The following is a 114,476-nucleotide window of genomic DNA, read 5'->3' on the forward strand; positions in this document are numbered from 1 at the left end:
GACCAACACGGCACCGTTGTGCCAGGGCCATCACACCGTCAAGCACCACGGCGGGTGGATCATCACCCACCTCAGTGACGGGTCCCTCGAGTGGGTATCTCCGCATGGACGCCGGTACGTCGTCGCACCCGAACGACACCTCCCCGCCTTCTACCCCCAGACCGCCGCTTGACACGGCACGCCTGACACAGCACGCCACCGCGTGCCGCCCCAGTAGCATCGGCTCAGGGGTCGGTCGGCGGCTCCTGGCAGAGGAGCGGTTCGGTGGGGAACTTCGACTTCGTCGTGCAGGCGTGGCCGCAGGTCGGTGACGCCGCCGCGCGCGCCGAAGCGTGCCTGCGTGCCGACCCGCGAGCATCCGCCACCTACGCGCGCCGCGCCGCCGAGCTGTTTACTGCCTGGGTCTACTCCGCTGAGGACCTTCCGCGTCCCTACGACGACACCTTCGCCAACCTCACCGCACAGAAGCCCTTCCGCGACACCGTCGGCGAATCGATCTGCGGGAGCCTCAAGATCATCCGCCTGGTCGGCAACGACGCCGTCCACAAGGATGACGAGATGCCGCTCGCGCGGGCGCGCGGATCGCTCGAACAGCTTCACCGGGTGTGCCTCTGGCTTCACCACTGCTACGGCGACCCGGCAGCGCCGCAGCCCGAGCGGTTCGTTCTCGACAGGGTCCCGCCGGCACCCGCGTCGATCGTGCGGCAGGCGCGCGCCGAACTCCTCAAGATCCAAGCCGACTTCGACGACGCCCGCGCGCAGCTGAGCGAAGCGGCGGCTCTCGGAGTGAAGGCGCAGGCCGAGATTGAGGAGTTGCGCGCAGAGATCGCGCGGCTCAAAGCCGAGAACGCCCAACGCAACGCCGCACACAACATCGCCGACCCCACCGACGCGACCGAAGCCGAGACGCGCGAGCAGCTGATCGACCTGCTGCTGCACGAAGCAGGCTGGGCCCTCGACGACGCTCGCGACCGAGAGTGGCCGGTCACCGGCATCCCCAGTCCCTCCGGCAGCGGAAAGGTCGACTACGTGCTGTGGGGCGACGACGGCAAGCCGCTCGCAGTCGTCGAGGCCAAGCGCACCTCGACGAGTCCCAAAGAAGGTCGCGAGCAGGCACGGCTGTACGCCGATGCCCTCGAGCGGGACTTCGGTCAGCGTCCGCTCATCTTCTACACCAACGGCTACGAGACGTGGTACTGGGACGATCGGCGCTATCCGCCGCGGAAAGTCGCCGGATTCCACACGAAAGACGAACTCGTCCTCGCGATCCAGCGCCGCTCGACACTCAGGCCGCTCAGCACGGTCGAGGTGAACCGGGCCATCGTCGAACGGCCCTATCAGCTCCGTGCGATCAGAGCCGTCGCCGATGCTTTCGAACAGCAGCGCCGCCGCGCACTGCTGGTCATGGCCACCGGCACCGGAAAGACCCGCACCGTGATCGCGCTCATCGACGTGCTCCAGCGGGCCAACTGGGTCAAGCGGGTCCTCTTCCTGGCCGACCGTACCGCACTCGTCGCCCAGGCCGTCGGCGCGTTCAAAGCGCACCTTCCCGACAGTGCGCCGGTGAACCTGCTCACCGATCGCGACAGCGAGGGAAGGGTGTTCGTCTCCACGTACGCGACGGTGATGAACCTCATCGATGCCGGAGACGACAACCTGCGGCGCTTCGGCCCCGGGTACTTCGACCTGATCGTCGTCGATGAGGCACACCGCTCGATCTATCACCGCTACGGCGAGATCTTCGACTACTTCGACGCGCTCGTCGTCGGCCTCACCGCCACGCCCCGCGCCGACATCGATCACAACACCTACCGCCTCTTCGGCCTCGACGACGGCGTGCCTACCGAGGCCTATGAACTCGACGACGCGATCGCCGGCGGCTACCTTGTGCCTCCCGTCGCCCGCGTGATCGACCTCGGATTCATGAGTCGCGGCATCCGCTATGCCGAGCTCACCGACGAAGAGCGCGAGCAGTGGGACGCACTCGAATGGCAGGACGGTGAGATCCCCGACGAAGTGGATGCTGCCGTCATCAACCGCTGGCTGTTCAACGCCGACACCGTCGACACCGTGCTCGAGATCCTGCTCGACGAAGGCCGCTACGTCTCCGGCGGGGACGTGCTGGGCAAGACGATCATCTTCGCGAAGAACCAGCGGCACGCCGAGTTCATCCAGGAGCGTTTCGACGCCCACTTCCCCGAACACCGCGGCGAGGTCGCCGAGGTCGTCACCCACGCCTCCGGCCCATACGCGCAGACGCTGATCGACAGGTTCGCCACGCCGGGCGCGAAACCCTACATCGCCATCTCGGTCGACATGCTCGACACCGGCATCGACATCCCCGACGTGGTCAACCTCGTGTTCTTCAAGCCCGTGCATTCGCAGACGAAGTACTGGCAGATGGTCGGGCGCGGCACCCGGCTCCGCCCCGACCTGTACGGCCCCGGCCAGCCGAAGACCGACTTCGTCATCTTCGACGTGTGCGGCAACATCGAGTACTTCAACGCCGACATCGCCGAGGCATCCGGAACGCGCGCCCCGTCCGTCACGGAGCGATCCTTCCTGGCGCGCCTGCGGCTACTCGGCTTGCTCGCAGGACGCGATGATCCGGATGCCGTCCCGCTGCGCGAGCACCTTGCGGCACGGCTGCACGCCGCCGTGGGCGGCATGAACCGCGAGAACTTCCTGGTCCGCAAGCACCTGCGCACCGTGGACCGGTTCGTCCCCGCCCAGGCATGGCAGCGGTTCACTGCCGCCGACTTCGATGACGCGGCGACGCTCGCGGGGCTGCCGACGGCATCCGAATCCGACACCGACGAAGCCGCGAAGAGGTTCGATCTGCTGCTGCTCGAGGCGCAAGTGGCCGTTGCCGCCGGCGACCCGGTGCCGCAGGCGATCATCGCGCGGGTCATTGACGTCGCTTCCGCCCTGCATCAGCGCCGAGGCATCCCCGCCGTCGACCAGCAGGCGGCACTCCTGGGAGCCATCGGCGATCCGGAGTGGTGGGATGCCGCAACCCTCACGAATCTCGAATCCGTGCGCGCCCGGCTACGCGATCTCGTGCGTCTGATCGACGCCCGTGGCCAGCATCCGATCTACACGGACTTCGCCGATACCGTCGCCGAGCGCCGTGAGGTCGATATCGTGCGGATCATGCCCGGACTCGATCGCCGCGCGTTCCGCGAGAAGGTGTCGGGCTTCCTCGACACCCACGCCGACAACCTCGCCCTGCGCAAGCTGCGCACCGGTCGTGAGTTGACGGCGCTCGACCTCGAGGAGCTCGAGACGATCCTCGTGAACGCCGGGGGAGTGGATGCCTCCCAGTTGCGTTCCCAGGCCACCGACGCCGGTGGACTCGGCCGGCTGATCCGCTCCATCGTCGGTCTCGATCGCTCTGCCGCCGAAGAAGCGCTCGCCGATTTCGTCTCCGCGCCCGGTTTCAGCCACCGCCAGCACGTCTTCGTCGATCTGATCATCGAGCAGCTCTCGATCTCGGGCTATCTTGACCCTCGCCGCCTCTACGAAGACCCGTTCACCGGCATCGCGCCCGAGGGACCGGACGCGCTGTTCACCGACGCGCAGGTCACCGACCTCATCGAGAGGCTGCGGCGGATCGACGAGTCCGCCGGCCCCGCGACATCGGCGACCGGGTAGGAGCGCTGGCCGGAGTCCTCCTGCCCAGCGGCACCAGCCGACCTCACCGGTAGTTGACGAACTGCAGGTCGACGTCGAGGTCGGCGGCCTTGAGGATGCGGATGACCTCTTGCAGGTCGTCGCGGCTCTTGGACTGGACCCGCAGCTCGTCGCCCTGGATCTGCGACTTGACGGACTTCGGACCCTCATCGCGGATGATCTTGTTGATCTTCTTCGCGTTCTCCTGGGAGATCCCGTCCTTGAGGCTGGAGACGATGCGGTATTCTTTGCCGCTGGCAACCGGCTCGCCCGAGTCGAGGCTCTTGAGAGAGATGCCCCGCTTGATGAGCTTGGACTGGAACACGTCGAGAACCGCCTTGGCGCGCTCTTCGGAGTTGGCCTTGATGAGGATCTGTTCGCCACTCCAGGCAATCGAGGCATCCGTGCCCTTGAAGTCGTAGCGCTGCTCGACCTCCTTGCGCGCCTGATTGAGGGCGTTGTCGGCCTCCTGGTGGTCGACCTTGCTCACGATGTCGAACGATGAATCAGCCATGCAGGGAGTCTAGACGCGAGGGCCTCGGAGACCGCAGCAGCGGCCTCATCCGACCGCGCTTCGTAGACTGAGACCAGGAGGTGGCATGCGCCCGCTCACGGAAGAGGAGCTTCGTGCGTCGTTCGTCAACGCCGCACCCGACGAGCTCAGGGTCATCGAGGTCCCCCTCAGTGCCCGCACGACCGACTGGTACCACTTCGACTTTCTCGCATGGCGGGATCCGGAGTTCCGGGGCCGCGGCTACCTGGTGGCAGAGGTCGGCGGTGAACCCCGGGGCGTCGTGCTTCGAGCATCCGAGAGTTCGTCGCGCGCGCGGGCAGCGATGTGCAACCTGTGCCACACGATGCAGCCCGGCAATCAGGTCTCACTGTTCACGGCTCGCCGCGCCGGGAATGCCGGTGCCCAGGGCGACAGCATCGGCACCTACATCTGCACCGACCTGTCCTGTCACGACAACGTTCGCCTTGCCGCACCCCTCGCGCCCAGTGAGATGCGCGGCAGCGTAGACCTCAAGATCGACGGAACCCGACGCCGCACGGAAGCTTTCGTCGCGCGCGTCCTCGAGAACGGAGAAGCCCCGGCATGAGTTCGGTGGTGGTGATCGGCGATGCGCTGATCGATGAGCTGCGCGATGACGCAGGTGTACGTGAGTTCGTCGGCGGCGCTGCACTGAATGTGGCGGTCGGACTGTCGCGGCTCGGGGTGCCGACCACGCTTGTCGCGATGGTCGGCGACGACGACGCGGGAGCGAAGATCCGCTCCTATCTCGCCGACCACGGCGTGGGGCTCCTGCCCTCACCCTCGCCGCTCGGTAGCTCGCGCGCGGTCAGCGTGCGGGTCGACGGCGAACCGACCTATGTCTTCAATGAGGCAGCGCAGGCGCGCCGGATCGAGTTCGGTCAGGCCGAGCGCGACGCGATCGCGGATGCCGATCGCGTCGTCGTCAGCTGCTATCCGTTCGATGACACCGAACAGACGGCACTGCTCATCGACGCGGTGGGCGGGGCATCGGACCGGCTCGTGATCGATCCCAACCCGCGCACGGGGATGATGAAGGACCTCGACGAGTTCCGTCGTGGTTTCGAGGCGCTCGCACGCGGCGCGGGCGTCGTGAAGATCGGTGACGACGACGCGAGTCTCCTGTATGGGGCTGATCTCGATGCAGCGGTGGCGCGCATGCGCGAACTCGGTGTGCCGACCGTTCTTGCCACACGCGGCGCCGGGGGAGCGACGCTGGTCGCGGAGGCCGCAACGGTGACCAAGCCCGTCTCTTCCCTTCCGGGGGCGGTGATCGACACGATGGGCGCGGGGGACGCATCCCTCGCCGCTCTCGTCGCGGGAATCGTCCAGCGCGACCCGACGACCGCCGACGAGTGGACCGATGTCCTCGCGACCGCGATGGACATCGCCGCCGCCACCTGCCGTGTGCCGGGGGCGCTGCTGCGGACGCCGGAGGCGCTCACCGGTGGCGCCGAACACCTCGGCAGCTGAGCCGAGGATCGGGTCTTCCGAGCCCGCAGCGCGTGGAGCCTCGGGCGGCACGAACAAGGGCCCCGCTTGCGCGAGACCCCTTGTTCACAGAGTGGCAGGTGAGGGATTCGTCCCCACCGCCTCTCCACGCGCCGCTTTGCAGCGCGCGGAGCCTCTGACGGCGTGGGCCCACCCGGGGGTTCGAACCCGCGATGCTCTACAAACGAAAGACGGGCCCCGCTGTCGCGAGACCCGTCTTTCGTTTGGTGGCAGGTGAGGGATTCGTCCCCACCGCCCCTCCACACGCTGCTGCGCAGCGCGCGGAGCCTCGGACGGCGTGGGCCCACCCGGGGGTTCGAACCCGCGATGCTCTACAAACGAAAGACGGGCCCCGCTGTCGCGAGACCCGTCTTTCGTTTGGTGGCAGGTGAGGGATTCGAACCCCCGAAGGCTATGCCGGCTGATTTACAGTCAGATCCCTTTGGCCGCTTGGGTAACCTGCCGAGTGCGCACCCGCCCGGCTTGTGCAGTCGACCGGAGGCGCGAGTTGCAATATTACAGCGAGTGACGGGCTGCCAGAAATCCGTCCCCCCAACCGTCTCCCTCGGCGGGATTCGTCCACAGTCGTCCGCAATCGAGGGTTCCTATCTGAGGCTGGCATGCGAGGATGACAGCGACCTCGACCCTCAGGAGGATTCATGACCACGCCGCCGCCAGACGCTCCCGCGCCGCACGTCCCGTCGCCGCCTCCGACCTCGGGTATCCCGGAGCCGTCGCTGGGCGCACGGTCTCCGTATGCGCGCGCCGCGATCTGGGTGGCGATCGGCGCGCTGGTTGCGGCAGCGCTCATCTGCGTCGTCTGGGTGCTCGTCGGCCCGCACACCGGATCGATCGTGCGAGCGTTCATCACCGTGTTGCTGTTCGCCGGGTTCGCCGGCATCGCGATCATGGAGGCCCGGCTCGCCCCGAGCCGCCCGGCGTGGTTCGCAATCGCCAGCATCGCCACGTGGGTCGTCGCGCTCCTTGCCGGCATCATCCTCATCTGGATGCCCCAGCCCTGGTCCTTCTACGGATGGGATTTCGTCGGACCTGAGCGATTCATCCGCTTCCTCCTCGTGGTCCTCGTGCTTCAGCTTGCGCTCTTGCACGCGCGGTTCTTCCTACGCGCCGTGCTACGTCACTCGGTGCCCGCGACGCGCATTCTCGCCCCGATCACTGTCGGACTCGTGGCTCTGCTCACCCTCCTGCTGCTGCTGCCGCTCGTCTTCGGAGACTGGATCTCCTTCGCCGAGTTCTACTGGCGCGTCGTGGTCGCGGTCGTCATCCTTGCCGCGGTCGGCACCGCGCTCGTGCCCCTGCTGAATGTGCTCGTTGCGCCGGGACCCGCGGGCGCGTCGCCCCTTGCCGCGTCGACGGGCCGGTCGGCAGCCCCGCCCGCGGCCGGTGCCGCGGGTCAGCAGGAACTGCTTCCATGGCCCATGTATGTCGACGGTGTGACACCGCTGCCGATGCTCCCGGATGGTTCGCCCGACTGGAACGCGTATTACACCGGCCACCCCACGCCGGGAGCCCAGATCTTCGCGCCCGTCGCGCCTCCTCCCGCTCCCGCATCGGCCGACATCGCTGATACCTCCGCAGCGGACGGCGCCGCCGATGCTCCAGCTCCAGCCGTGTCCACGACCGAGAGCGAGCCGGGCGTCCCGGCTGCCGAGTCGGCGCCGGGCGGTGAGGCTGACGACCACGAAGCGACACCGCGGCAGGGTTGACCGGGCGCTAGCGTGAGGGGGTGACCGACACAGACCCGGGGTATCTCGAGAGCATCGCCACCTCACTCGCTCGCGAAGCGGGACAGCTCGCCCTCGTTCGTCGCAGCGAAGGAGTCTCGATTGCGGCGACCAAGTCCGCGATCGCCGATATCGTCACGGATGCTGACCGCGAGGTGGAGACGCTGATCCGCGCCCGACTGCGCGAGATCCGACCCGCAGACGGCTTCCTCGGTGAAGAATCGGATGCCGATCCGGGCACCAGCGGCATCACGTGGGTCGTGGACCCGATCGACGGAACGGTCAACTACGCGTACGGGATCCCCTCGTATGCCGTGAGCATTGCCGCAGTGCAGGGCCCCCTGAATCCGGGGGAGTGGACCGCTCTTGCGGGCGCCGTCTATGTGCCACCCCTGGACGAGATGTTCCACGCCGCTCGTGGCGGCGGAGCGTGGCTCGGTGAGCGGCGACTCCGCGTGGAGACGGATGCTTCTGCCGCGGGAGCACTGCTGGCGACGGGTTTCGGCTACGACCCGACGACACACGCGGGCGATCTCACGCGCGTTGCTCGCGTGATGCCGATGGCGCGGGACATCCGGCGGATGGGCGCGGCATCCATCGATCTTTGCTCGGTCGCAGCAGGTCGCCTCGACGGCTATTTCGAGCGCGGCCTCAAGCCGTGGGACCACGCTGCGGCTGGACTCATCGTGACTGAATCCGGCGGGAGGTTCGGTGTGTTTCCGCCGGATGAGACCGGCCGCGTTCTGGTGATCGCAGCGGTACCGGGCATCTACGAGAGGCTGTCCGGGCTCGCGCAACCCTGACAACGGATCCGCGGAATCGACTGTGGAATCCCCAGAATGGGGTCCCGTCCATGGCTTTCTCAGGTCGGAGCGGGTAGCGTTTACCGTATCGTTACCTTCTTTGCGCATCCGGGAAACCGTCGCAGAGCAGGGTGAGTAGCATCCGAACCACCCGTGTCGTGCCCGACGACCGAGAGCGAGATCCACCGCCGTGACCCCCGAAACTCCTGCGGCTGACGCAGCGCGCACGCGCCGTTCCAGTCGCACGACTCCCGCGCCCGCGCAGGCGCCGGAGTCATCGGGGCCCTCTCGGGCGGAGTTGCGCCGTACCCGTCGCGTTGGCGCAGAAGCCACTGGTTCCCTCGCCGATGCCCGGGGCGTTGGTGCTTCGGAGCGCGCGGGAGACCCGCCCACCCCCCGGCCCGCGGGCCTGCGCTCGCGTGCTCACAACGCACCCCTGACGGATGCCGAAGCTGACGCACTCGCCGGGGCAGGGCTCGACGCCACTCGACACGTCGAGAACGTTCGTCTCTCGGATGAGGTCACGGCGGCCGCGGCTCCTTTGACCCGTCGCGCGCGCCGTTCGATCTCTACGCCTATCGCCCCGTCGACCGACGCCCTGCCGCTCGATGACGCCGTCGCGGCTACGCCGATCAACCAGGCGCCGGCGACCGCACCCGTCACCCGGCCGATCGACGTGCACGTCTCGGACGCGCCACACGAGCCGGTGATCGCCGATACGGATGCCGACGCCACGCCCCTGCCCGCGGTCGCCGACGCGGCGTCTGAGTCCTTTCCCGGCTTCGTGACCGACGTCGAGCCCGAGTCGCCGGCCGATGAGGTCGACGGCGACATCTTCGAGCGGACCGTACGCATGTTCGGCGCAACGGGGGCGACAGCCACCCTTCCCGCGGAGCCTGCGCCGTCAGCTGAGGCATCCGGGCAGAGCGACCCTTCTTCGCCAGCGCCGGAGCACATCGCCCGTCGCCGTCCACGAGCAGCGTCTGTGCGCCGTCTCACCACGACCTCTTTCTCCGTTGGCGTCATGGGAATCGTCGGGCTGCTTGCCGTCGGCATGACCACGCCGGTGGAGGCCGTCGCCGCCGCCGGTGGCGGGGAGGGGTCCACCGCGTCGATCGTCGCTGTCGCCGATGGCGGGACGGAGCCGCCCGTCGAGGACATTCAGGCGTACGTCGCGCCCGCTGAGGCCTCCACGGCAGCCCTGAGTCGTGAGGAAGGCTATTCGGCGGTGTCGATGGCCGAGCTCGCCGTCGAGGCGGGCGTGCGTGAGACGGCTGCGACCTACGTCAACAACTCCACGGCTGCCGTGCAGTATCCGTTCGTCGTCGGTGTGCCGATCAGTTCTCCGTACGGCATGCGCTGGGGCCGGCTGCACGAAGGTGTGGACTTCGCCCCCGGTGGTCAGGGAGCCGAGATCCACGCGGTGGCCGATGGCATCGTCCGGATCGCCACCGAGGCCGGCGGGGCGTACGGCGTGCAGGTCGTGATCGACAGCATCGTCAACGGCGAGCTGGTATCGACGAACTACGCTCACATGCAGTACGGATCGCTTCGCGTGGAGGCCGGTCAAGTAGTCAAGCTCGGCGACGTCGTCGGAACCGTCGGCACCACGGGGCGCTCCACGGGGCCGCACCTTCACTTCGAGGTGCTCCTGAACGGCAAGACCCCCACCGAGCCGATGGCGTGGCTGGCAGCCCACAACGTCGCCTCGACGGTCGTTACCGTGCCCCAAGCACCGATCACCGTCGACCAGTGATCAGAGACGTCGCCGGTTCTTTCGGATGACCGTGCTCTGATATTCTCTTCTAGTTGCCCGCGAGGTCGGGCTACGCCCCGATAGCTCAGTGGCAGAGCACTTCCATGGTAAGGAAGGGGTCGTCAGTTCAATCCTGACTCGGGGCTCGCAGCATCCACTTCGTGACCGATGGATGCCGTGCGGCAGGGTAGCTCAGTTGGTGAGAGCGCACGACTCATAATCGTGAGGTCGCGGGTTCGAGCCCCGCTCCTGCTACGAAGAAAGAGGCCCCTCGCGGGCCTCTTTCTTCGTTCCGGGGTGTACAGCCCAGGCTCTCGGGAGGCCCGCGAACGGGCCCACTCGCGACGGTCGGTCAGCGAGCCTGGGGGATACGGTGCTCGGCGCTGACCATCCAGGCGAACTGCTCCATCTGCCCGAGAACTTCGTGCAGGATGTCGGCGCTCGTGGGGTCCTCGTCGTCGACCTCGTCGTGCACGGCGCGGCAGGTTGCGACGACGGCCTCGAGGCGCTCCGTGATCAGGTCTACGACCTCGTCGGTGTCGACCTCGCCGTGGGGGAACTCGGGCAGCGAGGTGGTCTCTGCGATCGTGTCGCTGCGTCCGTCGGGAAGGGCGTGAAGAGCCCGCATCCGCTCGGCGACGACATCCGACAGGCTGCGGGCAGCGTCGATGATCTCGTCGAGCTGCAGGTGGGTGTCGCGGAAGTTCCGTCCGACCACGTTCCAATGCGCCTGCTTGCCCTGGAGAGAAAGCTCGAGCAAGTCGACGAGCACGCGCTGCAGGTTCTCACCGAGCTGCGTGGACGCCTGAAAGCCGCTCTCGGCATTCTGCTCATCGGTGAGCTTCGCGCCCGCCCCGCCCTTCGCGGGCCGGCGAGCGTTACGCGGGGCACCGGATGTCTCGCTCTTGGCTGCCGTCGATGTATCGGACTGAGTTGCCATCGGTTTTCCTTTCGACGTTCCGTCGAACCACACGATAGCCCTCCCGGCTTCCCCCCGCCCGCCCCTTGTCGGTCGCGCCGACGAGTGATACTCGGATGGGATACGGAATCGGTGATGCGCCCTAAAATGCGCTCGTGACCGAATCCGTTTCTCCCTCACCGGCTGCGCCACGGCGTATCCCGATCCTTGCGATCATCGGGTGCTCCGCGGCTGTCCTTGCCATCGCTCCCTCGCTCGTGGTCTTCGTGGTCGGCTTCCTCCCCGACATGGCGCTGGCGTGGTGGTTCCTGCTGATGACGTTCCCGTTCACCATCATCGTCGGGGTGATTGCGCTGGTCATCACGATCATCGCCCTGATCCTCGACATCCGCGCACGACGCACGCTCGCGTGGTCGATCGCCGGGTTGGTGCTCTCTCTGATGGCCGTGTTCGTGCCGCTGTGGTTCTTCACCGGCGGTTTCGCGGGCGGCTACGTCGCGAGCCTCTGACGGCAGCGCCGAGCTCCCACCGGGTGAAGATCGACCCCCGGCGTCGGTAGCTCGCCGTAGACTCCGCAGCGTGAGCTCCTCCACACCCGTCACCGCCCGACGTTCGGCGCTCGGCGTCACGGCACTGATCGTCGCGATCATTGCTGTGCTCGTGTCCGCACTGGTCATCCCGCTCGGCTACCTCCCCGGGATGGGAGCGGCCTGGGCGCTGATGTTCTTCACGATCCCGATCACCGTGATCATGGCGCTCGTCGCACTCGCCATGGCCATCGTCGCTCTCGTTCTCGACATCCGTGCCCGTCGCCGAATCACCGTCGCCGTCATCGCCCTCGTGCTCTCGGCGGTCACCGTGCTGACACCGGTGGTCTGGTTCGCAGCGAGCTGGATCGTTGCCAGCTCCGTCAGCTACGAGTACTGACCGCAGGGCGAGCCCCGTGCCGGGTGCAGAGCAAACGGTGTCGCGGATAGAGTGAACGCCGAACCCTGAACCGACGAGGAACGAGAACGGATGCCGGCGATCGCCCCGGGCTGGTACGACGACGGCCACGGCGCCCTGCGGTGGTGGGACGGACAGCAGTGGACCGAGCACGTGCAGCCGCATCCGCAGGGCATGCCCGACCCCTGGCAGCGTCCCCGATCGTCGCCCGCACCCGAGCAGTCCCACCGACCGCCGCTCTCGCCCGAGAACAGCGAACCCTCCAGCGTCGCGGAGCCCGAAACCACGGATGCCGGGTCATCGGGTATCTTCGTCGCTGCCACCGCGCCGCAGCGCAGCCGCACGTGGATCGTATGGCTCATTGTGGGCATCCTGATGCTCGCCGTCGTGGTGCTTGCCGCTGTCCTGATCCCGCTGGCGATTCTCGGCTTCGGTCGGGTCGATGCCGCGGCCGCCGCTGAGCCGAAGAACGACGACGAACGCGGCGCTGTCGAGGCGGTCTACGAGTTCGACGAAGCCTGGCAGACCGCGGACTGCGATCTGTTCGTCGATGTCACCACGGAGCGGCTGCGCGAGGTCGTGCAGATCAAGGACTGCGCGACCTTCACGGGACAGTCGAACGCGTTCACCGAGTGGTACTCGGACTACGCGCTCGTCGTGACCGACATCCGTGGTCCGGGGTACGAGTACACGGTGGTGACGCAGGAGAGCTATCTGGCCCACTTCGACCAGGACGGCGAGCCGATCGAGCCAGCCGTTCGAGAAGTTGTCGAGTACGAGTACACGCTCGTGCCGGATGACGATGGCTGGGCTGTCTACGACCTGGTGAGCGTGGAGTGACGCAGGCCCTGCGCGGCGTCAGAGCTGCCGCGTCGGAAGAGTAGGCTGGCACGGCCGGCGTTCCGGCGCCGATGAGAGCGAGCAGATGACCACGACACCCCCGCCGCGCACCGCGCGCTTCTACATCGTCGCGGTACTGGTAGGACTGGCTGCAGGTCTGTTGTCGGGATTGTTCGGTGTCGGTGGCGGGACCGTGATCGTGCCCGCGCTCGTGTTCTTCCTCGGCTTCAATCAGCGTCTCGCGGCCGGCACCTCGCTCGCGGCGATCGTCCCGACCGCCGCGGTGGGTGTCGTCTCCTACGCCCTGACCGGATCGGTCTCGTGGATCGCGGCACTCATCCTCGCCGCCGGAGCGATCGTCGGTGCGCAGATCGGCACATGGCTCCTGCACCGGCTCCCGCTACCGGTGCTGCGCTGGGGCTTCGTCGGCTTCCTCGTCCTGGTCATCATCAGTTTGTACATCGTGATCCCGTCGCGGGATGCCGAGATCGAGTTCACGATCATCTCCACGATCGGGCTGGTCCTGCTCGGTCTGATCACCGGGATCCTCGCGGGACTGCTCGGGGTGGGCGGCGGCATCGTGGTCGTGCCCGTTCTCATCATCCTGTTCGGGGCGAGCGATCTCGAAGCGAAGGGCACCTCGCTGCTCATGATGATCCCGACGGCACTGTCGGGAACTGTCGGCAACATTCGGCGCAAGAACGTGGACCTGCCCGCCGCTGTCGCGATCGGTATCGCGGCGTGCACCACGACAGCACTGGGTGCCTGGATCGCCACCCTGGTCGACCCGTTCATCGGGAACGTGCTCTTCTCGATCTTCGTCGCCTTCATCGCGGTGCAGATGGCCCTCCGCGCCATTCGGGCTCAGCGCTCCGGGTCCTGAACCTCCCGCGTCGAGATCGGTCACCATCCCGTGCGCAGCACGCGATCCAGCGCATCGACGAAGTAGTCGGCCGACTCGCGCGAGATGCACAGCGGCGGCTTGATCTTCAGCACATTCTGATGATCGCCCGTGGGCTGCATGATCACACCGAGGGTCAGCAGACGATCGCAGATCCCGGCCGTCTCTTCCGTCGCGGGTTCGAAGGTCCCGCGGTCGCGCACGAACTCCAGGCCGAGGTAGAGACCTGAACCGTGGACGGTGCCCACGATCGGATACGTGTCGCCCAGTCGCTCCAGGCGCTGCCTCAGGTACGACCCGACGACGCGAGCGTTCTCTTGCAAGCCCTCCTGCTCGATGATTTCCAGCACGGCGAGCCCGATGGCTGCCGACACCGGCGCTCCTCCGGTCGAGGAGAAGAAGTATCCCTGTGAGCGATACCGGTCCGCGATCTCGCGCCGCGTGATGACCGCGCCCAGCGGGTGCCCTCCGCCGATCGACTTGGCGACGGCGACGATGTCCGGGACGACGCCCTGCTGCTGAAAGCCCCAGAACCATTCGCCGAGCCGTCCGAATCCCACTTGGACCTCGTCGGCGATCGCCACCCCGCCGTGGCGCCGGATCGCGTCGTACACCTGCCGGAGATAGCCGTCGGGCAGGGCGACTCCGCCCGCATTCCCGAAGAACGGTTCGCAGATGATCCCGGCAGGGGGGTGTCCGGATTCCGCGAGCTCGTCGATCGTCGAGACGGCCTCGGGTCCGTACTGCCAGGCATCCGGTCCGCGATGGTCACCGCGGTAGGAGTTGGCCGCAGCAACCGTGTGCACCCACGCCGGCCGCGTCGAGACGGCGTTCGGGTTGTCGGCGAGAGAGGTCGAGACTGCATCGCTCGCGAAGGTCCAGCCGTGGTACGCCTCGCGCATCGCGACGATGTCGCTGCGCCCGGTGGTGGCCATCGCGAGCCGGATTGCGAGATCCGTGGCCTCCGACCCCGAATTGACGAGGAAGACCGTGTCGAGTTCCGCCGGCAGCGTCCCCACGAGGCGCTCGGCGTACTCGGTGATCACTCCGTAATGGAAGCGTGAGTTCGTGTTGAGCAGGTTCGCTTGCCGTGTCGCCGCTGCGACGACCTTCGGGTGCGCGTGCCCGACGGAGGCGACGTTGTTGACCATGTCGAGGTACACGCGACCGTCGAGGTCGAGCAGATACTCTCGCCACCCGCGTTCGATTCGGGGCGGGGCTGCGTAGTAATGCTCCTGCACCTCCGCCAGCACTCGGTGGCGACGCCCGAGCATGTCATCATCGCGCGCAGCTGCGGCGGTCATCCCCAGCGCCGCGGCGGGATCGCCCGTGAGGGCACGCCACGCGGGCGCCAGAGTCGCAACGACCATCGCCGGGGGGCGATCGCCTGCGGCTGAACGCCGCTGTACGAAGAGGGGTGTCCTCGCAGGAAGGAGATCCGAGGCCTCATCCTCGGGAAGACCGGCGACGGTGACGACCTCGTCGCCGCTCATCCAGGTGAGGATCCCGTCGCCCACCGTCACCTCGCCGTCCTGCCGCGTCACCCGCTGGGGCTCGGCCAGCCACACGGTGGCGCCGGTCGGAACCGTCTCGGGTGCGGAGGGCGTGCGCTGCGGTGCGCCGGTCGCGATGGCCTGCCAGGCGGGAAGAGCGACCATCGGCGCCCCGCCGTCCAGCGCAGCGAGCGCCGCCCGCTGCAGCGTGCCCCCGTGCAGCCACCCGCCCTCGTCGTTCAGCGCGGAGACGGTACCGGCATCGAGGATGACGGTCTCGCTCGGCAGCGGAAGGAGGGGCGCTCCGGGCCATGCGCGCGGCGGGAGCGGGTCGCTTGGGTGCAGCGCCATCCGGATCGCCTCGGTCATGACGGATGCGGGAACCGAGGTCGCCCTGTCGAAGACACGGAACTCGCGGTCCAGTGCCCTTGCCGCATAGTCATTGCCCGCGTCGAGCCGTACCTGGGCGCGCCCGCTGAGTACGAGTGTCGCTCCCCGCAGGACCACGAGTGGCCAGAGTGCGGTGATCTCGTCCCCGGTGAGGGGTCTCCTGGCGTGGAAAGCGCGGATGGCGGGGATCGTAGATAGGGGATCGGCGCCGTCGTGGTGCAGCACGGATGACACGGTGACGGCGATCTCGGCCACTCGCCATGAGCGGAGGATGTCACCGAAGTCGATCACCGCGTCGGGGAGAGCCCGGTCTTCCCGACGCAGCACGTTGTCGTCCGTGATGTCAAAATGACCGGCCTGCATCGGAAGGCGATCCGCGACAGCATCCAGCTGCGTCGCGATGCCGTCAACGGCGCGTTCGATGACGGTGCGCACTCGGGCATCCGGCTCCTGAGGGAGCAGTGTCTCGATGACGCGACGCGCGTGACGCAGATCCCACTGCAGAATGCGGCCGCTCGCGGGATGTGTGAAGCCGGCGAGCGCGAGGCTGACTCGACCTGCGAGGTCGCCGAGGCGCTCGACCACGCGCGGCGAGAGGTACCTCGACCCGGTCAGCGTCTGGCCGGAGATGTTCTCCAGAACGCGGGCGTGGATCGGTCCTTCCGACGTCTCCCACCATGCCCGCATCGGACCGCGAGGTCCGACCACGATGCACGGTACCCGCACGGAGGAGTCGGCCCTCGCCACCGCCTGCGCGGCGAGATCCTGCATCTCGATCTCGAGCTCACTGAAGACCGGGTTGCTCAGCTTCAGCACCCCCACCACCTCATCCGAACCACGGCGGAAGAGGCGGAAGTTCTGATCCTGTTGACTCCCCAGCGGCCGGGCGGCCACCGTGAGGCCGAATGTCTGGCTGCACAGACGCTCGACCTCCTCGACGCCGACCGTCGGCGTGGGCAGGTCGACATGGGCGAAGTAGTCAAACAGTTCCGACACGGGAGCTCCTTGCGGCGTGCGGGGTGTGTCCCGCAGTGCGGTTCGGCACATTCATCATTGTCCTCTGCGCTCGGAGCAGGCCCCGATCGGTCGCATGATGGTGGAGTGCAATCACCCGACTTGTCTGCCGCTGCTGGCCCTCTGCCCGCCCTGCCCGACGCCCGCATCGTCCTTCCCTGGCGCCCCGCCCCCTCGCGTCTGGACGCCTTCGACCGCGTGGTGTCGTGGTATCGCGAGAATCTTCCCGATCTTCCGCTGAGCACGGTCGACACGGGGGACATTCCGTTCGTGCTCGCTGCGTGCCGGAACCGGGCGATGGCGGAGGCGGCTCCCGACGAGGTGGTCGTCATCGGCGACGCCGACACGATCCCCGAGGTCGGGCCGGTGCGGGAGGCGATCGCGGCCGCGCGCACCAGCGGCGTGGTGCACCTCCCGTACACGGAGTACCGCTGGCTCGGTGCCTCCGGGTCGGCCGACTACGCCCGCGGCGTCCCGCTCGCGGACTGTGCCGTGGAACAGATCGTCTCGGGGGCCTGTTCGGGCGTGTACATCGCCACTCCGCGCACCTGGGCGCGCCACGGCGGGCAGGATGCCGGTTTCCGAGGATGGGGATTCGAGGATGCCGCGTGGAACCTTGCTCACCAGACTCTGCTCGGTCAGCCTCCCCGTCGCCACGAGGGCCGCGTGTACGCGCTCCACCACGTCGGCGAAGTCCGCGCCGGCGCCGGGTACGAGGCGAACGCGGCGCGGATGCAGCGTTATCGCGATGCCTCAGGGAACCGTGCCGCGATGGCCGCCCTCGTTGGGCTACCGGACGACATCACAGCCTGATCCGTGAGCGACTGATGGGCCCGTTCGGGGCCCGGATCGGCGCGCTGATCGGCGCTGATCGCCTCCAGGGTAGACCGCCCCGCCCACGTGGGGTCGAGCAGCTCGGAGAGTGCGCGCGTGAGATCGTGGCTGCTTGCCGCATTGGGGTCCAGAGCGCGTCCGACGTCCTCGCGCTCGATTGCTGCAGCTCCGGCGAACTGGTCAGTTGAGAACGGCAGCACGAGAAGCGGGACGCCAGCTCCGACGGCCTCGGTCACGGAGTTGTTGCCGCCGTGCGTGACGGCGGCGGCGGCGTGATCGAGAAGCCGCACTTGCGGCAGGTACTCGCGCACGAGCCAGTCCGGCGGGGTCGGTCCGAGCTCCGCCGGGTCGGTGGCACCCGTCGAGATCGCCGCACGGATGCCGATGCCTCGGAGTGCCGCGGCGACACGGGCGAGCACGTCGCCGCGAACGGACAGGAAGCTGCCGAAGCTGACGTAGACGAACGGCTCGCCGCGGGCGAGCCAGCTCGTCACCTCATCGTCTCCCGGCTCCGCGCGTCGGGTGGATCCGAGGAAGACGTGCGGGGGCAGCGCCCGTCCGTCGGTTCGGGCGAGCTCGGCGGGATAGTTGTACAGCACGCGCTCGCCGTGGGTCGCGAATGCGTCCTCGACGCCGCGGGATCTCGGATCCAGGCGTGCGGCAACCTCGTTCCACTGCGCTGTGAACCGCGCCGACACCTCGACACAGACCTCGCGGAGCTGGCGCTGCTCGTCACGGGACGGCGTGAAGGCACGCGGCCATGCCGGCGGATACCCGTACACCTCTCCGGATACCGGCAGCGCACTCGGGTGTCCCAGCACGACATCTCCGTAGGGGATCCCGGCGGTGTGCAGCGCGAGTCGCGCGCTGAACGCCAGGTGGTCGACGAGGATCGCGTCGGGCTTTGTCTGCTCGATGACCGCCAGGGTCGCGCGGGCGCGATCCTCGGGCTGCCACATGAGGTCGGTCAAGCGCTCCCGTGCCTGATACAGCAGTGTGGGGATCATCCCGTGGCGCGTCGCGTCGAAGAATCCCTCCAGTGACGCGGCTTCCTCTGCCTGCTGCTGCGCCGTCCGGATGATGCCCGCGTTCGCTCCGCGACCGAGCGGCAGGTTCACTCGGCGATAGCCGAAGCGTGACACGATCGGTTCGGTCGCGGGTCCGGTCGCGACCACCACGTGTTCTCCGCGTTCACGCCAGGCTGTCGCGAGAGTCGCGAGCGGGAGCAGATGCGAGGCGTAGTCGGGACTGATGACCAGCAGCGTCATGCGGTTTCCGCCGCCCGCACGAGTTCGGCCTCCTGCTCGGCCACCCGTCGATACACGGGCGCCAGTGCGGCGGCCATCGCTTGAATCGTGAAGCGCTCGGCGACCATCACGCGGGCGCGGTATGCGATGGCCGGGTCCGCCAGCCCGGCGCGGTCCAGCGCGCGGTGCGTGGCGTGCTCGAGAGCGTGCGGATCCCAGGTCGCGGTGAGAAAGCCCGTATCGCCGTCGACGACATACGTCGCCGGGCCACCGCCATCGGGCGCCACGACCACGAGGCCTGTCGCGAGTGCTTCCAGTAGCGCGATGCCGAACTCTTCCTTGATGCTCGCGCACACGTACACGCCGTGCGCGCCGACACGACCGGGGATCCCGAGGCGCGCCGCGGCGACCCACCGGGCCGTGACGTCGTTGGGTCGATGTCCCGCGAGGATGAGTCCCCGGGCCGCTCGCTCGGATGCGGGAACTGCCGCATCGATGCGATCGAGTTGCTCCCGCTCGTCCAGGGACGGATTCTCCAGGTCGCCGCCGATGATCAGCAGGTTCGCGCGGTCACGGAGATCGCCGCCGGCCCACGCCTCCACGAGTGTCGCCATGCCCTTCACACGGTGCATCCGGCCGACGCTCACGATGAGAGGCAGATCGCGTCGCCGCGGATCGAGAGCGCCGACGAGGTCGGCGAGCTCGGCCAGCGCGGGATCGGCATCCGTCGTGCCATCGACGCGCTCGACGAGCGCCACCGCGCGATCGACGACCTCCAGGTCGATGCCCTCCGCCACGATCGTGTGCCGCTCCGGGACGCTGTCGAGGTCGATGCCCACGAGGGAGCGCATATCGTCGACGAGGTGCGGGCGGGGGAAGAGCACGCTGTGGGAGGCGGAACCGGCGAGCGAACGCACCAGGCTGGTGCGGAACCAGAAGTGTTCGGCGAGGTCCGTCTCGCCGAAATTCTCGCGCGTGAGCGTCCCCGCCCGGTCGAGCGACTGGATGACCCCGTGCGGATCGGGAGCGAGGGTGAACACGGTGGGAATGCCCAGTTCCCGGGCGACGTCGGCTGCGGCGAGCGATCCCACGTCGGCCATCCGCAGGTGCAGCACGTCGACGCGCCCCGCCGCGCGCAGCAGGCGACGGATGCCGCGACGTGCCCGGACGCGCAAGGGCCACGCCGCCGCAGAGGGCGTGGGCGCGGGGGCCAGCGGGACATGACCGTACAGGTGGCCGGTGTCCAGCGACGCGACATCCAGCAGATCAGCAGTGGCCTGCGAGAGAGATCCCCGCGAGAGGGTGATGACCCGCTGGACGCCGTCGGGATCGCGCGTGAGCGCATCCCCCAGTCGTACCAGCAGCGTCGCGATCCCGCCGTTGTCGCCCGCGCCCGCACTGCTCAGGTGTGGGTCGATGTCGGCGTGCAGGAACAGCTGGGCGATGGTCAGTGCCCCCGCGTCCTCCATGCGCGTGTGCGCGGGCGGGGGCTCCAGATCGATGACCGCCAACCGGGCCTGGTCCGAGAGCGGTCCGCCGGTCGCGACGAGGTGTTCGAGCGCCCGCCGCACATCGGGTTCCCTCGAGCGCTGTCCGAGGGCCGCAACTGCGGCCTCGCGCACCTCGAGGTGCTCCGCGTCGTCGCGGGCGATCGTCAGGAGGGTCCGCGTGGCCGAGGACTGCCGGACGAGTCCCAGCGTCTCGACGAGGCGCGCGCGGGCCGCGGGATCGTTCGTGTCCGCCGAAGCCGCGAGGACCGACTCGAGGGCGACCGCGAGAACGTCACCTGCGGCGACTGACCACTTCTCGAGAGTGTGCTGGGCCAGCATTCCGGTGAACCCGCCGCGTCGGACGAGCGCGATCAGCCGTGCGACCGCGGCGAGGCGCGGCAGCCCCTGCCCCAGAGCCCAGGCGGAGTGTTCGCGAACGAAAGGCCGGGGGTCATCGAGAAGGGACACCAGTCTCGCTGCCGCCTGCTCGTCGAGCATCTCGGACAGCGCGTGCACCGCCGCAATCGCCGCGATGTCATCGCTGCCGGCGAGGGCGGCGGAGAGCACGCGCAGCGTGCGTACCCCGGGATCGCGCCCGGCTTCGAAGGCGAGGTCATCGGCAGCGCGCAGCGCCTCGACGATCGTCGAGGCCCCGGTCACCCGGTCCATCGCTGCCTGAATCCCCATGCGGTCCTTTCTTGGCGCCCTTCGTGGCGCGTTCGGGCGCCCCCACCCGGACACCGTGATCGTACTGCCCCGAGGTGACCGTTGCGTCCGCGGCCCCGTAGGGTTGACAACGCCACGGATCTGTGGCGGCCTCCCCCTCTTCTCGAACGCTGGAGAAAGCCGTGTCAGTTCTCATCATCGGTGATGTCGGCGCGCTCGAGGGCATGTTCCACATCGGGGATGAGGCGATGTTCGAGGTCGCGGTCGTCGAGCTGGCGCAGCGTGGTCGTGACGCCATCGGTGTGAGCTCCCATCCCGCCGAGACCGCCGCTCGGTACGGCATCCCGGCGGTGCCGCGGCTCGGGTTCGAGGGGCTGGGTCGCGTGGAGGCCGCGCGGCGCGCGGAGCACCTGCTCGCGGTCGCCGCAGGCACGGCCAGGCTCGAGCCGGAGGACCCGGCACGAGAGACCATCGCGGCGCTCGATGCGGCGGAGGCACTGGTGAACGCTGGCGGCGGCAACCTCGCGTCCCGGTGGCCCACTCACGTGTTCGAACGCTCGACGCTGGTGAGTATGGCGCGGATGCGAGGGCTGCCGGTCGTCGTCACCGGACAGACGCTCGGTCCTGACCTCGATGCGCCCGATGACGCCGTCGTGGCACGGATGCTGCGCGAGGCCGCCCTCGTGGGGGTGCGCGAGCCGGACACCGCCGCGCTCGTGGCGTCGTGGGGGGTGCCTGCGACGCTGAACGTCGATGACGCTTCCTTCCTCGGTCTGTCAGAGCGCGATCCGGTGCGTGGGGCTGGCGGAGGCGTGGTCGTGAGCCTGTCGGGGTGGTTTGCGGGACGACCGGCGGATGAGGTCGAGCAACGGATCGCGATGCTCGTCGATGCCGCCGCGCTCGCGGTCGGGCCGGTGTCGTTTCACGCTCACTTCGGCCCGCTCGATCCGACCGCGCCGCCACGCGGCGATGCGGCAGTGCACGAGCGGATCCGCACGCGCATGTCTCAACCGTCCACCGTCGTCCCGACGGGCACATCCCGGGAGGCCGCGGACCTGGTGCGCAGCGCCGATCTACTCATCACCTGCCGCTACCACCCCGCCGTGTTCGCCACGCCGGCCGGTACGCCCGTGCTGGCACTGTCGGCGGATCGCTACACCCGGATCAAGCTCCGCGGTGCGCTCGGTCACTGGGGACAGCGCAGCGTGATCGACCTGGATGATCTGCCGGATGCTCCACGTCTCCTGGCGGACCTCACCGCCAGGGCCGACGAGATCCGGGGCGAGGCGGCGGAGCGTCTGCCGGGTCTTCGGGCGGCGTCGCAGCAGTGGTGGGACACGGTCTGCGCAGTGATCGAGGGGAGCGCGGCATCCGCCAAGCGGTAGCCACCGCGCCAAGGACCGGTCCGGGGTCGCTCGATAGGATGGGCTAGTGCCTGTGAACCCTGAACTGGTGGGGCGGGACTTCCCGCCCACCGCGCCGTACCTCGTGGGACGCGAGAAGGTCCGCGAGTTCGCCCGCGCCGTGTTCGCGGATGACCCCCAGCACACCGATCCCGATGCCGCGCGCGCGCTCGGCTACGCCGACGTCGTCGCCCCGCCGACCTTTGCGATGGTCATCCAGGACCTCACGCTGCAGCAGCTGCTCGCCGTGCCGGACTCCGGGATCGAACTGCACCGGCTCATCCACGCCGAGCAGCGGTTCGCCTACACCCGTCCGATCGTCGCCGGTGACGAGCTGGTGGCGACCCTTGCCATCACGCAGGTGCGCCCGTTCGGCAAGGGCGCGATGGTCACGAGCGAGGCCACCATCACGGATGCAGACGACGCCCACGTCGTCACGGCGACGTCCGTGCTGCTGGTGGGAGGAGATGACGAATGACCGAGAACGTCACCGATGCCTCCGGTATCGCCGTGGGGGATGTCGTCGCCGAACGTACGGTGCATCTCACGCGCGAGTCGCTTGTGCGCTACGCCGGCGCATCCGGGGATTTCAACCCGATCCACTACCGCGATGACGTCGCCGCATCCGTCGGACTTCCCGGCGTGCTCGCACACGGGATGCTCACGATGGGCCTTGCCGTCGAGACTGTCGTGCCCTGGCTCGCAGATGCGGGTCGCATCCTCGACTACGGCGTCCGCTTCACGCGGCCGGTCGTGGTGGACCCGGATGCCGGAGCCGACGTGACCGTCAGGGCGACCATCACCGCGATCGACGACGAGGCGGTCACCGTCGAACTCGCGGTGACGGCAGCCGACACCGCGGTGCTGGGCAAGGCTCGCCTCCGCGCCCGCCGAGACTGATGCCCGAGGTCGCGCCCAGGCCGCTGTCGAGCCTGACGACACTGCGCACCGGCGGTGAGCCCGCCCGCATGTGGGACGCGCACGACCGGGAGGAGCTGGTCGCAGCGCTTCGTGAGGCGTGGGCGACGGGCGAGCCGTGGTTCGTCCTCGGGGGCGGGTCGAACCTCTTCGTGGGCGATGAACCGTTCGAGGGCACCGTCGTGCGCATCCTCACCCGCGGCATCGAGCGGCTTCCCGCACCCGCGCCCCAGGTCGCCCGCCTCCGGATCCAGGCCGGACACGACTGGGACGACCTCGTCGCGCACACCGTGACGGAGGGGCTCTCGGGCATCGCCGCGATGTCGGGCATCCCCGGGACCGTGGGTGCGGCGCCGGTCCAGAACGTCGGCGCGTACGGTCAGGAGATCGTGCAGACGCTGGTGGAGGTAGAGCTCATCGACGCAGACAGCGGTGAGGTCTCGACCGTGCCCGCAGCCGAACTCGGTCTCGGGTTCCGGACGTCGGTTCTCAAGCATCACTACGGGTCCGAGCCGATTCGGCGTGCGGTCATCCTCTCGGTGACCCTCGATCTGCTCGAGGTGGGGCCGGCTCCCCGGCGACTGCGGGGCGCGCAGCTCCGGCAGGCTCTCGGCCTCGGCGAGGACGACGAGGTCACGCTGCAGTGGGTTCGCGACCACGTCCTTGCCACGCGCGCCCGCAAGGGCATGGTGCTCGATGACGCGGATCCCGATACCTACAGCGCGGGGTCCTTCTTCCAGAACGCCGTGGTCTCGGTATCCTTCGCGCGGACGCTCCCGCCCGACTGTCCCCGGTGGCCCGTGCGCCCCGACGCAGAAGTGGCGATCGCCGACCCGGTACGCATCATCCCGCTCGAGTCCTTCGACGGCTACGTGCCGCCGGCGACGACCTCCGAGCCGGATGTGAAGGTCAGCGCGGCGTGGCTCATCGAGCATTCCGGCATCCGCAAAGGGTTCCATCTGCCGCGCTCCCGCGCCGCCCTCTCGAGCAAGCACGCTCTTGCGCTGACCAACCATGCCGGCGCGACAGCCGCGGAGATCGCGGAGCTCGCCCGCTTCATCCAGGGCCGGGTACAGGCCGAGTTCGGCCTCATCCTGCAGCCCGAACCGGTCCTCGTCGGCGTCGACCTGTAGTCGTCCCGCCGGCGCACTCGGCCGGAGCCGCCCGCCGGGCCCGGGCGACGGCGATGCTAGGAGAACAGGTCCTGCATCCGGCGCACGCCCTCCAGCAGTGCGTCGTCGCCGAGCGCGTACGACATGCGGAGGTAGCCGCTGGGGCCGAACGCCTCACCCGGAACAACGGCGACCTCGATCTCATCGAGAATCAGGTCGGCAAGCTCCAGCGAGGTCTCGACACGTGTGCCGCGCCACTCGCGTCCGAGCAGACCCCGCACATCGGGGTACGCGTAGAACGCGCCGAGCGGTGTCGGAACGGTCACGCCGGGGATCTTCGAGAGCTCCGCGACGATCACTCGACGACGGCGATCGAAGGCCTGCCTCATCCGTTCGGCGTCGGCCTGCGGTCCGGTGAGCGCGGCGATCGCCGCCCGCTGTGCGACGTTGTTGACGTTGCTCGTGAGGTGTGACTGCAGGTTCGCGGCGAGCTTCATCGCGTCGGCAGGACCCACCATCCAGCCCACACGCCACCCGGTCATCGCGTAGGTCTTCGCCACGCCGTTGACGAGAATCGTCTGACCCGCAAGCTCGGGGACAGTCTCGACGATCGAGACCGCGCGGGCGCCCTCATAGACGAGGTGCTGATAGATCTCGTCGGTGATGACCCAGATGCCGTGCGCGAGGGCCCACTCGCCGATGGCCCGCGTCTCTTCCTCGGTGTACACGGCGCCGGTCGGGTTCGACGGCGAGACGAAGACGAGCGTGGTCGTGCGGTCGGTGCGTGCTGCCTCCAACTGCTCGACAGTCACCTTGTAGTCCTGCTCGGCGCCGGCGAAGACCTCCACCGGGATGCCGTCGGCGAGCTGGATCGCTTCGGGATACGTGGTCCAGTACGGCGCGGGCAGAAGCACCTCGTCGCCGGGGTTCACGACGGCCTGGAACGCCTGGTAGACAGCCTGCTTGCCGCCGTTGGTCACGATCACCTGGGCGGGCGTGACCTCCAGACCCGAATCGCGCAGCGTCTTCTCGGCGATCGCCTGACGCAGGTCCGGGAGCCCGGCCGCGGGCGTGTACCGGAAGTTCTTCGTATCCCGGAGCGCCTCCGCGGCGGCATCCACGACGAACTGCGGGGTCGCGAAGTCCGGTTCTCCCGCGGCATAGCTGATGACGGGCCGCCCCGCCGCCTGCAGCGCTTTCGCTTTCGCATCGACTTTCAGGGTCGCCGACTCGGCGATGGCGGAGAGCTTGCGGGAGAGGGGAGCGCGTTCGGTCACGGCAGCAATCGTAGTCGCCGTGGGTGAGGCATCCCCGGGAGCGGATGAGGTGGGGCATCCACCGAATGGTGGATGCCCCACCAGCCCATCGGCCGCTGTTGCCGCGGTGACCGCTGCGGCACGCTGGAAGCATGGACAACGATGCGGTGCGGGTGCGGAACCTGCGCAAGACATACGGATCACGAGCCGCGGTCGACGATGTGTCGTTCGACATCGTCCGCGGTGAGACTTTCGCTCTGCTCGGCCCGAACGGTGCCGGAAAATCGACGACCGTCGAGATCCTCGAGGGGTACCGGCGTCGCACGAGCGGCGAGGTCACGGTGCTCGGCGATGACCCCGGGCACGGCGGACTCGCGTGGAAGGCGCGTCTGGGGATCGTGTTGCAGACGACCGGACAGGCAGGAGCCTTCACCGTGCGCGAGCAGCTGCGCCAGTTCGCGGGGTACTACCCCCGGCCGCGCGATGTCGATGAGGTGATCGCCGCTGTGGGTCTGGAGGAGAAGGCCAACACGCGCATCTCCAAACTCTCGGGCGGCCAGCAGCGCCGCGTCGACGTCGCCCTCGGCATCATCGGCAACCCGGAGCTCCTCTTCCTCGACGAACCGACGACGGGGTTCGACCCGCAGGCGCGGCGAGAGTTCTGGGGGCTCATCCGGGGACTTCAGGGCGAAGGCACCACGATCCTGCTCACCACCCACTATCTCGACGAGGCGGCGCAACTGGCCGATCGGGTCGCCGTCATCGACCGGGGCGTCCTGCAGGCCATCGGCCCGGTGGCGACCTTCGGCGGCGAGGACGCCCGGATGCCGCGGGTGAGCTGGCGCGAGAGCGGAACCCGTCGCACCGAACGCACGCCCGAGCCGTGGCGGTTCACCCGCGCGCTCGCCGAGCGTCTGGGCGGTGAACCCGAAGAGCTCGAGATTCGTCGCCCCACCCTGGAAGACATCTACCTCGGCATGGTCACCGAGCCCAGCGACGCGGATGCCGAGGGCGCGGCCACCGACCGCGATGCCACCGCGGGATCCACCCCCTCGTCTTCTCTCACTTCGGAGGCCCAGCGATGAGTACGTCCCTTCACACCTCGACCGGTCCGGTGTCGGCCGCCAGGCTCAGTCCGTTCCACACGCTGCGCCAGGGCGTCCGGCGCACCGGGTTCGAGATCCGTGGCTACACGCGCTCGCCGGAGTCGATCTTCTTCACCTTCCTGTTCCCGATCCTGATGCTCGCCCTGTTCAGCACGGTCTTCGGCGCCGACGGCGAAGTCAGCTACGGACAGGGGCTTCCGCCGTTGTCGGCGGCGGCGATGTACCTGCCGGGAATGCTCGCGGCCGGCGTCCTGCTGTCGGGTCTGCAGAACCTCGCGATCGACATCGCACTCGAGCGCCACGACGGGACGCTCAAGCGGCTGGGTGGTACCCCGCTGTCGCCGGTGAGCTACTTCGTCGGAAAGATCGGGCAGGTGCTTGTGACCGGCGTCGTCCAGGCGGCGGCGGTGCTCGCCTTCGCGGCGCTCGTCCTCGGCGTCGAGCTTCCCAGCGACCCCGAGTCGTGGCTCACCTTCGCATGGGTGTTCCTGTTGGGGCTTGCGACCTCGGCATTCCTCGGCATCGCGCTGTCGGCGATCCCGCGCAGCGCCCGCAGCGCCTCTGCCGTCGTCATCCCCGTCGCGCTCGTGCTGCAGTTCATCTCGGGTGTCTACCTCTTCTTCTGGCTGCTTCCCGAGTGGCTGCAGAACGTCGCCAATGTGTTCCCGCTCGCGTGGATGGCCAAGGGCATGCGCGCCGTCTTCCTGCCGCCCGAGTACGCGGCGCTCGAGCAGAATGGCGCGTGGGATCTGGGCTGGGTGGCTGTGGCGCTGGTGGTCTGGCTCGTCGTCGGGCTGGTCATCAGTCGGATCACCTTCCGGTGGATCCGACGCGACGCGTAGCCTGAGGCGATCACGCGAGAGGCAGCGGGAGGGGCGACGATGAGCGAAACACGGTGGTGGGACCTTGTGGTCCCTGCCGTGGCAGCGGCCATCGTCGCCCTCATCCTGGTGTTTGCCGCCCCCGATCTGCTGACTCGGATCCTCGTCGCGATCTCGGCTGCATTACTCGTCGTCGCATACTTCACCATGGGTCGGCGGCTGGTTTGTGGCAACGGCAGCGCGCCGCTGGCCGCGGTGTTCGTCATCCTGGTGACGATCTCGATCGGGATCGGTGTCGCTGCGGCGCCCTTCATGGCGATGCTGCAGACGCTTGCCTACCCGCTCGTCTGGGTCTCGGTGCGCACCCGACGCGGCGGCATCGCCGGCTCGGCCGCGATCGGTTTCGGCGTGTTCGTCGGCTTCCTCTTTCGCGGCGGTTTCACACTCGAGTCCTTCTGGGACGGCCTCCTCTCTGGCGGTCTCGCTGTCGTCTTCTCCATCGCGCTCGGGCTGTGGATCTCGAGCATCGCGGAGTACGGCGAGGAGCGGGCACGCCTGGTGACCGAACTCACCGACGCGCAGTCGCAGATCGAGGCGCTCAGTCGTGACCGCGGCGCCGCCGAGGAGAGGGAGCGCATCGCCCGCGACATCCACGACACTCTCGCCCAGACCCTCGCGGGCCTCGTCCTCCTGAGCGAACGTGCGGGCCGGCAGGCCAGGGACGGTCGAACGGATGCCGCGGCGGAGGCGATTGCGACGATCGAGCAGACCGCGCGCGAGGCGCTGGCCGAATCGCGGGCGCTTGTCGCCCGCATGGCTGCCGTGCCCGCCGACGAGGCACTGGCCGCCGCCATCGAGCGCCTCGCCGCGCGCTTTCGGGCGGAGGTCGGTCTCGCGATCGACGTCGATGTGGCGGCGGGAGTGGATCTGGACCGCGAGCAGCAGGTGGTGCTGCTTCGCTGCCTGCAGGAAGCGCTCGCGAACGTCCGCAAGCATGCCCAGGCGACTCTGGTGACCGTCGCTGTCGCGAGCGACGTCGACGGGGTGCGGATGACGGTTCGCGACGACGGCGTCGGCTTCGACACGTCGGCGGCGCGGACCGGCTTCGGGCTCGATGGCATCGGCGACCGCGCGACGCTCGCGGGCGGCTCGGTCGAGGTGGTCTCGGAGCCGGGGCGGGGCGCGGTGCTCACGATCGTGCTGCCGCGGGCGGGAGTGACCGCGTGATCCGTCTTCTGCTCGCTGATGATCACCCCGTCGTGCGCGCGGGGCTTGCCGGCCTGTTCGCCGATGAGGAGGGATTCGAGGTCGTCGGCCAGGCATCCGATGGCGCGCAGGCTGTCGCACTTGCCGAAAGCGAGCGGCCCGATGTCGTCCTCATGGATCTGCGGATGCCGGTGCTCGACGGCGTGGCCGCCACAGCGCGCATCGTGGCTTCGGGTCCGGATGCGCCGCGCGTGCTCATCCTCACGACCTACGAGAGCGACGACCAGATTCTCGCGGCGATCGAGGCGGGTGCTGCCGGTTACCTTCTCAAAGCTGCCCCACAAGACGAGATCGTCGCGGGAATCCGTTCGGTGGCCGCCGGACAGACGGCGCTGTCGCCGGCGGTCGCGGCGCGGCTGGTGTCACGGATGCGGGAGCCCGCGGCATCCGTGGCCCTCACTCCACGTGAGATCGAGGTACTGCGCCTCGCGGCGCGCGGCCGCAGTAACAAGCTCATCGCCGCCGACCTCGGGATCGGCGAGTCGACAGTGAAGACGCACCTGCTGAAGGTGTTCGAGAAGCTCGAGGTCGCCGACCGCACCCACGCCGTGACGGTAGCCCTGGAGCGCGGCCTCATCTGACCCTCCGGTCCCCGCGCCCCGCCCCTGCCACCCTCGCTGAACCCACAGAGTCCGGCGCGAGCCCACAGGACTTGCGTGCCGAAAGCTGTGGGTTCGGCGCGGAAGATGTGGGTTCGGCGGGAAGAGAGATGGATGCTGCGCGGACGGATGACACGGAGTGTCACGTATCATGAGTCTCAGTTCCACTTCCGTGTGAAAGCGAGTCCGCCATGGCCGACACCTCTGCCTACGTCCCTCCCGTCGACGACTATGCGTTCCTGTTCGCCGAGGCGTTCGGAACCGATCTCGTGGCGCGCGCCACGGGGGGAGCGTTGTCCGCCGAGGATGCCGTCGATGCCCTCTCGGCGGCGGGAGAGCTGGCGGCCGAGGTGCTCGCACCGCTGAACGCATCCGGCGACCGCGAGGGCGTGACGGTCGTGGACGGCCAGGCGAAGACCCCGTCCGGGTTCCCCGAGGCCTATCGCGCCGTCGTGGAGGCCGGCTGGATCACCGCCGAGGCTCCCGAGTCCGCGGGCGGTGACGGGTTGCCGGCGCTCGTACAGGCGGGCCTGGGCGAGATGTGGAACGCGGCCAACACCTCTTTCGCGCTGTGCAGCGCGCTCACGACGGGAGCGATCCACGCGCTGGATGCCTACGCCTCCGACCAGCTGCGCGAGCAGTACCTCACGCGGCTCGTGAGCGGCGAGTGGACCGGGACGATGAACCTCACCGAGCCGCAGGCGGGCACCGACCTCGGCGCGATCCGCACGATGGCCACGCCGAACGGGGACGGCTCGTGGTCGCTCAAGGGCCAGAAGATCTTCATCACGTGGGGCGACCACGATGTCGCAGGCAACATCGTCCACCTGGTCCTCGCGCGCACCCCGGATGCTCCCGAGGGCGCGAAGGGGATCTCGCTGTTCGTCGTCCCGAAGTACCTGCTCGATGCCGACGGCAACGCGGGGGAGCGCAACGCCGTCACGACCGTCTCGGTCGAGCACAAGCTCGGCATCCACGGCAGCCCGACCTGCGTGCTGGACTATGAGGGCGCAACCGGCTACCTCGTCGGCGAGCTCCACGGCGGGCTCGCCGGAATGTTCGTCATGATGAACTCTGCCCGCGTCGGTATGGGTCTGCAGGCCACCGGTATCAGCGACCGTGCGTACCAGCGGGCGCGGGCATATGCCGAGGAACGCATGCAGGGGTCGGTCCTGGACCGTCCCGCGGGGTCGCCCATCGCCGAGCATCCCGATGTGCGTCGCCTGCTGCTGTCGATGGCCAGCGAGATCAGCGCGATGCGCGCGCTCGGCGTCCTCGTCGGTGACCTGTTCGACCGCGCCGACAACGAGGACGGCATCCGTCTGGCAGAACTGTTCGTGCCGATCTTCAAGGGCTGGACGACCGAGGAGGCGCTGCGGATCACCTCGGACGCGATCCAGGTGCACGGCGGCATGGGTTTCATCGAAGAGTCCGGTGCCCCGCAGCATTACCGCGACGCCCGGATCATGCCGATCTACGAGGGCACCACCGCTATCCAGGCCAACGACCTGATCGGGCGAAAGGTCATCCGCGACGACGGGGCGACGGTCGGGCGTGTGCTCGACGAGGTCTCGGAGGCGGTCGCGCAGCTGCGGGGAGTGGACCATCCGGTCGCGGCGCGCACCGCAGATCGACTTGAGACGGCGCGTGCGTCAGCCCAATCCGCGACCGCTCAGCTCCTGCGGTTCGGGATGACCCGGGACGCATACGCCGTGAGTGTCCCGTACCTGATGCTGCTCGGGTTCCTCGCGGGCGGGCTCATGCACGCGCGGATGCTCACCGCCACCCTCGCTCACACGAGCCCGACGGATGCCGATGTGCGCCGCATCCGGGAAGCCGACGCCTACGGGGTGTACCACCTCTCGCGGGTCGCCGGGCTCGCGGAGATCGTCGCTGCCGGCGAGGTCGCCTGACCCGCGGCGGGATCGGCGGATCGCTGATCCGGCGCCGCCGACGTCAGCGCTCGCTGATCGCCGAGGTCGACGCGGTGATCTCCGATATCCAGGAGAACCACTCGTCGAGCCCGTCCCCGGCCTTTGCGCTGGTGAGGATGACGCGCGCCGTGGGGTTCACGGCGCGCACATTCGCGAGAAACGCGTCGAGGTCGAAATCCAGGTGGGGGAGCAGGTCGGTCTTGTTCACGACCACCACGTCCACCGATCGGAACATCACCGGATACTTGAGGGGCTTGTCCTCCCCCTCGGTCACCGAGGCGACCATCGCGCGGTGGTGAGCGCCGGTGTCGAACTCGGCCGGACACACGAGGTTTCCGACATTCTCGATGACGACGAGGTCGAGAGCATCGAGCTCGAGGCCGCGCAATGCGCGGTCGACCATGGGAGCGTCGAGGTGACACTCGCCACCGAACCCGTTGCCGGTGTTCAGAAGGGAGATCTGCGCGCCGTAGCCGGTGAGTCGGTCCGCGTCCAGAGCTGTCTCGATGTCGCCTTCGACGATCCCGACCCGCACGCGCCCCTCGAGTTCGGCCAGGGTTCGCTCCAAGAGGGTCGTCTTTCCCGCTCCGGGCGAGGACATCAGGTTGATCGAGACGACGGATGCCGCATCCAGAGCGCGCCGATTCCGCGCCGCGGCGGCGTCGTTCTCGCTGAAGATCCGCTCGAGCACGTCGATCCGCTCCGCACCGGTTTCGTACCCGGAGTGATCGCCGATGTGGTCCTCGCCGTGGGTATGACCGGAGTCGTGGTTGTGGTCGTGGTGATCGTGATCGTGGTCGTGCGAATGCACAGTCCCGTCATCGTGGCGGTGAAAGCGACCCATCTGACATCCCCTCCTGCTCGCCGACCTCCATTGACCGGACGAGGAACTCCTCCCCAGATCGTACGACCACCGAACCGCTTCCGCACGACGCGCACACGAGGATGGGTACACCCGTGATCGTCGAGTCGGCGGAGCATTCGCGGCAGGCGACGACGGCGGGTACCGACGTCACCTCGAGGCGGGAGCCCGCCAACGAGGGCGAACTCTCGCAGACGATGCCCCAGCAGTACACGAGGGTCTCGGGAACCACCTGTCGGAGCTGACCGACGTCCAGCTGGATGGACAACACCGGGCGGCCGCCGCTGGATCGTTCGGCGATCGCCGCGATAGAACGGCACAGCGAAAGCTCGTGCATCCGTTGCTCCGATCGACGACTCGGCTGTTGCTTCTGTGCTCCCTCACCCTAGAGCCGGCGTCCGCACGCCGGGAAGCTGCCGTGTCAGTGCGCTCGCAGCGTGCGGGAGGGGGACTCTCCGAAGCGCTCGCGATACTGGATGGCGAAGCGCCCGACGTGGGTGAATCCCCACCGCTGGGCGATTCCTGCCACCGTCGCGCCGCGCCGCGGATCGGCGTCGGCGAGTTCGGCCCGCACGCGCTCCAGCCGTCGGTCGCGCACGTAGGCGGACGGGGTCGTGCCCAGCCGGCGACGGAAGGACTGTTGCAGGTGGCGCGGTGAGACATGCACGGCCTGCGCGAGGCTCTCCAGGCGAAACGGCTCGGCGAGGTGCTCTTCGATGTGCGTCATCGCATCCGCCATGAGACCGGATGCCGCCTCCTGTCGAAGCGCTGCGGAGTGGTTCGACGGCTGCAACAGCAAGAGCGACGACACCAGCAGATCGGTGATGCTCTGGCGGCCGAACGGAAGCGTCAGGAGCGATCCGTCGATCATGGACTCGGTGCTCAGCAGCTGCACGGCAATGCTCCAGCGGATCGACTCGGGTGAGCTCAGCTCGAAAAGGGGGTCGAACCGCAGGGGTTCACCGACGCGCCGACCCAGCATCCGCGCGAGGGCGGCCTCGACCGCCGCGCGCTCGAGGCGCACCAGGAGCTGGGGGGCATCCGGAGTCATCTCGAGACGTACCCCGACGCCCGGGGAGAGCACGATCGCCTGCACCGTGCTCGTGCGCACCGGAAGCCCGTCGATGCGCGCTGAGAGCCCCCCGCCCTGGTTCATGCACACGATGACGGCATCCGAGGCCGAGGGGATGTCGACGGTCGTGGCCGCGCCGATGTCCAGGTACGCGAGCGAGATGGAGTCGAACTGTCGGACGAACAGTGCGCCGTCGAGCGCGGCGCGGCCGTCGTGCGTGGCGAGCGTGGCGCGCCCGAGGATCGCACTGATCTCGGCGGCCAGCAGTCGCGGGTCATCGGTGCGAATCGATGGGGCGCCGGCGAGGGCCGGTGGCGTGCGCAGGGGACGAGTCACAGTGCCTCCGAGAGGTTCGCATTCAGGATAGTTCATGCGCCAGATGGATACATCGTGTGTCGTTTGAGGGATACATTCATGCCAGGGGCCCGTCATCGCAGAGGGCCTTGATCGGAGGCCGATGGCATGAGCGCGGTGTTCACCACTGACGACGTGAATGAGATCACGGGCGCCGACATCGAGGCCGAGCGACTGCGCCAGCGCCTCGCGGATCCCGAAACCGTCGCATCCCTGAACCACCTGCTGGACAACGCCGAACTGGTCGCGGGCCTGTTGGACGTGGTCGGCGGCTTCTTCGCCCACTCCGACAACATCGTCGAAAACGTTGCGACCAGCTACCACGAAGCGGTGGCGATGGTCACGGAGAGCCCTGTCGGCAAGCGCGCCGTCGCCGCGGGTCCTGCGCTCCTGAAGGTTGCGGATCAGGCGATTCCCGTGCTCGAGCACGTCGCGGATGCCGACCTCGTCGAGAAGATCGGCTCCTCGGGCCTGCTCGAACCCGCGCTTCTTGATCTGCTGACACGCCTCGCCGCAGGCGTGGGCCGTGCCACGGAGCAGGCGCAGGCCGAAGCGGAGCAGAAACCGCCGAGCATCCTGGCGATCAGCGGCATGACCCGCGATCCGGACGTTCGACGGGGCCTGGCCTTCACGCTGCGAATCGTCAAGGAACTCGGTCGCTCCCTTCGCGAAGAGGATGAGGCGACCGCAACGGAAGGAGAGCGGCCATGACCAGCGTGCTGTGGTTGCAGGGTGGTGCCTGTTCGGGGAACACCATGTCGTTCCTCAACGCCGACGAGCCCAGCGTCGTCGACCTCATCGTGGACTTCGGACTCGAGGTGCTCTGGCACCCGACCCTCGGCCTCGAGATGGGGGTGAAAGCGCAGAAGATCTTCACGGACTGCGCGGAGGGAAAGCGACCGCTGGACATCTTCGTGTTCGAAGGGACCGTCATCGAAGGCCCCGACGGCACCGGTCGCTTCGACATGTTCGCCGACCGTCCCATGAAGGACTGGGTGACAGACCTCGCTGAGGCGGCATCCATCGTCGTGGCCATCGGCGACTGCGCCTGCTTCGGGGGGCTGCCCGCGGTGGCCCCCAACCCCAGCGACTCGACGGGACTCCAATTCCACCGAAAGGCAAAGGGTGGCTTCCTCGGCGCTGACTGGCGCAGCAAGTCGGGCCTGCCCGTGATCAACATCCCCGGTTGCCCCGCGCACCCGGACTGGATCACGCAGATCATCGTCGCCCTGGCCACCGGGCGCGTCGGCGACATCGCCCTCGATGACCTCAACCGACCCCAGACCTTCTTCACCCAGTTCGTCCACAACGGCTGCACCCGCAACACGTTCTTCGAGTTCAAGCAGTCGACGATGAGCTTCGGTGAGGGCACGCGCACCGGGTGTCTGTTCTACGAGTTCGGATGCCGCGGCCCGATGACCCACGCGCCGTGCAACCGCATCCTCTGGAACCGCCAGTCGTCCAAGACCCGTGCAGGTATGCCCTGCCTCGGGTGCACCGAGCCCGAGTTCCCGTTCGCCGACCTCATGCCGGGATCGGTCTTCAAGACGCAGCTGATCGCCGGCGCCATCCCCAAGGACCTCCCGCCCGGAGAGGACCACGTCACGTACATGGCCATGGCCGCCGCGGCGCGGATCTCCGCACCCAAGTGGTCCAAAGAGGACATGTTCGTCGTCTAGCCCGAAAGGCACAGCACATGAGTTCTACCGTCGATCTGCACGTCAGCCCCCTCGGCCGTGTCGAGGGCGACCTGGACGTGCGCGTCACCATTGAAGACGGCGTCGTGACGGATGCCTGGACCCAGGCGATGATGTTCCGCGGATTCGAGACGATCCTGCGCGGCAAGGACATGCGCGCGGGGCTCATCATGACCCCGCGCATCTGCGGGATCTGCGGCGGCAGCCACCTCTACAAGGCGTGCTACGCGCTGGACACCGCGTTCCAGACGTTCGTGCCGCACAACGCGACGCTCGTTCGCAACATCGGTCAGGCCGTCGAGACGCTGCAGTCGATCCCGCGGTACTTCTACGCGATCTTCGCGATCGACCTCACGCACGAGAAATACAAGGCGTCGCCGCTGTACGAGGAGGCGTGCCGCCGGTTCTCGGCCTACGTCGGCACGAGCTACCAGCCCGGTGTCGTGCTCAGCCAGAAGCCCGTCGAGATCTACGCCATCTTCGGCGGACAGTGGCCGCACTCCTCCTTCATGGTCCCCGGCGGCATCATGGGTGCACCCACCCTCAGTGACGTCACGCGCTCGCACGCGATTCTCGACAACTGGAAGAACGCGTGGCTCGAGAAGCAATGGCTCGGCTGCACGGTCGACAGGTGGCTCGAGAACAAGACGTGGGAGGACATCCTCGCGTGGGTGGAGGAGAGCGACGCTCATCGCAATTCGGACTGCGGCTTCTTCATCCGGTACGCCCTCGACATCGGACTCGACACGTACGGCCAGGGCTGGGGGAACTACATCGCCGCCGGCACGTACTTCGATCCCGCTTCGTATGACCGGCCGACCATCGAGGGACGCAACGACGCTCTCGTGGTCCGGTCTGGCGTTTACGCGAACGGCTCCCACCACGAGTACGACCAAGCGCGCGTGAGCGAGGACGTCGCCCATTCCTTCTACCGCGGCGACGATGTCGTGCACCCCTTCGATGGGGAGCAGAACGCGATCGACCCGGAACTCGGCGCGAAGCAGGACAAGTACTCGTTCGCGAAGGCGCCGCGCTACGACGTCCCCGGCGTCGGACGTCTCCCGCTGGAGGCGGGGCCGCTGGCGCGGCAGGTCGTCGCGGGAAAGCCGCAGACGAAGGACTTCCAGGACTATGACCCGCTCTTCACCGATGTCATGGCGCAGAAGGGCCCTTCGGTTCTGGTGCGTCAGCTCGCGCGCATGCACGAGGCGGCGAAGTACTACAAGCTCGTGAAGAACTGGTTGAACCAGATCGACCTGCACGGCTCGTTCTTCGCGGAGCCCACCGACCCCGTGTCCGCGCGCGGGTACGGCGGCACCGAGGCCGCGCGCGGTGCGCTTCAGGACTGGATCGTGATCGAGGACGGAAAGATCGCGAACTACAACGTCATCACGCCGAGCGCCTGGAACATCGGGCCGAGGGACAAGGACGCTGTCGTCGGTCCGATCGAGAAGGCGCTCATCGGCGCTCCGGTGTACGACCTCGAAGACCCCGTCGAACTGGGACACGTCACCCGCAGCTTCGACGCGTGCCTGGTGTGCACCGTGCACGCGTACGACGGCAAGACCGGGCGGGAGATGTCGTCGTTCGTCATCAACAACATGTGCTGAGCGTGGGAGAGCAGGGAACGAGAGACGCGGCGCACGGCGGAGAGCCTGCGCAGGTGCTCGAGCCTGTTCATCCGTGGCGTCTGATCGACGACGGACAAGAGCATCCGCGCGTCGATCTGCTCATCATCGGATGCGGCAATATTCTCCGTGGGGACGACGCTGCGGGGCCTGTCCTGATCCGGCGGCTGTGGGAATCCGGTCCGGTTCCGGACCGGATTCGGATCGCGGACGGGGGGACGAGCGGTATGGGCGTGGCTTTCGAGATGCGCCATGCGGACAGGGTGTTGATCATCGATGCGTCCCGCACGGGAGCAGAGCCGGGAACGCTGTTCGCGGTTCCCGGAGACATCGTCGCCGAACTACCCCCGGCCGGCGCGATGGGAAGCCACGATTTCCGGTGGGACCACGCGATTGCCTTCGGCCGGTGGCTCCTGGGTCCTCTCATGCCTGATGACATCGACGTCCTCCTCATCGAGGGAGGCTCCTTCGCCTTCGGTGACCCGCTCAGCCCGGTCGTCGACACGGCCATCGAGCGGGCGCTCGAGATCGTACGTCAGCGCATCGCGTCCCTTGCGGAGTCCGGTGATGACTGACGAGGTGGAGCAGGTCACTGTGGAGTTCACGCCCGAGGGACACCTCCGGCTCCCCGCGCAGTTCGCCCGCGCCCATTTCCCCGACGACCGGATTGCGGCCCTGCGTGCCCCGACGGGCGAGATCGTCGTGATGCCGGTCGGCGTCGCCGCTTCCGGCGGCCTCATGCTCAAGCAGCGAAACGTCGCGGGTGACCGAAGCGTCCTGCTGCGAGAGGCGCTCGCCGACGACTACCCGGTGGGATTCGTCTCCGCGGAGTGGTCGCGAAAGCGTCGCCGGCTGACCATCATCGAGGAGCGTGCCTGATGACCCAGATCGCCCGTCCCCAGCCCCTCGGCGCCTTTCCGCTGCCGGCCGGGCTCTTGCTCGTCGTCGGCGAGGGCACGGATGCCGTTCGGGAGTCGCTGGTGTCGGGCCGCCTCCCCGCGGCGTGGCCGGACGTGCTCGAGGGCATCCGACTTGCCTACGAAGGACGGGTCGAGGACGCCGCTGTTGTCTTCGCGGCATCCGATCGCCCAGTGGATCGGTACAACCTGTTCGTCGTGGATCCCGACAGTGTGACGCGCGCGGAGGTCACCGCGGCGCTCGGTGAGCAGTGGCGCCCCCTGGTCGACCACGTCGCCTTCACCCTGGGGCACACCAGCATCCCCCCCGAGGTCGGATCGGCTACGGGCGAGGTAGCCGCCCTCGTCCTCACGTCGCAAGCAGCCCACGCGCTGGCCGATGGCGACGAGGACGAGGCGGTGGAGTGCCTGCGGGCCGCCGCCCAGCAGGCGCGCGGCATCGCGTCCGCGTTCGCGGGTGTGATCCTCAGTGAGCTCGCCGGCCGCGCGCATGATCTCGCTGATGCCGATGAGGCCGTTGCGCTCTTGAAGGGCACGGATCTCCGGTCGGCGTATGCGGAAGCGCTCTATCACCGCGCTGGACTGATCCACGGGCTGGCAATAGAAGGTCGGCGGTCGGTCGCGGAAGCGATCCAGGGATACACCGACGCGCTCCGCCTCCTGGATGAGTCCGACAACCGGCCCTTGTTCGCTCGTCTCCACTTGAATCTCGGCACGGCGTACTTGGCGGCGCCGGTCATGTCCGATGCCGACATGCTGCGCGTCGGGATCGCGATCCAGTCGCTGCGCACCGCCGCGCGGCTGCTCGATGAGAAGGATGATGCCGAGGAGTGGGCGAGCGCGCGGCTGAACCTGGCGAATGCCCTCGTCTACGCCCCGTCGGCCCGACAGCGCGACAACCTGATGGAGGCGGTGGACCTCTACGAGGTGGTGCTGCGCACCCGCTCGCCGAAAAAGGATGCACTCGGGCGCGCCCGCGTGCTCTCCAACCAGGGGAATGCGCTGGCTCATCTCGGGCTCCTGGAGGATGCGCGCGGACGATTCGACGAGGCGGAGTTCCTGTTCGCCTCGAAGGGCGACGAGAACTCGGCGGCGATCGTGCGCGATCTGCGCGATCAGTTGGTGGCGGCGGGCAGCTCGGCGTGATGCCGGCCCGCCAGGACGAATGGGGAGGAATCCGATGACGATGCTCGACACTGACACCTTGGAGAGCACGGCTGCCCGACTGGATGCGGCGGTCGCGGACATCAGCCGGCTCGACCCCGCAAGCCGGGCCGTCGCCGAGGAGTTCGCGCTCGCCCTGGATGCCGTGTCGAAGGACGGGCTGACAGCGATCGTGCGGAGGCTGCGCGAGGACCCGCGGGGCAAGGAACTGCTCTTCGAACTCGTCGACGATCCGGCGGTGCGGATGCTGCTCGGCATGCATGGCATCATCCGGATGCCCGACCCGTCCGCCACGGCCGAGGCGACCGCTCCCGCCGCGGCGCCGAACTCGACGCGCGCCGTCGCATTCGTGAGCCTCGAGTCCCTGTTCCGCGGTCCCGGAGCAGTATCGGCGGGCGCCTGTGGAACCGGGGCGGGCTCGTGCGGCCCCGAGGGCTGTGGCTGCGGCGGGCACTGACACGCCACGCTTCGGCGTCGCTGTCGTGCCCACCACGCGCGTGGCGGTGACCGTGCACGGTGTGGTGCAGGGTGTCGGTTTTCGGCCGCATGTCGCCCGTGCCGCCGCGGCGTGCCGCATCACGGGCTGGTGCGGCAACGACGACGAAAGCGTGTTCATCGAGGCGCAGGGAGACCCTGTGGCAATCGATGAGTTCCTCCGGGCGGTGCGTGAGGAAGCGCCCGCGCTCGCGCACATCGACGACATGAGCACTCTCCCGCGGGACGTGATCCCGGGAGAGAGCGGCTTTCGGATCGTCGCGAGCCGACGCACGGAGGGGGCTCGTACGCTGATCCCGCCGGATGTCGGATGCTGCGACGACTGTCGCCGCGAACTGCGCGACCCGACCGATCGGCGGTACGGGTACCCCTTCATCACCTGCACGAACTGCGGCCCGCGCCTGAGCATCATCCAGGATCTTCCGTACGACCGGCCATTGACGACGATGTCGGTCTTCCCCATGTGCGCCGCGTGCCAGGCCGAGTACGAGGACCCGCTCGATCGGCGCTACCACGCGCAGCCGATCAGCTGCTTCGACTGCGGTCCGACTCTGACGCTCACCGATTCGACCGGATCGCCGCTGCGCTCCGCAGCGGCGGCGCTGTCAGCCACTCGATCCGCGCTCCGAGAAGGGCGCATCATCGCGGTCAAGGGCCTCGGTGGATACACCCTGCTGTGCGACGCTCGCAACGACGTTGCCGTGCGACGCCTGCGAGATCGCAAGCGTCGGCCCGACAAGCCGTTTGCGGTGATGGCGGGGTCCATCGAGGAGGCCTCGCGCATCGCCAGGCTCGACCCGACGGCGGCACGCGACATGGCGGGCCCTGCGCGCCCCATCGTCATCGCCGACACAGCGGAGGGCTTCGACCTCGCGCCCACCGTCGCCCCGAGGCTGTCGCGGATCGGCATCATGCTGCCCTCGGCCGCGGTCCACGAGCTCCTGCTGGACCCGACCGACGTCGTCGTCGCCACCAGCGGGAACGTCTCGGGCGACCCGCTGTGCTATCGGGACGATGACGCCGTCGCGGTGTTGGGGGGCATTGCCGATCTGTTCCTCACGAACGACCGCGGCATCCATGTTCCCGTTGAGGATTCGGTCCTCGTCGCAAATGACGGCGCGCCGGACCCGATTCCGATCCGGCGCAGCCGCGGATACGCCCCGCTGCCGATTCGGCTGCCCCCCGCCGAGAGTGCCGGTGTTGTCCTGGCCGTCGGCGGAGAACTCAAGAACACGTTCGCGATCGTGCGCGACGGGCGCGCCTTCCTCTCCGCGCACATCGGCGACATGGGGTCGCTCGCCTGCCAGGAGGCGTTCGAGCGCGGCGTCGTCCAGTTCGAGGGTCTGCACCGGAGTGCGCCGGCATTGCTCGTCGCCGATCTGCATCCTGACTACGCGACCACGCGGTGGGCCGAACGCGAAGCCGAGCGCACGGGTACCCCCCTGGTCCAGGTCCAGCATCACCACGCGCACGCGCTGAGCCTGCTCGCCGAACACGGCGCCGTCGGTACACGTGTCGCGGTCGCCACCGTCGACGGCACCGGCTGGGGCGATGATGGGACGATCTGGGGCGGTGAGGTGCTGGTGCTGGGGGCGGACCCCCTCGACTACCACCGCGCCGCGCATGTGCCGAGCTTTCGTCTCGTCGGTGGCGACGCCGCCGCCCGTGCGCCATGGCGCGCTGCGGCGGGTCTCCTGCGGGACTGGGACATCGATGGGTCCGCCATCCCTGCGACGCTCGATGCGCCGCCGGCAGAGCTGGCCCTCGTCCTTTCACAGCTGGACGCGCCGGACGCCCCCGGGGTCGTCGCGACGACAAGCCTGGGCCGGGTCTTCGATGCGGTCGCGGCGATTCTCGGCATCCGTCTACGCATGACGTACGAGGCGCAGGCAGCGATGGAGCTCGAGGCGGCAGCGGACGCGTGCGTTCACGGCGGCCACGGTGATGTGCCCGGCGACCTGCCGGCGCTTGTCGCCGACATCGTCGACCGGATGCGGGCAGGAGAGGCAGTGCCGTGCCTCGCGCGCAGGTTCCACGACGGCGCCGCCACGTGGATCGCGTCCGCGCTCAGTGATCTCGTCCGATCGGGGCGCGCTGACGCGGCCGGCCTGTCGGGTGGGGTCGCGCAGAACCGCATCGTGCTGCGTGGGGTGCGGTCTAGACTTTCCCGCGACGGCGTCCCGACGATGTTTCACCGTCGGGTACCCGCCGGAGACGGCGGCTTGAGCCTCGGCCAAGCCCTCGCTGGACACCTGATGATCGCCGGTCGGTCCGGCGGAGGGGAGTGAGCCGATGTGCCTTGCGATTCCAGGCCGGATCCTCGAGCGGTGGGAGGAGCCCGACGGCGCGATCGTCGCCGAGGTCGACTTCGCCGGTGAGACCCGGGACGTCAAGCTCAATTTCCTGCCCGATCTCCAGGTCGGCGACTACGTCATCGTGCACGCCGGGTTCGCCCTCACTCGGGTCCCGGCCGACCAGGTGGATCAGGTCATGAGTGCGATGCAGGATGCCGGGATCGTCGACGATGACGGCGCGATCGCTGCCGAAGCGAGGGTCGGACTGTGACCGCCGCACCGGCGAGCGACCTGCGCATCGCGGCCGTTCATGTCGCCCGGGCATGGGCTTTAGGCCGGTCCGTCCACGTCGTCTCCGACGCTCCCGTGGATGTGCCGACCATCTCCGTCGTGTCGGGCGAGGATCCGTGCGCGGAGCTTCGGTCCGCGGCCCGCACCGGGGACGCCGCGATCGTCGTGGGAGCCTTCCCCGACCGCGACCGATTGCTTGCGCGCCTCCCGGCGTGGGGGGTCGCCGGGATCTGGGTGGGCTCGTCACAGCGCCCTCCCGAGGGAGTGGCCACCGTGTGCGTCGAGGGAGGTCCCGAGATCGTGTCCCGCATCCTCGTGCTGGCGGAAGACCTACGACACGATGCCGCGGCATTGGAGCCGGCCGTCGTGGAGTGCACCGACGAGGTCTGTGTGACCTGCAGCGACGAGGGGCGCCTCGGCGAGGTCGTCGCGGCCCCACCCGTGCTGTTCGCTCCCGCGCGGGTGCGCACTGCGGACGGTGTCGAGCAGATCGACGTCACCATCGTCGGTCGGGTCTCGCCCGGCGATCTGGTGCTCATTCACGCGGGAATGGCGATCGCGACGGTTCCGCTCCCCGACGCTGTGGTCGTGCCGACGCGTTCGGCGGTGATGTCATGACCGCTGAACCCACGGCATCCGACACCGCCCGTCGGGGGAAGAACCGACTCAACGAGTCCGAGGACGAAGTTCTCGCGCGGATCGAGGCGTTCCGCCGCCGCCGCCCCCGCCTGATCGACGAGGTGGTCACCCTGGCTCACGGCGCAGGCGGGAAGGCATCCGCGGCCCTCGTGGACGCCGTGTTCTTCGAAGCGTTCGGGTCGCCCACTCCCGGCGATCCCGGAGACGCCGCGGTGCTCGCTCGACCGGCGGGTCGAGTCGCGCTGACCACCGATTCGTACGTGGTGAACCCGATCCGGTTCCCCGGCGGCAGCATCGGAGATCTCGCGGTCAACGGCACCGTCAATGACCTCGCTGTGAGCGGCGCGGTGCCCACGGCCATCACCGCAGCCTTCGTCATCGAAGAGGGGCTTCCCGTGCAGACCCTCCGCGAGATCGCGGCCGACATGCGGGCGGCCGCCGAGACCGCAGGAGTCCAGATCGTCGCGGGCGACACCAAGGTGGTGCCGCGGGGCGCCGCGGACAAGCTCTTCATCACGACGGCCGGGATCGGCACGGTCCCCGACGAGCGGCGGCTCGGCGCATCCCTGGTCGAACCCGGAGACCGCATCCTCGTTTCCGGTCCGATCGGCGCACACGGGATGGCGGTCATGCTCGCTCGCGGAAACCTCGCGATCGACGCAGAGATCCACTCCGACTCCCGCGCGGTCAACGGACTCGTCGAGGCGCTCCTGGACGCCGCGCCGCACACGCGCTGGATGCGGGACGCTACGCGCGGTGGCCTCGGGACCGTGCTCAACGAGCTCGTGCAGGCGTCCGGCCACGGGGTCATCATCGATGACGAGGCGGTTCCGGTCGCGCCCGTCGTTCGTGGCGCGTGCGACATGCTCGGCATCGATCCGCTCTACGTCGCGAACGAGGGGATGTTCGCTGCCGTCGTTCCGGCGGCACGCACGGATGCCGCGCTTGCCGCGCTCCGGTCGCTCCCCGGCGGCGAGATCGCTGCCGTCATCGGTGAGGTGGTCGCCAGCCCCTCCGACATCGTGGCCGTGCGCAACGCCTTCGGCGGCACTCGCATCGTCGACATGCTCGTCGGCGACCCCCTTCCCCGGATCTGCTGAGAGAGAGGTCAGCCATGTGTCTCGGAATACCCGGTGAGATCGTCGAGGTCGTCGATGCCGACGAGCACCTCGCGTCCGTGGAGGTCAGCGGTGTCCGCCGGGTGATCTCCACCCGCCTGCTCGCTGATGAGCCGCTCGAGGTGGGGGACTGGGTGCTCGTCCACGTGGGCTTCGCCATGAGCAGGATCGACGAACGGGAAGCGGATGTCACCCTCGACCAGATTCGAAAGCTCGGGCGCACCTACGACGAAGAGCTCGAAGCGTTCATGGAAACGGAGATCGTCTGATGCGATTCGTCGATGAGTTCCGCGATCCCGCTGCCGCCCGTTCTCTGCTGAAGGTCATCGATGCCCAGACGGAGCGACTCGGGCGCACGCTCTCGTTCATGGAAGTCTGCGGCGGCCACACCCACACGATCTACCGGCACGGCCTCGAGCACCTGCTTCCCGAGGCTGTCCAGCTCGTGCATGGCCCCGGGTGCCCCGTGTGCGTCATCCCGATGGGTCGCGTCGATGATGCGGTGTGGCTCGCACACCGCCCTGGTGTGATCTTCACGACCTTCGGCGACATGATGCGGGTGCCCGGGACCGAAGGCAGCCTCCTGCAGGCGCAGGCGGCCGGAGCGGACGTCCGCTTCGTGTATTCACCGCTGGATGCGCTGAAGATCGCGATCGACAACCCCGAGAAGAAGGTCGTGTTCTTCGCCGTCGGGTTCGAGACCACCGCACCTTCCACGGCGGTCACGATCGCCCGCGCGGCAGCCCTGGACGTGCGGAACTTCTCGATCTTCTGCAACCACGTGCTCATCGAACCCCCGCTGCGGGCGATCCTGGATGCCGATGACCTCGACCTGGACGGCTTCATCGGTCCCGGACACGTCTCGACGGTGGTCGGGACGACCGTGTACGACTTCATCCCCGCCGAATACGGTCTGCCGATCGTTGTGACCGGGTTCGAGCCGCTGGACATCCTCCAGTCCGTCGAGATGCTGCTCAGACAGTTCGAGGAGGGGCGCTGCGAGGTTGAGAACCAGTATTCCCGGGTCGTGCGGCGGGAGGGGAATCCGGCGGCACTCGCGCTGATGCAGCAGGTGTTCGCGGTGCGGGACACGTTCGAGTGGCGTGGCCTCGGGTACATCCCTCGGTCCGGGTACGGCATCCATCCCGACTATGAACGCTTCGACGCCGAGAAGACGTTCTCCCTGCCCGGCGTGCGGGTCGAAGACCCGCCCGCGTGCGAGTGCGGCAGCGTGCTGCGCGGTGTGATCAAGCCGTGGGAGTGCAAGGTGTTCGGTACCGCATGCACGCCCGAGACGCCGATCGGCACGTGCATGGTGTCGCCGGAGGGGGCATGTGCCGCGTACTACAACTTCGGTCGCCTGCATCGGGAGGCCGCGCAGGCCGTGGCGCGCGCGTGAGCGAGGGCGCCCGACCACCCGGGGAGCGCGTGTTCGCCCGGTACGCCTACCATCCGAACGAGAAAGGCTACTGCGGGCCCGACGGTGCACCGCTGCTCGCGCAGGTCGCCCGTGGTGAGGGCGCCGAGGTCGACGTCCGTGCCGCGGCGGCCCGTTTCTCAGGAGCTTGGCCGTATCTGGTCGTCATCGGCCGGCTGCTCGGATGCGACCCGCTCGACGAGAGGGCGGTGCGGGCATACTGGACCGGGTCTGCCGAGGGTGACGCGATCGATCCGTCAGCCTTCTGGCGGGATCTGCTGGCGATCATCGGCCCCCAAGCCGGCTCCTACTGGGCGTATCTCGACGAGTCACTCGCCGCTGAGGCGGCACCGCACCACGCCTTTCACGTGTTCGGCGTGTATCCCTGGACCCGGCTGCTGAGCACGGGGCGGTCCGAACCCGTGGAGGTACTCGAGTCGTGCGCGATCCTGCCGGCGCGGATCGTCGAGTCGTCCGAGGTGCAGTGGTCGGTCGTCGGGCCGCGACTTCGATACCGGGAGGGGACGCTCGTCCTCGAAGACGATGACGCGCCCAGAAGAGTGGGGGTGCCGTTCGGGGACAGTGCGCAGCCGGGTGAGCATGTCGCGATCCACTGGGGAGCCGTCGCCGAAGTGACGGATGCCGAGACCGCGACAGGGCTGCACGAACGGATCAGACGCCAACTCGCTCGCGTCAATCGCCGACTGACGGCCGGCTGAGAGGCGTTTCGGCTCCGGGCGCCGGGACGGGACGGGGCAGGCGCGGATCGAATCCCCAGGGCAACTCGAGTCCATGGGCCCGGAGCAGCCCGTCGTCAGCGAGGATGTCGGACGTCCTGCCGTCGGCGACGATCCGTCCGCCGTCGAGGATGACCGACCTGGGGCACAGTTCGAGTGCGTACGGCAGGTCGTGCGTGACGACGACGATCGTCGCGTCCACCTCGGCGAGCGTGCGTGTGAGGTCGCGGCGCGCGGCCGGGTCGAGGTTCGACGTCGGTTCGTCGAGGACGATCACGTCGACATCCATCGACAGGATGGTCGCGATCGCCGCGCGGCGCCGCTGACCCAGCGAGAGCCGGCCCGGCGCGGCATCGCGTTCGCGCTCCAATCCGACGCGCGTCAGGGCAGCATCCACGCGCGCGTCCAACTCGGCTCCGCGGATCCCGTGGTTGCGGGGCCCGAATGCGACGTCTTCGCCGACCGTGGGCAAGAACAGCTGATCGTCCGGGTCCTGGAAGACGACGCCGACGCGCCGTCGGGCGTCGGCCACGGTTGAGCGCGTGACCTCCGTGTCCCCGATGCGCACGGCCCCGCGCTGGGGAAGGTGGATGCCGTTCATATGCAGCATGAGGGTCGTCTTGCCCGCCCCGTTCGGACCGAGCACGGCGACGCGCTCGCCCGCCGCGATCTCGAGATCGACGCCGTGGAGCACCCGCGCTCCCGACGGGTAGGCGAACTCGAGGCGCTGCACCGACACGGATGCTGCGCTCATCCCGACCCTCCCCGGGAGAGCATCGCGAGGTGCACGCGCTCGCCGCGGGCGTGCGACCGGATGATCACTGCCCCCGCCGCGTGCGCGATGATCGCCCAGGAGCCGGGTCCGCGCGCCCGGAACCCGCGAGACTCGCGAGCGATCTTCATGCGCCGGGACTCGTCGACGATGAGGTCGAGGTAACGGATCATGAAGCCCATGATCGAGACGAGCACGTGAGGCAGTCGCAGTTCGGAGAGGGCCTGGATCATGCGCCGCGGCTCTGTGGTCGCGATGAGCACCGTGGCGGCGCCGACGGCGAGTGTTGCTTTCGCGAGCAGCCCCCACGCGCCCCAGATCCCCTCGACGGCCAGCTCGACCGGCCCCACCCGGATGCGGGGACCCAGCGCGATGAACGGCAGGAGCAGTGCGAACACGACGAAGGGCAGCTCTATCGTCATCCGTCGGGCGATCACGCGTGGCCGCACGCGTGCGATGACAAGCCCGGTGACCACGATGACCGCGTAGACGCCGAACGCCGCGAACCACTCGCGTGGCGTGGCGACGACGACGGCGGCAAAAGCGACGGTGATGATGAGCTTCGTCCGCGCAGGCAGGCGGTGCAGGACGGATCCGCCTTCACGATGGCCCCAGGCGATGGCGCTCACGTGCCCCTCTGTCGCCTCATGCGCGCCGCTTCGCGAGCTTTCCGAGCCCCCACGCGAGGGCGAAGCTGATCGCGCACCCGACGACACCGACGATCAGGACCGACAGCCAGTTCCCGTCAAGGCCGACGACGGAGTAGTCGGCAAGCGGCGAACCGGAGGTCGCGCTCGCGGCTGCGCTCTCGTCGAAGCCGAAGGCGCCTGCGACGAACTCGAGCCCGTCGGGGCTCGATGAGGCCCAGATGCTGACGGCGGTGGAGATCACGAGGGCGATCCCGAGCGCCCACAGGGTGAAGGCGCGCGTGGAGATCCGCGCCCGCGGTGTCGAGGACGCACTCATGTCGGGACCGCCTCCGTCATGGCCGCGGGAGCGGAACGCTGGAACTGTGCCCCGTAGACCAGATCCGGGCGTGAGGCGAGCACGGCGGCGACGATGAGCCCGGTGATGATCGCCTCGCCGATCCCGATGAGGGTGTGCCACCCGATCATCGCGGTCAGGACCGGACCGAGGGGCACGGCAACCTGGCCTCCGATCGCGAACAGGCCCACGAAGGCGATCGCCGATGCCGGCACCGACAGCAGACCGCCGATGGCCGCGCCGACCGCGAGAGACCATCTGCGCGCGGGTAGCACGCGGATCAGGCCGCGGAACACCCACCAGGAGACGGTGACGGTGACAAGCCCCATCAGAGTGATGTTCGTGCCGAGGGCTGTCAGCCCGCCGTCCGCGAACAGCAGGGCCTGCACGATGACGACTGCGCTGAGGGCGAGGATCGCGGTCCATGGGCCCAGGAGAACGGCCGCCAGCGCGCCGCCCAGGAGATGCCCGCTCGTGCCCGCACCCACGGGGAAGTTGATCATCTGGGTGGCGAAGATGACGGTCGCCACGATCCCGACCATCGGGGCCTTGCGGTCATCGAGCAGTTCCGCGCGGGAGTTCCTGAGGGCGAGCCCGATCGCGCCGGCGGCCACAACGCCCGTGGCGATCGAGACTGGCACGCTGAGGAATCCATCGGGGACGTGCATGGGCGACCTTCTTGATCGAGGATGCGCTCACACTATTGCGACTCAGTCGCACCATACAAGAGCGATGTTGTGCGCCGGGCCGACTTTTGGACGGGCCCTGTGTCACGATGGCGGAATGGGCGGGTCGGACCAGCACGAGCACCTTCATGCGGAGGCGCCCCGCAGCCTCGCCGACGCGGTCGTGGCACAGCTGACGGCGCGCGGCGAGCGCATCACGCCCGCGCGCCGCGCCGTGATCGGAGTCCTGGCGCGCGAGCACAAGCATCGCACCGCGGAGCAGGTCGCCGCCCAGCTCACTCACCTCGGCATCCATCGTGCAACGGTCTATCGCACGCTCGAGTTGTTCGACGCCCTCGGGATCGTCACGACGCGCCCGCTCGCGCAGGGCTCGACCGGCTACCACCTTGCGACGGCGGAGCATCACCGCGCACATCTGCACGGTGTGTGCCGATCGTGCGGGGTCATCGTCGCCCTGCCGGCGGACCTTCTCGCGTCCGCCGCCCGGCGGGCCCGCGCGACCGGCGGCTTCGCACTCGACGCGGTCCAGAGCTCTCTGGTCGGCACCTGCTCGGAGTGCCTATCGCGCACGTCCTGAGCACTCACCCGGGAACAGCGGCACACGGATGCCCCGGGTGTGCGCCCGGGGCATCCGTGTGGGATGGGTGTTCAGCTGAACTGGTTCATCGTGTTGTGCTGACCGCCCGCCTTGAGAGCGGCATCCCCGGCGAAGTACTCCTTGTGGTTGTCGCCGATGTCGCTGCCTGCCATGTTCTGGTGCTTGACGGTTGCGATGCCCTCACGGATCTCGCGACGCTGCACGCCCCGCACGTAGGCGAGCATCCCCTCGTCGCCGAAGTACCCCTTCGAGAGGTCATCGGTCGACAGGGCCGCCGTGTGATACGTCGGCAGGGTGATGAGGTGGTGGAAGATCCCCGCGCGGGCGGAGCCGTCGCGCTGGAAGGTGCGGATCTTCTCGTCGGCCAGCCGCGCGAGCTCCGTGTCGTCGTACTCGACGCTCATGAGGTCGGCGCGGTCGTACGCCGAGACGTCCTTGCCGTCTGCCGCGAGCGCGTCGTAGGCCTGCTGGCGGAAGTTGAGCGTCCAGTTGAACGACGGGCTGTTGTTGTAGACGAGCTTCGCGTTCGGGATCTCGGCCCGGATCGCGTCCACCATCCCGGCGATCTGCTCGACGTGCGGCTTCTCGGTCTCGATCCACAGCAGATCGGCGCCGTTGCGCAGCGATGTGACGCAGTCCAGCACGACGCGCGCCTCGCCGGTCCCGGGACGGAACTGATACAGGTTTGACGGCAGACGCTTCGGACGCAACAGTTTGCCGTCCCGCTTGATGACGACATCCCCGTTGCCGAGATCGGCGTCCGAGATCTCCTCGACATCCAGGAAGGAGTTGTACTGGTCGCCGAGGTCCCCGGGTGCGTGCGTGACGGCGAGCTTCTGCGTGAGCCCCGCCCCGAGCGAGTCGGTGCGCGCGACGATGATCCCGTTGTCGATCCCCAGTTCGAGGAACGCATAGCGCACGGCGGTGAGCTTCGCGATGAAGTCCTCGTGAGGGACCGTCACCTTGCCGTCCTGGTGGCCGCACTGCTTCTCGTCCGAGACCTGGTTCTCGATCTGGATGGCGCAGGCCCCTGCCTCGATCATCTTCTTGGCCAGGAGGTAGGTGGCCTCGGGGTTTCCGAAGCCCGCGTCGATGTCGGCGATGATCGGCACCACGTGGGTCTCGTAGGTGTCGATCTGAGACTGGATGAACTCCGCTGCCGTGTCGTCACCGGCGGCACGCGCCGCGTCGAGCTTCGTGAACAGCAGGTCGAGCTCGCGCGCGTCGGCCTGGCGGAGGAACGTGTACAGCTCCTCGATCAGCGCGGGCACGGCGGTCTTCTCGTGCATCGACTGGTCAGGCAGCGGCCCGAACTCCGAGCGCAGAGCCGCGACCATCCAGCCCGAAAGGTACAGGTAGCGCTTGTTGGTGCTCTTGAGGTGCTTCTTGATCGAGATGAGCTTCTGCTGCCCGATGAAGCCGTGCCAGACACCGAGCGACTGCGTGTACAGCGACGAGTCGGCGTCGTACTCGGCCATGTCGCGGCGCATGATGTCGGCGGTGTACTGGGCGATCTCGAGGCCGGTGCGGAACCGGTTCTGTGCCCGCATCCGCGCCACGGACTCGGGGTTGATGGCATCCCAGCTGGATCCGTGCTGCTCTTTGAGCCTCTGGATGGCGGCGATGTCGTCCTGGTAGGCGGTCATGTCATGTCCTTCGGTCGTCGGTGTTGTTCGAGGTAGGGGGTGCGTTTCGGCTCGCCGCACTCGCTCAACGACCGGGGGCGTTGAGCGAGCGAAGCGAGACGAACCGCTCCGATCAGTCGGTCTCGACCAGATAGCGCGAGTAGGCGGGCAGGGTGAGGAACGCGGGGAACTCGGTCCCGAGAGCGACCTCGCGGAACACCGCCGCGGCGTCGTCGAAGCGATCGCCTTCGGAGCGCGAGACCTCGTCGAGCACCTGCGCGATGAGGCCTTCGACGTACTCCCGGGTGATGGGGGTGCCGTCCTCGGTCGTACGGTCCTGGTGGATCCACTGCCAGATCTGAGAGCGGCTGATCTCGGCGGTGGCGGCATCCTCCATGAGGTTGTCGATCGCGACGGCCCCCAAGCCGCGCAGCCATGCCTCGATGTACCGGATGGCGACAGACACGTTCCCGTACACGCCGGACGCCGTGATCGGGCGGCCGATGTGTACGTCGATCAGGTCCGCGGCGCGCACGTTCACGTCGGGACGCTGCCGGTCGAGCTGATTGGGCCGGTCGCCGAGCACCGCATCGAACTCGGCTCGCGCGACGGGGATGAGGTCGGGGTGGGCCACCCAGGTGCCGTCGAACCCGTCACCGGCCTCGCGCTTCTTGTCGGCGGCGACCTTCTGGAAGGCGCGCTCGGTGACCTCGGGGTCGCGGCGGTTGGGGATGAAGGCGCTCATGCCGCCGATCGCGAAGGCTCCCCGCTTGTGGCACGTCTTCACGAGCAACTCCGTGTAGGCGCGCATGAACGGCACCGTCATCGTCACCTCGCTGCGATCGGGAAGCACGAAGCGCGCCCCGCGACCGCGGTAGTTCTTGATGATCGAGAAGATGTAGTCCCAGCGGCCCGCGTTCAGGCCCGCGATGTGGTCGCGCATCTCGAAGAGGATCTCCTCCATCTCGAACGCGGCAGGCAGGGTCTCGATCAAGACCGTGGCGCGGATCGTGCCGTGCGCGATGCCGAGGTAGCGCTCCGTGAAGGTGAAGACGTCATCCCAGAGCTTGGCTTCCTCCGAAGACTCGAGCTTGGCGATGTAGAAGTACGGCCCGACGCCGTTGTCGATGAGCTGCGCGGCGTTGTGGAAGACGTAGAGACCGAAGTCCACGAGCGAACCCGACGCGTCCATCGTGCGTCCCGCGCGGTCGGTGTAGCGCAGGTGCTTCTCGATGAGGTGCCAGCCGCGGGGGCGCATCACGATCGTCGGAGTCTGCTCGGCCGTCACCCGGTAGCTCTTGCCTTCGGGGCTGGTGTATTCGAGCTGCCCCCGGATCGCGTCGTAAAGGCTCAGCTGCCCCTCGATGACGTTCTTCCACGTCGGGCTGGTGGCATCCTCCTGATCGGCGAGCCACACCTTCGCGCCGGAGTTGAGCGCGTTGATCGTCATCTTCGGATCGGTCGGGCCGGTGATCTCAACCCGCCGGTCCTCCAGACCCGGCCCGGCACCCGCCACGCGCCACTCGTCGTCGTCACGGATGTGGGCGGTGTCATCGCGGAATTGCGGGTCGTGGCCGTTGCCGATCTCGAACCGGCGCCGCATCCGGTCGGCGAGTCGGTCGTGGCGGCGCGCGGCGAAGCGCGAGTGGAGCTCGGTGAGGAAACCGAGTGCGTCCGGGGTGAGGATCTCGTCATACCGCGGACGAAGGGGGCCGACAACCTCGATCGTGGGTTCGGTTGTCGTCATCGGTGCCGCCCCTGAACGGGTGGGCATCGGTGTGGTCGTGGAGGGAGTCATGGCGCATCCTTCCTGTCTGTGTCGTCCGGCGAGGAGGTTCGTCGGCTAGGGGCGTCGTGACACCACTCTGAGTGAACTTCGTGGCGTTGAGTGACCACTTGAGCTGTGAAGATTGCTCAAACTTCTGCATCCGTGACAGAATCGCCGGCATGACGAGCCTTGCCGCCCCGGAAGAGTCCCTCCCCCTGACCGCGACGGACGCCGACGACGCCGTCGACACGCTCACGATCGGCCGGCGTATCAGGCAGTTGCGCGCCGAGCGGGGGATGACGCTGGACGACCTTGCCGCGGAGGTGGACCGAGCTCCCAGCCAGCTATCGATGATCGAGAACGGACGGCGCGAGCCGAAGCTCTCGTTGCTGCGGTCGATCGCACGAGCACTCGGCACGACGCTCGACGCGCTGCTCGAGTCCGAGCCGCTCGATGAGCGGGCGACGATGGAGGTGGCGCTCGAGCGGGCGATGCGCGGCCCCACCTTCCAAGCGCTGGGTATCGCACCGTTCCGAATCGGTCGGTCCATCCCCGACGAGGTTCTCGCGGCGATGCTCGCGCTGCAGGGTGAGATCGATCGGTTGCGCGACGAGCGGGCCGCGACGCCCGAGGTTGCACGCCGCGCGAACCTGTCCCTCCGTCGGCTCATGACGAGCCAGAACAACTACTTCGCCGACCTCGAGGCTCATGCGCGGCGACTGCTGGACGCCGTGGGGCACAGTGGCGGACCGCTGACACAGCGCACGGCATCCGACATCGCTGCCCACCTCGGGTTCACGATCCACTACGTGTCGGATGTGCCGCTGACCACGCGCAGCGTCTTGGACCTCAAGCACGGACGGCTCTATCTGTCGAGCACGATCGCGAGCAAGCGCGACGCCCGCACCGCCGTGCTGCAGTCGCTGGCCAGCCGGATCCTCGGGCACGCTGAGCCGGCAAGCTACGCGGACTTCCTGCGGCAGCGGGTCGAGATCAATTACCTCACCGGCGCACTGCTCATGCCCGAGGATGACGTCGTCCCATTCCTCCGCGACGCGAAGGCGCGACGGGCGCTGTCGATCGAGGACCTGCGCGACGCGTACTCGGTCTCCTACGAGACGGCCGCCCACCGCTTCACGAATCTTGCGACGGTCCATCTGGATATGCCGGTGCATTTCCTGAAGGTCCACGAATCGGGAACGATCACGAAGGCGTATGAGAACGACGACGTCAACTTCCCCACCGACCGGTTCGGCTCGATCGAAGGCCAGATGTGCTGCCGGAAGTGGACCAGTCGCGTCGTGTTCGACATCCCGGACCGTTTCAATCCCTATTTCCAATACACCGACACCGGTAACGGCACCTACTGGTGCACCGCGCGCGTGGAGCCGTCGTCCGAGGGGCTGCACTCGATCAGCGTCGGCGTGCGGTTCGACGACACGAAGTGGTTCATCGGGCGTGAGACCACCAACCGTGGCGTATCCCGGCACTCCGTCGATGTCTGCTGCCGGCGGGCGCCCGCGGATCTCGAGAGTTCGTGGCGGGATCACTCGTGGCCCAACGTTCGCACCCCTCGGACGCTGCTCGCGACCCTCCCGACGGGCGCCTTTCCGGGTGTCGACACCACGGATGTCTACGAGTTTCTCGAGGCGCACGCGCCCCAGTGACTCTCGCCGCGCGCGTATGGCGGGACTCCCGCCCGCTGTCAGCGGCCCGCGATCAGATCCGCGATCCGGGCGAGCGCTGACGTTCGTGATCCGCCGCGGGACTCGAGTCTGTCGGCGCCGCGGTATGCCGTGTAGATCGCGTTCACAGCCGTCCATCGCAACGGCTCGACCTCCCACCGGCGAGCGCGATGGCCGACCCACGGCAGGCGTGTGAGGTCGGTGTCGCGGCGGAGTACGAGATCAGCGAGGGTGCGGCCCGCGAGGTTGGTCGCCGTCACGCCCGTCCCCACGTAGCCTCCCGCCCAGCCCATGCCGGTCGCGCTGTCGTAACCGACGGTTGCCGACCAGTCCCGCGGAACGCCGAGCACACCTGCCCAGGCGTGGGCAAGGGGCGTCTGTCGGGCGACGGGGAAGAAATCGTGGAGTAGTCGAGAAAGCGCGCGGATGGTGCGCTCCTGGGTCCGCCCGTCGGTGTCGACTCGCGATCCGTAGCGGTACGGGACTCCGCGCCCACCGAAAGCGATGCGGTCGTCCGCGGTTCGCTGCGCATACATGTAGACGTGCGCGAAGTCGCCGAGCGTTTCCCTTCCCGACCAGCCGATGTCATCCCACGCCGCGCTCGGGAGGGGCTCGGTGACGATCATCGACGAGTTCATCGGCAACCAGGTCCGGTGCTGGCCATGCAGGTTCGCGGTGAAGCCCTCCGTGGCGCGGATGACGGCATCCGCGCGCACAGTGCCCCGGTCCGTCTGGACACGTCCGGGCTCGAGGGATCGCGCCGTCGTGCCCTCGAAGATCACCACGCCCAGCCGCTCCACGACCTCCGCAAGCCCCGAGGCGAGCTTGGCGGGGTGGATGCGCGCACAGTGCGGATGCCAGAGACCGCCGAGAACCCCCGCGACGGCGACGCGGGCCCGCGTCGCCGCGGCATCCAGCTCCACGACGTCGGTGTGGGGCCAGGATGACTCCTCCGCGGCAGCCTTCCGTAGTCGCGCCAGCTGAGCCGGCGTCCGCGCGATCTCGAGCTCTCCGCCCTTGACGACATCGGCGTCGATTCCCTCGCGCCGGGTGACGTCGATCACCTCGTCCACGGTCTCATTCAGCGCCCTCTGCTGCGCGATCGCCGCGTCTGGTCCGTGACGTTCGACGTACTGCGAGCGTCCGCCCGTGACCGAGTTGGTCAGCCATCCACCGTTGCGCCCTGACGCTCCGAAGCCCGCGAATCTCTGCTCGACGATGCAGACGCGCAGGTCGGGCTGCAGCGTCTTCAGGTAGTACGCCGTCCACAGGCCGCTGTACCCGGCCCCGACGATGCACACGTCCATCGCGAGGTCGCCGGGGAGAGGTTCACGCGGGTTCGGCACGCCACCGGTGTCCCGCCACCACCAGGACACGTCTCCATTGATCACGAAGTGATTCTCGCACGACGGGTGCCGTCGTGTGGAACCAGAATCGCGACGGATTCCGACGTTCAAGGCGCACGGGTCGCGCGCGATCGATCGTCCAGCTATCCTCGCGACATGAGCCAACTCGAATCCCCGACAGTTCCGCTCGGCGGACCGACTCTCCCGCAGGAGCGACGCGTGGTGACGGCCATCCCCGGACCGCGTTCGCAGGAGTTGATGGCGCGCAAGGCTGCTGCCGTGTCGGCCGGTGTCGGGCACACCGCACCCCTGTCGATCGTGGCCGCGGGCGGCGGCATCCTGCTCGATGCGGACGGCAACTCGATCGTCGACCTCGGGTCCGGGATCGCCGTGACCTCGATCGGCAACTCTCATCCCGCCGTTGTCGCTGCGGTTCGCGAGCAGGTGGCTCAGTTCACGCACACCTGTTTCATGGTCGCGCCCTACGAGCCGTACGTCGCCGTGGCCGAGGCACTGAACCGGATCACTCCCGGCGACCACGAGAAGAAGACGGCGCTGTTCAACTCCGGCGCCGAAGCGGTCGAGAACGCGGTGAAGCTCGCGCGCAAGCACACCGGACGCCAGGCTGTCGTCGCTTTCGATCACGGCTACCACGGGCGCACCAACCTCACGATGGCGCTCACCGCCAAGCACATGCCCTACAAGGCCGGGTTCGGGCCGTTCGCTCCGGAGATCTACCGGGCGCCCATGTCGTACCCCTACCGAGACGGGCTCGATGGCACCACAGCAGCCAAGCGGGCGATCGGCGTCATCGAGAAGCACGTCGGGGTCGCGGACGTCGCGGCGATCATCATCGAGCCGATCCAGGGCGAGGGCGGATTCATCGTCCCCGCCGACGGCTTCCTTCCCGCCCTGCAGGAGTGGGCCAATGCCAACGGCGTCGTCCTCATCGCGGATGAGATCCAGACCGGGTTCGCCCGGACCGGGGCGATGTTCGCCAGCGAGCTCCTGGGCATCGTGCCTGACCTCATCACCACCGCGAAGGGCATCGCCGGCGGGTTGCCGCTTGCGGCGGTCACCGGCCGCGCCGAGATCATGGACGCCTCGCACACGGGAGGCCTCGGGGGCACCTACGGCGGAAACCCCGTCGCGTGCGCCGCGGCGCTCGCCGCGATCGAGGTCTACGAGACCGAGGACCTGTCGGCGCGGGCGCGCCACATCGGCGACATCATCGAGGGGCGCCTGCGGGGCCTGCAGGCATCCGACCCGCGCATCGGCGACGTCCGCGGGAGAGGCGCGATGATGGCCCTCGAGTTCGTCGATCCGGCGACGGGGGAGCCGGATGCCGGGCTGACCTCCCGTGTCGTGCGGGCTGCCCTCGACCAGGGTGTGCTGATGCTCACCTGTGGCACGTACGGGAACGTGATCCGTTTCCTGCCGCCCCTGGTCATCGGCGACGACGTGCTCGAGGATGCTCTGGACGTGCTGGAGCATGTTCTGGCATCGTCCTGATCGATCCACCGACCACCGCTCGCTGCCGAAAGAGGAGGACTCGTGAGTACCTACGCCGTCGTCAACCCCGCCACTGGGGAGACGCTTGCCACCTACCCGACCACAACGGATGCCGAGTTGGAGGCCGCGATCGCATCCGCCGACAACGCGTATCGCCACTGGGGGCGCTCCTCCACGCCCGCGCAACGGGCTGCTCTGGTCCGCAGAGCCGCGCAGCTGCATCGGGAGCGGCGCGACGAGTTGGCGGAGATCATCGTGCGCGAGATGGGCAAGCCGCTGTCGGCTGCCCTCGGCGAAGTCGACTTCGCCGCCGATATCACCGAGTACTACGCCGACAACGTCGACAAGATCACGGGCGACACCCCGATCGACATCCTCGGTGAGGGCACCGCGGTCATCCGCCGCTCGCCGCTGGGAGTGCTGCTGGGGATCATGCCCTGGAACTTCCCGTATTACCAGGTCGCCCGTTTCGCGGCCCCCAACCTGGTGATCGGCAACACGATCCTGCTCAAGCACGCCCCGCAATGCCCCGAGTCGGCGGCAGCGATCGCGTCGATCTACCGGGATGCCGGATTCCCGGAGGGTGCCTACGTCGATCTGCGCCTGACGAACGAGCAGGCGGCGACGGTGATCGCCGACCCGCGCGTGCAGGGCGTCTCGGTCACGGGGTCGGAGCGTGCGGGCGCCGCTGTCGCCGAGATCGCCGGTCGCAACCTGAAGAAGGTGGCGCTCGAGCTGGGCGGCTCCGACCCGTTCATCGTGCTCTCGACCGACGACCTCGACGCCACCGTGGAGATGGCTGTCGAGGCCCGCCTCGACAACAACGGCCAGTCCTGCAACGCCCCCAAGCGCTTCATCATCATCGACGAGCTCTACGACGCGTTCCTCGAGAAGTTCGTGGCTGCCATGGCGGCGGCGCCGCTTGGAGATCCGTTCGCCGACGATACGGTGATCGGCCCCCTCTCGTCACTGGCGGCGGCTGAGCGACTCGAGGAACAGGTCAACCGCGCCGTCGCGCAGGGCGCCACTGTCGAACTGGGCGGAGCACGGGATGGCGCGTTCTATCCCGCGACGGTGCTCACGGGGGTCACCGCGGACAACGACATCTACCGCGAAGAGCTGTTCGGCCCGGCCGGAGTCGTCTACCGGGTTGCGGACGAAGCCGAAGCCATTGCTGTCGCGAACGCCACCAGCTACGGGCTCGGATCGTATGTGTTCACGACCGATCCCGCGCAGGCCGAACGGGTCGCCGACGCGATCGACGCCGGAATGGTGTACGTGAACATCGTCCTGGCCGATAGCCCCGAGCTGCCCTTCGGTGGCGTGAAGCGGTCGGGGACCTCGCGCGAGATGGGTCTTCTGGCCGCCGACGAGTTCGTCAACAAGAAGCTCATCCGCGTCGCCTGACCATCGTCCATCACGGGGCGCGCCAGGGCCTAGGGTCCCTAGCGCGCCCCGTGATGCGCGCCCACAATGAGGGGCATGGAAGAGATGATGGACGATGTGGTCGCCGCTCTCAGCGACGCGGACTGCTGGCAGCTTCTCGCTGAGGAGGAGCTCGGCCGTCTGGTCACGCACGTGGGAGACGTGCTCGATATTTTCCCCGTGAACTACGTGGTGGATGGCGAAAGTGTCGTGTTCCGCACCGCGGAAGGCAGCAAACTGGTCGAGCTCACGGTCAACGACGAGGTGCTCTTCGAAGTCGACCACTACACCGACGCGTTCGCATGGAGCGTCGTCGTTCGTGGTCGCGCTCGGCGACTGTCGACCGAGGAGGAGGTCGAGGCTGCCGACGCGCTTGCCCTTCGGCCCTGGCTGCCGACGCTGAAGTACAACTATGTGCGCGTCACGGCCGACAGTATGTCCGGTCGGCGGTTTCGGCGCGGCCCGGAGCCGGATCGGTACGGAATCGCGGAGTACTGAGTCCGCGGCCGGTCGTCAAGCTGGTCCCGGATCCTGGCGATCGGCGATCATGGTGAGGTGAGTCCTGCACGCCTGTGGATCCCGGTCCTCTCCGGTGTGCTGACGGTTGTGCTGGGGGTCGCCGCGATCCTCGGTCTCGAATGGATGATGGCCGATCGCCGTGCCCCCGCGGTGACGACGGCGCAAGCGAACGTGGTCGTGTCGGCCTTCGAGGCCACGGCGGAGTTCGCCGCTGAGGTTCGACGGGCCCGGGGGGCGTTCCTCGAGGCGCGGTCAGGGTGGGAGGCGGACGCCGCCTGGATCGCGCGCTGGCTCGAGGAAGACGCCGCTCCCGAACCGCAGGTCCCGAACCCGGGTGGTCAGGCTCTCCCCGGTGACGACCCGTACGGTCGTGCCTTCCTCGATTCGATCGGCGCAACCGACGTACAGGTGATCTTCGACGCCGGCGCAGAGAACTGCGGCTACGCGGGTCAGGAGGACGGACCGGGGACGCTCGTCGTCGGGGGCTGTTATCAGACGGCGTACCCGGATTGGCTCTTCGTCGCGTGGGAGCCGGGCATCGAACGGCTCGCGTGGCCGCTTTTCGTCCACGAGGCCATGCACTGGTACCAGTACCGCACCTATTTCCCGTACCTTCGCGCGGCCGACCGCGCCGGGATCTCGGAGTCCGAGTATGACGCGGCGCTGGAAAGGGATGCCAGCTGTCGTGCCGTCTACCTCCACGGCATCGACCGCTCGGCCTACGCGGGGTCGTCGTCCCCCTGCGACCTCGACGACTGGTACGACGGTTGGTTCGTCGATCAGCTCATCGCGCTGGGAGTGCGCACGAGCGCGCCGACCTCGGAGGAGTTCGAGGTCAGCGCCGTGGTACGGCCGTGACGCGCGGCACGCGGATGCTTCGCACAGCGATCCTCGTGGTCGGACTCGTGTCGACATCCGTGGCGCTCACGTCCTGTGCGGGACCCGGCATCGATGAGCTGGAGGCGAATGCCCAGAGGGCGTTCGACGAGCTTGTCACTGCGGCCGAGGCCGTTGATGAGACGGTGCTGCGCACGCTCGAGGTATCGGGCCCCGAGGAGCAGGCGTGCGGAGCGGACGACCGCGGGCTTCAGCGCGCCTTCGTCGCCGTCGGCTCGGTCTCGGTGGGAGCGGATGACGCCGCGCAAGGAGCCCTCGTCGACGCGGTGACGTCGGTGATCGACGACGAGGAGTGGACGCCGATCGATCCCGAGGGGATCGCCGGTCGCGAGGGCGCATGGGTCGACGAGGTGGGCGTGGTCGCCACCGTCAGCTATGACGCGCCGGTGTTGGTCATCGCCACGTTCACACCCTGCGTCACCGCGTCGTGATCCCGGGGACGGTTCGTCCACTCCGAGGGCATGCCGTACACTGGATCTGCAGTAGAAGTCTGCATTCTTTCGCCGTGCCCGCGATCGGTCGAACCCCTTCTTTCAGGTCACAGCACGAGACTGCAGACACCCCGAGGCCTCTGGGCCTTTAGGGCGGTAGCTCAATTGGCAGAGCAGCGGTCTCCAAAACCGCAGGTTGCAGGTTCGATTCCTGTCCGCCCTGCGCGTCAGCGCGAGCTGGCACAGCAGAAGCAACCAGGTGGGATACATGGTCCAGGACGACGCCAAGGGCGAGATCGTTGCGAGCAGCAACACTGCCCGCGAGAAGAAGCCGAACGTCTTCGCGCGGATCGCCCTGTTCATCCGTCAGGTGTTTGCCGAGCTCCGTAAGGTCGTCACTCCGACGCGCCAGGAGCTCTTCAAGTACACGGCGGTCGTGCTCGGATTCGTCGTCATCATGATGGCGCTCGTGTACGGGATGGACTTCGTGTTCCTCTGGCTGACGACCCAGGTCTTCGGCGTTCCCGCCTGATCTGTGCGTCCTTACGGTGCGGTGCCGATGGCTGATTCGCGCCCGACGAAATGGAAGTGAACGAAACACGTGTCTGAACGATTTCTCGACGACGCCGACTGGGCGCCCGCGGCCGAGCAGTCCTCTGAGGAGGACGAGGCCCAGGAGGGCAACGAGCTCGCGCGTGAAGAGCACCAGAGCGATGCGGCCGAGCACGTTGCCATCCACATCGAGGACGAGGACGGCGACGAGGACTACTCGGACGACGACGTCGAGGTGAGCGACCCGGAGGCTGATGCGATCGTGAACGATGCACTCGAGATCGATGAGGCGGCAGAGGCGCAGGCCGCCGCCGAAGTGCTGACGGACGGTCTTGCGGAAGAAGAGGCCGAGCGTGCGGCACACGCCGCCGAGGAGGTCGCGCCCTACGACGGGCCCGAACTCGGTGACGACATCGACGAGGACGAAGCCGAAGAGGACCCCTACGAGGCCTTCCGAGCCGAGCTCCGTTCGCTTCCCGGCAAGTGGTACGTCATCCACTCCTACGCCGGTTTCGAGCGCAAGGTGAAGGCCAACATCGAGCAGCGCAAGTCCACGCTCGAGGTCGAAGAGGACATCTACCAGATCGAAGTCCCGATGGAAGATGTCGTCGAGATCAAGAACGGCCAGCGCAAGATGGTCACGCGCGTCCGTATCCCGGGCTACGTGCTCGTGCGCATGGAGCTCAACGAAGACACCTGGTCGGTCGTGCGGCACACGCCCGGCGTGACCGGCTTCGTCGGCAATGCCCACAACCCGACGCCGCTGCGGTTCGAGGAGGCCTTCACCATGCTGAAGTCCCTCGTCGAGGTCAAGGAGACGGCTCCGGCCAAGGGTGCGGCGGCCAAGAAGGGCGCGCCGGTCGCTCGCGCGATCCCGGCCGAGGTGGACTTCGAGGTCGGTGAGACGATCACCATCAAGGAGGGGTCGTTCGCAGGCCTGCCCGGCACGATCAGCGAGATCAAGCCCGAGAGCGGAAAGCTCACGGTTCTGGTCTCCCTGTTCGAACGTGAGACCCCGGTCGAGCTCAGCTTCGATCAGGTGACGAAGCTCTAGCGAGACCTACAGACCACCGCGGCCCGGACTGGCCGGGTCCGCGGGAGAGCAGGATGCATACGGCATCCGCTCGATGAAAGGAAAGAAGAATGGCACCGAAGAAGAAGGTGACCGGCCTGATCAAGCTCCAGATCAACGCCGGCGCCGCCAACCCGGCGCCGCCGATCGGGCCCGCGCTCGGTCAGCATGGCGTCAACATCATGGAGTTCTGCAAGGCGTACAACGCCGCGACCGAGTCGCAGCGCGGCAACGTCATCCCGGTCGAGATCACTGTCTACGAGGACCGTAGCTTCACCTTCATCCTCAAGACCCCGCCGGCGGCCGAGCTCATCAAGAAGGCTGCGGGCGTGCAGAAGGGCTCGAAGACGCCGCACACCGCCAAGGTGGGCAAGCTCACCAAGGAGCAGGTGCGTCAGATCGCCGAGACCAAGATGCCCGACCTGAACGCGAACGACATCGAGGCTGCCTCGCTGATCATCGCCGGCACCGCCCGTTCCATGGGCATCACGGTCGAGGACTGAGGGGGATAACGACAATGGCTACCAAGTCCAAGGCTTACACCGAAGCGGCTTCGAAGATCGAGGCCGGCAAGTTCTATTCGCCGAGCGAAGCTGTCACCCTCGCGAAGGAGACGGGCTCGAAGAAGTTCGACTCCACCGTCGAGGTCGCCCTGAAGCTCTCGGTCGACCCGCGCAAGGCGGACCAGATGGTGCGCGGCACCGTCATCCTGCCCCACGGCACGGGCAAGACCGCGCGCGTGATCGTTTTCGCGACCGGTCCGGCTGCCGAGGCGGCGATCGCTGCCGGTGCCGATGAGGTCGGCGGCGCCGAGCTGATCGAGAAGGTCGCGGGAGGCTACACCGCCTTCGACGCCGCCGTCTCGACCCCCGAGCTCATGGGTCAGGTCGGTCGCCTGGGTAAGGTGCTGGGTCCCCGTGGCCTCATGCCGAACCCCAAGACCGGCACCGTCACCCCCAACCCGGCCAAGGCGGTCGAGGACATCAAGGGCGGAAAGATCGAGTTCCGTGTCGACAAGCACGCCAACGTGCACTTCGTCGTCGGCAAGGCGTCGTTCTCGGCCGAGCAGCTCGATGAGAACCTCAAGGCCGCGCTCGACGAGATCGTGCGTCTGAAGCCCTCGAGCTCGAAGGGTCGCTACATCCAGAAGGGGGCGGTCTCGACGACGTTCGGACCCGGCATCCCGCTGGATGTGAACAGCATCGCCTGAGCCTCGCTCTCCCACGAAGACCCCCGCCCTCACGGCGGGGGTCTTCGTCGTTCACCCGCCGACGACCAGGCTGATCCCGAGCGCGATCATCACGACAGCGATGACGGCATCAAGGATCCGCCACGCGCGCGGGCTGGCGAGCCAGCGGCCGAGATACCGTGCACCGAAGCCCAGAGCGCTGAACCACAGCACGCTCGCGAAGACGGCGCCGAGGGCGAAGACCCAGCGGTCGTCGCCATGGGTGTTGGCGATTCCACCGAGCAGGAACACGGTGTCGAGGTACACGTGGGGGTTGAGCCACGTCAGGGCGAGCGCCGTAAGGACGACCCGCGGCAGGCTCGGTGCCGTCGCGACCCGGGGGGTCACCGGCCCCGCGCCGAGGTGCTCGGTGCCGGGGTCGGAGTCGCCCCGGGCTGAGCGCGGGGGAGCCTCCCCCGCCACATCGACCGCGAGTGCCTCGGCGGAAGGCCGCCAAGCGCGCCGGGCCGCGAGCAGACCGTACCCCACGAGGAAAGCGGCACCCGCCCAGCGCACCGCCGTGACCAACCACGGCAGCGTGGCGACGGCGAGCCCCACGCCCGAGACGCCCAGCACGATCAGGGCGGCATCCGATGCGGCGCACACGAGCACGACGCTCAGGACGTGCTCGCGTCGGATCCCCTGCCGCAGGACGAAGAGGTTCTGCGCGCCGATGGCAACGATCAGTGACAGGCCCAGCCCGAGACCGGCGAGAAGGGGAGTGAGCACTCCTGCACGCTATCGATCGCACTTCGTGCACTCCAGCTGATGATTCTGTAGCAGCATTAGCATCACTTCATGAGGATGGACTTCGATCTGGCCGACACCGTCGCGATCATTGCCGAGGAAGGCACGCTCGAGGCGGCAGCCCGACGGATGCGGATCACGCCCAGCGCCGTGAGTCAGCGACTGCGGGCGATCGAGGATCAGCTCGGTCGTGTGCTCCTGGTGCGCTCCAAGCCGGTCCGGCCGACGGATGCGGGAACCGCAGTGATCCGTCTCGCGCGGCAGGCGCGGCTGCTCGAGCAGGACGCGCTCGCCGGGATCGGCAGCCCGAGCGACGTGAGCAGCCCGGTCTCGGTGCCGCTTGCGGTGAACGCGGACTCGCTCGCCACGTGGTTCCTCGCCCCGCTGGCGCGGCTGAGCGCTCAGCATCCGATCGTCTTCGACCTTCACCGCGACGACCAGGACTTCACGGCCGGGCTGCTGGAGAGCGGCACCGTCATGGGGGCTGTCACCTCGCGAGCCGAGCCGGTCGCGGGGTGCCGGGTCACGCCGCTCGGGGTCATGCGGTACGAGGCGGTTGCCACGCCGGGGTTCGTCGAGCGCTTCCTCGGCTCGACATCCGACCTGTCCGGCCTGGACCATGCGCCCGTGGTGCAGTTCGATCGCCGCGACGACCTGCAGGACCGGTGGCTGCGACACCAGGGGATCGCCGGATCGGCGCCGTCCAGGCACTATGTGCCGGCATCGCAGGACTTCGCTCAGGCGGTGAAGCTGGGCCTGGGGTGGGGACTGCTGCCCGCGTTCCAGTCGGCGGCCGAACTGGCCAGCGGAGCTCTTGTGCGTCTCGGCGGACCCCCGATCGACGTCGCGCTCTCCTGGCAGCAGTGGAGCGTGCGTTCTCTGCTGCTGGACACCGTCGCCGACGAGATCGTCGCCGAGGGGCAGCGGGTGCTTCGACCGGAGCCGCCCGTCAGTCGTCGCTGACGCGCAAGACGATCTTGCCGCGGGTGTGTCCGCCCTCGATGTCACTGTGCGCCGCCGCCGCCTCGCCAAGCTCGAGCACGTGGTCGATGTACACCTGGATCGACCGCGAGTCGAGCAGTCGGGCGATCGTCGCAAGCGTCGCGCCCTCCGGGATCACCTTGTAGCTGGTGGCGCGCACCCCCGCGGCGGCTGCCTCGGCGGCGTAATCCGGCCAGGATCCCGTGGGAACGAGGATGTAGATCCCCCCGGGTCGCAGGACCGTCAGCGACCGCGAACCGACCGAATCGGTGACGTTCCCGACGAGGTCGATGACGACATCCATATCGTGGACGACGTCCTCGAACCGGGTGGAGGTGTGGTCGATGACGACCGAGGCGCCCAGATCGCGCAGCCACGGCGCGTTCGCCCCGGAAGCCGTCGCCGTCACGTGCGCGCCGAAGTAGGCGGCGAACTGTACGGCGAAGTGTCCGACGCCCCCACTCCCGGCGTGGATGAGGATCCGCTGACCCTCGTGCGCGTGGGCCGTTTCGACGACCAGGCCCCATGCGGTGAGTGCGGCAACGGGTACTCCCGCCGCTTCGACGTGAGAGAGGGTTGTCGGCTTGCGAGCGATCGACAGGGTCGGCGCGACGACGTACTCCGCGTAGCTCCCAGGGGTGCGGGGGAAGTTCGCCATGCCGAACACCTCGGTGCCGATGGGGAACGGATGCGTCTCGAACGGCGACTCGACCACGACACCGCTGAAGTCGAAGCCGAGGATCGCCGGCAAGCGGTCGACGGCGGGCGCGAGGCCCTTCCCCGCTCGGGTCTTCGCGTCGATGGGGTTGACTCCCGCCGCGACGACGCGGACGAGGACCTCGCTGAGAACCGGACGAGGCACAGCCACGGAGCTCTCCTCGAGCACAGCGGGCGCGCCCCAGTTCGCCACCGTCATCGCCCGCATCTGCGCGGGGATCTCGGCGGGCGTGGTCGAGAAGGCCCGTACCTGGGGGGATGGGCGCAGCGGCCGGAATCGCATCGGTCGCTCCTTCCGCGAGTACATCGTCAATGAACCGTGCGCATCGGCATCGATGCGGCACTCGACGACCAGTGGAACCCCGCCCTCCGCGAGGTGATCCCAGTCAAGCGCGTGATTGTCTCGCTCGTGTTACGCCGGTGTCACCGGACCGATAAGACGCACCGCTCGCGCGTCAGTGCTTCTTCGGGATCTCGCCCGAGGCGAAGGCGCTCAGCAGCTCGGTGAGCTGATCGATCGACTCGGTCGGCCACTGTGCGAGCGACGCGGCGAGCATCTGTTCGTAGGGGCGTCGCGCCGCATCCAATCTGTTCCGGCCCTCCGGTGACAGCGAGATCAGCCGCGAACGGCCGTCGTCCGGGTCGGGTGTGCGCTCGATGAGGCCGAGGCTCTCAAGGTCGGTGATCTGCCGGCTGATCATCCCCTTGTCGGCGGTGAGACGGTGAGCAAGTGCGGAGGAGGTCGTGGGGCCGATCCGCCCAATGGTTGCCAGGAGCTTGAACGTCCCGGGAAGCATGCCCGGACTCACCTCGTCGGCGATCTGCACGTAGAAGCGGCGGATCCGCGAGATGAGCTCGGAGAGCGCGCCCTCGAGTCGGTGGACGGCTTCCCGGTGGGGGTCGGAGGACTCCCTCACCGGCCCCGTGGATGGAGTCTCGGTCATCCGGGGGCTCCTGGCGTGGGCGGGCTCGGTGCCGCGCCGTCTGAGCTGCGCCGCGAGGGTTCGCCATCCGCGGGGGCGCGCGTGGCGGTGAGCACATCCATCCCCTCGCTGACCGACACGGTTGCGAGATCGGCTTCGGACGCCTCGAGGCGCTGACGATTGGTCATGCGGGTCAGTGGCGCGTTGGGCAGGAAGACGATCGCAGCAAGGCTCACGACCGCGATCGGCACGAGGATCAGGAACGAGTGGGAGATGCCCTGAGCATAGACGTCCTCGACGATCGTGCGCAGCGCTTCCGGCATCGCGGAGACCTGCGGGAGAGAGCCCGATTGCAGCTGCGCAGCCCACGTCGGCGCTTCGTCTCCGAGCGTCGCCAGCGCACGGGTGATGTCGTCCCCGCGTCCACCCAGCAGGTCGGTCACCCGGCTGGCCAACGCGGCTCCCATGACCGCGACACCGATGCTTCCGCCGAGGCTCCGGAAGAAGGTCACGCCCGAACTGGCGACACCGAGCCTGCTCGGCTCCGTGGTGTTCTGCACGATGAGCACGAGGTTCTGCATCGTCAGGCCTACGCCTGCCCCGAGCAGGAACATGTACACCGAAACGAGGGCGAAGTTCGTGTCGTACTGGATCGTCGTCAACAGGGCGGATCCGGCGACCAGCGAGACGCCGCCGGCGAGGAGGTACGGCTTCCAGTGGCCGAACCGGGAGATGAGCTGACCCGCACCCACGGATGCCACGAGGAGCCCGCCGATCATCGGGATGGTCATGAGCCCGGCCTCCGTCGGAGTCGCCCCTCGCGCCAGCTGCATGTACTGGCTCAGAAACACGGAAGCCCCGAACATCGCGATGCCCGTCGCGAGGGAAGCCAGGACGGCGAGCGTGAACGTGCGGTTGCGGAACATCGACAGAGGGACAAGCGGCTCGCGGGAGCGCAGCTCGACCACGACGAACAGGATGGCGGCGACGACGGCACCGCCGACCATGACCGCGGTTGTGATGCTCCACCAGTCGAACGAGTCGCCCGCGAGGGTCACCCAGATAAGCAGCAGCGAGACAGCGGCGGAGAGCAGAACGATGCCGAGGTAGTCGATCGAGACGTTGCGAGACTTCAGCGGCGGCAGGTGCAGGGTGCGTTGCACGATGATCAGCGCCGCGAGGGCGAACGGGAGGGCGACGTAGAAGTTCCAGCGCCACCCGATGCCGTCGGTGATGAGACCGCCCACGAGCGGACCGCCGATCGTGGCCAGCGCCATGACTGCGCCGAACAGGCCCATGTACCGCCCGCGCTCGCGGGGACTGATGATGTCGGCCATGATGACCTGGCTGAGGGCCGCGAGCCCACCGGCGCCCACACCCTGCACCGCTCGCATGGCGATGAGCCACTCCGGGCTCTGCGCGAATCCCGCTGCGGCGGTGGCGACCACGAAGATCCCGATCGCCAGCTGGAACAGCAGCTTGCGGTCGATGAGGTCGGCGAGCTTGCCCCACACGGGAGTGGAGATCGCGGTGGTCAGCAGGGTCGCCGTGACGACCCAGGTGAAGGCGGCTTGGTCGCCACCGAGGTCGTGGATGATGACCGGGAGCGAAGTCGATACGACGGTCGAGGCGAGCATGGAGACGAACATGCCCAGCAGGAGGCCGGAGAGGGCCTCGAGAACCTGCCGGTGCGTCATGCCCGACTCGGTGAGCACCGGCGTGGACGAGGAAGACGACATGGATCCCTTTTCGAGAGTGGAGTCGTGACGGCTGATCGAATGGATGCGGGACGCATCCATTCGATTGACAGAAGTCAACTATATGGCGATAGTTGACACGAGTCAACCAAGGCTGGAGTGCGCGAGAACACCGCCCGCGGCGGTGTCCCTGGGGCGGGTGCGCTCAGTCCGACAGCGCCAGCGCCCGGTAGGGCTGGCGTGGCTCCGGCACATCCGGCCTGACCGCTCGCGCGCGCTGGGTCCGCAGGTACAGCTCGTCGATGAGCGCCGTCGCCAGTGCGACCAAGCGAGCGATCTCGGTCTCGTCGCGGTCCACCCAGGCGCAGCGCGGCTCGTCGCCGACCGGCACGAATCCGTCGTGCTCCTCCCAGGCGACCAGGGTCCGCTCGGCCCCGAGGACGTGCTGTTGCCACCACACCTGCCGCAGATACGAGCGGGGGATGCTCCGCCACGGTTTCTTCGTGGTCTTGATCTCCGCGAGCACCACGCGACCCTGGGCGTCGACCATGAGGCCGTCGGGCGTCGCGAGGTGTCGCTTCTCGACCTCGGCGTGAAAGAGCGCGGACGAGGGGAGGATGCCGTGCGTCGCGGCGACCCATCGTGCGATCTCGGGCTCCCTGAGCCGACCGTGTGCCGTGTAGGCGTTCCCCGAGAACCCCGAACCCATGAGCTTGGCGTCCGCGGCGCGGGGGATGGCCCGCTCGGAGGTCAGTGCGGCGACATCCGTGGCCGTGATGCCGCGAGAGCGCGCCCGAACCCATGCCACCCGGTCGCGCGAGTCGGCGACGATGCGCGCTGCCAGTTCCGGGGTCACCCCTCGACCCTATGCGCGGACGACGACGTGCACCTCCCGTACACGCCCAGAACCACGACCGGGCGGGAAGGGCGGTGGTGCGATTTGTCGGGGCGCAGGCCAGGCGCGTACACTGGGGGAAGCCGAAGACCGCCGGTCATCGGCGTGCGTGAAGATGCACGTCGACCGAAGCACTGGACAGCCTCCGTACGGAGGCCGACAGGGGCCCGCGCAGGTGACACGAACCACGCCCGTTCCGGGCCGAAGCTCCGTGCGCTTGCGCCGGAGCTTTTTTCGTTGTCCGGGGGCAGAGGCTCACGTTCCGCCACCGCGGAACGTGCACAAGACACAAGGAGTGGCCATGGCGCAGAAGGAAGCGACGGTTGCCGAGCTCACGAAGAACTTCGAGGACTCGACCGCCGTTCTGCTCACCGAGTACCGCGGTCTGACGGTTGCGGAGCTCAAGGAGCTCCGCAACGCGATCCGTCAGGACGCCGAGTACGCCGTGGTGAAGAACACGCTCTCCAAGATCGCCGCGCACAACGCGGGGATCACGTCGATGGATGAGGACCTCAAGGGGCCTTCGGCTATCGCGTTCGTGCACGGTGACCCCGTCACCGTCGCGAAGGGACTGCGCGCCTTCGCCAAGGCACACCCTCTTCTCGTGATCAAGGGCGGATACTTCGACGGTTCCCCCCTGAGCGCGGATGAGGTCAACAAGCTCGCCGACCTCGAGAGCCGTGAAGTCCTGCTGGCGAAGCTCGCCGGCGCGATGAAGGCCTCGATGACCAAGGCAGCATTCGTCTTCAACGCGCTGCCGTCCAAGGCCGTTCGCACGGTCGACGCGCTGCGCGAGAAGCAGGAGTCCGCGGCCTGAGTCGGGCCCCGGCGATAACCAACCCATCAAGGAGAATCATCATGGCAAAGCTCAGCACTGAAGAGCTGCTCGACGCGTTCAAGGAGCTCACCCTCATCGAGCTCTCCGAGTTCGTCAAGGCGTTCGAGGAGACCTTCGACGTCACCGCCGCCGCGCCCGTCGCGGTCGCCGCTGCCGGCGCCCCCGCCGGTGGTGCCGGCGAAGCCGCCGCCGAGGAGGAGAAGGACTCGTTCGACGTCATCCTCGAGGCTGCCGGCGACAAGAAGATCCAGGTCATCAAGGTCGTCCGCGAGCTCACCTCGCTCGGCCTCGGCGAGGCCAAGGCTGTCGTCGACGGCGCTCCCAAGGCCGTCCTCGAGGGCGCGAACAAGGAGACCGCCGAGAAGGCGAAGGCCGCTCTGGAAGAGGCCGGCGCCAGCGTCACCCTCAAGTAAGTCCCTCGCGACTTCTTCCCGGAGACTCCGGATGCTGCGGCATCCGGAGTCTCCGTCGTTTCGTCCCCGGATCGCTCACGCCCGGCCCGCTAGGGTGAACGCATGACCAGCGCCACCGACGCGGCGACGCAGCCCGGACCAGAGCCGACCCGGGATCCGGACACCATCGAAATCACCGGTCTGACGACAGCGGAGGTCGCGCAGCGGGTCGCGGATGGTCGGACCAACGCCTATCAGGCCGACTCGAGTCGCAGCATCGGCAGCATCATCCGCGCCAACGTCTTCACGATCTTCAACGCGATCGTCGGGTCCTGTTTCGCGGTCCTCCTCGTGCTCGGCCGGTGGCAAGATGCGATCTTCGGGCTCAGCGCCCTCGCCAACACGATCATCGGCGCGTGGCAGGAGTTCCGCGCCAAGGCAGCGCTCGACCGGCTCGCCCTCCTCAACGCCCCGACCGCCCGCGTCATCCGCGAGTCCACCGAGAGCGAGATCCACCCGACCGAGGTCGTCATCGACGACATCCTGGTCTTGCGGGCGGGCGACCAGATCGCGGCCGACGCCGAGGTCGTGCACGCGCGGGGACTGCAGGTCGACGAGTCGATGCTCACCGGAGAGTCGGATGCCGTCGACAAGCACCCAGGCGACGAAGCCCTGTCCGGGTCCATCGTCGTGGCCGGTGAGGGGATGGCGCGGGTCGTCCGCGTCGGCGCGGATTCCTACGCGAACCGCTTCGCGGCCGAGGCGAAGCGCTTCTCGCTCGTCTCGAGCGAGCTGCGTTCCTCGATCAACCTCGTGCTGCGCGTCGTGGGCTGGGCGATCGGGCCCATCGGCCTTCTCGTGCTGAACGCGCAGATGATGGTCTTCGGCGGCTGGGCGGCGGCGTGGGAGAGCGGCGACTGGGTCCAGGCCGCCGTCAACACCATCGCGGCGGTCACCGCCATGATCCCGCTCGGTCTCGTGCTCATGACGAGCATCGCGTTCGCGGTCGGCGCGGCCAAGCTCGCCGGTCGCCAGGTGCTCGTCAATGAGTTACCGGCGGTCGAAGGGTTGGCCCGCGTCGACGTGGTGTGCCTCGACAAGACCGGCACGCTCACCGCTGGCGAGATCGAGTTCGACGCGGTCCACCCCGTCGGTGCGGAGAGTGCGACCGGGTGGGGGGAGGCGTTGGCCTGGTATGGGGCGGACCCGGCGGCAAACGCCACGGCGCGGTGCTTGCGCGATCCCTACCCGCTGGAGCGGATTCTCGCACCGGGAGCGGTCATCCCGTTCTCCTCGGCCCGCAAGTGGAGTGCCGTGTCGTTCGCCGACGGGCCGGCGGGGTCGTGGGTGCTCGGTGCGCCCGAGATGGTCTTCCCGGCGGAGTCCAGACCGGACATGCCCCTCGGGTCGCGTGTGGCCCAGCTTGCGGCAACAGGCCGCCGCACTCTCGTGCTCGGCCACTCTCCGCATCCGATCTCGCCGGAGCAGGCCGATGCGGAGCGCCTTCCGGACGACCTCGTCCCGATCGTCGTGCTCACCTTCCGTGAGCAGGTGCGGCCGGATGCTGCGCAGACGCTGTCCTATTTCCGCGAGCAGGGGGTCGGCATCCGGGTCATCTCGGGGGACAACCCCCGGACGGTCGCGGCGATCGCACGTGAGGTCGGGGTCGACGCTCCCGAAGGGTACGACGCGCGGGAGCTGCCAGACGACGACGAGGAGCTCGCTGACGTCCTCGAGAACTACCACGTGTTCGGACGCGTCACCCCCGAACAGAAGAAGCGGATGGTGACCGCCCTGCAGTCGCGCGGCCACACGGTGGCCATGACCGGCGACGGTGTGAACGACGCGCTCGCGATCAAGACCGCCGACATCGGCATCGCGATGAACTCCGGCGCTGCAGCTACGAAGGCCGTCGCGCGTCTGGTGCTGTTGGACGGACAGTTCTCGCACCTGCCGGATGTCGTCGCGGAAGGTCGCCAGGTGATCGCCAATATCGAGCGCGTCTCGATGCTCTTCCTCACCAAGACCGCCTACATCTTCGTGCTCTCGATCGTCTTCGGCATCCTCATGTTGCAGTTCCCGTTCCTGCCCCGGCAGCTGTCGATCACCGACGGGCTGACGATCGGGATCCCGGCGTTCTTCTTGGCCCTCATGCCCAATCGCCAGCGGTACATTCCGGGGTTCTTGCGTCGCTCTCTGAGCTTTGCCATCCCCGCCGGTGTCGTGGTCGGCGCCGGCCTCACGATCTACACACTGGGCGCGCAGTCGCTCGGAGTCGACGAGACCCAGCTGCGCACCGGAGCGACCATCATCCTCGCGATCGTCGGGATCTGGATCCTCACGGTCCTCTCGCGGCCCATCAATCGCTTCAAGGGACTGGTGATCGGCGCGATGTTCATCGGGCTCGTGCTGATCTTCTCGATCCCGCTCGCGACCGAGTTCTTCCAGCTCGTGGACCCGGGCGAGGATGCCGCCTACCTGCTGACCGCGGTGATCGTTGCGACGATCGGTGGCGTCGAGATCGTGCGGTTCATCCACCGCCGCTTCGTGGCGCGCGACACGGCGGCACGAACAGCGGGTGGGGCACCCGCTACCGCTTCGCGGCGGCGGCGCGGAAGAAGCGGTTCGTCGGCGGAAGCCACAGCACGACGAGGGTGAAGACCTCCAGAGCGAGCTGGATCATCGCGATCCAGTCGAGGTCCGCGGCGGCGATGGCCAAGGCATGAAGCGGTACCTGAATCGCCAGGTACAGGGTCAGCGCGATCCGCGACAGTCGGCTACCGCGCGCGACGCCGGAGGCGATCCCGATGATCAGCAGCCCGAAGAGGATGATCGCTGCCCCGATGAGCGACACCGTGAGGACGTCGCCTGAGTTCGACTGATCGTAGCGGCTCAGCAAGACCAGGATGCCGAGCAGGATGTCCAGCAGTCCCGTGACATACACGAACGCGACGGCCAGCGCCACGATGACGGGTCGACGGGCGGCGTCCCCCGTCGGCTCGACCGCGGCAGTGTCGGTCGTTGTCTCGCTCACGGCACCACTGTAGCGGCCGGCCTTCGCCGTCGGTCATCACGCGAACCCGCACGATTGAGCACGGACCCTCACCTTTCGGTCGAAGAAGCCGGTGGGTTGGTGCGCGAAGGTGTCGGTTCGCGCCTGCGGGTGTTGCGTCGAGGACACGCCGATCCATCCTTTCGACTCGCCGCGTTCACCTCCACGACACTGCTCGGTCGGCGAGCCGTCCGCTTTGGATTCATAGCGTGGGCGCGTCCGTATCGGGGACCACTCGGGAGAATCATGTCGATCACTCAGAACGCCTCTCCGCGTCGACTTGCCGCTGTTGCGGCCAGTGTCGCGCTCGCTCTCACCGGCCTTGCCGTGCCGGTTTCTGCGGTCGCTGCAACGGGCGCGGATGTCATCATCAACGAGGCCTACCTGAAGGGCGGGAGCTCGGGGGCTCCTTACACCAACAAGTTCATCGAGCTCTACAACGCGGGAGACAGTGCCCAGAGCCTCGATGGGTGGTCGCTGCAGTATCGCTCCGCGTCCGGCACCGAGGCGCCGTCTTCTGTCGTCAAGCTCAGCGGCACGATCGAGCCGGGTGACTACTTCCTCGTCCAGGGCGGCAGCAACGGCAGCAACGGTGCGGCGCTGCCCGACGCTGACCTCGTGACGAGCTTCAACCCTGGCGGACAGAACGGTGTCGTGTGGCTCGCCGACGTCGACACCGCTGTCACGCTCAGCACCGGCTCGATCACCGGCAACGACGACATCGTCGACCTCCTGGGATACGGATCGGCGAACACGTACGAGACGGCGGTCGGCCCCGACGCCGGCGGTAACTCGACAGCCAACGCGCTCGTGCGAACCGACCACGTCGACACCGATGACAACTCCGCGGACTTCTCCGTCACGACGACGGTGACCCCGCAGTCATCCGGTGGCGCCGAGCCCGAGCCGACGCCCACCCCTACGGAGACCTCGCCCGAGCCCACAGCCTCGCCGACCGGCGAGCCATCCCCGACGCCGACGGCATCTGCGCTGCCGATCTCCGAGATCCAGGGCACGTCCGACGCGAGTCCGCTCGTCGGCCAGACCGTGACCACGACCGGTGTCGTCACCGCCGCATACCCGACCGGTGGCTACAACGGCTTCTACATTCAGACGCCGGGTACCGGTGGCGCCATCGACCTCGGAACGCACGACGCATCATCCGCGATCTTCGTCTACGGGTCGGCCGCCACCGCGAAGGTGGAGATCGGCGACGAGGTCCAGGTGACCGGCGCGGTCAGCGAGTACAACGGAACGACCGAGATCTCAGCATCCGCCGACGGCGTCACGGTGCTGCCAGACAGCGGTGCGACCATCACGCCCGCCGACGTGGTGGTCCCCGCGACCGAGAGTCAGCGCGAGAGCCTCGAGGGCATGCTGCTCGCTCCTGCCGGCGACTACACGGTCACCAACACCTACACGACCAACCAGTACGCCGAGATCGGGCTCGCCGTCGGCGAGACGCCGATCCTTGTGCCGACCGAGGTCGGTGCCCCCGGGACTGACGAGTACGCCGCCGCTGTCGCTGATGCCGCCGCGCGCGGTCACGCTCGATGACGGCGCCTCGATCAACTTCTTCAGCAACGCCAACAAGGCGATCCCGCTGCCGTACCTCACCGACACGACGGTGACGGTCGGCGCGGATGTCACGTTCACCCAGCCTGTCGTGTTCGAGTTCCGCAACAGCGTGTGGAAGCTCCAGCCGACCGAGCAGCTTGTCGCCGGTGGCACGCTTCCTGCTCAGTTCAGCGACGTGCGCACGGCTGCGCCGGATGCCGTCGGAGGCGACATCCAGCTCGCGTCGTTCAACGTCCTGAACTACTTCACCACGACCGGTGAAGACGCCGGATGCAGCTCGTTCTACACCGACCGCGCGGGCAACCCCATCACGGTCAACCGATGCGGCGATGACGGCCCGCGCGGTGCCGCGAACGACGAGAACCTGCAGCGCCAGCAGGCCAAGATCGTCGAGGCGATCAACGGGCTGAACGCTGAAGTCGTTTCGCTCGAAGAGATCGAGAACTCGGCGAAGTTCGGCCAGGACCGCGATGCTGCGCTGGCCGCACTCGTCGACGCGCTCAACGCCGACCTCGGCTCGGACGACTGGTCCTACGTCCCCTCGCCTGCGGCCGAGGCGCTGCCGGACCTGTCGGCCCAGGATGTCATCCGCACGGCGTTCATCTACAAGAACGCCGCCGTTGCCCCGATCGGTGACTCGGTCGTCCTGACCGACTCCGATGCGTTCGCCAACGCGCGACAGCCGCTCGCACAGGCGTTTGCCGCACCGGGTGAGACCGAGGCGCAATTCGTCGCGATCGTCAACCACTTCAAGTCCAAGAGCTCGTCGGGCGCGAGCGGAGACAACGCCGACCAGGGTGACGGGCAGGGGGCGTACAACGCCGACCGCGTGCGCCAGGCGCAGGCCCTCATCGAATTCGCCGACGAGGTGTCGACGGACGCCGGAACCGAGAACGTGTTCCTGTTGGGCGACTTCAACGCCTACAGCAAGGAAGACCCGGCACGGGAGATCCTCGCGGCCGGTTACACGGACCTCGGAGCGCGGACCGGCGAGTACAGCTACTCGTTCTCGGGTCAATCAGGCTCGCTCGATCACATCTTCGCGTCGGAGGCGGCGCTGTCGATGGTGACCGGTGAGGACATCTGGAACATCAACTCGGGCGAGTCGATCGCTCTCGAGTACAGCCGCTACAACTACAACGCGACCGACTTCTACGAGGTCTCGCCCTACCGTTCGAGCGATCACGACCCGATCGTGGTGGGTATCGATCTGGTCGACCCGAATGCTCCGATCGAGCTCACCCTGTTGAACATCAACGACTTCCACGGGCGTATCGATGGCAACACGGTGGAGTTCGCGGGAACGATCGAGCAGTTGCGTGCCGCGTATGGCGAGGCGAACACGCTGTTCCTGTCGGCCGGTGACAACATCGGTGCGTCGTTGTTCGCATCGTCGCTGTTCCAGGACAAGCCGACGATCGATGTGCTCAACGCGCTGGATCTGGCGGCCTCGGCTGTGGGTAACCACGAGTTCGACAAGGGTCTGGGTGATCTTCAGGGTCGCGTGAGCGACGCTGCGGACTTCCCCTACCTGGGTGCCAACGTGTACGAGAAGGGCACCCAGACGCCGGTGTTCGATGAGTACGCGCTGTTCGATGTGGATGGCGTGACTGTCGCGGTGGTCGGTGCGGTGACGGAGGAGACGCCGTCGCTGGTCTCGCCGGGCGGCATCTCGACGATCGATTTCGGTGACCCGGTGGAGGCGGTGAACCGTGTCGCGGCGCAGCTGTCGGACGGGAACGCGGAGAACGGTGAGGCCGATGTGATCATCGCTGAGTACCACGAGGGCTCGGTCGACGGGGTGAAGGAGGGCGCGACGATCGAGGAGGAGATCGCCGCGGGCGGTGCGTTCGCACGGATCGTGACCGACACCTCCGCGGCGGTGGATGTGATCTTCACCGGACACACGCACAAGGAATACGCGTGGGACGGCCCGATTCCCGGTGAGGACGGGACGCGCCCGGTTCTGCAGACCGGTTCGTACGGCGAGAACATCGGTCAGGTCACCCTCGATGTCGACCCGAACTCGGGTGAGGTCCTCTCGTACGAGTCGCGGAACGTGAAGCGCACGACCGACTCCGAGACCGACCTGGTCAACACCTTCCCCCGCGTGGCTGAGGTGAAGACGATCGTGGATGACGCGCTGGCTGACGCGGCCGAGGTGGGCAATGAGCCTGTCGGGTCAGTGAGCGCCGACATCACGACCGCGTTCGCCGGCGGCTCCTATGTCGACGGTGTGTGGACGGGGGGTACGCGGGATAACCGCATGGCACAGTCGACGCTCGGGAACCTTGTTGCAGATGCACTGGTTGCGTCGCTGTCGGACCCGCTGCGAGGAGGTGCGCAGATCGGTCTGGTGAACCCGGGCGGTCTTCGGGCGGATCTGCTGCGCGGCGATGACGGGGTCATCACCTATGCCGAGGCCAATGCGGTGTTGCCGTTCGTGAACAACCTGTGGACCACGACGCTGACCGGTGCGCAGTTCAAGGCTGTGCTGGAGCAGCAGTGGCAGCCGGAGGGCGCGTCGCGTCCGTACCTGCAGCTGGGCGTGTCGGAGAACGTGTTCTACACGTACGACGCCTCGCGGGCGAAGGGTGACCGGATCACCGGGATCTGGATCGACGGGCAGCCGATCGTGATGGATGCCGAGTACCGGGTCGGATCGTTCAACTTCCTGCTCCAGGGCGGCGACAACTTCACCGTGCTGACCGAGGGAACCGACACCCGCGACTCGGGCCTGATCGACCGCGACGCATGGATCGAATACCTTGGCGACAACTCCCCGCTGGCACCCGACTTCGCCTCGCGCAGCGCGCAGATCACGGGCTTGGCTGACACGATCACACGCGGGTCGACCACGACGTTCGCTGTCAGCGGGCTGAACCTGACCTCGCTCGGAGCCCCCCAGAACACGACAGCGCTGGTCTCGTTCGCCGGCAGTACCGCGGTGTTCGACCCGGTGCCGGTCGTCAACGGCACGGCATCCGTGGAGCTGACGGTTCCTGCCGATGCCGCCGACACGAGCGAGATCATCGTGAACGTCGAGCCCAGCGGCACGACGGTTCGTGCGGCCGTCACCGTGACCGGTGAGGTGACGACCGAGCCCACGCCGACGCCCGGCGAAACCGGTGGGTCGAACCCGCCGGCGGAGGGTGCGTTGACGCCGGAGAAGCAGGGGGCGATCGCGCCGCAGGGCGGGACGACGTTCGAGCAGGGTCAGGCGGTGACGATCACGGTCGGCATCCCGTATGCAGGGCAGACGGTTGAGGGCTGGTTGTTCTCGACGCCCACTTACCTGGGGACGGCGGTGGTGAGCGCTGCCGGGACGGCGACGTTCACTGTTCCGGCCGACATGCCGGTCGGCACACACCGCCTGGTCGTGACCGATTCAACCGGAGCGGTGATCGGGTGGGTATACGTGCAGGTCGAGGCGCTGGCCGCGACCGGCGGCACCGCGCAGTCGGTCAACCTCCTGCCGTGGGCGGCCGCGGCAGCGTTGTTGGGCGGACTCGCGCTTGTCGTCATCCGTCGCCGCGGAACACGCGCACACGCCTAGGCCCCACCAACCGAAGTTCCGGCATCCGTCTTGCGTGGATGCCGGAACTCCGGCGTCTCCGGCGTCGGCCTGCCACACGAGAGCCCGTCATTCCGGTGAGCCACCGCGCGCTCCGGGGTGTCTCAGAGAACGTCGGGCGTATGACCGAACGCGGTGTGCTACCGGTCAGGGCGATACGCCGACGCCGACGGTCACCGACGGCGTTCCCGGTGGGGGAGCTGTGGAGCTCCGTACGATCAGGCGCGCCTGGATGCTGACGTCCCGCGGCGGCTGGGCCGGGTCCTCGAGCTGGGAGAGCAGCATCTGCGCTCCCTGGATGCCCTGTTGCCGCGGTGACTGCTCGAGCGTCGTGAGGGCGAACATCTCGGCGAACTCGTGGTTGTCGATTCCGACGACACTCAGCGACCCCGGCACGGGGATGCCCAGTCGCCGAGCGGCGATGATCGCACCGATGGCCACCTCGTCGCAGGTGGCCACGAGCGCTGTCGGACGTCGCTCGGGATCGCCGAGGAGATCGACGGCCGCTGCGTAGCCGCCGGGCAGGGTCACTTCTGAGCGCACATGTGTCGCGGCAAGTCCCGCCTCCGTCATCGTCGCCTGGTAGCCCGCCAAGCGTGCGCGGTCGACGTGAGGCCCCCGGGAGAGGGAGACGCCACCGAGGAAGGTGATCCTGGTGTGCCCGAGCTCGATCAGGTGGGCGGTTGCGCGCCGGGCGGCGTGCTCGTCATCCAGTCGCACGACGCCGGCGTTGTCGCCGATCGCCACCACGCTGACGACCGGCCGACCGATCGCGACAAGGCGCTCGAGTTCGTGGTGGTCGGGTTCGAGGCCCACCGCGATCAAGCCGTCGAAGCGCTTTCTGGCAAGGAAGTCGTCGAAGACGCGTCGGCGCCCCTCCGTGCCCGGCTTGGCGTCGTAGAGCGTGAGGTCGTATCCCGACTCGAGCAGGACCTCTTGGATGCCCTCCAACACCTCGGCGAAGAACCACCTGTTCAGATACGGCATCACGACGCCCACGTTGCGTGTGCGTCCGGTCGCAAGGCTGGCCGCGCTCGAGGATGGCACGTAGCCCATCTCGTGCGCCACGCGGACCACGCGTTCACGCGTGGCTGCAGCGACGTACCCGTGTCCCGTCAGCGCACGGCTGGCCGTCGCTTTCGAGACGCCCGCCGCCCGGGCTACGTCCTCGATGCCGCTCACGTCCTCGCACCTTCCAGAGCTGTCGGCGATTCTCGACACCCGAAGTGCGATCAGCCGTCGATCTCTTGTAGAGACAGGCTAAAGGACGGGGCCCGAAAAAGGGAACCGGTTCCACAAGATTGTTGCGTGGACAGTCACTATGGACGTAGTCAGAAGAGCGCTCCCATGCGCAGTTATCTGGTCGTGATGGTCCATCTGTTGTGCGGTTGAGAAGAGGGCGCTACGGTGTCATGGAAGCGGTTCCGGAGAGGCTCTTACGAAGGAACCATGTCTGCGCTCAACGAGGAGGAGTCATTCATATGGGCATGACACAGCGTCACAAGATGCTCGGCGCGGTGGCGATGGCCGGCGTCGCCGGTATCGCGCTGGCCGGCTGCGCGAGCGACGGCGGCGACGGTGGCGGCGGCGACGTCGACAACGTCGTCACGATCTACGGCACGATCTCGGATACCGAGGCCGAACTGCTCGACCAGTCGTGGGCTGACTTCGAAGAGGAGTCGGGCATCGACATTCAGTACGAAGCCTCGAAGGAGTTCGAGTCGCAGATCGGCATCCGGGCACAGGGAGGGAACCCGCCCGACATCGCGATCTTCCCGCAGCCGGGTCTGCTCGCAGACCTCGCCTCGCGTGGGTACCTCGTGCCGGCGCCCGAGGGCGTTCAGCAGAACGTCGCAGACTACTGGTCGGAGGACTGGGCCGCGTACGGCACCGTCGACGGCACCCTTTACGGTGCGCCGTTGATGGCATCCGTCAAGGGCTTCATCTGGTACCAGCCGGCGAAGTTCGCCGAGTGGGGCCTCGAGGTCCCCACGACGCTCGACGAGCTGATGGACGTCACCCAAACGATCCAGTCGACGACGGGCAAGGCGCCGTGGTGCGCGGGCTTCGGCTCGGGTGATGCCACCGGTTGGCCCGGCACCGACTGGGTCGAGGACATGGTGCTGCGCGACTCGGGACCCGAGGTCTACGACCAGTGGGTGGCCAACGAGGTGAAGTTCACCGACCAGCCGATCATCGATGCGTTCAACGCGACCGGTGAGTACCTGCTCAACCCCGAGTACGTCAACGCCGGTTTCGGTGACGTGCAGTCGATCAACTCGACCGAGTTCGGCGACCCTGCTGCTGCCCTCGTCTCTGGCGAGTGCGCGCTGCACCACCAGGCGTCGTTCTTCACCGGGTTCATCGAGGATGCCGGCGGCGTGGTCGCCGAGGACGGCGATGTGTGGGCGTTCATCATGCCCGGTCAGGAAGCCGGCGCTCCGGCCGTCACCGGTGGCGGTGAGATCGTCGGTGCGTTCAACGACGAGTCCGACACGCAGGCCGTGCTCGAGTACCTGTCGAGCCCGGAGTGGGCGAACAACCGTGTGTCGCTCGGCGGCGTCATCTCGGCCAACTCGGGCCTCGACCCGGCCAACGCCTCGTCGGGCATCCTGACGCAGGCGATCGAGATCCTGCAGGACCCGAACACCACGTTCCGGTTCGACGCATCCGACCTGATGCCCAGCGCTGTCGGCGCCGGGACCTTCTGGAAGGGCATGGTCTCGTGGATCAGCGGTACCCCCGTCGAGGAGGTCACCGCCCAGATCGAAGCCGGCTGGCCCGCCAGCTGACACTGATCACAGAGGGGCCGCCTCGCTCAGGCGGGGCGGCCCCTCTGCCGCTTTCCTGGCTAGGATTCGAGCGAGTCCACTGCTGTACTCGAAAGGAGCGACGTGACCGCCTTCTTCAGCTGGGTCGGCACGATGCACCCGATTCTGCAAGCGATCGTCGTGGTCGTTGCATTCCTCGCGGTGATCGGCCTGATCCTCTTCCTCGTCGACATTGCGCCCCGTTCCGGGCCCGTCTACACCTGGATACGGCTCGCGATGTGCGTGCTCATCCCGGTCGTCACGGTGGTCCTGTTCAACTCCGTCTGGTGGGCAGCGATCGTCGCTGCGCTCATCGGCGGCCTCTTCTTCGTGATCGACTATCGCTCGCGAAACGGCAAGGGGTACTTCATCCAGCTCGTGGCCTTCATGACACCGGCAGCGCTGCTGCTGCTGATCGGCCTCATCCTCCCGTCGATCCAGACCTTCGTCGCATCGTTCATGAACGCTGCGGGCAACAGCTTCGTCGGTTTCGACAACTTCGTCTGGATCTTCACCCAGCCCGACGGCATCCGCACCGTCGTCAACACCATCATCTGGGTGCTCATCGCCCCGACGGTGTCCACCGTCGTCGGACTGGCCTATGCGGTCTTCATCGACAAGACGCGGGGCGAGAAGATCTACAAGGTTCTGGTGTTCATGCCGATGGCGATCTCCTTCGTCGGCGCGAGCATCATCTGGAACTTCGTGTACGCCTACCGTGGTCCCGAGTTCACTCAGATCGGTCTGCTCAACCAGATCGTGGTGTGGTTCGGCGGTGAACCGCAGCAGTGGCTGCTGACGGAGCCGTGGAACACCTTCTTCCTGATCGTCGTGCTCATCTGGGTGCAGACCGGTTTCGCGATGGTGATCCTCTCGGCTGCCATCAAGGGTGTGCCGACCGAGCAGCTCGAGGCGGCCCAGCTCGATGGCACGAACGCCTGGCAGCGCTTCATCAACGTGACGGTGCCGGCGATCAGCCCCGCGATCATCGTCGTGCTGACCACGATTTCCATCGCCTCGCTGAAGGTGTTCGACATCGTCCGCACCATGACCGGTGGGAACTTCGGAACCTCTGTCATCGCGAACGAGATGTACACCCAGTTCACGAAGTTCGAGGCGGGGCGTAGCGCTGCCTTCGCCGTCATCCTGTTCCTCCTGGTGCTGCCGATCGTCATCTACAACGCCCGGCAGATCCGCAAGCAGAAGGAGATCCGATGAGCGAGGTTATGCCGATCGATCTCCCGATCGACAAGGAGACGGAGAAGGAACTCGAACGCGGGATGCGCCGCTCGCAAGGCGGCGGCTCCGGACGGGCGGGACGTGCTCGAAAGGTCCTGTCCAAGCCCTGGGCGACAGTCGCCTCCATCATCATCGCGGTCGCCTGGACGATTCCCACCTTCGGTCTGTTGATCTCGTCGTTCCGGCCCGAGCAGCAGATCAAGACGACGGGCTGGTGGACGTTCTTCACCGACCCGCAGGTCACGCTCGAGAACTACATCCAGGTGCTGCAGGCGGGTAACACGCAGCTGACGATGGCCGAGGCGTTCATCAACTCGATCGCCATCACGATTCCTGCAACGATCGTTCCGCTCACGCTCGCAGCGTTTGCCGCGTACGCGTTCTCGTGGATCGACTTCAAAGGCCGGGACTGGCTGTTCATCTTCGTGTTCGCGTTGCAGATCGTGCCGATCCAGATGGCGCTGATCCCGCTGCTGAGCTCGTTCTCTCGAGGACTGAACTTCTTCGGGGTACAGATCACCGGTCCGCTGGGCGTCTCGGGCGGCTACGCGCAGGTCTGGATCGCCCACTCGATGTTCGCTCTGCCGCTGGCGATCTATCTGCTGCACAACTTCATGTCGCAGATTCCCGCCGACATCATCGAGGCTGCTCGCGTGGATGGCGCATCACGGGGGCAGATCTTCTTCCGGATCGTTCTGCCCCTGACGATGCCGGCGCTCGCGTCGTTCGCCATCTTCCAGTTCCTGTGGGTCTGGAACGACCTGCTCGTGGCGTTGATCTTCGCGGACGGCCCTGTCGCACCGATCACGAAGCTCCTGGCAGAGATCACCGGTACCCGCGGCAACGAGTGGCAGCTGCTCACGGCGGGTGCGTTCGTGGCGATCATCGTTCCGCTCATCGTGTTCTTCTCGCTGCAGAGGTACTTCGTGCGAGGTCTGCTCGCAGGATCCACGAAGGGCTGATCCTTCGGATCCGCAGAGAATGGGGCGTCCTGCGGGGCGCCCCATTCTCGCGTCCGGTCTCCCGGGCAACAGCATCGGGTATCATGGAGTCGAATCGATTCGACTTTCTCGCCTGTTGCGAGCCTGAACGGAAACCGTGCCCGACTCCGCCACCATCCCGCTGCCGCGCCGCCGAGCCTCCGCCGCCGAGAACACCGCCGCCGAGCACGCGCAGCCTTCGCCACCTCACTCCCACACATCGACAGGAGCGATCCGTACCCTGGGAGCGAACCCGGCGACTGCGCCGGTCATGCTGCACCCGGGCGATGCGATTCCCGCGCGCCGCCGGGTGCTCTACATCATCCTTCTGGGCGCGCTGACCGCGCTCGGCCCGTTCACGATCGACCTCTACCTTCCTGCCTTCCCGGTGCTCGAGGCGGACTTCCAGACCACATCGGCGGCGATCCAGCTGACTCTGACGGGAACCATGATCGGCTTCGCGGTCGGTCAGCTCGTGGTGGGGCCGCTCAGCGACAAGGTGGGGCGGCGCCTGCCGCTGATCGCGGTCACGGCGTTGCACGTGCTCGCCAGCGCCGCCGCCGCCCTTGCGCCGACGCTTCTCACCCTCGGCGCCGCTCGATTCTTCATGGGGGTCGGTGCCGCAGCCGGCGGCGTCGTCGCCATGGCGATCGTGCGCGACCTGTTCGGCGGAAAGCGCCTGGTCATCATGCTCAGTCGCCTCGCGCTTGTCAGCGGCGTTGCCCCGGTCGTCGCGCCCCTCATCGGGTCGGCGCTGCTGATCGTCATGCCCTGGCAGGGGATCTTCATCGTCCTGGCGCTCTACGGGATCGTGATGCTTGTCAGCACGATCTTCATCATCCCCGAGACGCTGCCTCCGGCTCGACGTCACGAGAAGGGCAGCACGACCGCGCGGCAACGGTACCGCTCCGTGCTCAGCGACCGCGTGTTCCTCGGGGTCCTCGTGATCGGCGGCATGAACTTCAGCGGTCTGTTCTCGTACCTGTCGGCCTCGCCGTTCCTGTTCCAGGAGAGCTACGGATTCGACCCCCAGGCGTACGGACTGCTCTTTGCCGTGAACTCGCTCGGAATCGTGTTCGGAGTGCAGGCGGCCTCGCGGTTGGCCGCTCGCTTCGGCCCCCAGTGGGTTCTGGCGTTCTCGACCGCCGGCACGGTCGTCTTCGGCGCAGCGATCGTGGTCGCCGACAGCCTCGGGCTCGGTCTCTGGGGCACCATGGTGCCCCTCTTCCTGTTCATCACCGCCGTCGGCTTCGGGTTCCCCTGCGTGCAGGTGCTCGCCCTCGACCGTCACGGCAAGGCAGCGGGAACAGCAGCATCCATTCTCGGTGCGGTCAACTTTGGTGTGGCGGGCGCCGTGTCGCCTCTTGTGGGCTGGCTTTCATCCAGCGCGGGGATCACCGCCACGACCATGGCATCGGTCATGGTCGGATGCGGCGTCATCGCCGTCCTGGCCCTGTGGTTGATCGTGCGACCGCGGACGGTGCAGGCTCTCACCCCGTAGCGGGATCCTCGGACGCGACGGACGCGTATGCCCGTACGGGCTGGAGGCGGAACAGCCGCACCGTGCGAGGAGATTCGCGTTCGTACGCCCGATACCCGGGCCACTGGGACTCGATGCGTGCCCACGCGGCATCCCTCTCGTCGTCCGCGATGACCGTGGCGTGCACGAGCATTCGCCGCCCTCGGACCGTGATGGCGGCATCCGGATGTGCGAGGAGATTCGCCGTCCACGCTGGGTGGCGTTGGCCGGCGAAGTTGGTTCCCGCCACGATCGCGCGTCCCTGTCCGTCCGGGGTGTACATCAGGGGGACGTCTCGGGGCAGCCCGCTCTTGGCCCCCGTTGTGTGGAGGACCAGCGACGGGACCAGGACGGCGCTGAGCTGGACGCGTCCGCGGCTGAGGACCGTGAAGACGCGCTCGATCGGGGGCAGGACCCGCGGGCCCGCGGCCCGGAACAGGCGGGTTCGCGTGAGGGGAGCCAGCAGAGCACGCAACAGGTCGCGCACCGGCCGGGCGATGCGCTGCAGGATCTCGGCGGTGCGTGTCACCTGATCGTCCTCACTCGACCATCCTCGCAGTCTCGCCGCGGGCGGGCCAGGGGGCGTCTACGATCGGTGCGTGGCCAGGATCCGAGCCTTTCGCGAGGATGACGCGTCGGCGCTCGCGTCCGTGTGCATCCGCACCGCTGACGCCGGGCGCGATGCGAGCGGGGTGCTCATCGACGACGAGATCTGGCCGGACGTGTTCCTGAACCCGTACGTGGTTCGGCATCCGGACCTGGCACTCGTCGTCGAGACGGACGGATCCCCGTCGGGCTATCTCGTGTGCGCACCCGACACCCGCTCCTTCGAGGACTGGTTCGCCACGACCTGGTGGCCCGAGCGGGCAGCGCGATGGGCGCACCGCCTCGCCGAGAACCGTGCAGATCCCCGCGTCCGGCGCACCGCAGACATCCTGCGTTACGCCGCGGGCCGGCGGGCGGGGGCGGAGCCGTACGGCGACACGTACCCTGCGCACCTGCACATCGACCTGCTGCCGGACCTGCAAGGTCAGGGCTGGGGGCGGCGCCTGATCGACACCCTCCTCGGAGTGCTTCGCGAGCGCGGCGTCACCGGCGTGCATCTGGTCGCCGACGCGTCCAACGCCCCGGCGCTGGCCTTCTACGATCGCCTCGGGTTCGCGCGGCTGCCGTCGCACGAGGGAGCCCAGGCCTTCGGATGGACACTGGATGACCCCGAGCCCTCCTGACCGCGTTAGCCTGCAGGTGTGGACGATCTCACCGCCCCTACGGGACTGGAGCCCGCGCTCGTCGCCCACCCCCGGCCGGGCGGGGAGAAGCCGCTGGCACTCGTGCTGGGAGCGACCGGGTACCTCGGCGGGCGTCTCGTTCCGCGGCTGCTGAACGCGGGGTATCGGGTCCGTGTCCTGGCGCGGCATCCCGAGCGGGTCGCGGCGTTCTCCTGGGGAGAGCGGGTAGAGATCGTCGCGGGGGACGCGAAAGACCCGGATGCGGTTGCAGAAGCCGTGCGTGATGTCGATGTGCTCTACTACCTCATCCACTCGATGATGTCCGGCGGTGCGTTCGAGCAGACCGACCGTGACGTCGCGCGAACGGTCGCGGACGCTGCTGCCCGGGCATCCGTCGCCCGCATCGTCTATCTCGGCGGGCTCCACCCCGACGATGCACCCCTGTCGCCGCATCTTCGCAGCCGAGTCGAGGTCGGGCAGATCCTGCTGGACTCGGGTGTTCCGACCCTTGTGCTCCAGGCGGGCGTCGTGATCGGGTCGGGGTCGGCATCCTTCGAGATGGTCCGGCACCTGACCGATGTGCTTCCCTACATGCCGGCCCCGAAGTGGGTACGTAACCGCATCCAACCGATCTCGGTGCGCGACGTGCTGCACTACCTGCTCGGTGCGGCACGCGTCCCTCCCGATGTCAACGCCGCCGTCGACATCGGCGGACCCGATGTGCTTCGCTACGGGCAGATGATGAACGGGTACGCCGTCGTGGCAGGACTCCCGCAGCGAGCTATCGCCGCATTGCCGGTGTTGACGCCGAGGCTGGCATCCTTGTGGGTCAATCTGGTCACGCCGATCCCGGCGGCGATTGCGCGTCCGCTCGTCGAGTCACTTCAGGTCGACTGCGTCGTGAGGTCCTGGGCCGTCGACGACCTGATTCCTCGTCCCGAGGACGGATTGCTGCGATATCGGGATGCTGTAGCCCTCGCTCTGAGCCGCGAGAAGGAAGACACGGTCGAGACGAGCTGGGCGGACACGGAGCTTCTCGATGTCCCCTCGAGTCCGCTCCCCAGCGACCCCGAATGGGCCGGGCAGGTCGTCTTCGTCGATGAGCGGTCCGCGACGACGTCGGCGCCTGCATCCGCGCTGTGGCGGGTCATCGAGGGGATCGGCGGTCAGAACGGGTGGTACTCGTCACCGCTGTTGTGGGCGATCCGTGGGTGGATGGACCGGCTCGTCGGAGGCGTGGGTCTGCAACGGGGGCGACGGAGCAAGGGCCGTCTTTCCGCGGGGGACGCGCTCGACTTCTGGCGTGTCGAGGCGATCGATCATGGCAGCTTCCTGCGGCTGCGCGCCGAGATGAAGGTGCCCGGGCTTGCCTGGCTGGAGTTGCGCGCGACACCCACCGACACGGGCTCGCGCTACGACCAGCGCGCTGTGTTCTTCCCTCACGGACTCGCTGGGCGGCTCTACTGGTTCGCGGTGCTGCCGTTTCACGGGTTCATCTTCCGAGGCATGGCCAACCGCATCGCCGCTGCGGCGGAGACCGTCGACGACACCGATCGTGCCCAGGTCTAGACCCGAGCCCTCCGATCGTGCCCCGGGCTAGACCAGAGCCCCTCGATCGAGCCGCACGACGCGGTCGACCAGGCCCTCCGGCACCGTGACGTGGGAGATCAGGATGAGGCACTGGTGCGGTTCGACCGCCGACAGCAGGTCGGTGAGCAGGGCGTCGGATGCCGCGGGGTCCACTCCCGCCGTGGGCTCGTCGAGCACGAGGACGGGGAACCCGTGCAGCAGAGCGCGGGCCAGTGCGATGCGCTGCGCCTGTCCGCCGGATACCAGCTGTCCGCGTTCACCGACGCGCGCATCCAGCCCGCCGCGTTCGCGTAGCCAGGGGCCGAGCCCGACCCGCTCGAGGGCGGCCTCGAGCTCCGCATCCGTGGCGTCCTCCCGCGCAAAGAGCAGGTTCTGTCGGATGTCCTCGTCGAAGAGCATGGGGTTCTGCTCGCACAGTCCGACGGTGCGGCGCAGGTCGTCGGAGGCGATGGCATGCGCATCCGTCTCGCCGATGCGGTACTCGCCGTCGCTGTCGAGGAAACGGACCAGTGCGTGCGCGAGCGTGGACTTGCCCGAGCCGGAGGATCCGACCACCAGGAGGCGCTCGCCGGCACGGATCTCGAGCGTGATCTGGCGCAGCGCGGCCGTGTCGGTGTGGGGCCAGGTCGCGGACAGATCCCGCAGGACGATGCCCTTACCGAGCGCGGGCCCGGTCCCGGTCGCTTCCGGTTCGTCACGGACGATACCCGCGGGAGGCTCGGCGGGAAGCGAGTCGGCGATGCGCTCTGCGGACGCGCGGACCTGTCGCCACGCTGCCGCCGCGAGCGGAACTGCGGCGAACACCTCGAAGACCGCCATCGGTACGAGGACGGCGACGGCCAGATTCGGCCCGCTGAGTGTTCCTGCCGCTGCCGCAGGAGCTGTGACGAGAATCGCCGCGAGCGACGCGGCGCCGGCCAGCAGCGACACGATGCCGGCTGTCCCGGCCTGCGCGCCGGCGCGGCGGATCACGGCGCGGCGCAGCAGCCGGTCGGCCTCACGGATCCGGGCTCGACTCTCGTCCACGGCGCCATAGGCCAGGAGCACGTCCAGGCTGCCGACGTGGTCGAGGAGGGCATCGGCCAATCGCGCGCGCAGCGGCGCGATCGCGCGTTCTGCGCGGGCGCCAGCGACCCAGCCCCAGCCGACCGCCGCGACCGCGGCCACCGCGAGGCAGGCCAGCAGAGTGAGTCCCGCGGGCCACGAGATGAGCATCACGAGGATGACGGCCGCCAGCGCGACGGTGGCCGATGCGACCAACGGCTGGACCACCCGCAGCGGCAGGTTCTGGAGATCGTCGACGTCGTCCACGAGCGCGCCGAGGACGGAGCCGCGTCGTGTGCGGGTGAGGCCGTCGGGAGCGAGCGGGATGAGGCGGCGCACCATATCGGTGCGGGTCGCGGCGAGCTGACGCAGTGCGGCGTCGTGGCCGGCCAGCCGGTCGAGGTAGCGGAACACCGAGCGGGTCAGGGCGAAGAAACGCACGCCGACGACGGCGACGGAGATGTAGAGGACCGGCACCATTTCGCTCGAGCGGACGATGAGCCACGCGCTGGTCGCGAGCAATCCGATGGCCGACGCCTCGGAGATGAAGGCGGATGCTGCGCCCGGCCAGAACCGGCGGGCGGGCGGCATGGCACCGCGGAGAACGTCGCGTGCCGTCGTCATGCGATCACCTCGCTCGGGATGAGGCCGACGACCTCATCCGCGATCCGGCGCGCGCTCTCGCGGTGCGACACGAGGAGGACTGCGGCGCCGGCGTCCGCCAGCGCCCGAACGGATGCCCACAGTCGCGCCTCCGTCTGGGCATCGAGTGCCGCGCTGGGCTCATCGAGGGCGATCACCGGCGCGGCGCCGCGCAGGTGGCGGTAGAACGCCCGTGCCACCGCGACTCGCTGGGCCTGACCGCCGGACAGTCCTGCCCCCTGCACTCCGAGCTCGAGGCCCGGCGAGATCTCCTCTGCGCACGCGAGTTCCAGGGACCTCTCGATCAGCGTGGGGTCGGGGGCGCTGTCGCCGAGAGCGACGTTGTCGGCGACGGTGGCCGACACCAGTCCGGCGTTCTGACCTGCCCAGGCAAGCCACTGCGCCGCGGGGAGATCGCGAACGTCCACGCCGTCGATCCGCGCGATGCCGTCGAACGAGGCTGCGCCGCGCAGGGCGGCCAGGATGCTGGATTTGCCCGCTCCGCTCGGTCCCTCCAAGAGCACCACACGCCGCGGCGCGACCGCGAACGACACGGGGGGCAGCACACGCTCGCCGCGCCGCACCCGCAGCTCACGAACCTCCAGCACTCCCACGGGCGGAGGCGATGTCACGGGAGCTGCCGCCGAGTCCGCCACGGATGCCGCGGCATCCAGCACCGTGAAGATGTCGTCTGTCGCGGCGACGCCTTCTGCTGCCGCGTGGAACTGGACCCCCACCTGGCGCAGGGGGAGATACGCCTCCGGGGCCAGGAGCAGGACGAACAGGCCCACCGCGAGGGTGAGTGAGCCGTCGAGGAGCCGGAACCCGATCGTGACCGCCACGATCGCAACGGCGATGGAAGCGAGGAACTCAAGCATGAAACCCGAGAGGAACGACACGCGCAGGACCTTCATCGTCTCGCGCCGGTACCTCGTCGTGACGCCCTCAATCGAGTCGGCGGCGCGGTACTGGCGCCCGAACACTTTGAGCGTGGACAAGCCTTGCACGGTGTCACTGAATCGCGCGGCGAGGTGCCCGAGCGTTCGCCACTGTCGCTGCTGCACAGCGCGCGTGGCCAGTCCGATGAGCACCATGAAGACGGGGATGAGGGGGAGCGTCAGCAGAACGGTCAGTCCGCTCAGCCAGTCCTGCCACCACATGATCGCCACGAGGATCGGTGTGGCGATCGCGGTCAGCACGAGTTGTGGCAGATAACGGCCGAAGTAGGCGTCGAGGGCGTCCAGACCACGACCTGCGGTCACGGCGAGTTGAGCGGTGTTGCGTGTCGAGAGCCACTCGGGACCGAGCTTGCCGACGGCCTCGATGAGGTGTGCGCGCAGTTCGCTCTCGACCCGAGCGGCGGCGCGGGACGAGGCGGCCTCACGCGCCCACATGAGCATCGCCCGGATGACGATCGTCGCGCCGAGCGCGGCGAGCGCGGGCGCGAGGTCGGTCAGCGGTTGTCCGTCGATGGCTCCCACGATGCCGGCAGTGAGGAACCACGCGAAGGAGATGATCGTGAGCGTCTGTGCGAGTCCGATGAGACCGATCAGTGCGAAGAACCCGCGCGAGCTGGCGGCGTAGCGCAGCAGTCGTGGATCGACCGGGCGCTGACGCGGCGCCCTCGGCACCGCCGCGGCATCCGGCTGCGGCGGTGCGGCATCCGGCTGAGAGGGCATTCTTCGAGTCTGCCCCATGATCCGCCGGCTCTGCCTCGCTGACGCCGTGCCAAAGGTCCCGTGCTCAGCGCTCGTGGAAGCGGGAGTCTTGCGAGCGCTGATGCGGGGGGAATGGGAAGAGAGGCCCGCATGTGCGTTCCCAGGGGACGAAAGTCACCGAGGATGCGGATGTTACGATCGTCCCGTGCGCACCTACCGGGTCTCCGAAGCCGCCCGGCTTCTCGGTGTCAGCGACGACACCGTCCGGCGGTGGATCGATAACGGCGTGCTTGCGACAACCGGCGATGCTCCGACGGCGATCGCGGGCGACGCCCTCGCGCGGCGCGCAGTGGAGATCGCGCAGGCCGGCGGCGACCCCCGCGACGTCCTCTCCAGCGCCCGAAACCGTTTCGTGGGGTTGGTCACGAGGATCCAGGTGGACGGTGTGATGGCGCAGGTCGACATCCAGTCCGGCCCCCACCGGGTCGTTTCGCTCATGTCGGCCGAGGCCGTGCACGAGCTCGGCCTCGAGGTCGGTGCGCTTGCCACGGCGGTCGTCAAAGCGACGACGGTCATCGTCGAGACCCCGAGAAGCTGATGCCGCCTGCTCGTGGCGCCCGCCCGTTCACTCTCGCGCTCAGTGCCGTGCTGCTCCTCGCGGCCGGCGGGTGTGCGGCGCCGGGTCAGGGCACGCGCTCGGGGGAGCCCGGTGAGCGAGCGGACCACCTCACGGTTGCCGCAGCCGCGTCCCTGCAGGGGGCCTTCGATGAGATCGCGCGACGCTTCGAGGCGGACAACCCCGGCATCGCTGTGTCCCCGATCATCTACGACGGCTCATCGACCCTCGCCACCCAGATCGTCGAGGGCGCGCCGGTCGACGTGTTCGCGTCGGCCAACGATGCGACGATGGCCCGAGTCGCGGACGCCGGACTCGCCGCCGCCCCCGAGCCGTTCGCGTCGAACACCCTCGTCCTGGTCGTTCCCGCCGGCAACCCGGGTGGGGTCACTGGTCTCTCGGACCTCGCGTCGCCCGATCTGGCTGTCGTCCTGTGCGCGAGCGAGGTGCCGTGCGGCGCCGCGTCCGAGGCCCTTCTTCGCAACGCGGGGGTGACCGTCACGCCGGCGAGTTTCGAGCAGAACGTCACCGCCGTGGTCACCAAGGTGGCAGCGGGAGAGGCGGACGCGGGGGTGGTCTACGCGACGGATGCCGCCGGCCGAGGCGACGTCGATGCGATCGTACCGTCGGGAGCCGGCGCCGTCGTCAACCGATATTGGATCGCGCCGCTTGCCGATGCCGGGGCTCCCGACGCCGCGACGGCCTTCGTCGCCTACGTGCGGGGCCCGGCGGGGCAGCGCATCCTCGCGACCGCGGGATTCGGTAGCCCGTGACCGGCGTGACGGGAAGCGTGGGCAGCTCGGACAGCGCATCGACACGATCCTGGCTCGCGCCACGGACTCTGCTGGTGCCCGCGGTCGTCGGACTCCTGTTCCTCCTGCTCCCCCTGGCTGCGCTGGTGGCGCGCGTGCAGTGGACGACGTTCTGGCACGACATCACCTCGCCGCAGGCGCTCTCGGCCCTCGCCCTCTCTCTGGGGACCGGCGCCGCGGCAACCGGGCTGTGCCTCGTGCTCGGGGTCCCCCTCGCGATCCTGATCGCCCGTTCGAGGTCCCGTGCCGCGGCGGCGATGCGGGCCCTCGTCACCATTCCGCTCGTGCTGCCTCCGATGGTGGGCGGTGTTGCGTTGCTGTACCTGTTCGGTCGAAACGGCTGGATCGGGGGCCCGCTGGCCGAGGCGGGCATCCCGCTGCCGTTCACCACACCGGCGGTCGTGATGGCTCAGACCTTTGTCGCGCTGCCCTTCCTCGTGCTCGCCGTCGAGGGAGCGCTGCGAACCACCGGTACCGCATTCGAGGAGACTGCCGCGGGACTCGGCGCCAGCCGGTGGACGATCCTGCGGCGCGTGACGTTGCCCCTTGCGGCCCCTGGCCTCGTCGCGGGCGTCGTCCTGAGCTTCGCGCGAGCGATCGGTGAGTTCGGTGCGACCGCATTGTTCGCCGGGAATGCTCCCGGCGTCACCCAGACGATGCCTCTTGCCATCTACACGGCGTTCAACGGGGCGGGGGTGGCGCCGTCGACCGCCGTCGCCCTCTCGGTGCTGCTGCTGGCGACCGCGCTCATCGTGCTCGTGCTGGTTCGCGGGTGGCGTGCGGGAGGTGTGCGATGACTGCGCACGGTGCGGTGGCCGCCGGGATCGTCGTCGACCGTGCCGGTTTCCGGCTGGATGTCGCCCTGGAGGTCGCGCCGGGGGAGCGGGTGGCTGTCATGGGGCCCAGCGGCGCCGGGAAATCGACGCTCCTGAGCACACTCGCCGGCTTCACGCGCCTGGATGCCGGCAGCATCCGTCTGGGCGCCCGCGCTCTTGCCGCGTCCGGTCGCCCCGCCCTGCACGTCGCCCCCATGGAGCGCGGTGCCGTGCTGCTAGGGCAGGACCCGCTGCTGTTTCCGCACCTCACAGTTGCGCAGAACATCGCGTTCGGCCTTCGAGCGCGGGGCCGATCGCGGCCGGCGGCCGCGGACGTGGCGCGCGCATGGCTCGATCGGGTGGGAATGGCCGGCCTCGGGGACCGCCGCCCTGCAGAGCTCTCCGGTGGTCAGCAGCAGCGCGTCGCGCTGGCACGCGCTCTCGTGATCGGCCCCGAGCTCGTGCTGCTCGATGAGCCGCTGTCATCGCTGGATGCCGAGACCGTGGCCGACATCCGCGCTCTGCTGGCCGAGCACCTGATCGGCACGACGATCCTCGTCACACACGACGCGGTCGACGCCGCCGCGCTCGCCGATCGGCTCGTGATCATCGAGGGAGGCCGCGTCACACAGGACGGCCCGGTGCGCGAGGTTCTGCAGTCACCGGCGACGGGCTTTGCGGCAGCGCTTGCGGGCGTCGTGCGCGTCGAGGGCACCGCGCGGGAAGGGGTGTGGCGGGCCGGGCCTATCCGAATCCCGGCGCCCGGGCTCCGGGGACCCGCGGCCGCGGTCTTCCGTCCTGACGCGGCGACGATCGAGCTTGTCGACCGCCCCTCGACTCCGGTCGCCGCCATCCGGGATGCGGAGGGCTCCCGTGCCGTGTCGTGGGTGGCCCGGATCGTCCGTCTGGACCAGGGGACGGGCTCGATACGGGTGCAGACCGACGCCGTCGGATCGCAGACCGCTGCGGCCGGGTCGGGCGTGCGGGTCGCGGTCGACGTGCCGTGGGATGCCTACGATCCTGCACGACTGAAGCCGGGGGCCGCCGTCCGTGTGACGGTGACCCCCGGCTCCGTGAGGTTTCTGCCCGGCTGACCCAACCCGGGCTCGTTCTCAGTGGTCGACGAGTTCGGCCTTCTCGATCCGCGAGCGCGTCACGCGCTTGCGGAACACCCAGTAGGTCCAGCCCTGGTAGGCAAGGACAAGGGGCAGGAAGATCAGCGCCGCCCACGACATGATCGTGAGGGTGTAGTCGGTGCTCGAGGCGTTCTCGATCGTCAGGCTGAACGCGACATCCGTCGACGAACGCATGACGTTCGGGAACATCGACATCCACAGTGTCAGCACGGCGAACGCGACGGTGAAGATTCCCGCTGTGAACGCCCAGCCCTCGCGCTCCTTCGTGTGGAAGAACATCGACAGCAGCAGGGCGACTGCTGCCAGGGCCGCAGCTGCGATCACAAGCGGCAGGAGCGGCGCTTCGTGAGCTGCAGCGATGAAGATCGTCCAGATGAGGAACGCTGCAGCGACCACAACGGTGATGAACCCGACCCGGGTCGCGAGGCGCTTGGCGTCCTGGTGCACCTGACCGTCGGTCTTGAGGCCGATGAAGTACAGGCCGTGCAGGAAGAGCACCAGCACGAGGGTGATCCCACCGAGCAGTCCGTACGGGTTGAGAAGCGTCAGCAGCGACCCGGTGTACTCGTGGTTCTCATCCAGCGGAACACCTTGCACGAGGTTGGCGACAGCGACCCCCCACAGCAGCGCCGGGAGCACCGACCCGATGACGATCATCGTGTCGAAGCCCTTCTTCCACCGCAGGCCCTCGCGCTGGTGCCGGTACTCGAACGAGACACCGCGCAGGATGAGGGCGAGCAGGATCAACAGCAGCGCCAGGTAGAACCCGCTGAACAGCGACGCGTACCACTCGGGGTAGGCCGCGAACAGGCAGGCGCCGGCGACGATGAGCCAGGTTTCGTTGAAGTCCCAGACGGGACCGATCGTGTTGATGATCTGACGCTTGCCGACCTCGTCCTTGCCGAGGAAGGGGAGCGACATTCCTACGCCGAAGTCGAAGCCGTCGAGCACGAAGTAGCCGACGAACAGAACTCCGACGATCCAGAACCAGAGGTATGCGAGATCCATGATGATCAGCTCCTAGTAGACCGTCGTCGGGGTATCTTCGCGGGAGGTCGGTTCGGCATCCGCGCTGCCCGGCTCGGGGAGCGGATCCGGTCCCTTGTGCACCGTCTTGAGGATCAGGCCGAACTCGACCACCGCAAGCGATGCGTAGATCGCGGTGAAAGCGACCAGCGAAATCAGTACCGACCAGCCGGGGACACTCGGTGAGACGCCGTCTTCGGTCAGCATCAGGCTGAACACGATCCACGGCTGACGCCCCATTTCGGTGAAGACCCAGCCGACGAGCGAGGCCACCAGCGCGATGGGAGCCGTCCAGATCGCGACGCTCCACGCCCACCGGGGCACCTCGCGCTTGGCGTTCTTGCGGGTCAGCCACAGGCCCACGATCGCGATGAAGGTCGCGAGGAAGCCGAGGCCCATCATCCAGCGGAACGACCAGTACGTGATCCACAGGACCGGGTTGAAGACGCCGTCCACCTGCGCGGCAAGGTCCGGCCACTGCGCGGCGTACTGCGCGTTCAGATCGTTGATGCCTTCGACGCATCCGTCGAGGGTGTGGGTCGACAGCAGCGACAGCAGGTAGGGCACCCGGATGGACCAGATCTCGCCAGTCCCATCGGGCGTTCCGATCGAGAAGATCGAGAAGGATGCGTCAGCACCACACGCCGAGTTGAACAGCGCTTCGGCGGCTGCCATCTTCATCGGCTGGGTGGAGACCATCACGAGTCCGAGCTGATCACCGGCCAGGAACGTCCCCGCGAAGGCGACGATCATGCCCCACAGGCCGAACTTCAGTGCCGGTCGCATCATCTCGATGTTGCGACCGCGAGCCAGGTGCCAGGCGGCCGCGGCGATCACGACACCCGACGAGAACATGAACGCGGCGAAGATCGTGTGGGGGAACGCCGCCAGAGCGATCGGGTTGAAGACGACCTCGAGGAAGTTGTTCATCTCCGCGCGGCTGCCGTCTTCGGCCATCTGGTAGCCGACCGGGTTCTGCATGAACGCGTTGGCCGCGATGATGATGTACGCCGACAGGAGCGCGCCGATCGAGGCGATCCAGATGGATGCCAGGTGCAGTCCCTTCGGGAGCTTGTCCCACCCGAAGATCCACAGGCCGATGAAGGTCGCCTCGAAGAAGAAGGCCATGAGTCCTTCGAAGGCCAGCGGTGCGCCGAAGACGTCACCGACGAATCGCGAGTAGGAAGACCAGTTCATCCCGAACTGGAATTCCTGCACGATGCCGGTCACGACGCCCATCGCGAAGTTGATCAGGAAGATCTTCCCGAAGAACCGGGTCAGGTGCAGCCACTTCAGGTTTCCGGTGCGATACCACGCGGTCTGGAAGATCGCGACGGTGACCGACATGCCCAGCGTCAGCGGCACGAACAGGAAGTGGTACAGCGTCGTGAGACCGAACTGCCATCGGGCTAGCAGCAGCGGATCGAGCAGATCCATGATCATTTCCCCCCACATCGAGGTTGTCTACTGGTGGTCACGCTACTCCCGGCGCCATCAGGTCGGATGAAAGTTGGGGCCGTGAATAAGCCCCACGGGGTTCCGCCTGCGGTCCGGTTGTGCAACATCGATCACCTCCGCCACGCCACGTGCCTGGCGCCATCACGGTACCGCGGCGGTCGGGGCGATCGGGGGGACCTTGGTCCATGTGCGCCGGCGAATCACTGCGCAGCTGATCAGCTCGCGACGAGTTCCGCGGTGCGCGACGCGCTCGCGGCAAGAAGCTTCACAACACAGCGTTCCGGATGCCGAGACGCTGCCATGCAGTCGACCCGCAGGGGGCCCCCGGCCTGGGAGAGCACGCTGTCCATCAACCCCAGGTGCACCGCGCACAGGGTCTCCCGGTCGCGCGCGCTAGCCGAGGCATGGGGGCACGGGGAGAGGTCAACGGTCAGAGTCGACTCATCGACGATTGGGTCGAATCCGGCATCCCCGAGGTCCTCCACCAGTGCGTCAAGTTGGTGGACGGCATCCGTCGGCAGGTCATCGACATCGGTCCACGGCATGACGCGACGCATGAGGTCGCCGCGGCGGGCGGCGGCCGCTGCTTTGTGGCGGGCGACGGGGCTGGTGGAGTCGCGGTCGCGCCCGGTAGCGGCTGAGTAAAGCACCCGCGGCCGTCCGCGCGTGGTGCGGTGCTCGGTCTCGGCGACGACGTAGCCGCCGTCGACCAGGCGCTGAAGGTGCTCACGGACGGTATTGGCGTGCAGGCCCGTCGCCTCGCAGAGCTCCGTCACGGTACGCTCGGGTCGCTCCTGCAGCAGAAAGAGGATGCGGACACGGGAGAAGCTCGAGATCGCACTGTAGGTGACGCGGGTCATAGCAGGATTATGAGTCGCGAATCCGGTCGCCCAACCGGGAATAAGGTCCCATGCGCGGCGGACGGCTCGATCTTTGCGACAATGGGTGCATGTCCCGATCGCGATCCACCCGCGTCATCCGCGCGTGGGTCGCCGCATCGATCGCGACATTCGTCGCCCTGTTCTGGCACGTCGCAGCGGGCGGGGCCATGCCTCACTGGCTGGGAATCGCGGTGCCGTGGGTGCTCTCACTTGCGGTGTGCACCGTCTTGGTGGGCCGAGCGCTTTCGCTGCTGCGGCTGAGCGTTGCGGTGGTCCTGAGTCAGCTCCTGTTCCACCTGCTGTTCGTGCTCGGCGCCGGGGGCGGTGCGACTGCTGCGACAGCCCCGACCGGGCACGTCCACGGCGTGCCTGCGCTCGATCTGTCGACGGGAGCCACGGCCACCACGACGGACCTGTCGATGTGGCTCGCACACGTTGTCGCTGCTGCACTGACGGTTGCGGCCCTCTACCGGGGTGAGCGGCTCGTCATCCGTCTCGGCGCCCTTGCCCGCCAGATCCTCGCGTGGATGCGCCGTCGCCTTCTCCTCGGCGAGGTCCAGCTTCCCGCGGTCGCTGAGCGACCCGGGCTCGTGTGTGCCCCGGCGGCACCGATGCGTTCGGCTCGCGTTGTCTCGTTTGTCCGCAGACGCGGCCCGCCCCTGTCTTTCGTGGTCTGACTCTCTGTCTCGACTCCCGCGGCCGCCGATTCGGCGCCGGGGGAGGCGCATCGACGTTCACTCACGAAAGGCGTTTTCATGTCGTTGTCTCTTCGCGCGCGCGCCGGAGCCGTCGCGGCGTCGGTCGCAGCGGCCACCATCGCGCTGTCTCTCGTAGCCGCGCCCGCTTGGGCGCACGACGAGCTCATCGAGAGCTCTCCGCAGCAGAACGAACAGCTGACGGTGGCCCCGACCAGCGTGGAACTCACGTTCTCAGCCGAGGTCATGCAGGTCGGAGCGGTTGTGAACGTTGTGGATGAGCGGGAAAAGGACGACCCAGAGGCAACGAACTGGGTCGCCGGCGATATCCAGATCGACTTCGACACCCTGACGGTGGCCCTCGACGAGGGGATGCCGAACGGGGCATATGAAGTTCGCTGGCGGGTCGTCTCGTCGGACGGGCATCCGATCGCCGGTCTCGTCCCCTTCACGGTGGATGATCCGGCGGCGGCATCCCCGGCGCAGACGACCGCACCGAGCGCTGTGAGTTCACCCACGCCGACAGCAGATCAGACCACCGGTGGTCCGTCCGATGACGCGACCACCGCGCCGCTGGACTCGGCGGCAGAGGACGGCGGCATCCCGCGCGCCGTTCTGATCGGCGCGATCGGGGCAGCATCTGCGCTCGCCCTGTTCGGGCTGGTCCTCTTCTTCCTTCGCGGCCGCGCCAGGCGCGCCCGCCGGGGCTCCGATGAGGAGCCCCCGAAGCCCTGAAAGGGAAACCTGTGAACACCCGTATTTCCACTCAAGTCGGCATCCTTCTGGTTGCAGCAGCACTCGGACTCGCCGGCTGCGCATCTGGCAGCACCAGCATCCCGGTTACGACCGAAGCCGACTCCGTCACCATCACGGATGCCTGGGTCAAGGCTGCCGACAGCGGCATGTCGGCGGCCTTCGGAGTCCTCGAGAACTCCGGCGAGACCGACGCCACGATCGTCTCGGTCAGCTCCGACGCGTCCTCGATGATGGAGCTGCACGAGGTCGTCGATGACGGCGCCGGCAGCATGGTCATGCAAGAAAAGGACGGCGGCTTCGTTGTTCCTGCCGGCGGCAGCCTGACGCTCGAGCCCGGCGGTTACCACTTCATGCTCATGGACCTCACTGCTCCGCTCGTGGCCGGAGAGGAAGCGACATTCACCGTCACGTTCGAAGACGGGTCGACGATGGAGTTCGTAGCACCGGTGAAGGACTTCACGGGCGCTAACGAGAACTACAACGACGGTGGCATGGACATGGGAGACGACCACTCCGGCATGGACATGGGCGGCGACGACCAGTAATGACTGCCGATCGGAATCCCTCCGATCGCCCCGGGTCGACCCGGCGACAGTTCCTCGTAGGGGGAGCTGTCGCCGGCGTCGGCGCGGCCGCGGCGATCGGCATCGACCTCGCCCTGACCTCCGGCACGGACGCGCCGGCACCCGCGGCATCCGGTTCGACTCCGCAAGACGGCGCCGAGATCGTTCCCTTTTACGGCGCCCACCAGGCGGGGATCGATACCGCGGCCCAGACCTACGGAACCTTTGTCGCACTCGACCTGCTACCGGAGGTGCAGCGCGAGGCTCAACGGCGCATGATGAAAGTCCTCACCGACGATGCGGCCCGTCTGACGCGTGGCGAGCCGGCGCTGGCCGACTCGGAGCCCGAACTGGCGGTCGCGCGGGCCCGTCTGACCGTCACCTTCGGGTTCGGCCCCGAGTTCGTCGCGCGGGCGGGAGGGGCTGGGCCGGCCTGGCTGAAGCCGCTTCCCGCGTTCTCGATCGACAGACTCGAGCCGGCCTACACCGGCGGTGACCTGCTCATCCAGATCGCGGCCGACGACCCCCTCGTCGTCGCACACGCGACCCGGATGCTGCTGAAGGACTCGCGCTCGTTCACGACGGTGCGCTGGGTGCAGCGAGGCTTCCGCCGCTCCGCGGGGGCCTATCCGGAGCGGAGCATGAGGAACCTCTTCGGGCAGGTCGATGGCACGGTGAACCCGGTGGCGGGAACGCCGGACTTCGACGCGGTCGTCTGGAGCTCGGAAGGATGGCTGGCGGGCGGAACAGGAATGGTCGTGCGCCGCATCCGGATGACCCTCGACACGTGGGACAAACTCGACAGGTCGGCGCGGGAGCAATCCGTGGGTCGGACGCTCTCGAACGGCGCGCCGCTGACGGGAACGCTCGAGACGGACGATCCGGACTTCGAGGCGCGCAACGCCCTGGGCTTCCCCGTGATCCCGGAGTTCTCGCACATTCGCCGCGCGCACAGCGGCAACCCGACCGAGCGGATCCTGCGCCGACCGTACAACTACGACGACGCCCCGCCCGAGGGTGCGCTGTCGGACTCGGGGCTCATCTTCGTCGCATTCCAGGCGGACATCGATGCCCAGTTCGTTCCGATGCAGCAGCGGCTTGCCGACCTCGACCTGCTCAACGAGTGGACGGTCCCGATCGGCTCCGCGGTGTTCGCCGTGCCACCGGGGTGTGCGGAGGGCGGCTTCGTGGGGGAGACTCTCCTCGCCTAGCGTCGCGCCCGCTACAGTGATGCCGACGGGACGGATGCCGCGCCGGGCGGCCGCCCCGCTGGGAGGAATCATGGCGGGTAGACGACCCTTCGGAGTCACCCTGGTGGCGATCATCGCCTGGGTCACGGGTGCGCTGCAGATCATCGCGGGAGTGCTCCTGATGATCGGTGGAGAGATCGCGTACGGCATCATCGCGATGCTCATCGGATTCATCACGATCCTCGTGAGCCTGGGACTGTTCGGAGGAAGCAACGGTGCCCGCATCCTGACCTCCGTCGTCTTCATCCTGAACATCGCCGGTTCGGTCTACCTCATGATCACCGAGCCCTCCCAGCTGTGGACTGCCGTGGGATCGGCGGTGCTGCCCCTGATCGGTCTGCTTCTGCTGTTCACCTCCCGAGCCAACAGCTTCTTCCGCTGAGCCGCCGTGTCGCGCCTCACGGAAGCGCTCATTCCGCCGTCGCAGCGGCTGTCGGCCGAGGAGTTGCATGACGCACTCAACCTCGGTGCAGGCGAGGTGGGTCGAAAGCGGTCGGCCTTCCTCATCATGCTCGTGCTCTCGGCGATCATCGCCGCGGCAGGCGTTCTCGGCGACTCGACGGCGACGGTCATCGGGGCCATGATCATCGCGCCGCTGGCGACGCCGATCCTGGGCATCGCGCTCGGCATCGTCGTCGGGCAGTTGCGTCTGGTTGTGACCTCGCTCCTCTGGGTCGCGATCGGCGTGGTCGTCGTGATCGCGATCGGTGCGATGTTCGCCGTGTTCGTCGCCGATCCGTCCGCGCTGGAGACCAACTCGCAGATCACCGGACGGACCTCGCCCGGGCTGCTCGATCTGGCAGCGGCGCTTGCGACCGGTACGGCCGGGGCCTTTGCGATGTCTCGGCGTGATCTCAGCACGGTACTGCCCGGTGTCGCGATCGCGATCTCACTCGTGCCGCCGCTGGGCGTCGTGGGGGTGTGCGCCGGCGTCGGTGAGTGGGATGCGGCGACGGGTGCGCTGTGGCTCTTCCTCTCGAACGTCGTCGCACTGATCATCGCCGGCAGCGTCGTGTTCACCCTCGCCGGCTATGCCCGCGAGCCGAGCTCGCTTCCGACCGCGCGTCGCCGCCGCGCCTACGTCATCGTGGGCATCGCCGCCGTGATCGTCGTGATCCCGCTCGCTTTCAACACGGCGGTCTCCTTCGCGCTGACCTCCTGGGGCCTGACGATCAGGAACGCCGCGCAGGAGTGGGTCAGCTCCGATCCTTCGGCATCCGTCGCCGGCGTCCACTGGGTCGGAGTCAACGCCACCATCGATGTCGTGACCGAGGACGGAGACATCCCGGACCCCGACGATCTGGCCGCCTCGCTCGATGGGCTGCCGGACTTCGTGGGGGTTTCGGTGCGGGTGCAGACCGAGGCGGAATACCCGATTCGCTGATCGGGAGCGCGAGATCCGGATGCGGGACGCCGCGCGGACGACGCCCGGTGCTGCCGCGATCAGGAGGGTCGGGAAAATCTCCGCTCACACGGCCCCGATGGCTCTCTAGACTTCCACTGAGGGCCGCAGCGACGGGCCAGGTCAACGCACCGATGAACAGGGGATCTCTCATGCAGCTCGGAATGGTCGGACTCGGACGAATGGGCGCGAACATCGTGCGCCGCCTCATGAAGGACGGGCACGAATGCGTCGTGTACGACGTCAACCCGGATGCCGTCGCAACGCTGGCGGGGGAGGGGGCGACCGGTGCCTCATCGTTCGCCGACATGGCGAGCAAGCTCGAGGCTCCGCGTGCAATCTGGCTCATGATCCCCGCAGGCCTGACCGGTGAGGTCGTCGACCAGGTCGCCGAGGTGCTCGAACCCGGTGACATCATCATCGACGGCGGCAACTCGAACTACCGCGACGACGTCCGCCGCGCCGCGAAGCTCAAGCCGAAGGGCATCCATTACGTGGATGCTGGCACCAGCGGTGGCGTGTTCGGCCTCGAGCGCGGCTACTGCCTCATGGTCGGCGGTCCGAACGAGGCGTTCGACCGCATCGAGCCGATCCTCAAGACCATCGCGCCGGGCAAGGGCGACATCGAGCGCACGCCCGGGCGCACCGGAGACTACGCGCCGGAGGAGCTCGGCTACCTGCACTGCGGTCCCTCGGGCGCCGGTCACTTCGTCAAGATGGTCCACAACGGCATCGAGTACGGGATCATGGCGGCGCTCGCGGAGGGGATGAACATCCTCAAGAACGCCGACGCGGGTGTGCGCGAAGCCGAGCACTCGGCAGAGATCGCGCCGCTGGAAGAGCCCGAGTTCTACCAGTTCACGATCGACACCCCGAAGGTCGCCGAGCTGTGGCGGCGCGGATCGGTGATCTCATCGTGGCTGCTGGATCTGACGGCGGCCGCGCTCGAGGAGAACCCGACGCTCGACGGACTGGCCGGTCGCGTGTCCGACTCCGGCGAGGGTCGCTGGACTGTCAAGGCTGCTGTTGACACCGGAGTTCCCGCTCCCGTGCTTTCGGCCGCACTGTTCGAGAGGTTCGCCTCTCGCGACGAGGACCACTACGCCAATCAGTTGTTGTCGGCGATGCGGCTGCAGTTCGGCGGACACCACGAGCTTCCCGCTGGAGACATGCTCGAAGCCGGCGCTCGCAAGGCCGATCAGGGAAGCTGAGCGTCCAGGGCGGGCAGGTTCGCCTCGAAGGTCGTGCCCTCACCGGGCGCGCTCGTGACCCGGAGGATGCCGCCGTGCGCGCTCACGAGCGCGTGAGCGATCGCCAATCCGAGCCCCGAGCCTGCCGCGTGCCGAGAGTTCTGGCCGCGCCAGAATCGTTCGAACACATGCGGAAGCTGGTCCGACGGGATGCCGGGGCCCGTGTCGTGCACCGTCAGGACGACCCGGTCGGCCACGACGGCGGCGCTCACGGTCACCTCGGCATCCGGCGGCGTGTGCTGCAGCGCATTGCCGACGAGGTTTCGCACGACCTGCGTGAGGCGCGGCTCGTCGCCGAGCACGGGGGCAGGCCCGGTGCCGAGGACGGTGATGCGCCGCTCCGGATGCAGCACGCGCGCATCGGCGACCACCTCGGCGACGACATCCGCGAGGTCGACCGGCGTGTTCTCGAGCGGACGCCCGGTGTCGGTGCGTGCGAGCAGGGACAGCTCGTCGGCCAAGAGCCGCATCCGTCCGAGCTGCCGCTCCACGCGGCTCATCGCCTCCGCCAGCGCGTCCGGATCGTTCAGGCCGCCCCGCAGGTATAGCTCGACCCAGCCGCTGGCCGTGGTCAGGGGCGTGCGCAGCTCGTGTGAGGCGTCAGCGACGAAGGAGCGCATGCGGTTCTCGGCATCCTCCTGGACGTCGAAGGCCAGGTTGACGGTGCTGGCCATACGCGCGATCGCGGGATCCTCACCGGCCTCGACGGGCAGGCGCAGCGTGCGGTCCCCTTCCGCAATGCGCTCGGCATGTTCGGCCATCGCGGTGAGCGGGCGCAGGCCGCGTCCGACCACGATCGCCGCCGCGACGATGAGGATGATGGTCGTCGCGAGGGAGGTCACCGACAGCGCGGTGATCAGCAGCACACCGTTCGCCTCGCGGTCGGCGGTGCGCACGACGAGCACGGCCGAGGTCACGGGAACCTCCGTGCCCTCCTCGCGGAACGAGACCGACAGTCCTGTCGTGTCGATCGTTTCGGCGAGATACCGACCGTCGATGTCGGTCGGTTCGTCGTCGGCGCGAGTCACGACGGTCGCGACGTCCTCCTCGGGGATGCCGGCAGCCGCGAGAACCGCCTGATCGGCCAGGAGGATGATCCCGAGCGAGTCGGCCGCGATCTGTTGGACCGTGTCCTCGGAGATGACGGCGCCGCCGGTGGCAGTGAGCCCCGCCGCCATCCGCTGTGCCGTGTTCTCCAGCTGAGCGAGGTCGCGCTGGCTCAGCAGTGGGAAGATCGCAAGCGACGCGACGACAGCGCCGCCCAGCACGACGGCGACCATGACGACGGCGAGGGTGAGGGTCAGTCGCGCTCGAATCGATCGCACCTCAGCGGCCCGCATCCGTGCGAAGGACATACCCGAAGCCGCGCACCGTCTCGATCAGCGGTTCACCGTGCGCGTCGAGCTTGCGACGCAGGCTCGAGATGAACCGCTCGACGACGTTCGCTTCGCCGCCGAAGTCGTACATCCAGACTTCCCGCAGGATCCGACTCTTCGACAAGACACGGTCGGGGTTGTCCATCAGCATGCGCAGGAGTCGGAACTCCGTCGGCGACAGGTCGATGCGTGCCCCGGCCCGCTCGACGAGATGGCGGTGCTCGTCCAGCACGAGGTCTGCCACGCGGATCGCGGCGTCCTCGGTCCCCGCCTCGCTCGCGACGGTGCGACGGAGGAGCGTCTCGATGCGGGCGACCACCTCGACGGCGCTGAAGGGCTTGGTGACATAGTCGTCGCCGCCCAGGCGCAGCCCGCGCACGCGGTCCTCGACGGCGTCGCGGGCGGAGAGGAACAGCACGGGGAGAGTCGCGTCGCGTCGGCGGATCAACTGCACGACCTCGAACCCGTCGACACCCGGCATCGTCACATCGAGCACGACCGCATCGGGCTGCGCCGAGGCGAGCGCCGCGATGGCATCGGCGCCGGTCGCTGCCTGAGTGACCTCGAAGCCGCTGAAGCGCAGCGTCGAGTCCAACATCGCGCGGATCTCGTCATCGTCGTCGACCACGAGGATGCGGGCGCTCATGTCGTCATCCTGCCACGGGCTGCACTGCGACAGCCCCGCCGGCGACCGTGATGGCGCTCCGGTGGCTGCCCGTGAGGGCTCGCCGGCGACGGATGCCCCACCTCACGCCCGCGGCGCCGAGGACGCTCCACACCAGCAGCACCGTGATGGCGCTGAGCGCCGAAGACCCGTCGGGGTCGCCGGCAAGACTTGCCGCCAGCGACGCGAACGCGGTCCCGGGAAGCAGCTGGTTGAGCGTCCCGAACACCGGGGGAGCGGTCTGCAGCGGAAGCACGGCGGAACTTGCAGCCTGGGCGGCGGTGAGGATGCCGAACCCGATGAGTCCCCACCGGCCCCAGGCAGCTTCGAGTGCCGAGAGCAGCAGGGCGAAGCATCCGGCTGCCAGAAGTGCGACGCCGGTGAAGCCCACCGCGGCGTTCAGCGGAAGACCGAACATCCCGATCACGCCCACGGTCACGAGAGCGTGGACGGCCGCGATCGCCAGTCGGGGGCGAAGCAGCAGCCCCGAGAGCCTGCCGGTGGAGGCCGGGGAATCCAGGGATGCGCGCGAGTACACGCGCCTGCCGGCAACGAGGGTGGCAAGCGACCCGAGCCACAGCACGAGCGCAGCGATGGTCGCGGCGAGCCATCCGTCCGCGGAGGTCGTCTCGTCTGTGGCGACAGTGACGGGGGTGGTGACGACCTCAGCCAGGGTCTCTGCGTCTTCCTCGGAGGTTACGGGCACCTGGGCTGCGCCCTCGGCGAGCCCCTCGGCCAGGCTCTCGGTGCCGCCCGCCAGTTCCGTCGCGGCGCCCGCGAGGGTGTAGGCCCCTGCTGCCAGCTGGGTGGCTCCCGAGGCGGCGGACGAGACGCCGTCCGCCGCCTGGGTCGCCCCGTCCGCGACCTGGGCGGCGCCATCGGCGAGCTGGGTCGCTCCCGTGGCAAGCTGCGAGGCTCCCGACGCGACGGATGCCGCCGCGCTCGCGGTGCCTGCAGCTCCGCTCGCGGTCTGCGCAGCTGAGCTCGCGAGGGTCGCAGCTGCCTGCGCGCTCGCTGACAGCGACGCGCAGAATTGCGGGGAACTCGACACGGCAGGGCAGCTCGCGGCAAGAGCCGTCATGCTCGACGACAGTTGCTGAGCGCCCCCGGCGACTCCCGACGCCGCTGCGCTGACGCTGCTCGAGCCTGACGACAGTTGAGACGCGCCGCCCGCCAGCTGACCGGCCGAGGACGCGAGAGTCGAGGATGCCGAGGCGATCTGCTCTGTCCCGGTGGCAAGTCCCTGGGTGCCGGTGGCAGCCTGCGAGAGACCGCTCGCCAGTTGTGCGCTCGAATCGGCGAGGGTCGCGGTGCCGTCGGCAAGCTGCCCCGCCCCGGAGGCGAGCTGCTCGGCGCCGTCGGCGGCGTCGGTCAGCGACTGCGCGACGCTGTTCATCCCGGTGATGGTCTGGGTGACGAAGGCGTCAGTGACCTGTGCTCCCAGCGCCTGGGTCGCGGCTTCCGTGACGGCCTGCGCCGCCAGCGCTCCGACGGCCGATGCCGCCGGATTGGTCTCGAGAGTCACCTCGGCGCTGACCGGCGCGTCGGTGCCTACCGACAGGACCGACTGCGAGAAGTCCTCGGGAATGGTCAGGACCGCGTAGTACTCGCCCGCGGCAAGGCCGGCGGCGGCATCCTCGGCGCTGGTGAGCGTCCAGCCGAGCCCGAACGTGTCATCCTCCGGGTGGACGAGCGCGCTGGACAGGGCCCGCCCGGCGGCCATCGGGGTGTCACCGGTGACGATCTCATCGTCGTTGACGATCGCCACCGGGACATCTCCCACGCGATCCGCGCGGTCGGTGACACTCCAGCTCAGGAGCGCTGCAGCTCCGAGCGGAATGACCAGTGCGGCGATGAGAAACAGGGTGAGGGCGCGGGGGCGTGACGCGCTCATGCGGGGGCTCCGATCGAGGCGAGAGGGGCGGATGCTGTCAGGGCTGCGGGTGCGACGGTGAACATGACGACCGTGGCGCCGGCGCTGCGAAGCGTCTCGGCGAGGCCTCGGTCATCGCATCCGGGAAGGAAGACGATCTGCGCTCCGCAGGCCAGGGCGACGGCGGCCGCGAGCTGTCGCCGAGCTGGCAACTCGAGGCGCGTGATCGGGATGTCTGTGGCGGGCGCCAGGTTCCTAGCACGCGCCAGGCGCGCAGCGCGGTCTTGCCGTCGTCCCCCGATGGTGTCGAGCGTCGCGGCGATGTAGTCGGCAACCGTCCCGTCGCGGGGGCTCACGTCATCGGCCGTCACGATAGCCGTCGCGCGACGAACCGTCTCTGCCCGCTCGGGAAGAACCTGACCGTTCACGGCGAGTGTTCCCGAGACCGGTCGGGTTCTGCCGGCGAGGACGTGCGCGAGGGTCATCTCATCGACGCCGTCAGGAACGGGGATGCTCGCTATCTCGTCGGTCCCGATCGCGAGGGTGAGGGGAGCGGCGCCGGGATCGACGATGAGCTCATGCGCGCTGATCGCCAGTGCGCTGCGTCCGCTCTCATCCAGCGCCACCTGACGCGCGAGGGCGTCCCCCTCGATGTCGACGGCGGGGAGGATGCGCTCCAGCCAGGCGGGCAGCCACCAGGCGCGATCGCCGAGCAACGTCATGACGGCGGGAACCAGCGTCATCCGCACCAGGAAGGCGTCGACGAACACGCCGACCGCCAGGCCGAACGCGATGGGTTTGATCGTCGCGCTTCCCGCAGGGATGAACGCCACGAACACCGCGATCATGATCAGCGCAGCTGCCGTGACCACGGGGGCGGAGTGCCTGAACCCGCTCATGACGGCCCCGCGGGCATCACGTGTGTGGCTGTAGTCCTCGCGCATCCGGCTCACGAGGAACATCTCGTAGTCCATCGCGAGGCCGAACAGGACGCCCATCACGAGGATCGGCAGGAAGCTCACGAGCGGGCCCGGAAGAGAGTCGCCGAGGATGGCGGGGAACCAGCCCCACTGGAAGACCGCGACGATCGCCCCGAACGCTGCGCCGACCGACAGGAGGAACCCGACGGTGGCCTTGATGGGCACCCAGATCGAACGGAAGACGATCATCAGCAGCACGATCGACAGCCCCGCAACGGTGAGGGCGAACGGCAGCAGGGCTGCGGCCAGACGCTCGGACGTGTCGATGTTGATGGCCGTGGTTCCGGTCACCCGAATGTCGCTGACCCCGTACTGCTCCTCCAGGCCCGGGGCGCGCTCGCGCAGCTCATGGACGAGATCCGTCGTGGCCGGATCGTTCTGCCCACCCTCGGGAATGACGCGCAGCAGTCCCGTGTCGGCGCCGGCATTCGGCGATGCGACCGGGACCGCCGATACCCCGGGGATCTGCGCGATCGCTGCTGACAGATCATCCATCGTCTCGACGGGGTCGGTGGACTCGAGGATGTCGACGGTCACGAGCAGGGGGGCGTTCCAGCCGGGGCCAAAGGTCTCGGCCACAGCATCGAAGTGATCGCGGCTGTCCGTACCGACCGGCTTGGTGCTGGCATCCGGCAGCGCGAGCGCCATCTGGGTTGCGGGCAGCGCGAGTGCGCCGACGCCGACAACGACGAGCACGATGGTCAGCGCGGGAACCCGGGTCACGATCCGCACCCATCGGCTCGAGAACCCGGTGCGCCCGCTCGGTGGCGGGGAGGCCGAACGCCGGCGAGCGCGCCGAGGGCGGGGGGTGAGTCGTGTGCCGGCGAGCAGCGCGAGTGCCGGTAGCAGCGTCAGGGCGACGAGCACGGCTGTTGCTACCGCGAGCGATCCGCCGAAGGCCATAACGGTGAGCACAGGGATCCCGACCACCGAGAGCCCCAGGAGCGAGACGATCACCGTGAGTCCCGCGAACACCACGGCACCGCCCGCGGTCCCCAGTGCGCGCGACATCGCCTCGCGCGGCTCGAGTCCGGCCGCCAGCTCCTGCCGATGCCTGGACAGGATGAACAGGGAGTAGTCGATCGCGACGGCCAGCCCCAGCATCGTCGAAAAGGACGGGGTCGCCGTCGATATATCGGCGACGTGGGACGCCAGGCCCAGGATGCTGATCGTCGCCCCCACGCCTGCGATGGCAGCCACGATCGGCATCCCTGCAGCCAGGAACGACCCGAACGTCACGAACAGGACCAGAAGCGCGACGACGATGCCGATGACCTCCGACAGGTGCGACATCTCGGGGTTACCTTCGCCGTAGGCGGAGCCTCCGATGGTCGAGGTCACGCCGGCTTCATCGACAATGGCTGCCTCGTACACGGCATCCAGTGCGTCGTCACTGGGCTTCTCGTCCTCGAACTGCACGGTCGCAAGCGCCGCATCGCCGTTCTCGTCGATCTGCAGACGGTCCATGCTGCTGACGTTCGCGACGCCGGGAATCGTCTCGATCTCGGCCAGGGTGTCTTCGATGACCGCCGTGGCACCGGCATCCTCAATGGACCCGGAATCCGTGCGGAAGAGCAGCTGCGCACTCGCGCCCGCCGCCGATGAGCCGAAGCGCTCCTCCAGGACGCTCTGCCCGACCTCCGACTCGGTGCCGGGAACGGAGAAGTTGTCGGCGTAGGCGGTTCCGGCGACGCGGCTGGCCCCGAGGAGGGCGAGAATGACGACCAGCCAGCCGATGATGACAAGCAGGCGGTGGCGGGCGACCAGGTGGCCGAGCCGGTGAAGGGCGAGTGACATGGGGGCCTTCCGGGGTGAGCGGATGCGATGGTCACTAGTCGATCTGGTCGACCTGACCGCCCGAGCTCGCCGAACCTGACGGGAAGCTGACGGTTCAGCCGATACAGCCGTTCAGGGGTCCGGCAAGACCCCGCGCGCCGGATGCCGAAGCAGGCGCCGTCGCTGAGAGAACCAACTCGTCCTCGGCCAGCGACACGGAGGTCACGGCGATCGCGTCCGGAGTACTGGGCAGCGCGATCCCGTCGATCAGAGCGGCAGGGGCGGCCTCGCCAGCGCGCGAGAGCAGTGCCGGAGGGACCTCGAACCCTGCGACGGTGACCGCGGCGGGACCGAGCCGCCAGCCGTCGGGTGTCTGCTCGGGCTGGAAGCTGATCGTGGCGGGGAACGTCGTGCCCTGGTAGGGCATCTCTACCGCTATCGACAGTGCCGTCGAGTCGATTCGTGCCTCGACCGGAGTATCGAACCGGCAGGCGGCCAACGTTGCGACCGCGGCGCTGTCGATTCCGACGCGAAGGTCCACGCGACCGGTGAGCACTTGCACGATCGCCGGCGTCGCGCCGGAGGACACTGACACTCCCTCGACGGCGAGATCTGCTGTGGTCGACTCGAGTCGTGCGTCCAGGTTCGCACGCACAACCAGCTCAGCACCGACCGCGCCGCCGACGACGACGGTGGCGCCGACGGCGAGAGAAATCCAGGCCCGTTTCTTCACTCCCTCATCACAACGCCGCCACCTGCCGCTCCGCACACCGCGTGCTGACAGGACGCTGACGGTTCAGCGTCGCCACACGGAGCCGTCGATGGCGCCGCGGATCGTCTTGTACCCGAGCCAGACGATCAGGAGCAGCAGCGCGATCCACAGCGAAACCGCGACGGGTGTGAGCCACGCAATTCTCCACAGTCGACCGAGTTCCAGGGCGAGGGTGGCAAAGGCCGCGGTCGGGAAGCCGAAGCCCCACCAGCCGATGTGGAAGTGCAGGCTCCGACGCTCTCGGAAGAGCACGCGGAGCGCGAGCAGCATCCACCACACAGCGAATGCCCACATGACGCTCGCAAGCGCCACGGCGATTGCCGTCAGGCCGCTCATCGCTGCCACAGCGGATCCCATCCGGGCAAGGGCGATCACGCCCAGGCCTCCTGCTCCGAGCGGCGCCAGCCACACCCACCAGCTGGGCGCGAGATGCGGGGGAGGCGGAGCTGCCAGAAGCAGACGGCTGCCGATGATCGCAGCCAGGAGCAGGAAGAGCCCGAATCCGATTCCCCATCCGGCGAGCGCTGCGAAAGCCCACTGCGCCGGATCGCCCCCCAGCCCCAGCGCCACGGCGCGAACCAGGATGCTCGGCACGAGGACCAGGGGGACGACCGGGACGAACCAGTTGCCCGACATCGCCGCGAGCGGAACATCGGCGATGCCGATGACTCGCGAATAGAACATGTAGCCGACCGCAAGGGTGCCCAGCAGCCCGGGGATGAAGAGGGTCATCCCCGTGCCGAGCGCGACCGTCGCGTCCACGCCGCCGGAGATGCCGGCTTCGAGGGTCGCGAGCGCGAGAACCAGGAGCCCTGCCGGCCACGACGCGATCATCGCACCGATCCCGGGATTGTCGAGGTCGGCCCGGAACGCCGACGGATGCCGCGCGAGCCGCGCCAGCGAGACGACCGTCACTCCCGCGCCGGCGAGCGCCGCGAGCACGAGGAGAACGAGACCCGCCGCGGTGTCGGCATCCGTCGCGGCCAGGGGATCGCGGAAAGCGAGCAGGGAAGCCCCGGCGAGGGTCATCAGTGCAGCGCCCCAAGCCGGGTGGAAGGTTGCGAGGCGGCTGTTCGATCGGACGGTGCTCATGAGAAGAACTATACCCCTGGGGGTATTACCATCGGATAGCCTGGGCGCCAGGCGCACGCCGATACACCGGGGGACCGCATGGAGTTGAGTTCGTTTCCGATCATCGGCATCGCGCTCGCCGTGTTGTCAGCAGCGCTCTTGACCGTCGGTAACCACCTGCAGTCGGTGGGAGTCGAGCGCGCAAGCGGCGGTAGTTCCACGGGACTGGGAGCGTCGGGCTTCTGGGCACTTGCCAGAACGCCGGTCTGGCTTCTCGGCTCTGTGCTCTTCGGGCTCGCGATCCTCGCGCAGCTCACCGCGCTCGCGTTCGCGCCCCTCATCGTCGTGCAGCCCGTCGGTGTCATCGCGCTGGTGTTCGCATCCGCCCTCACCGCGGTGGTCACCCGCCGCCGGCCCAGCGGCGCCGAGATCGTCGCGATCCTCGTCGCTGTCGCCAGTCTCGCCGCCTTTGTCGGGGTCGCCGCGGCCGTCAGCGTGCAGACGACGATCACCGATCGTGAGCTGATCCTGATCCTGATCATCCTGCTCGTCGTTCTCGCGGTCACCTTCGCGGTGCTTGCTCTGCTGCGCCGGCGCGGCATCCCTCCCGTCGTCTACGTTGTGCTCGGTGGCTTGTTCGCGGGATTCGTCGCGACCCTCGGCAAGACCGTCATCCTGCGTGTGCAAACCGCCTGGGCATCCCAGGACTTCAGCGTCGATGACACCAACCTCCTGACGATCGCGTGCCTCGTCGGGATCGCGGTGGCCGGGGCCCTCTCGATCTACTTCGTGCAGACGGCGCACACCGTCAACACACCTCAGACCGTCGTGGCGGGCCTCACGATCGTCGATCCGTTCATCGCCGTCATCCTGGGGATCACCGTGCTCGGTGAAGCGGTCGGGGCGCCGCTGTGGAGCTTCGGAGTGTTCGCGGTAGCCGGAGCCGGCGCGATGTGGGCTGTCTGGCGGCTCGCCTCGATCACGCAGCCGGCGCGATGACCAGTGCCCGGGTCGCGGGCTGACCGGCGACCGGGCGAACCGGCTCGGCGAGAATATCCCCATGCCCGCATACGAGTTCTCCGCCGACCCGCGCCGCGTCGATCGGGCCACCGTTCACCACTGGCTGAGTGAACTGTCGTACTGGGCGCGTGGGCGCACGCGCGAGCAGCAGGATGCCGCGATCGAGGGCTCCCGCAACTATGGCGTCTACGACAGCCAGAGCGGTGCGCAGCTGGCATACGCGCGGATCGTGACCGACGGCGCGACCTTTGCCTGGCTCTGCGATGTCTTCGTGTCGCCCGACGCCCGAGGCCGGGGCATCGGTAAGGCTCTCATGGCGGGGGTTGTCGCGGACGTCGAACCGCTCGGCGTGCGCCGCGTCATGCTCGCCACCGCTGACGCGCACGGACTGTATGCGCAGTTCGGATTCGAGGGCGTGCGCGCCCCGGAGAAGTACATGGTTCTCGGGGCCCACTGAGTCGGCGGAAGTCGATGTCAGCGCCGGGCGGTACGCTCGCGGAATGCATCGCCTCACGCGGGACGAAGCGCGCCGAATCGCCGTGCGCGCCCAGTTGCTGGATGCCGATCGTCCGGGGGACGTCGTCGAGGTGGCGGAGCAGCTCGGCAGTATCAAGATCGATCCGACCGCGACGATCGCACCCGCAGAGCAGACCGCCTTTTGGAGCCGGATCGGGTGGGGGTACGAGCCCGGGCAGCTGAAGAAGGCCGTTGAAGATGATCGCCTGCTCTTCGAGTTCGATGGCCGGTTTTTCGCGTCGAGTCTGATGCCGTACATGGTGCCGCTGATGCGTGCCCGGCAGTTGCGTGCTGCCTCCCGCGAGTATCTTGAGGCCAACACCGCGTTTCGCGCGGATGTGCTCGCTCGGCTGCGCGCCGAGGGGCCGCTGCTGGCATCTGAGATTCCCGACACCAGCGTCGTGCAGGGCAGCAACGAGAGCGGGTGGTACGGATCGAACCAGGTCCCACGGATGCTGGAGTTGCTGTCGGTCATCGGTGAGGTGGCTGTGGTTCGACGCGAGAACCGCCAGCGCGTGTGGGACCTCGCCGAGCGGCTCTACGGTCCCGATGACGGGTCCATCACGCCGGAGGAGGCCGAAGAGCGGATGCAGCAACGGCGCCTTCAGGCTGCCGGCATTGCGCGGCAGAAGTCGCCGTGGAGCGACGTCGGCATGGCGGGGGAACCCGCAGAGGTCGAGGGGAGCGCGTGGAAGTGGCGCGTCGACCCGGAGGCCATCGCCGCG

The 114,476-nt window shown here is 68.2% G+C and carries 106 protein-coding genes and 4 tRNA genes (1 of these 110 running past the window's edge); 74 read left to right on the top strand and 36 right to left on the bottom strand.

All coding sequences use genetic code 11. The features are described from left to right. Positions 1–264: 264 nt before the first annotated feature. Entirely contained in the window at positions 265–3,654 is a 3,390-nt protein-coding gene (locus AC3ENO_RS01645) for a DEAD/DEAH box helicase family protein (RefSeq protein ID WP_434968865.1), read from the top strand. 43 nt (positions 3,655–3,697) lie between these two features. Here AC3ENO_RS01645 and AC3ENO_RS01650 read toward each other — a convergent pair whose 3' ends face one another. Beyond that, entirely contained in the window at positions 3,698–4,186 is a 489-nt protein-coding gene (locus AC3ENO_RS01650; RefSeq protein ID WP_434968866.1) for a YajQ family cyclic di-GMP-binding protein, read from the bottom strand. Between the two features lie 85 nt (positions 4,187–4,271). On the opposite strand from AC3ENO_RS01650, the gene AC3ENO_RS01655 reads away from it, so the two are divergent. Both AC3ENO_RS01655 and AC3ENO_RS01660 read left to right on the top strand, forming a co-directional pair. Beyond that, a complete protein-coding gene (locus tag AC3ENO_RS01655) occupies positions 4,272–4,772 on the top strand; it encodes an FBP domain-containing protein (RefSeq protein WP_434968867.1) in 501 nt (166 codons plus the stop codon). Continuing rightward, positions 4,769–5,677 (top strand): carbohydrate kinase family protein, encoded by a 909-nt coding sequence (locus AC3ENO_RS01660; RefSeq protein WP_434968868.1) that lies wholly within the window; start codon positions 4,769–4,771, stop codon positions 5,675–5,677. The genes AC3ENO_RS01655 and AC3ENO_RS01660 overlap by 4 nt, the downstream gene beginning before the upstream one ends. A 397-nt stretch (positions 5,678–6,074) precedes the next feature. Here AC3ENO_RS01660 and AC3ENO_RS01665 read toward each other — a convergent pair. After that, positions 6,075–6,159: transfer RNA gene (locus AC3ENO_RS01665), tRNA-Tyr, on the bottom strand. A gap of 195 nt (positions 6,160–6,354) precedes the next feature. Here AC3ENO_RS01665 and AC3ENO_RS01670 point away from each other — a divergent pair. From AC3ENO_RS01670 to AC3ENO_RS01690, 5 genes are all read left to right on the top strand, one after another. Further along, on the top strand, positions 6,355–7,422 hold the full coding sequence (locus AC3ENO_RS01670) for a hypothetical protein (protein WP_434968869.1): 1,068 nt from the start codon (positions 6,355–6,357) through the stop codon (positions 7,420–7,422). A gap of 20 nt (positions 7,423–7,442) precedes the next feature. Then, the gene (locus AC3ENO_RS01675) at positions 7,443–8,243 is read left to right on the top strand and encodes an inositol monophosphatase family protein (RefSeq protein WP_434968870.1); all 801 of its coding nucleotides are present in this window, start codon (positions 7,443–7,445) and stop codon (positions 8,241–8,243) included. A gap of 190 nt (positions 8,244–8,433) precedes the next feature. After that, positions 8,434–9,999, top strand: coding sequence for a M23 family metallopeptidase (locus tag AC3ENO_RS01680; RefSeq protein WP_434968871.1), 1,566 nt, complete (start codon positions 8,434–8,436; stop codon positions 9,997–9,999). A gap of 74 nt (positions 10,000–10,073) precedes the next feature. Then, positions 10,074–10,145: transfer RNA gene (locus AC3ENO_RS01685), tRNA-Thr, on the top strand. Positions 10,146–10,180: 35 nt separating this feature from the next. Then, positions 10,181–10,254 (top strand) — tRNA-Met (locus tag AC3ENO_RS01690). A gap of 97 nt (positions 10,255–10,351) precedes the next feature. Here AC3ENO_RS01690 and AC3ENO_RS01695 read toward each other — a convergent pair. After that, a complete protein-coding gene (locus tag AC3ENO_RS01695; protein ID WP_434968872.1) occupies positions 10,352–10,939 on the bottom strand; it encodes a Dps family protein in 588 nt (195 codons plus the stop codon). A 134-nt stretch (positions 10,940–11,073) separates the two neighbouring features. Between AC3ENO_RS01695 and AC3ENO_RS01700 the strand changes: the two genes are divergently transcribed. The 4 genes from AC3ENO_RS01700 (at position 11,074) to AC3ENO_RS01715 (ending at position 13,586) form a co-directional block, all read left to right on the top strand. Next, complete coding sequence (locus AC3ENO_RS01700; protein ID WP_434968873.1) at positions 11,074–11,427, top strand: hypothetical protein; 354 nt, start codon at positions 11,074–11,076, stop codon at positions 11,425–11,427. Between the two features lie 70 nt (positions 11,428–11,497). Next, positions 11,498–11,845: a hypothetical protein gene (locus AC3ENO_RS01705; RefSeq protein ID WP_434968874.1), complete on the top strand. Its 348-nt coding sequence runs from the start codon at positions 11,498–11,500 to the stop codon at positions 11,843–11,845. A 90-nt stretch (positions 11,846–11,935) separates the two neighbouring features. After that, positions 11,936–12,703 carry a DUF2510 domain-containing protein gene (locus AC3ENO_RS01710; protein WP_434968875.1) on the top strand — a complete coding sequence of 256 codons (768 nt, stop codon included), beginning with the start codon at positions 11,936–11,938 and terminating at the stop codon, positions 12,701–12,703. An 85-nt stretch (positions 12,704–12,788) separates the two neighbouring features. Continuing rightward, a complete protein-coding gene (locus tag AC3ENO_RS01715; RefSeq protein WP_434968876.1) occupies positions 12,789–13,586 on the top strand; it encodes a sulfite exporter TauE/SafE family protein in 798 nt (265 codons plus the stop codon). Positions 13,587–13,606: 20 nt separating this feature from the next. Here AC3ENO_RS01715 and AC3ENO_RS01720 read toward each other — a convergent pair whose 3' ends face one another. Continuing rightward, positions 13,607–16,483: an aminotransferase gene (locus AC3ENO_RS01720; protein WP_434968877.1), complete on the bottom strand. Its 2,877-nt coding sequence runs from the start codon at positions 16,481–16,483 to the stop codon at positions 13,607–13,609. 105 nt (positions 16,484–16,588) lie between these two features. On the opposite strand from AC3ENO_RS01720, the gene AC3ENO_RS01725 reads away from it, so the two are divergent. Then, positions 16,589–17,314 carry a hypothetical protein gene (locus AC3ENO_RS01725; protein ID WP_434968878.1) on the top strand — a complete coding sequence of 242 codons (726 nt, stop codon included), beginning with the start codon at positions 16,589–16,591 and terminating at the stop codon, positions 17,312–17,314. Here AC3ENO_RS01725 and AC3ENO_RS01730 read toward each other — a convergent pair. Together AC3ENO_RS01730 and AC3ENO_RS01735 are read right to left on the bottom strand one after the other, a co-directional pair. Next, positions 17,242–18,603 (bottom strand): glycosyltransferase, encoded by a 1,362-nt coding sequence (locus AC3ENO_RS01730; RefSeq protein WP_434968879.1) that lies wholly within the window; start codon positions 18,601–18,603, stop codon positions 17,242–17,244. The two genes, AC3ENO_RS01725 and AC3ENO_RS01730, sit on opposite strands and share 73 nt — an antisense overlap. Then, positions 18,600–20,759: a glycosyltransferase gene (locus AC3ENO_RS01735; protein ID WP_434968880.1), complete on the bottom strand. Its 2,160-nt coding sequence runs from the start codon at positions 20,757–20,759 to the stop codon at positions 18,600–18,602. Before AC3ENO_RS01735 ends, AC3ENO_RS01730 begins: the two co-directional genes overlap by 4 nt. Before the next feature lie 161 nt (positions 20,760–20,920). On the opposite strand from AC3ENO_RS01735, the gene AC3ENO_RS01740 reads away from it, so the two are divergent. The 4 genes from AC3ENO_RS01740 to AC3ENO_RS01755 are packed head-to-tail and all read left to right on the top strand — an operon-like array spanning position 20,921 to position 24,192. After that, positions 20,921–22,123 (top strand): polysaccharide pyruvyl transferase family protein, encoded by a 1,203-nt coding sequence (locus AC3ENO_RS01740; protein WP_434968881.1) that lies wholly within the window; start codon positions 20,921–20,923, stop codon positions 22,121–22,123. A gap of 46 nt (positions 22,124–22,169) precedes the next feature. Continuing rightward, the gene (locus AC3ENO_RS01745; protein ID WP_434968882.1) at positions 22,170–22,619 is read left to right on the top strand and encodes an FAS1-like dehydratase domain-containing protein; all 450 of its coding nucleotides are present in this window, start codon (positions 22,170–22,172) and stop codon (positions 22,617–22,619) included. Beyond that, entirely contained in the window at positions 22,616–23,041 is a 426-nt protein-coding gene (locus AC3ENO_RS01750; RefSeq protein WP_434968883.1) for a MaoC/PaaZ C-terminal domain-containing protein, read from the top strand. The genes AC3ENO_RS01745 and AC3ENO_RS01750 overlap by 4 nt, the downstream gene beginning before the upstream one ends. After that, positions 23,041–24,192 (top strand): UDP-N-acetylmuramate dehydrogenase, encoded by a 1,152-nt coding sequence (locus tag AC3ENO_RS01755; RefSeq protein ID WP_434968884.1) that lies wholly within the window; start codon positions 23,041–23,043, stop codon positions 24,190–24,192. Before AC3ENO_RS01750 ends, AC3ENO_RS01755 begins: the two co-directional genes overlap by 1 nt. Positions 24,193–24,248: 56 nt before the next feature. Here AC3ENO_RS01755 and AC3ENO_RS01760 read toward each other — a convergent pair whose 3' ends face one another. After that, positions 24,249–25,448, bottom strand: a complete 1,200-nt coding sequence (locus tag AC3ENO_RS01760; RefSeq protein ID WP_434968885.1) for a pyridoxal phosphate-dependent aminotransferase — start codon at positions 25,446–25,448, stop codon at positions 24,249–24,251. A gap of 131 nt (positions 25,449–25,579) precedes the next feature. Here AC3ENO_RS01760 and AC3ENO_RS01765 point away from each other — a divergent pair, with 131 nt between their 5' ends. From AC3ENO_RS01765 to AC3ENO_RS01785, 5 genes are all read left to right on the top strand, one after another. After that, positions 25,580–26,512: an ABC transporter ATP-binding protein gene (locus AC3ENO_RS01765; RefSeq protein ID WP_434968886.1), complete on the top strand. Its 933-nt coding sequence runs from the start codon at positions 25,580–25,582 to the stop codon at positions 26,510–26,512. Further along, positions 26,509–27,375: an ABC transporter permease gene (locus AC3ENO_RS01770; RefSeq protein ID WP_434968887.1), complete on the top strand. Its 867-nt coding sequence runs from the start codon at positions 26,509–26,511 to the stop codon at positions 27,373–27,375. The genes AC3ENO_RS01765 and AC3ENO_RS01770 overlap by 4 nt, the downstream gene beginning before the upstream one ends. A 39-nt stretch (positions 27,376–27,414) precedes the next feature. Next, positions 27,415–28,581 (top strand): sensor histidine kinase, encoded by a 1,167-nt coding sequence (locus AC3ENO_RS01775; protein WP_434968888.1) that lies wholly within the window; start codon positions 27,415–27,417, stop codon positions 28,579–28,581. After that, positions 28,578–29,201, top strand: a complete 624-nt coding sequence (locus AC3ENO_RS01780) for a response regulator (RefSeq protein WP_434968889.1) — start codon at positions 28,578–28,580, stop codon at positions 29,199–29,201. Before AC3ENO_RS01775 ends, AC3ENO_RS01780 begins: the two co-directional genes overlap by 4 nt. Before the next feature lie 209 nt (positions 29,202–29,410). Continuing rightward, positions 29,411–31,132: an acyl-CoA dehydrogenase family protein gene (locus AC3ENO_RS01785; protein ID WP_434968890.1), complete on the top strand. Its 1,722-nt coding sequence runs from the start codon at positions 29,411–29,413 to the stop codon at positions 31,130–31,132. 43 nt (positions 31,133–31,175) lie between these two features. Here AC3ENO_RS01785 and hypB read toward each other — a convergent pair whose 3' ends face one another. From hypB to AC3ENO_RS01800, 3 genes are all read right to left on the bottom strand, one after another. Further along, the gene (gene hypB, locus AC3ENO_RS01790; protein WP_488185753.1) at positions 31,176–31,964 is read right to left on the bottom strand and encodes a hydrogenase nickel incorporation protein HypB; all 789 of its coding nucleotides are present in this window, start codon (positions 31,962–31,964) and stop codon (positions 31,176–31,178) included. A gap of 7 nt (positions 31,965–31,971) precedes the next feature. Then, positions 31,972–32,352, bottom strand: coding sequence for a hydrogenase maturation nickel metallochaperone HypA/HybF (locus tag AC3ENO_RS01795; RefSeq protein WP_434968892.1), 381 nt, complete (start codon positions 32,350–32,352; stop codon positions 31,972–31,974). A gap of 84 nt (positions 32,353–32,436) precedes the next feature. Beyond that, positions 32,437–33,423: an AraC family transcriptional regulator gene (locus tag AC3ENO_RS01800; protein ID WP_434968893.1), complete on the bottom strand. Its 987-nt coding sequence runs from the start codon at positions 33,421–33,423 to the stop codon at positions 32,437–32,439. A 126-nt stretch (positions 33,424–33,549) separates the two neighbouring features. On the opposite strand from AC3ENO_RS01800, the gene AC3ENO_RS01805 reads away from it, so the two are divergent. The 14 genes from AC3ENO_RS01805 to AC3ENO_RS01870 are packed head-to-tail and all read left to right on the top strand — an operon-like array spanning position 33,550 to position 45,820. Further along, complete coding sequence (locus AC3ENO_RS01805) at positions 33,550–34,152, top strand: DUF1641 domain-containing protein (protein ID WP_434968894.1); 603 nt, start codon at positions 33,550–33,552, stop codon at positions 34,150–34,152. Next, the gene (locus AC3ENO_RS01810; RefSeq protein WP_434968895.1) at positions 34,149–35,120 is read left to right on the top strand and encodes an NADH-quinone oxidoreductase subunit B family protein; all 972 of its coding nucleotides are present in this window, start codon (positions 34,149–34,151) and stop codon (positions 35,118–35,120) included. Before AC3ENO_RS01805 ends, AC3ENO_RS01810 begins: the two co-directional genes overlap by 4 nt. A gap of 17 nt (positions 35,121–35,137) precedes the next feature. After that, positions 35,138–36,748 carry a nickel-dependent hydrogenase large subunit gene (locus AC3ENO_RS01815; RefSeq protein WP_434968896.1) on the top strand — a complete coding sequence of 537 codons (1,611 nt, stop codon included), beginning with the start codon at positions 35,138–35,140 and terminating at the stop codon, positions 36,746–36,748. A gap of 53 nt (positions 36,749–36,801) precedes the next feature. Beyond that, positions 36,802–37,341, top strand: a complete 540-nt coding sequence (locus tag AC3ENO_RS01820) for a hydrogenase maturation protease (protein ID WP_434968897.1) — start codon at positions 36,802–36,804, stop codon at positions 37,339–37,341. After that, the gene (locus tag AC3ENO_RS01825) at positions 37,334–37,645 is read left to right on the top strand and encodes a hypothetical protein (protein ID WP_434968898.1); all 312 of its coding nucleotides are present in this window, start codon (positions 37,334–37,336) and stop codon (positions 37,643–37,645) included. The genes AC3ENO_RS01820 and AC3ENO_RS01825 overlap by 8 nt, the downstream gene beginning before the upstream one ends. Continuing rightward, positions 37,645–38,829: a tetratricopeptide repeat protein gene (locus AC3ENO_RS01830; RefSeq protein WP_434968899.1), complete on the top strand. Its 1,185-nt coding sequence runs from the start codon at positions 37,645–37,647 to the stop codon at positions 38,827–38,829. Before AC3ENO_RS01825 ends, AC3ENO_RS01830 begins: the two co-directional genes overlap by 1 nt. A gap of 34 nt (positions 38,830–38,863) precedes the next feature. Beyond that, positions 38,864–39,304 carry a hypothetical protein gene (locus tag AC3ENO_RS01835; RefSeq protein WP_434968900.1) on the top strand — a complete coding sequence of 147 codons (441 nt, stop codon included), beginning with the start codon at positions 38,864–38,866 and terminating at the stop codon, positions 39,302–39,304. Positions 39,305–39,329: 25 nt separating this feature from the next. Further along, entirely contained in the window at positions 39,330–41,630 is a 2,301-nt protein-coding gene (hypF, locus tag AC3ENO_RS01840; RefSeq protein ID WP_434968901.1) for a carbamoyltransferase HypF, read from the top strand. Between the two features lie 4 nt (positions 41,631–41,634). Next, a complete protein-coding gene (locus tag AC3ENO_RS01845; RefSeq protein WP_434968902.1) occupies positions 41,635–41,907 on the top strand; it encodes a HypC/HybG/HupF family hydrogenase formation chaperone in 273 nt (90 codons plus the stop codon). Beyond that, positions 41,904–42,545: a hypothetical protein gene (locus AC3ENO_RS01850; RefSeq protein ID WP_434968903.1), complete on the top strand. Its 642-nt coding sequence runs from the start codon at positions 41,904–41,906 to the stop codon at positions 42,543–42,545. Before AC3ENO_RS01845 ends, AC3ENO_RS01850 begins: the two co-directional genes overlap by 4 nt. Next, positions 42,542–43,666, top strand: coding sequence for a hydrogenase expression/formation protein HypE (hypE, locus tag AC3ENO_RS01855; RefSeq protein WP_434968904.1), 1,125 nt, complete (start codon positions 42,542–42,544; stop codon positions 43,664–43,666). Before AC3ENO_RS01850 ends, hypE begins: the two co-directional genes overlap by 4 nt. A 14-nt stretch (positions 43,667–43,680) precedes the next feature. Then, positions 43,681–43,953, top strand: a complete 273-nt coding sequence (locus AC3ENO_RS01860) for a HypC/HybG/HupF family hydrogenase formation chaperone (RefSeq protein WP_434968905.1) — start codon at positions 43,681–43,683, stop codon at positions 43,951–43,953. Next, entirely contained in the window at positions 43,953–45,083 is a 1,131-nt protein-coding gene (gene hypD / locus AC3ENO_RS01865) for a hydrogenase formation protein HypD (protein WP_434968906.1), read from the top strand. Before AC3ENO_RS01860 ends, hypD begins: the two co-directional genes overlap by 1 nt. Continuing rightward, entirely contained in the window at positions 45,080–45,820 is a 741-nt protein-coding gene (locus tag AC3ENO_RS01870; protein WP_434968907.1) for a DUF6390 family protein, read from the top strand. The genes hypD and AC3ENO_RS01870 overlap by 4 nt, the downstream gene beginning before the upstream one ends. Here the strand turns inward: AC3ENO_RS01870 and AC3ENO_RS01875 are convergent. From AC3ENO_RS01875 to AC3ENO_RS01890, 4 genes are read right to left on the bottom strand one after another with little or no spacing between them, the layout of a single operon-like run. Then, a complete protein-coding gene (locus AC3ENO_RS01875; RefSeq protein WP_434968908.1) occupies positions 45,795–46,592 on the bottom strand; it encodes an energy-coupling factor ABC transporter ATP-binding protein in 798 nt (265 codons plus the stop codon). The genes AC3ENO_RS01870 and AC3ENO_RS01875 overlap by 26 nt on opposite strands. Continuing rightward, a complete protein-coding gene (cbiQ, locus tag AC3ENO_RS01880) occupies positions 46,589–47,239 on the bottom strand; it encodes a cobalt ECF transporter T component CbiQ (RefSeq protein ID WP_434968909.1) in 651 nt (216 codons plus the stop codon). Before cbiQ ends, AC3ENO_RS01875 begins: the two co-directional genes overlap by 4 nt. Positions 47,240–47,255: 16 nt before the next feature. Beyond that, entirely contained in the window at positions 47,256–47,576 is a 321-nt protein-coding gene (locus AC3ENO_RS01885; protein WP_434968910.1) for a PDGLE domain-containing protein, read from the bottom strand. After that, positions 47,573–48,262: an energy-coupling factor ABC transporter permease gene (locus AC3ENO_RS01890; protein ID WP_434968911.1), complete on the bottom strand. Its 690-nt coding sequence runs from the start codon at positions 48,260–48,262 to the stop codon at positions 47,573–47,575. Before AC3ENO_RS01890 ends, AC3ENO_RS01885 begins: the two co-directional genes overlap by 4 nt. Before the next feature lie 115 nt (positions 48,263–48,377). Between AC3ENO_RS01890 and AC3ENO_RS01895 the strand changes: the two genes are divergently transcribed. Next, positions 48,378–48,857: a Fur family transcriptional regulator gene (locus AC3ENO_RS01895; RefSeq protein WP_434968912.1), complete on the top strand. Its 480-nt coding sequence runs from the start codon at positions 48,378–48,380 to the stop codon at positions 48,855–48,857. 71 nt (positions 48,858–48,928) lie between these two features. Here AC3ENO_RS01895 and AC3ENO_RS01900 read toward each other — a convergent pair whose 3' ends face one another. Both AC3ENO_RS01900 and aceB read right to left on the bottom strand, forming a co-directional pair. Continuing rightward, complete coding sequence (locus AC3ENO_RS01900; protein ID WP_434968913.1) at positions 48,929–50,524, bottom strand: isocitrate lyase; 1,596 nt, start codon at positions 50,522–50,524, stop codon at positions 48,929–48,931. Between the two features lie 112 nt (positions 50,525–50,636). Continuing rightward, positions 50,637–52,277 carry a malate synthase A gene (gene aceB / locus AC3ENO_RS01905; protein WP_434969145.1) on the bottom strand — a complete coding sequence of 547 codons (1,641 nt, stop codon included), beginning with the start codon at positions 52,275–52,277 and terminating at the stop codon, positions 50,637–50,639. A 173-nt stretch (positions 52,278–52,450) separates the two neighbouring features. On the opposite strand from aceB, the gene AC3ENO_RS01910 reads away from it, so the two are divergent. Next, on the top strand, positions 52,451–53,938 hold the full coding sequence (locus tag AC3ENO_RS01910) for a helix-turn-helix domain-containing protein (RefSeq protein WP_434968914.1): 1,488 nt from the start codon (positions 52,451–52,453) through the stop codon (positions 53,936–53,938). Positions 53,939–53,976: 38 nt separating this feature from the next. On the opposite strand, the gene AC3ENO_RS01915 is transcribed toward AC3ENO_RS01910, so the two are convergent. After that, a complete protein-coding gene (locus AC3ENO_RS01915) occupies positions 53,977–55,347 on the bottom strand; it encodes an NAD(P)/FAD-dependent oxidoreductase (protein WP_434968915.1) in 1,371 nt (456 codons plus the stop codon). Between the two features lie 111 nt (positions 55,348–55,458). Here AC3ENO_RS01915 and gabT point away from each other — a divergent pair, with 111 nt between their 5' ends. The 10 genes from gabT to rplA all read left to right on the top strand — a co-directional run bounded on the left by gabT (position 55,459) and on the right by rplA (position 62,920). Next, positions 55,459–56,814, top strand: a complete 1,356-nt coding sequence (gene gabT, locus AC3ENO_RS01920; protein ID WP_434968916.1) for a 4-aminobutyrate--2-oxoglutarate transaminase — start codon at positions 55,459–55,461, stop codon at positions 56,812–56,814. Positions 56,815–56,856: 42 nt separating this feature from the next. Continuing rightward, a complete protein-coding gene (locus tag AC3ENO_RS01925) occupies positions 56,857–58,221 on the top strand; it encodes an NAD-dependent succinate-semialdehyde dehydrogenase (protein ID WP_434968917.1) in 1,365 nt (454 codons plus the stop codon). A 75-nt stretch (positions 58,222–58,296) separates the two neighbouring features. Continuing rightward, positions 58,297–58,737, top strand: coding sequence for a pyridoxamine 5'-phosphate oxidase family protein (locus AC3ENO_RS01930; RefSeq protein WP_434968918.1), 441 nt, complete (start codon positions 58,297–58,299; stop codon positions 58,735–58,737). 57 nt (positions 58,738–58,794) lie between these two features. Then, positions 58,795–59,616: a hypothetical protein gene (locus AC3ENO_RS01935; RefSeq protein WP_434968920.1), complete on the top strand. Its 822-nt coding sequence runs from the start codon at positions 58,795–58,797 to the stop codon at positions 59,614–59,616. Further along, on the top strand, positions 59,613–60,086 hold the full coding sequence (locus AC3ENO_RS01940) for a hypothetical protein (RefSeq protein ID WP_434968921.1): 474 nt from the start codon (positions 59,613–59,615) through the stop codon (positions 60,084–60,086). The genes AC3ENO_RS01935 and AC3ENO_RS01940 overlap by 4 nt, the downstream gene beginning before the upstream one ends. 150 nt (positions 60,087–60,236) lie before the next feature. Then, positions 60,237–60,309: transfer RNA gene (locus AC3ENO_RS01945), tRNA-Trp, on the top strand. Between the two features lie 45 nt (positions 60,310–60,354). Next, the gene (gene secE, locus AC3ENO_RS01950) at positions 60,355–60,618 is read left to right on the top strand and encodes a preprotein translocase subunit SecE (RefSeq protein ID WP_434968922.1); all 264 of its coding nucleotides are present in this window, start codon (positions 60,355–60,357) and stop codon (positions 60,616–60,618) included. A gap of 69 nt (positions 60,619–60,687) precedes the next feature. Next, positions 60,688–61,692, top strand: coding sequence for a transcription termination/antitermination protein NusG (nusG, locus tag AC3ENO_RS01955; RefSeq protein WP_434968923.1), 1,005 nt, complete (start codon positions 60,688–60,690; stop codon positions 61,690–61,692). A gap of 89 nt (positions 61,693–61,781) precedes the next feature. Further along, on the top strand, positions 61,782–62,213 hold the full coding sequence (gene rplK / locus AC3ENO_RS01960; protein ID WP_434968924.1) for a 50S ribosomal protein L11: 432 nt from the start codon (positions 61,782–61,784) through the stop codon (positions 62,211–62,213). Positions 62,214–62,227: 14 nt separating this feature from the next. Continuing rightward, the gene (rplA, locus tag AC3ENO_RS01965) at positions 62,228–62,920 is read left to right on the top strand and encodes a 50S ribosomal protein L1 (RefSeq protein WP_434968925.1); all 693 of its coding nucleotides are present in this window, start codon (positions 62,228–62,230) and stop codon (positions 62,918–62,920) included. 51 nt (positions 62,921–62,971) lie between these two features. Here rplA and AC3ENO_RS01970 read toward each other — a convergent pair whose 3' ends face one another. Beyond that, on the bottom strand, positions 62,972–63,667 hold the full coding sequence (locus tag AC3ENO_RS01970; RefSeq protein WP_434968926.1) for a LysE/ArgO family amino acid transporter: 696 nt from the start codon (positions 63,665–63,667) through the stop codon (positions 62,972–62,974). Positions 63,668–63,736: 69 nt separating this feature from the next. Between AC3ENO_RS01970 and AC3ENO_RS01975 the strand changes: the two genes are divergently transcribed. Next, on the top strand, positions 63,737–64,648 hold the full coding sequence (locus tag AC3ENO_RS01975; protein WP_434968927.1) for a LysR family transcriptional regulator ArgP: 912 nt from the start codon (positions 63,737–63,739) through the stop codon (positions 64,646–64,648). Here AC3ENO_RS01975 and AC3ENO_RS01980 read toward each other — a convergent pair. From AC3ENO_RS01980 to AC3ENO_RS01995, 4 genes are all read right to left on the bottom strand, one after another. Next, the gene (locus tag AC3ENO_RS01980; protein WP_434968928.1) at positions 64,635–65,666 is read right to left on the bottom strand and encodes an NADP-dependent oxidoreductase; all 1,032 of its coding nucleotides are present in this window, start codon (positions 65,664–65,666) and stop codon (positions 64,635–64,637) included. The genes AC3ENO_RS01975 and AC3ENO_RS01980 overlap by 14 nt on opposite strands. A gap of 172 nt (positions 65,667–65,838) precedes the next feature. Further along, positions 65,839–66,327, bottom strand: coding sequence for a MarR family winged helix-turn-helix transcriptional regulator (locus tag AC3ENO_RS01985; RefSeq protein ID WP_434968929.1), 489 nt, complete (start codon positions 66,325–66,327; stop codon positions 65,839–65,841). After that, entirely contained in the window at positions 66,324–68,045 is a 1,722-nt protein-coding gene (locus AC3ENO_RS01990; RefSeq protein WP_434968930.1) for an MDR family MFS transporter, read from the bottom strand. The genes AC3ENO_RS01985 and AC3ENO_RS01990 overlap by 4 nt, the downstream gene beginning before the upstream one ends. A 163-nt stretch (positions 68,046–68,208) precedes the next feature. After that, complete coding sequence (locus AC3ENO_RS01995; protein WP_434968931.1) at positions 68,209–68,859, bottom strand: YqaJ viral recombinase family protein; 651 nt, start codon at positions 68,857–68,859, stop codon at positions 68,209–68,211. Between the two features lie 340 nt (positions 68,860–69,199). On the opposite strand from AC3ENO_RS01995, the gene rplJ reads away from it, so the two are divergent. The 3 genes from rplJ to AC3ENO_RS02010 all read left to right on the top strand — a co-directional run bounded on the left by rplJ (position 69,200) and on the right by AC3ENO_RS02010 (position 72,786). Beyond that, positions 69,200–69,715, top strand: a complete 516-nt coding sequence (rplJ, locus tag AC3ENO_RS02000) for a 50S ribosomal protein L10 (protein WP_434968932.1) — start codon at positions 69,200–69,202, stop codon at positions 69,713–69,715. Positions 69,716–69,756: 41 nt separating this feature from the next. Then, positions 69,757–70,149: a 50S ribosomal protein L7/L12 gene (rplL, locus tag AC3ENO_RS02005; RefSeq protein ID WP_434968933.1), complete on the top strand. Its 393-nt coding sequence runs from the start codon at positions 69,757–69,759 to the stop codon at positions 70,147–70,149. A gap of 102 nt (positions 70,150–70,251) precedes the next feature. Then, on the top strand, positions 70,252–72,786 hold the full coding sequence (locus tag AC3ENO_RS02010) for an HAD-IC family P-type ATPase (protein ID WP_434968934.1): 2,535 nt from the start codon (positions 70,252–70,254) through the stop codon (positions 72,784–72,786). Here the strand turns inward: AC3ENO_RS02010 and AC3ENO_RS02015 are convergent. Next, positions 72,719–73,162 (bottom strand): hypothetical protein, encoded by a 444-nt coding sequence (locus AC3ENO_RS02015; protein WP_434968935.1) that lies wholly within the window; start codon positions 73,160–73,162, stop codon positions 72,719–72,721. The two genes, AC3ENO_RS02010 and AC3ENO_RS02015, sit on opposite strands and share 68 nt — an antisense overlap. 264 nt (positions 73,163–73,426) lie before the next feature. Between AC3ENO_RS02015 and AC3ENO_RS02020 the strand changes: the two genes are divergently transcribed. Continuing rightward, positions 73,427–74,737 (top strand): lamin tail domain-containing protein, encoded by a 1,311-nt coding sequence (locus AC3ENO_RS02020; RefSeq protein ID WP_434968936.1) that lies wholly within the window; start codon positions 73,427–73,429, stop codon positions 74,735–74,737. Continuing rightward, positions 74,670–78,314, top strand: a complete 3,645-nt coding sequence (locus AC3ENO_RS02025) for an ExeM/NucH family extracellular endonuclease (protein ID WP_434968937.1) — start codon at positions 74,670–74,672, stop codon at positions 78,312–78,314. Before AC3ENO_RS02020 ends, AC3ENO_RS02025 begins: the two co-directional genes overlap by 68 nt. A gap of 165 nt (positions 78,315–78,479) precedes the next feature. On the opposite strand, the gene AC3ENO_RS02030 is transcribed toward AC3ENO_RS02025, so the two are convergent. Further along, positions 78,480–79,514 (bottom strand): LacI family DNA-binding transcriptional regulator, encoded by a 1,035-nt coding sequence (locus tag AC3ENO_RS02030; protein ID WP_434968938.1) that lies wholly within the window; start codon positions 79,512–79,514, stop codon positions 78,480–78,482. A gap of 299 nt (positions 79,515–79,813) precedes the next feature. Between AC3ENO_RS02030 and AC3ENO_RS02035 the strand changes: the two genes are divergently transcribed. From AC3ENO_RS02035 to AC3ENO_RS02050, 4 genes are all read left to right on the top strand, one after another. Then, positions 79,814–81,124 carry an ABC transporter substrate-binding protein gene (locus AC3ENO_RS02035; RefSeq protein WP_434968939.1) on the top strand — a complete coding sequence of 437 codons (1,311 nt, stop codon included), beginning with the start codon at positions 79,814–79,816 and terminating at the stop codon, positions 81,122–81,124. A 102-nt stretch (positions 81,125–81,226) separates the two neighbouring features. Next, positions 81,227–82,360: a carbohydrate ABC transporter permease gene (locus AC3ENO_RS02040; RefSeq protein WP_434968940.1), complete on the top strand. Its 1,134-nt coding sequence runs from the start codon at positions 81,227–81,229 to the stop codon at positions 82,358–82,360. Continuing rightward, positions 82,357–83,343, top strand: coding sequence for a carbohydrate ABC transporter permease (locus tag AC3ENO_RS02045; protein ID WP_434968941.1), 987 nt, complete (start codon positions 82,357–82,359; stop codon positions 83,341–83,343). Before AC3ENO_RS02040 ends, AC3ENO_RS02045 begins: the two co-directional genes overlap by 4 nt. Before the next feature lie 289 nt (positions 83,344–83,632). Further along, on the top strand, positions 83,633–84,862 hold the full coding sequence (locus tag AC3ENO_RS02050; protein WP_434969147.1) for a multidrug effflux MFS transporter: 1,230 nt from the start codon (positions 83,633–83,635) through the stop codon (positions 84,860–84,862). Here AC3ENO_RS02050 and AC3ENO_RS02055 read toward each other — a convergent pair. Next, on the bottom strand, positions 84,852–85,409 hold the full coding sequence (locus AC3ENO_RS02055; protein WP_434968942.1) for a nitroreductase family deazaflavin-dependent oxidoreductase: 558 nt from the start codon (positions 85,407–85,409) through the stop codon (positions 84,852–84,854). The genes AC3ENO_RS02050 and AC3ENO_RS02055 overlap by 11 nt on opposite strands. Positions 85,410–85,479: 70 nt before the next feature. On the opposite strand from AC3ENO_RS02055, the gene AC3ENO_RS02060 reads away from it, so the two are divergent. Together AC3ENO_RS02060 and AC3ENO_RS02065 are read left to right on the top strand one after the other, a co-directional pair. Beyond that, complete coding sequence (locus AC3ENO_RS02060; RefSeq protein ID WP_434968943.1) at positions 85,480–86,109, top strand: GNAT family N-acetyltransferase; 630 nt, start codon at positions 85,480–85,482, stop codon at positions 86,107–86,109. Positions 86,110–86,127: 18 nt separating this feature from the next. Beyond that, positions 86,128–87,678 (top strand): SDR family oxidoreductase, encoded by a 1,551-nt coding sequence (locus tag AC3ENO_RS02065; RefSeq protein ID WP_434968944.1) that lies wholly within the window; start codon positions 86,128–86,130, stop codon positions 87,676–87,678. Positions 87,679–87,705: 27 nt separating this feature from the next. On the opposite strand, the gene cydC is transcribed toward AC3ENO_RS02065, so the two are convergent. Further along, on the bottom strand, positions 87,706–89,367 hold the full coding sequence (gene cydC / locus AC3ENO_RS02070; RefSeq protein ID WP_434968945.1) for a thiol reductant ABC exporter subunit CydC: 1,662 nt from the start codon (positions 89,365–89,367) through the stop codon (positions 87,706–87,708). Further along, positions 89,364–91,064 carry a thiol reductant ABC exporter subunit CydD gene (gene cydD, locus AC3ENO_RS02075; RefSeq protein WP_434968946.1) on the bottom strand — a complete coding sequence of 567 codons (1,701 nt, stop codon included), beginning with the start codon at positions 91,062–91,064 and terminating at the stop codon, positions 89,364–89,366. The genes cydC and cydD overlap by 4 nt, the downstream gene beginning before the upstream one ends. A gap of 184 nt (positions 91,065–91,248) precedes the next feature. Between cydD and AC3ENO_RS02080 the strand changes: the two genes are divergently transcribed. From AC3ENO_RS02080 to AC3ENO_RS02095, 4 genes are read left to right on the top strand one after another with little or no spacing between them, the layout of a single operon-like run. Continuing rightward, complete coding sequence (locus AC3ENO_RS02080; protein ID WP_434968948.1) at positions 91,249–91,641, top strand: TOBE domain-containing protein; 393 nt, start codon at positions 91,249–91,251, stop codon at positions 91,639–91,641. Continuing rightward, positions 91,641–92,432, top strand: coding sequence for a molybdate ABC transporter substrate-binding protein (gene modA, locus AC3ENO_RS02085; RefSeq protein WP_434968949.1), 792 nt, complete (start codon positions 91,641–91,643; stop codon positions 92,430–92,432). The genes AC3ENO_RS02080 and modA overlap by 1 nt, the downstream gene beginning before the upstream one ends. 17 nt (positions 92,433–92,449) lie before the next feature. After that, positions 92,450–93,268, top strand: coding sequence for an ABC transporter permease (locus tag AC3ENO_RS02090; protein WP_434968950.1), 819 nt, complete (start codon positions 92,450–92,452; stop codon positions 93,266–93,268). Beyond that, positions 93,265–94,380, top strand: a complete 1,116-nt coding sequence (locus AC3ENO_RS02095; RefSeq protein WP_434968951.1) for a sulfate/molybdate ABC transporter ATP-binding protein — start codon at positions 93,265–93,267, stop codon at positions 94,378–94,380. The genes AC3ENO_RS02090 and AC3ENO_RS02095 overlap by 4 nt, the downstream gene beginning before the upstream one ends. Positions 94,381–94,398: 18 nt before the next feature. Here AC3ENO_RS02095 and cydB read toward each other — a convergent pair whose 3' ends face one another. The 3 genes from cydB to AC3ENO_RS02110 form a co-directional block, all read right to left on the bottom strand. Continuing rightward, complete coding sequence (cydB, locus tag AC3ENO_RS02100; RefSeq protein ID WP_363495584.1) at positions 94,399–95,430, bottom strand: cytochrome d ubiquinol oxidase subunit II; 1,032 nt, start codon at positions 95,428–95,430, stop codon at positions 94,399–94,401. A gap of 12 nt (positions 95,431–95,442) precedes the next feature. Beyond that, positions 95,443–96,885, bottom strand: coding sequence for a cytochrome ubiquinol oxidase subunit I (locus AC3ENO_RS02105; RefSeq protein WP_363495805.1), 1,443 nt, complete (start codon positions 96,883–96,885; stop codon positions 95,443–95,445). 236 nt (positions 96,886–97,121) lie between these two features. Next, entirely contained in the window at positions 97,122–97,766 is a 645-nt protein-coding gene (locus AC3ENO_RS02110; protein WP_434968952.1) for a helix-turn-helix transcriptional regulator, read from the bottom strand. Between the two features lie 89 nt (positions 97,767–97,855). Between AC3ENO_RS02110 and AC3ENO_RS02115 the strand changes: the two genes are divergently transcribed. The 7 genes from AC3ENO_RS02115 to gnd all read left to right on the top strand — a co-directional run bounded on the left by AC3ENO_RS02115 (position 97,856) and on the right by gnd (position 103,664). Next, on the top strand, positions 97,856–98,464 hold the full coding sequence (locus AC3ENO_RS02115; RefSeq protein ID WP_434968953.1) for a hypothetical protein: 609 nt from the start codon (positions 97,856–97,858) through the stop codon (positions 98,462–98,464). Between the two features lie 78 nt (positions 98,465–98,542). After that, positions 98,543–99,217: a copper resistance CopC family protein gene (locus AC3ENO_RS02120; RefSeq protein WP_434968954.1), complete on the top strand. Its 675-nt coding sequence runs from the start codon at positions 98,543–98,545 to the stop codon at positions 99,215–99,217. An 11-nt stretch (positions 99,218–99,228) separates the two neighbouring features. Then, positions 99,229–99,783, top strand: a complete 555-nt coding sequence (locus AC3ENO_RS02125) for a copper chaperone PCu(A)C (protein ID WP_434968955.1) — start codon at positions 99,229–99,231, stop codon at positions 99,781–99,783. Further along, positions 99,783–101,012, top strand: a complete 1,230-nt coding sequence (locus tag AC3ENO_RS02130; protein ID WP_434968956.1) for a Dyp-type peroxidase — start codon at positions 99,783–99,785, stop codon at positions 101,010–101,012. The genes AC3ENO_RS02125 and AC3ENO_RS02130 overlap by 1 nt, the downstream gene beginning before the upstream one ends. 70 nt (positions 101,013–101,082) lie before the next feature. Then, positions 101,083–101,433 carry a hypothetical protein gene (locus AC3ENO_RS02135; protein ID WP_434968957.1) on the top strand — a complete coding sequence of 117 codons (351 nt, stop codon included), beginning with the start codon at positions 101,083–101,085 and terminating at the stop codon, positions 101,431–101,433. 6 nt (positions 101,434–101,439) lie between these two features. Further along, the gene (locus AC3ENO_RS02140; RefSeq protein ID WP_434968958.1) at positions 101,440–102,435 is read left to right on the top strand and encodes a TIGR00341 family protein; all 996 of its coding nucleotides are present in this window, start codon (positions 101,440–101,442) and stop codon (positions 102,433–102,435) included. 170 nt (positions 102,436–102,605) lie between these two features. Next, complete coding sequence (gnd, locus tag AC3ENO_RS02145; protein ID WP_434968959.1) at positions 102,606–103,664, top strand: phosphogluconate dehydrogenase (NAD(+)-dependent, decarboxylating); 1,059 nt, start codon at positions 102,606–102,608, stop codon at positions 103,662–103,664. On the opposite strand, the gene AC3ENO_RS02150 is transcribed toward gnd, so the two are convergent. The 6 genes from AC3ENO_RS02150 to AC3ENO_RS02175 all read right to left on the bottom strand — a co-directional run bounded on the left by AC3ENO_RS02150 (position 103,652) and on the right by AC3ENO_RS02175 (position 112,236). Beyond that, positions 103,652–105,058 carry a sensor histidine kinase gene (locus tag AC3ENO_RS02150; RefSeq protein ID WP_434968960.1) on the bottom strand — a complete coding sequence of 469 codons (1,407 nt, stop codon included), beginning with the start codon at positions 105,056–105,058 and terminating at the stop codon, positions 103,652–103,654. The two genes, gnd and AC3ENO_RS02150, sit on opposite strands and share 13 nt — an antisense overlap. After that, complete coding sequence (locus AC3ENO_RS02155) at positions 105,030–105,725, bottom strand: response regulator transcription factor (RefSeq protein ID WP_434968961.1); 696 nt, start codon at positions 105,723–105,725, stop codon at positions 105,030–105,032. The genes AC3ENO_RS02150 and AC3ENO_RS02155 overlap by 29 nt, the downstream gene beginning before the upstream one ends. 4 nt (positions 105,726–105,729) lie before the next feature. Continuing rightward, positions 105,730–107,637, bottom strand: coding sequence for a YhgE/Pip domain-containing protein (locus AC3ENO_RS02160; RefSeq protein ID WP_434968962.1), 1,908 nt, complete (start codon positions 107,635–107,637; stop codon positions 105,730–105,732). Next, positions 107,634–110,393, bottom strand: coding sequence for an MMPL family transporter (locus AC3ENO_RS02165; RefSeq protein ID WP_434968963.1), 2,760 nt, complete (start codon positions 110,391–110,393; stop codon positions 107,634–107,636). The genes AC3ENO_RS02160 and AC3ENO_RS02165 overlap by 4 nt, the downstream gene beginning before the upstream one ends. Before the next feature lie 94 nt (positions 110,394–110,487). Further along, complete coding sequence (locus AC3ENO_RS02170) at positions 110,488–111,105, bottom strand: hypothetical protein (RefSeq protein WP_434968964.1); 618 nt, start codon at positions 111,103–111,105, stop codon at positions 110,488–110,490. A 63-nt stretch (positions 111,106–111,168) separates the two neighbouring features. After that, positions 111,169–112,236, bottom strand: a complete 1,068-nt coding sequence (locus AC3ENO_RS02175) for an SLAC1 family transporter (RefSeq protein ID WP_434968965.1) — start codon at positions 112,234–112,236, stop codon at positions 111,169–111,171. 78 nt (positions 112,237–112,314) lie between these two features. Here AC3ENO_RS02175 and AC3ENO_RS02180 point away from each other — a divergent pair, with 78 nt between their 5' ends. From AC3ENO_RS02180 to AC3ENO_RS02190, 3 genes are all read left to right on the top strand, one after another. After that, entirely contained in the window at positions 112,315–113,214 is a 900-nt protein-coding gene (locus AC3ENO_RS02180; protein WP_434968966.1) for a multidrug DMT transporter permease, read from the top strand. A gap of 61 nt (positions 113,215–113,275) precedes the next feature. Further along, positions 113,276–113,692, top strand: coding sequence for a GNAT family N-acetyltransferase (locus tag AC3ENO_RS02185; RefSeq protein ID WP_434968967.1), 417 nt, complete (start codon positions 113,276–113,278; stop codon positions 113,690–113,692). 43 nt (positions 113,693–113,735) lie between these two features. After that, positions 113,736–114,476, top strand: the 5' portion of a protein-coding gene (locus AC3ENO_RS02190) for a DNA glycosylase AlkZ-like family protein (protein ID WP_434968968.1). It continues 348 nt past the right edge of the window; 741 of the gene's 1,089 nt are visible here — the first part of the coding sequence; the start codon lies at positions 113,736–113,738; the stop codon falls past the right edge of the window.

The organism is Microbacterium sp. bgisy207, assembly GCF_057706855.1.

Excerpts from the sequence above, each read along its gene's own strand:
- AC3ENO_RS01810 (WP_434968895.1), top strand. The coding sequence starts at position 34,149 with ATGACCAGCGTGCTGTGGTTGCAGGGTGGTGCCTGTTCGGGGAACACC.
- AC3ENO_RS01730 (WP_434968879.1), bottom strand. The coding sequence starts at position 18,603 with ATGACGCTGCTGGTCATCAGTCCCGACTACGCCTCGCATCTGCTCCCG.
- AC3ENO_RS02105 (WP_363495805.1), bottom strand. The coding sequence starts at position 96,885 with ATGGATCTGCTCGATCCGCTGCTGCTAGCCCGATGGCAGTTCGGTCTC.
- secE (WP_434968922.1), top strand. The coding sequence starts at position 60,355 with ATGGTCCAGGACGACGCCAAGGGCGAGATCGTTGCGAGCAGCAACACT.
- AC3ENO_RS01735 (WP_434968880.1), bottom strand. The coding sequence starts at position 20,759 with ATGGGGATTCAGGCAGCGATGGACCGGGTGACCGGGGCCTCGACGATC.
- AC3ENO_RS01815 (WP_434968896.1), top strand. The coding sequence starts at position 35,138 with ATGAGTTCTACCGTCGATCTGCACGTCAGCCCCCTCGGCCGTGTCGAG.
- AC3ENO_RS01990 (WP_434968930.1), bottom strand. The coding sequence starts at position 68,045 with ATGTCGTCTTCCTCGTCCACGCCGGTGCTCACCGAGTCGGGCATGACG.
- AC3ENO_RS01825 (WP_434968898.1), top strand. The coding sequence starts at position 37,334 with ATGACTGACGAGGTGGAGCAGGTCACTGTGGAGTTCACGCCCGAGGGA.
- AC3ENO_RS01875 (WP_434968908.1), bottom strand. The coding sequence starts at position 46,592 with ATGAGCGCAGCATCCGTGTCGGTGCAGCGCCTCGAGTTCGCCTACCCG.
- hypD (WP_434968906.1), top strand. The coding sequence starts at position 43,953 with ATGCGATTCGTCGATGAGTTCCGCGATCCCGCTGCCGCCCGTTCTCTG.
- AC3ENO_RS02155 (WP_434968961.1), bottom strand. The coding sequence starts at position 105,725 with ATGAGCGCCCGCATCCTCGTGGTCGACGACGATGACGAGATCCGCGCG.
- AC3ENO_RS02165 (WP_434968963.1), bottom strand. The coding sequence starts at position 110,393 with ATGTCACTCGCCCTTCACCGGCTCGGCCACCTGGTCGCCCGCCACCGC.
- AC3ENO_RS02035 (WP_434968939.1), top strand. The coding sequence starts at position 79,814 with ATGGGCATGACACAGCGTCACAAGATGCTCGGCGCGGTGGCGATGGCC.
- AC3ENO_RS01985 (WP_434968929.1), bottom strand. The coding sequence starts at position 66,327 with ATGACCGAGACTCCATCCACGGGGCCGGTGAGGGAGTCCTCCGACCCC.
- AC3ENO_RS02110 (WP_434968952.1), bottom strand. The coding sequence starts at position 97,766 with ATGACCCGCGTCACCTACAGTGCGATCTCGAGCTTCTCCCGTGTCCGC.
- AC3ENO_RS01805 (WP_434968894.1), top strand. The coding sequence starts at position 33,550 with ATGAGCGCGGTGTTCACCACTGACGACGTGAATGAGATCACGGGCGCC.
- gnd (WP_434968959.1), top strand. The coding sequence starts at position 102,606 with ATGCAGCTCGGAATGGTCGGACTCGGACGAATGGGCGCGAACATCGTG.
- AC3ENO_RS01860 (WP_434968905.1), top strand. The coding sequence starts at position 43,681 with ATGTGTCTCGGAATACCCGGTGAGATCGTCGAGGTCGTCGATGCCGAC.
- gabT (WP_434968916.1), top strand. The coding sequence starts at position 55,459 with ATGAGCCAACTCGAATCCCCGACAGTTCCGCTCGGCGGACCGACTCTC.
- AC3ENO_RS02050 (WP_434969147.1), top strand. The coding sequence starts at position 83,633 with ATGCTGCACCCGGGCGATGCGATTCCCGCGCGCCGCCGGGTGCTCTAC.
- hypE (WP_434968904.1), top strand. The coding sequence starts at position 42,542 with ATGACCGCTGAACCCACGGCATCCGACACCGCCCGTCGGGGGAAGAAC.
- aceB (WP_434969145.1), bottom strand. The coding sequence starts at position 52,277 with ATGCCCACCCGTTCAGGGGCGGCACCGATGACGACAACCGAACCCACG.
- AC3ENO_RS01755 (WP_434968884.1), top strand. The coding sequence starts at position 23,041 with ATGCCCGAGGTCGCGCCCAGGCCGCTGTCGAGCCTGACGACACTGCGC.
- AC3ENO_RS01770 (WP_434968887.1), top strand. The coding sequence starts at position 26,509 with ATGAGTACGTCCCTTCACACCTCGACCGGTCCGGTGTCGGCCGCCAGG.
- AC3ENO_RS01695 (WP_434968872.1), bottom strand. The coding sequence starts at position 10,939 with ATGGCAACTCAGTCCGATACATCGACGGCAGCCAAGAGCGAGACATCC.
- AC3ENO_RS01715 (WP_434968876.1), top strand. The coding sequence starts at position 12,789 with ATGACCACGACACCCCCGCCGCGCACCGCGCGCTTCTACATCGTCGCG.
- AC3ENO_RS01670 (WP_434968869.1), top strand. The coding sequence starts at position 6,355 with ATGACCACGCCGCCGCCAGACGCTCCCGCGCCGCACGTCCCGTCGCCG.
- AC3ENO_RS01765 (WP_434968886.1), top strand. The coding sequence starts at position 25,580 with ATGGACAACGATGCGGTGCGGGTGCGGAACCTGCGCAAGACATACGGA.
- rplL (WP_434968933.1), top strand. The coding sequence starts at position 69,757 with ATGGCAAAGCTCAGCACTGAAGAGCTGCTCGACGCGTTCAAGGAGCTC.
- AC3ENO_RS02135 (WP_434968957.1), top strand. The coding sequence starts at position 101,083 with ATGGCGGGTAGACGACCCTTCGGAGTCACCCTGGTGGCGATCATCGCC.
- AC3ENO_RS02130 (WP_434968956.1), top strand. The coding sequence starts at position 99,783 with ATGACTGCCGATCGGAATCCCTCCGATCGCCCCGGGTCGACCCGGCGA.
- AC3ENO_RS01980 (WP_434968928.1), bottom strand. The coding sequence starts at position 65,666 with ATGCGATTCCGGCCGCTGCGCCCATCCCCCCAGGTACGGGCCTTCTCG.
- rplJ (WP_434968932.1), top strand. The coding sequence starts at position 69,200 with ATGGCGCAGAAGGAAGCGACGGTTGCCGAGCTCACGAAGAACTTCGAG.
- AC3ENO_RS02180 (WP_434968966.1), top strand. The coding sequence starts at position 112,315 with ATGGAGTTGAGTTCGTTTCCGATCATCGGCATCGCGCTCGCCGTGTTG.
- AC3ENO_RS02185 (WP_434968967.1), top strand. The coding sequence starts at position 113,276 with ATGCCCGCATACGAGTTCTCCGCCGACCCGCGCCGCGTCGATCGGGCC.
- AC3ENO_RS01710 (WP_434968875.1), top strand. The coding sequence starts at position 11,936 with ATGCCGGCGATCGCCCCGGGCTGGTACGACGACGGCCACGGCGCCCTG.
- AC3ENO_RS01750 (WP_434968883.1), top strand. The coding sequence starts at position 22,616 with ATGACCGAGAACGTCACCGATGCCTCCGGTATCGCCGTGGGGGATGTC.
- cydB (WP_363495584.1), bottom strand. The coding sequence starts at position 95,430 with ATGGATCTCGCATACCTCTGGTTCTGGATCGTCGGAGTTCTGTTCGTC.
- AC3ENO_RS01900 (WP_434968913.1), bottom strand. The coding sequence starts at position 50,524 with ATGACCGCCTACCAGGACGACATCGCCGCCATCCAGAGGCTCAAAGAG.
- AC3ENO_RS01930 (WP_434968918.1), top strand. The coding sequence starts at position 58,297 with ATGGAAGAGATGATGGACGATGTGGTCGCCGCTCTCAGCGACGCGGAC.
- AC3ENO_RS01910 (WP_434968914.1), top strand. The coding sequence starts at position 52,451 with ATGACGAGCCTTGCCGCCCCGGAAGAGTCCCTCCCCCTGACCGCGACG.
- modA (WP_434968949.1), top strand. The coding sequence starts at position 91,641 with ATGCCGCCTGCTCGTGGCGCCCGCCCGTTCACTCTCGCGCTCAGTGCC.
- AC3ENO_RS01650 (WP_434968866.1), bottom strand. The coding sequence starts at position 4,186 with ATGGCTGATTCATCGTTCGACATCGTGAGCAAGGTCGACCACCAGGAG.
- AC3ENO_RS01785 (WP_434968890.1), top strand. The coding sequence starts at position 29,411 with ATGGCCGACACCTCTGCCTACGTCCCTCCCGTCGACGACTATGCGTTC.
- AC3ENO_RS02045 (WP_434968941.1), top strand. The coding sequence starts at position 82,357 with ATGAGCGAGGTTATGCCGATCGATCTCCCGATCGACAAGGAGACGGAG.
- AC3ENO_RS01885 (WP_434968910.1), bottom strand. The coding sequence starts at position 47,576 with ATGAGTGCGTCCTCGACACCGCGGGCGCGGATCTCCACGCGCGCCTTC.
- AC3ENO_RS02175 (WP_434968965.1), bottom strand. The coding sequence starts at position 112,236 with ATGAGCACCGTCCGATCGAACAGCCGCCTCGCAACCTTCCACCCGGCT.
- AC3ENO_RS01660 (WP_434968868.1), top strand. The coding sequence starts at position 4,769 with ATGAGTTCGGTGGTGGTGATCGGCGATGCGCTGATCGATGAGCTGCGC.
- AC3ENO_RS02115 (WP_434968953.1), top strand. The coding sequence starts at position 97,856 with ATGTCCCGATCGCGATCCACCCGCGTCATCCGCGCGTGGGTCGCCGCA.
- AC3ENO_RS01975 (WP_434968927.1), top strand. The coding sequence starts at position 63,737 with ATGAGGATGGACTTCGATCTGGCCGACACCGTCGCGATCATTGCCGAG.
- rplA (WP_434968925.1), top strand. The coding sequence starts at position 62,228 with ATGGCTACCAAGTCCAAGGCTTACACCGAAGCGGCTTCGAAGATCGAG.
- cydC (WP_434968945.1), bottom strand. The coding sequence starts at position 89,367 with ATGACGACGGCACGCGACGTTCTCCGCGGTGCCATGCCGCCCGCCCGC.
- AC3ENO_RS02010 (WP_434968934.1), top strand. The coding sequence starts at position 70,252 with ATGACCAGCGCCACCGACGCGGCGACGCAGCCCGGACCAGAGCCGACC.
- rplK (WP_434968924.1), top strand. The coding sequence starts at position 61,782 with ATGGCACCGAAGAAGAAGGTGACCGGCCTGATCAAGCTCCAGATCAAC.
- AC3ENO_RS02150 (WP_434968960.1), bottom strand. The coding sequence starts at position 105,058 with ATGTCCTTCGCACGGATGCGGGCCGCTGAGGTGCGATCGATTCGAGCG.
- AC3ENO_RS01830 (WP_434968899.1), top strand. The coding sequence starts at position 37,645 with ATGACCCAGATCGCCCGTCCCCAGCCCCTCGGCGCCTTTCCGCTGCCG.
- AC3ENO_RS01835 (WP_434968900.1), top strand. The coding sequence starts at position 38,864 with ATGACGATGCTCGACACTGACACCTTGGAGAGCACGGCTGCCCGACTG.
- AC3ENO_RS02095 (WP_434968951.1), top strand. The coding sequence starts at position 93,265 with ATGACTGCGCACGGTGCGGTGGCCGCCGGGATCGTCGTCGACCGTGCC.
- AC3ENO_RS01775 (WP_434968888.1), top strand. The coding sequence starts at position 27,415 with ATGAGCGAAACACGGTGGTGGGACCTTGTGGTCCCTGCCGTGGCAGCG.
- AC3ENO_RS01845 (WP_434968902.1), top strand. The coding sequence starts at position 41,635 with ATGTGCCTTGCGATTCCAGGCCGGATCCTCGAGCGGTGGGAGGAGCCC.
- AC3ENO_RS02160 (WP_434968962.1), bottom strand. The coding sequence starts at position 107,637 with ATGAGCGCGTCACGCCCCCGCGCCCTCACCCTGTTTCTCATCGCCGCA.
- AC3ENO_RS01895 (WP_434968912.1), top strand. The coding sequence starts at position 48,378 with ATGGGCGGGTCGGACCAGCACGAGCACCTTCATGCGGAGGCGCCCCGC.
- AC3ENO_RS01655 (WP_434968867.1), top strand. The coding sequence starts at position 4,272 with ATGCGCCCGCTCACGGAAGAGGAGCTTCGTGCGTCGTTCGTCAACGCC.
- AC3ENO_RS01795 (WP_434968892.1), bottom strand. The coding sequence starts at position 32,352 with ATGCACGAGCTTTCGCTGTGCCGTTCTATCGCGGCGATCGCCGAACGA.
- AC3ENO_RS02020 (WP_434968936.1), top strand. The coding sequence starts at position 73,427 with ATGTCGATCACTCAGAACGCCTCTCCGCGTCGACTTGCCGCTGTTGCG.
- AC3ENO_RS01890 (WP_434968911.1), bottom strand. The coding sequence starts at position 48,262 with ATGCACGTCCCCGATGGATTCCTCAGCGTGCCAGTCTCGATCGCCACG.
- AC3ENO_RS02120 (WP_434968954.1), top strand. The coding sequence starts at position 98,543 with ATGTCGTTGTCTCTTCGCGCGCGCGCCGGAGCCGTCGCGGCGTCGGTC.
- cydD (WP_434968946.1), bottom strand. The coding sequence starts at position 91,064 with ATGCCCTCTCAGCCGGATGCCGCACCGCCGCAGCCGGATGCCGCGGCG.